This window comes from Janibacter zhangyanbonis (genome assembly GCF_050507325.1).
GTDB lineage: Bacteria > Actinomycetota > Actinomycetes > Actinomycetales > Dermatophilaceae > Janibacter.
In genome coordinates, this window is record NZ_CP191481.1 from 1,348,321 (window position 1) to 1,461,364 (window position 113,044).

At 70.2% G+C, this 113,044-nt stretch carries 109 protein-coding genes and 1 pseudogene (2 of these 110 running past the window's edge); 49 read left to right on the top strand and 61 right to left on the bottom strand.

The window, feature by feature from the left end; all coding sequences use genetic code 11:
* Positions 1–191 carry the 3' end of a hypothetical protein gene (locus ACQBJO_RS06580; RefSeq protein WP_421006719.1) on the top strand. It extends 373 nt beyond the left edge of the window, so the window shows 191 of its 564 coding nt (coding positions 374–564); the start codon falls outside the window, past its left edge; its stop codon occupies positions 189–191.
* Between the two features lie 71 nt (positions 192–262).
* Here the strand turns inward: ACQBJO_RS06580 and ACQBJO_RS06585 are convergent, their stop codons facing one another.
* The 12 genes from ACQBJO_RS06585 to ACQBJO_RS06640 form a co-directional block, all read right to left on the bottom strand.
* Positions 263–832, bottom strand: coding sequence for a DUF411 domain-containing protein (locus tag ACQBJO_RS06585; RefSeq protein ID WP_421006718.1), 570 nt, complete (start codon positions 830–832; stop codon positions 263–265).
* A 70-nt stretch (positions 833–902) separates the two neighbouring features.
* Complete coding sequence (locus ACQBJO_RS06590) at positions 903–1,514, bottom strand: DUF305 domain-containing protein (protein WP_421006717.1); 612 nt, start codon at positions 1,512–1,514, stop codon at positions 903–905.
* Between the two features lie 87 nt (positions 1,515–1,601).
* The gene (locus ACQBJO_RS06595) at positions 1,602–2,036 is read right to left on the bottom strand and encodes a hypothetical protein (protein WP_421006716.1); all 435 of its coding nucleotides are present in this window, start codon (positions 2,034–2,036) and stop codon (positions 1,602–1,604) included.
* 176 nt (positions 2,037–2,212) lie between these two features.
* Complete coding sequence (gene fahA, locus ACQBJO_RS06600) at positions 2,213–3,445, bottom strand: fumarylacetoacetase (protein ID WP_421006715.1); 1,233 nt, start codon at positions 3,443–3,445, stop codon at positions 2,213–2,215.
* Between the two features lie 16 nt (positions 3,446–3,461).
* Positions 3,462–4,298: a hypothetical protein gene (locus tag ACQBJO_RS06605; RefSeq protein WP_421006714.1), complete on the bottom strand. Its 837-nt coding sequence runs from the start codon at positions 4,296–4,298 to the stop codon at positions 3,462–3,464.
* Positions 4,295–5,506 (bottom strand): homogentisate 1,2-dioxygenase, encoded by a 1,212-nt coding sequence (locus tag ACQBJO_RS06610; protein WP_421006713.1) that lies wholly within the window; start codon positions 5,504–5,506, stop codon positions 4,295–4,297. The genes ACQBJO_RS06605 and ACQBJO_RS06610 overlap by 4 nt, the downstream gene beginning before the upstream one ends.
* 67 nt (positions 5,507–5,573) lie before the next feature.
* Entirely contained in the window at positions 5,574–7,154 is a 1,581-nt protein-coding gene (locus tag ACQBJO_RS06615) for a GntP family permease (RefSeq protein ID WP_421006712.1), read from the bottom strand.
* Positions 7,155–7,194: 40 nt separating this feature from the next.
* A complete protein-coding gene (locus tag ACQBJO_RS06620; RefSeq protein WP_421006711.1) occupies positions 7,195–9,537 on the bottom strand; it encodes a cytochrome P450/oxidoreductase in 2,343 nt (780 codons plus the stop codon).
* A 100-nt stretch (positions 9,538–9,637) separates the two neighbouring features.
* Positions 9,638–10,309: an IclR family transcriptional regulator gene (locus ACQBJO_RS06625; RefSeq protein ID WP_255185963.1), complete on the bottom strand. Its 672-nt coding sequence runs from the start codon at positions 10,307–10,309 to the stop codon at positions 9,638–9,640.
* Positions 10,310–10,321: 12 nt separating this feature from the next.
* Positions 10,322–11,080, bottom strand: coding sequence for an alpha/beta fold hydrolase (locus ACQBJO_RS06630; RefSeq protein WP_421006710.1), 759 nt, complete (start codon positions 11,078–11,080; stop codon positions 10,322–10,324).
* A 64-nt stretch (positions 11,081–11,144) separates the two neighbouring features.
* Positions 11,145–12,110, bottom strand: coding sequence for a MerR family transcriptional regulator (locus ACQBJO_RS06635; RefSeq protein WP_421006709.1), 966 nt, complete (start codon positions 12,108–12,110; stop codon positions 11,145–11,147).
* A 22-nt stretch (positions 12,111–12,132) separates the two neighbouring features.
* Positions 12,133–12,567, bottom strand: a complete 435-nt coding sequence (locus ACQBJO_RS06640; RefSeq protein ID WP_421006708.1) for an SRPBCC family protein — start codon at positions 12,565–12,567, stop codon at positions 12,133–12,135.
* 165 nt (positions 12,568–12,732) lie between these two features.
* On the opposite strand from ACQBJO_RS06640, the gene ACQBJO_RS06645 reads away from it, so the two are divergent.
* From ACQBJO_RS06645 to ACQBJO_RS06685, 9 genes are all read left to right on the top strand, one after another.
* Positions 12,733–14,046, top strand: a complete 1,314-nt coding sequence (locus ACQBJO_RS06645) for an NAD(P)/FAD-dependent oxidoreductase (RefSeq protein ID WP_421006707.1) — start codon at positions 12,733–12,735, stop codon at positions 14,044–14,046.
* Positions 14,043–14,807 (top strand): DUF1365 domain-containing protein, encoded by a 765-nt coding sequence (locus ACQBJO_RS06650; protein ID WP_421006706.1) that lies wholly within the window; start codon positions 14,043–14,045, stop codon positions 14,805–14,807. The genes ACQBJO_RS06645 and ACQBJO_RS06650 overlap by 4 nt, the downstream gene beginning before the upstream one ends.
* Complete coding sequence (locus tag ACQBJO_RS06655; protein ID WP_421006705.1) at positions 14,804–16,063, top strand: class I SAM-dependent methyltransferase; 1,260 nt, start codon at positions 14,804–14,806, stop codon at positions 16,061–16,063. Before ACQBJO_RS06650 ends, ACQBJO_RS06655 begins: the two co-directional genes overlap by 4 nt.
* Positions 16,060–16,812: an SDR family NAD(P)-dependent oxidoreductase gene (locus tag ACQBJO_RS06660; RefSeq protein WP_421006704.1), complete on the top strand. Its 753-nt coding sequence runs from the start codon at positions 16,060–16,062 to the stop codon at positions 16,810–16,812. The genes ACQBJO_RS06655 and ACQBJO_RS06660 overlap by 4 nt, the downstream gene beginning before the upstream one ends.
* A gap of 94 nt (positions 16,813–16,906) precedes the next feature.
* Complete coding sequence (locus ACQBJO_RS06665; RefSeq protein WP_421006703.1) at positions 16,907–17,629, top strand: CPBP family glutamic-type intramembrane protease; 723 nt, start codon at positions 16,907–16,909, stop codon at positions 17,627–17,629.
* A gap of 7 nt (positions 17,630–17,636) precedes the next feature.
* On the top strand, positions 17,637–18,590 hold the full coding sequence (locus ACQBJO_RS06670; protein ID WP_421006702.1) for an NAD(P)H-binding protein: 954 nt from the start codon (positions 17,637–17,639) through the stop codon (positions 18,588–18,590).
* Between the two features lie 167 nt (positions 18,591–18,757).
* The gene (locus ACQBJO_RS06675; protein WP_421006701.1) at positions 18,758–20,350 is read left to right on the top strand and encodes a M20/M25/M40 family metallo-hydrolase; all 1,593 of its coding nucleotides are present in this window, start codon (positions 18,758–18,760) and stop codon (positions 20,348–20,350) included.
* Between the two features lie 38 nt (positions 20,351–20,388).
* A complete protein-coding gene (locus ACQBJO_RS06680) occupies positions 20,389–21,069 on the top strand; it encodes a hypothetical protein (protein WP_421006700.1) in 681 nt (226 codons plus the stop codon).
* Between the two features lie 32 nt (positions 21,070–21,101).
* On the top strand, positions 21,102–22,172 hold the full coding sequence (locus ACQBJO_RS06685) for an NADH:flavin oxidoreductase (RefSeq protein WP_421006699.1): 1,071 nt from the start codon (positions 21,102–21,104) through the stop codon (positions 22,170–22,172).
* Positions 22,173–22,513: 341 nt separating this feature from the next.
* On the opposite strand, the gene ACQBJO_RS06690 is transcribed toward ACQBJO_RS06685, so the two are convergent.
* The 6 genes from ACQBJO_RS06690 to ACQBJO_RS06715 all read right to left on the bottom strand — a co-directional run bounded on the left by ACQBJO_RS06690 (position 22,514) and on the right by ACQBJO_RS06715 (position 27,738).
* Complete coding sequence (locus ACQBJO_RS06690; RefSeq protein WP_421006698.1) at positions 22,514–23,617, bottom strand: IS110 family transposase; 1,104 nt, start codon at positions 23,615–23,617, stop codon at positions 22,514–22,516.
* 266 nt (positions 23,618–23,883) lie between these two features.
* Positions 23,884–24,384 carry a hypothetical protein gene (locus ACQBJO_RS06695; RefSeq protein WP_421009217.1) on the bottom strand — a complete coding sequence of 167 codons (501 nt, stop codon included), beginning with the start codon at positions 24,382–24,384 and terminating at the stop codon, positions 23,884–23,886.
* Positions 24,385–24,890: 506 nt separating this feature from the next.
* The gene (locus ACQBJO_RS06700) at positions 24,891–25,484 is read right to left on the bottom strand and encodes a hypothetical protein (RefSeq protein WP_421009216.1); all 594 of its coding nucleotides are present in this window, start codon (positions 25,482–25,484) and stop codon (positions 24,891–24,893) included.
* 284 nt (positions 25,485–25,768) lie between these two features.
* A complete protein-coding gene (locus ACQBJO_RS06705; RefSeq protein WP_255185978.1) occupies positions 25,769–25,894 on the bottom strand; it encodes a hypothetical protein in 126 nt (41 codons plus the stop codon).
* 130 nt (positions 25,895–26,024) lie between these two features.
* The gene (locus ACQBJO_RS06710) at positions 26,025–26,669 is read right to left on the bottom strand and encodes an NAD(P)-dependent oxidoreductase (RefSeq protein WP_421009215.1); all 645 of its coding nucleotides are present in this window, start codon (positions 26,667–26,669) and stop codon (positions 26,025–26,027) included.
* 7 nt (positions 26,670–26,676) lie between these two features.
* Entirely contained in the window at positions 26,677–27,738 is a 1,062-nt protein-coding gene (locus tag ACQBJO_RS06715; protein ID WP_421009214.1) for an LLM class flavin-dependent oxidoreductase, read from the bottom strand.
* Between the two features lie 163 nt (positions 27,739–27,901).
* Between ACQBJO_RS06715 and ACQBJO_RS06720 the strand changes: the two genes are divergently transcribed.
* The gene (locus ACQBJO_RS06720) at positions 27,902–28,678 is read left to right on the top strand and encodes a hypothetical protein (protein ID WP_421009213.1); all 777 of its coding nucleotides are present in this window, start codon (positions 27,902–27,904) and stop codon (positions 28,676–28,678) included.
* Between the two features lie 7 nt (positions 28,679–28,685).
* Here ACQBJO_RS06720 and ACQBJO_RS06725 read toward each other — a convergent pair whose 3' ends face one another.
* Complete coding sequence (locus ACQBJO_RS06725) at positions 28,686–29,255, bottom strand: hypothetical protein (protein ID WP_421009212.1); 570 nt, start codon at positions 29,253–29,255, stop codon at positions 28,686–28,688.
* 25 nt (positions 29,256–29,280) lie between these two features.
* Positions 29,281–29,448, bottom strand: coding sequence for a hypothetical protein (locus ACQBJO_RS06730; protein ID WP_421009211.1), 168 nt, complete (start codon positions 29,446–29,448; stop codon positions 29,281–29,283).
* A gap of 191 nt (positions 29,449–29,639) precedes the next feature.
* Between ACQBJO_RS06730 and ACQBJO_RS06735 the strand changes: the two genes are divergently transcribed.
* On the top strand, positions 29,640–31,091 hold the full coding sequence (locus ACQBJO_RS06735; protein WP_421009210.1) for an APC family permease: 1,452 nt from the start codon (positions 29,640–29,642) through the stop codon (positions 31,089–31,091).
* 128 nt (positions 31,092–31,219) lie between these two features.
* On the opposite strand, the gene ACQBJO_RS06740 is transcribed toward ACQBJO_RS06735, so the two are convergent.
* The 9 genes from ACQBJO_RS06740 to ACQBJO_RS06780 all read right to left on the bottom strand — a co-directional run bounded on the left by ACQBJO_RS06740 (position 31,220) and on the right by ACQBJO_RS06780 (position 38,805).
* Entirely contained in the window at positions 31,220–31,537 is a 318-nt protein-coding gene (locus ACQBJO_RS06740) for a nucleotidyltransferase family protein (RefSeq protein ID WP_421009209.1), read from the bottom strand.
* 2 nt (positions 31,538–31,539) lie between these two features.
* The gene (locus ACQBJO_RS06745) at positions 31,540–31,923 is read right to left on the bottom strand and encodes a type II toxin-antitoxin system VapC family toxin (protein ID WP_421009208.1); all 384 of its coding nucleotides are present in this window, start codon (positions 31,921–31,923) and stop codon (positions 31,540–31,542) included.
* On the bottom strand, positions 31,920–32,138 hold the full coding sequence (locus ACQBJO_RS06750) for a type II toxin-antitoxin system Phd/YefM family antitoxin (RefSeq protein WP_421009207.1): 219 nt from the start codon (positions 32,136–32,138) through the stop codon (positions 31,920–31,922). The genes ACQBJO_RS06745 and ACQBJO_RS06750 overlap by 4 nt, the downstream gene beginning before the upstream one ends.
* Before the next feature lie 32 nt (positions 32,139–32,170).
* Complete coding sequence (locus ACQBJO_RS06755) at positions 32,171–32,521, bottom strand: sigma factor-like helix-turn-helix DNA-binding protein (protein ID WP_421009206.1); 351 nt, start codon at positions 32,519–32,521, stop codon at positions 32,171–32,173.
* 29 nt (positions 32,522–32,550) lie between these two features.
* Positions 32,551–33,972, bottom strand: a complete 1,422-nt coding sequence (locus tag ACQBJO_RS06760; RefSeq protein ID WP_430407158.1) for a competence protein CoiA family protein — start codon at positions 33,970–33,972, stop codon at positions 32,551–32,553.
* 180 nt (positions 33,973–34,152) lie between these two features.
* On the bottom strand, positions 34,153–34,893 hold the full coding sequence (locus ACQBJO_RS06765) for a hypothetical protein (protein ID WP_421009204.1): 741 nt from the start codon (positions 34,891–34,893) through the stop codon (positions 34,153–34,155).
* Between the two features lie 55 nt (positions 34,894–34,948).
* Positions 34,949–36,739 (bottom strand): GmrSD restriction endonuclease domain-containing protein, encoded by a 1,791-nt coding sequence (locus tag ACQBJO_RS06770; RefSeq protein WP_421009203.1) that lies wholly within the window; start codon positions 36,737–36,739, stop codon positions 34,949–34,951.
* 75 nt (positions 36,740–36,814) lie between these two features.
* On the bottom strand, positions 36,815–37,291 hold the full coding sequence (locus ACQBJO_RS06775) for a hypothetical protein (RefSeq protein WP_421009202.1): 477 nt from the start codon (positions 37,289–37,291) through the stop codon (positions 36,815–36,817).
* Between the two features lie 77 nt (positions 37,292–37,368).
* The gene (locus ACQBJO_RS06780) at positions 37,369–38,805 is read right to left on the bottom strand and encodes a Fis family transcriptional regulator (RefSeq protein ID WP_421009201.1); all 1,437 of its coding nucleotides are present in this window, start codon (positions 38,803–38,805) and stop codon (positions 37,369–37,371) included.
* 178 nt (positions 38,806–38,983) lie between these two features.
* Between ACQBJO_RS06780 and ACQBJO_RS06785 the strand changes: the two genes are divergently transcribed.
* The 4 genes from ACQBJO_RS06785 to ACQBJO_RS06800 are packed head-to-tail and all read left to right on the top strand — an operon-like array spanning position 38,984 to position 46,869.
* Positions 38,984–40,972: a hypothetical protein gene (locus ACQBJO_RS06785; RefSeq protein WP_421009200.1), complete on the top strand. Its 1,989-nt coding sequence runs from the start codon at positions 38,984–38,986 to the stop codon at positions 40,970–40,972.
* A gap of 1 nt (position 40,973) precedes the next feature.
* Positions 40,974–42,596: a type I restriction-modification system subunit M gene (locus ACQBJO_RS06790; RefSeq protein WP_421009199.1), complete on the top strand. Its 1,623-nt coding sequence runs from the start codon at positions 40,974–40,976 to the stop codon at positions 42,594–42,596.
* A 41-nt stretch (positions 42,597–42,637) separates the two neighbouring features.
* The gene (locus ACQBJO_RS06795; protein ID WP_430407172.1) at positions 42,638–43,684 is read left to right on the top strand and encodes a restriction endonuclease subunit S; all 1,047 of its coding nucleotides are present in this window, start codon (positions 42,638–42,640) and stop codon (positions 43,682–43,684) included.
* Entirely contained in the window at positions 43,684–46,869 is a 3,186-nt protein-coding gene (locus tag ACQBJO_RS06800; protein WP_421009197.1) for a type I restriction endonuclease subunit R, read from the top strand. The genes ACQBJO_RS06795 and ACQBJO_RS06800 overlap by 1 nt, the downstream gene beginning before the upstream one ends.
* A 46-nt stretch (positions 46,870–46,915) precedes the next feature.
* Here ACQBJO_RS06800 and ACQBJO_RS06805 read toward each other — a convergent pair whose 3' ends face one another.
* Positions 46,916–48,148, bottom strand: coding sequence for an FRG domain-containing protein (locus tag ACQBJO_RS06805; RefSeq protein ID WP_421009196.1), 1,233 nt, complete (start codon positions 48,146–48,148; stop codon positions 46,916–46,918).
* Between the two features lie 622 nt (positions 48,149–48,770).
* Entirely contained in the window at positions 48,771–49,652 is an 882-nt protein-coding gene (locus tag ACQBJO_RS06810) for a sigma-70 family RNA polymerase sigma factor (protein ID WP_421009195.1), read from the bottom strand.
* A gap of 81 nt (positions 49,653–49,733) precedes the next feature.
* Here ACQBJO_RS06810 and ACQBJO_RS06815 point away from each other — a divergent pair, with 81 nt between their 5' ends.
* From ACQBJO_RS06815 to ACQBJO_RS06835, 5 genes are all read left to right on the top strand, one after another.
* Positions 49,734–50,120 carry a DoxX family protein gene (locus ACQBJO_RS06815; RefSeq protein ID WP_421009194.1) on the top strand — a complete coding sequence of 129 codons (387 nt, stop codon included), beginning with the start codon at positions 49,734–49,736 and terminating at the stop codon, positions 50,118–50,120.
* 463 nt (positions 50,121–50,583) lie between these two features.
* Entirely contained in the window at positions 50,584–50,856 is a 273-nt protein-coding gene (locus tag ACQBJO_RS06820) for a hypothetical protein (protein WP_430407159.1), read from the top strand.
* A gap of 64 nt (positions 50,857–50,920) precedes the next feature.
* The gene (locus ACQBJO_RS06825; RefSeq protein ID WP_430407160.1) at positions 50,921–51,262 is read left to right on the top strand and encodes an IS3 family transposase; all 342 of its coding nucleotides are present in this window, start codon (positions 50,921–50,923) and stop codon (positions 51,260–51,262) included.
* Complete coding sequence (locus ACQBJO_RS06830) at positions 51,186–51,782, top strand: IS3 family transposase (RefSeq protein ID WP_430407161.1); 597 nt, start codon at positions 51,186–51,188, stop codon at positions 51,780–51,782. Before ACQBJO_RS06825 ends, ACQBJO_RS06830 begins: the two co-directional genes overlap by 77 nt.
* Before the next feature lie 190 nt (positions 51,783–51,972).
* Positions 51,973–53,103 carry an IS110 family transposase gene (locus tag ACQBJO_RS06835; protein ID WP_421008812.1) on the top strand — a complete coding sequence of 377 codons (1,131 nt, stop codon included), beginning with the start codon at positions 51,973–51,975 and terminating at the stop codon, positions 53,101–53,103.
* 147 nt (positions 53,104–53,250) lie between these two features.
* Here the strand turns inward: ACQBJO_RS06835 and ACQBJO_RS06840 are convergent, their stop codons facing one another.
* The 3 genes and pseudogenes from ACQBJO_RS06840 to ACQBJO_RS06850 all read right to left on the bottom strand — a co-directional run.
* Positions 53,251–53,772, bottom strand: coding sequence for a hypothetical protein (locus ACQBJO_RS06840; protein WP_421009289.1), 522 nt, complete (start codon positions 53,770–53,772; stop codon positions 53,251–53,253).
* Between the two features lie 374 nt (positions 53,773–54,146).
* Positions 54,147–55,277, bottom strand: a complete 1,131-nt coding sequence (locus tag ACQBJO_RS06845) for an IS110 family transposase (RefSeq protein WP_421008812.1) — start codon at positions 55,275–55,277, stop codon at positions 54,147–54,149.
* A 244-nt stretch (positions 55,278–55,521) separates the two neighbouring features.
* Positions 55,522–56,716: pseudogene (locus tag ACQBJO_RS06850) on the bottom strand (IS3 family transposase); the annotation flags it as partial.
* 162 nt (positions 56,717–56,878) lie between these two features.
* On the opposite strand from ACQBJO_RS06850, the gene ACQBJO_RS06855 reads away from it, so the two are divergent.
* Positions 56,879–57,124: an AbrB/MazE/SpoVT family DNA-binding domain-containing protein gene (locus tag ACQBJO_RS06855; protein ID WP_421008622.1), complete on the top strand. Its 246-nt coding sequence runs from the start codon at positions 56,879–56,881 to the stop codon at positions 57,122–57,124.
* An 11-nt stretch (positions 57,125–57,135) separates the two neighbouring features.
* Positions 57,136–57,744 (top strand): LON peptidase substrate-binding domain-containing protein, encoded by a 609-nt coding sequence (locus ACQBJO_RS06860; protein ID WP_421008621.1) that lies wholly within the window; start codon positions 57,136–57,138, stop codon positions 57,742–57,744.
* Between the two features lie 83 nt (positions 57,745–57,827).
* Here ACQBJO_RS06860 and ACQBJO_RS06865 read toward each other — a convergent pair whose 3' ends face one another.
* Together ACQBJO_RS06865 and ACQBJO_RS06870 are read right to left on the bottom strand one after the other, a co-directional pair.
* The gene (locus ACQBJO_RS06865) at positions 57,828–59,321 is read right to left on the bottom strand and encodes a hypothetical protein (RefSeq protein ID WP_421008620.1); all 1,494 of its coding nucleotides are present in this window, start codon (positions 59,319–59,321) and stop codon (positions 57,828–57,830) included.
* Between the two features lie 111 nt (positions 59,322–59,432).
* A complete protein-coding gene (locus tag ACQBJO_RS06870) occupies positions 59,433–60,068 on the bottom strand; it encodes a TetR/AcrR family transcriptional regulator (protein WP_421008619.1) in 636 nt (211 codons plus the stop codon).
* A gap of 55 nt (positions 60,069–60,123) precedes the next feature.
* On the opposite strand from ACQBJO_RS06870, the gene ACQBJO_RS06875 reads away from it, so the two are divergent.
* The gene (locus ACQBJO_RS06875; protein WP_421008618.1) at positions 60,124–61,275 is read left to right on the top strand and encodes a zinc-dependent alcohol dehydrogenase; all 1,152 of its coding nucleotides are present in this window, start codon (positions 60,124–60,126) and stop codon (positions 61,273–61,275) included.
* A 142-nt stretch (positions 61,276–61,417) separates the two neighbouring features.
* Entirely contained in the window at positions 61,418–61,726 is a 309-nt protein-coding gene (locus ACQBJO_RS06880; protein WP_421008617.1) for a putative quinol monooxygenase, read from the top strand.
* A gap of 66 nt (positions 61,727–61,792) precedes the next feature.
* On the opposite strand, the gene ACQBJO_RS06885 is transcribed toward ACQBJO_RS06880, so the two are convergent.
* Positions 61,793–62,383, bottom strand: coding sequence for a LysR family transcriptional regulator substrate-binding protein (locus tag ACQBJO_RS06885; protein ID WP_421008616.1), 591 nt, complete (start codon positions 62,381–62,383; stop codon positions 61,793–61,795).
* Between the two features lie 159 nt (positions 62,384–62,542).
* Entirely contained in the window at positions 62,543–63,568 is a 1,026-nt protein-coding gene (locus ACQBJO_RS06890) for a YeiH family protein (RefSeq protein ID WP_421008615.1), read from the bottom strand.
* A 71-nt stretch (positions 63,569–63,639) separates the two neighbouring features.
* On the opposite strand from ACQBJO_RS06890, the gene ACQBJO_RS06895 reads away from it, so the two are divergent.
* Positions 63,640–64,524: a LysR family transcriptional regulator gene (locus ACQBJO_RS06895; RefSeq protein WP_421008614.1), complete on the top strand. Its 885-nt coding sequence runs from the start codon at positions 63,640–63,642 to the stop codon at positions 64,522–64,524.
* A gap of 30 nt (positions 64,525–64,554) precedes the next feature.
* Here ACQBJO_RS06895 and ACQBJO_RS06900 read toward each other — a convergent pair whose 3' ends face one another.
* Complete coding sequence (locus ACQBJO_RS06900) at positions 64,555–65,754, bottom strand: Fic family protein (RefSeq protein WP_421008613.1); 1,200 nt, start codon at positions 65,752–65,754, stop codon at positions 64,555–64,557.
* Between the two features lie 123 nt (positions 65,755–65,877).
* Here ACQBJO_RS06900 and ACQBJO_RS06905 point away from each other — a divergent pair, with 123 nt between their 5' ends.
* The 3 genes from ACQBJO_RS06905 (at position 65,878) to ACQBJO_RS06915 (ending at position 69,221) form a co-directional block, all read left to right on the top strand.
* Positions 65,878–66,348 carry a hypothetical protein gene (locus ACQBJO_RS06905; protein WP_421008612.1) on the top strand — a complete coding sequence of 157 codons (471 nt, stop codon included), beginning with the start codon at positions 65,878–65,880 and terminating at the stop codon, positions 66,346–66,348.
* Positions 66,349–66,427: 79 nt separating this feature from the next.
* The gene (locus tag ACQBJO_RS06910; protein WP_421008611.1) at positions 66,428–68,446 is read left to right on the top strand and encodes an FAD-dependent oxidoreductase; all 2,019 of its coding nucleotides are present in this window, start codon (positions 66,428–66,430) and stop codon (positions 68,444–68,446) included.
* A 4-nt stretch (positions 68,447–68,450) separates the two neighbouring features.
* A complete protein-coding gene (locus ACQBJO_RS06915) occupies positions 68,451–69,221 on the top strand; it encodes an SGNH/GDSL hydrolase family protein (protein ID WP_421008610.1) in 771 nt (256 codons plus the stop codon).
* Here the strand turns inward: ACQBJO_RS06915 and ACQBJO_RS06920 are convergent.
* Complete coding sequence (locus tag ACQBJO_RS06920; protein ID WP_421008609.1) at positions 69,196–69,576, bottom strand: nuclear transport factor 2 family protein; 381 nt, start codon at positions 69,574–69,576, stop codon at positions 69,196–69,198. The genes ACQBJO_RS06915 and ACQBJO_RS06920 overlap by 26 nt on opposite strands.
* A gap of 95 nt (positions 69,577–69,671) precedes the next feature.
* Here ACQBJO_RS06920 and ACQBJO_RS06925 point away from each other — a divergent pair, with 95 nt between their 5' ends.
* Complete coding sequence (locus tag ACQBJO_RS06925; protein WP_421008608.1) at positions 69,672–70,229, top strand: PadR family transcriptional regulator; 558 nt, start codon at positions 69,672–69,674, stop codon at positions 70,227–70,229.
* A 313-nt stretch (positions 70,230–70,542) separates the two neighbouring features.
* Here ACQBJO_RS06925 and ACQBJO_RS06930 read toward each other — a convergent pair whose 3' ends face one another.
* The 7 genes from ACQBJO_RS06930 to ACQBJO_RS06960 form a co-directional block, all read right to left on the bottom strand.
* A complete protein-coding gene (locus tag ACQBJO_RS06930; protein ID WP_421008607.1) occupies positions 70,543–71,910 on the bottom strand; it encodes an SPFH domain-containing protein in 1,368 nt (455 codons plus the stop codon).
* Positions 71,903–73,729, bottom strand: a complete 1,827-nt coding sequence (locus ACQBJO_RS06935) for an SPFH domain-containing protein (protein WP_421008606.1) — start codon at positions 73,727–73,729, stop codon at positions 71,903–71,905. Before ACQBJO_RS06935 ends, ACQBJO_RS06930 begins: the two co-directional genes overlap by 8 nt.
* A gap of 130 nt (positions 73,730–73,859) precedes the next feature.
* On the bottom strand, positions 73,860–75,278 hold the full coding sequence (locus ACQBJO_RS06940; RefSeq protein WP_421008605.1) for a glycoside hydrolase family 3 N-terminal domain-containing protein: 1,419 nt from the start codon (positions 75,276–75,278) through the stop codon (positions 73,860–73,862).
* A 38-nt stretch (positions 75,279–75,316) separates the two neighbouring features.
* Positions 75,317–76,495: an MFS transporter gene (locus tag ACQBJO_RS06945; RefSeq protein WP_421008604.1), complete on the bottom strand. Its 1,179-nt coding sequence runs from the start codon at positions 76,493–76,495 to the stop codon at positions 75,317–75,319.
* A gap of 103 nt (positions 76,496–76,598) precedes the next feature.
* Positions 76,599–78,152, bottom strand: a complete 1,554-nt coding sequence (locus ACQBJO_RS06950) for a hypothetical protein (protein ID WP_421008603.1) — start codon at positions 78,150–78,152, stop codon at positions 76,599–76,601.
* A 59-nt stretch (positions 78,153–78,211) separates the two neighbouring features.
* Positions 78,212–78,916, bottom strand: a complete 705-nt coding sequence (locus tag ACQBJO_RS06955) for a polysaccharide deacetylase family protein (protein WP_421008602.1) — start codon at positions 78,914–78,916, stop codon at positions 78,212–78,214.
* Entirely contained in the window at positions 78,913–80,010 is a 1,098-nt protein-coding gene (locus tag ACQBJO_RS06960) for an MGDG synthase family glycosyltransferase (RefSeq protein WP_421008601.1), read from the bottom strand. The genes ACQBJO_RS06955 and ACQBJO_RS06960 overlap by 4 nt, the downstream gene beginning before the upstream one ends.
* Before the next feature lie 129 nt (positions 80,011–80,139).
* Between ACQBJO_RS06960 and ACQBJO_RS06965 the strand changes: the two genes are divergently transcribed.
* On the top strand, positions 80,140–80,586 hold the full coding sequence (locus tag ACQBJO_RS06965; RefSeq protein WP_421008600.1) for a hypothetical protein: 447 nt from the start codon (positions 80,140–80,142) through the stop codon (positions 80,584–80,586).
* Between the two features lie 180 nt (positions 80,587–80,766).
* Here ACQBJO_RS06965 and glnA read toward each other — a convergent pair whose 3' ends face one another.
* Positions 80,767–82,191 (bottom strand): type I glutamate--ammonia ligase, encoded by a 1,425-nt coding sequence (gene glnA, locus ACQBJO_RS06970; RefSeq protein WP_421008599.1) that lies wholly within the window; start codon positions 82,189–82,191, stop codon positions 80,767–80,769.
* 207 nt (positions 82,192–82,398) lie between these two features.
* On the opposite strand from glnA, the gene ACQBJO_RS06975 reads away from it, so the two are divergent.
* Positions 82,399–82,806: an RDD family protein gene (locus tag ACQBJO_RS06975; RefSeq protein WP_421008598.1), complete on the top strand. Its 408-nt coding sequence runs from the start codon at positions 82,399–82,401 to the stop codon at positions 82,804–82,806.
* Positions 82,807–82,878: 72 nt separating this feature from the next.
* Here the strand turns inward: ACQBJO_RS06975 and ACQBJO_RS06980 are convergent, their stop codons facing one another.
* The 3 genes from ACQBJO_RS06980 to lipA all read right to left on the bottom strand — a co-directional run bounded on the left by ACQBJO_RS06980 (position 82,879) and on the right by lipA (position 86,044).
* Positions 82,879–84,153, bottom strand: coding sequence for a M18 family aminopeptidase (locus tag ACQBJO_RS06980; protein ID WP_421008597.1), 1,275 nt, complete (start codon positions 84,151–84,153; stop codon positions 82,879–82,881).
* 76 nt (positions 84,154–84,229) lie between these two features.
* Positions 84,230–84,952, bottom strand: coding sequence for a DUF4191 domain-containing protein (locus tag ACQBJO_RS06985; protein WP_421008596.1), 723 nt, complete (start codon positions 84,950–84,952; stop codon positions 84,230–84,232).
* Positions 84,953–84,988: 36 nt separating this feature from the next.
* The gene (gene lipA / locus ACQBJO_RS06990) at positions 84,989–86,044 is read right to left on the bottom strand and encodes a lipoyl synthase (RefSeq protein WP_421008595.1); all 1,056 of its coding nucleotides are present in this window, start codon (positions 86,042–86,044) and stop codon (positions 84,989–84,991) included.
* A 160-nt stretch (positions 86,045–86,204) separates the two neighbouring features.
* Here lipA and ACQBJO_RS06995 point away from each other — a divergent pair, with 160 nt between their 5' ends.
* A complete protein-coding gene (locus ACQBJO_RS06995) occupies positions 86,205–86,633 on the top strand; it encodes a pyridoxamine 5'-phosphate oxidase family protein (RefSeq protein ID WP_255186037.1) in 429 nt (142 codons plus the stop codon).
* An 8-nt stretch (positions 86,634–86,641) separates the two neighbouring features.
* On the opposite strand, the gene lipB is transcribed toward ACQBJO_RS06995, so the two are convergent.
* The gene (gene lipB / locus ACQBJO_RS07000) at positions 86,642–87,316 is read right to left on the bottom strand and encodes a lipoyl(octanoyl) transferase LipB (RefSeq protein ID WP_430407162.1); all 675 of its coding nucleotides are present in this window, start codon (positions 87,314–87,316) and stop codon (positions 86,642–86,644) included.
* Between the two features lie 206 nt (positions 87,317–87,522).
* On the opposite strand from lipB, the gene ACQBJO_RS07005 reads away from it, so the two are divergent.
* A complete protein-coding gene (locus tag ACQBJO_RS07005) occupies positions 87,523–89,178 on the top strand; it encodes a serine/threonine-protein kinase (RefSeq protein WP_421008594.1) in 1,656 nt (551 codons plus the stop codon).
* On the opposite strand, the gene ACQBJO_RS07010 is transcribed toward ACQBJO_RS07005, so the two are convergent.
* From ACQBJO_RS07010 to ACQBJO_RS07025, 4 genes are all read right to left on the bottom strand, one after another.
* Positions 89,156–90,073, bottom strand: a complete 918-nt coding sequence (locus ACQBJO_RS07010; protein WP_421008593.1) for a TIGR01777 family oxidoreductase — start codon at positions 90,071–90,073, stop codon at positions 89,156–89,158. The two genes, ACQBJO_RS07005 and ACQBJO_RS07010, sit on opposite strands and share 23 nt — an antisense overlap.
* 1 nt (position 90,074) lies before the next feature.
* The gene (sucB, locus tag ACQBJO_RS07015) at positions 90,075–91,940 is read right to left on the bottom strand and encodes a 2-oxoglutarate dehydrogenase, E2 component, dihydrolipoamide succinyltransferase (RefSeq protein ID WP_421008592.1); all 1,866 of its coding nucleotides are present in this window, start codon (positions 91,938–91,940) and stop codon (positions 90,075–90,077) included.
* A 120-nt stretch (positions 91,941–92,060) separates the two neighbouring features.
* Positions 92,061–93,455 (bottom strand): dihydrolipoyl dehydrogenase, encoded by a 1,395-nt coding sequence (gene lpdA, locus ACQBJO_RS07020; RefSeq protein ID WP_421008591.1) that lies wholly within the window; start codon positions 93,453–93,455, stop codon positions 92,061–92,063.
* A gap of 138 nt (positions 93,456–93,593) precedes the next feature.
* The gene (locus ACQBJO_RS07025; protein ID WP_421008590.1) at positions 93,594–95,081 is read right to left on the bottom strand and encodes a leucyl aminopeptidase; all 1,488 of its coding nucleotides are present in this window, start codon (positions 95,079–95,081) and stop codon (positions 93,594–93,596) included.
* Positions 95,082–95,164: 83 nt separating this feature from the next.
* Here ACQBJO_RS07025 and gcvT point away from each other — a divergent pair, with 83 nt between their 5' ends.
* Positions 95,165–96,277 (top strand): glycine cleavage system aminomethyltransferase GcvT, encoded by a 1,113-nt coding sequence (gene gcvT, locus ACQBJO_RS07030; protein ID WP_421008589.1) that lies wholly within the window; start codon positions 95,165–95,167, stop codon positions 96,275–96,277.
* Positions 96,274–96,480: a hypothetical protein gene (locus ACQBJO_RS07035; RefSeq protein ID WP_255186045.1), complete on the top strand. Its 207-nt coding sequence runs from the start codon at positions 96,274–96,276 to the stop codon at positions 96,478–96,480. The genes gcvT and ACQBJO_RS07035 overlap by 4 nt, the downstream gene beginning before the upstream one ends.
* Positions 96,481–96,548: 68 nt before the next feature.
* Here the strand turns inward: ACQBJO_RS07035 and ACQBJO_RS07040 are convergent, their stop codons facing one another.
* Positions 96,549–97,121 (bottom strand): DUF3043 domain-containing protein, encoded by a 573-nt coding sequence (locus tag ACQBJO_RS07040; protein ID WP_421008588.1) that lies wholly within the window; start codon positions 97,119–97,121, stop codon positions 96,549–96,551.
* 65 nt (positions 97,122–97,186) lie between these two features.
* On the opposite strand from ACQBJO_RS07040, the gene ACQBJO_RS07045 reads away from it, so the two are divergent.
* The 5 genes from ACQBJO_RS07045 to ACQBJO_RS07065 all read left to right on the top strand — a co-directional run bounded on the left by ACQBJO_RS07045 (position 97,187) and on the right by ACQBJO_RS07065 (position 101,663).
* Complete coding sequence (locus ACQBJO_RS07045) at positions 97,187–98,551, top strand: dipeptidase (RefSeq protein WP_421008587.1); 1,365 nt, start codon at positions 97,187–97,189, stop codon at positions 98,549–98,551.
* Positions 98,552–98,563: 12 nt separating this feature from the next.
* Positions 98,564–99,169, top strand: coding sequence for a hypothetical protein (locus ACQBJO_RS07050; RefSeq protein WP_421008586.1), 606 nt, complete (start codon positions 98,564–98,566; stop codon positions 99,167–99,169).
* A 4-nt stretch (positions 99,170–99,173) separates the two neighbouring features.
* Positions 99,174–99,677 (top strand): O-acetyl-ADP-ribose deacetylase, encoded by a 504-nt coding sequence (locus ACQBJO_RS07055; protein ID WP_421008585.1) that lies wholly within the window; start codon positions 99,174–99,176, stop codon positions 99,675–99,677.
* Between the two features lie 9 nt (positions 99,678–99,686).
* Positions 99,687–100,727, top strand: coding sequence for a glutathione S-transferase family protein (locus tag ACQBJO_RS07060; RefSeq protein ID WP_421008584.1), 1,041 nt, complete (start codon positions 99,687–99,689; stop codon positions 100,725–100,727).
* An 81-nt stretch (positions 100,728–100,808) separates the two neighbouring features.
* A complete protein-coding gene (locus ACQBJO_RS07065) occupies positions 100,809–101,663 on the top strand; it encodes a phosphatidylinositol-specific phospholipase C/glycerophosphodiester phosphodiesterase family protein (RefSeq protein WP_421008583.1) in 855 nt (284 codons plus the stop codon).
* 124 nt (positions 101,664–101,787) lie between these two features.
* On the opposite strand, the gene ACQBJO_RS07070 is transcribed toward ACQBJO_RS07065, so the two are convergent.
* Complete coding sequence (locus ACQBJO_RS07070) at positions 101,788–102,429, bottom strand: maleylpyruvate isomerase family mycothiol-dependent enzyme (RefSeq protein WP_421008582.1); 642 nt, start codon at positions 102,427–102,429, stop codon at positions 101,788–101,790.
* Between the two features lie 39 nt (positions 102,430–102,468).
* Positions 102,469–103,680, bottom strand: a complete 1,212-nt coding sequence (nadA, locus tag ACQBJO_RS07075; protein ID WP_421008581.1) for a quinolinate synthase NadA — start codon at positions 103,678–103,680, stop codon at positions 102,469–102,471.
* Positions 103,681–103,720: 40 nt separating this feature from the next.
* Between nadA and ACQBJO_RS07080 the strand changes: the two genes are divergently transcribed.
* From ACQBJO_RS07080 to aat, 4 genes are all read left to right on the top strand, one after another.
* Positions 103,721–104,887, top strand: a complete 1,167-nt coding sequence (locus ACQBJO_RS07080) for a glycerate kinase family protein (RefSeq protein ID WP_421008580.1) — start codon at positions 103,721–103,723, stop codon at positions 104,885–104,887.
* Between the two features lie 116 nt (positions 104,888–105,003).
* Positions 105,004–105,375, top strand: coding sequence for a HesB/IscA family protein (locus tag ACQBJO_RS07085; protein ID WP_068316857.1), 372 nt, complete (start codon positions 105,004–105,006; stop codon positions 105,373–105,375).
* A gap of 69 nt (positions 105,376–105,444) precedes the next feature.
* The gene (locus ACQBJO_RS07090; RefSeq protein ID WP_421008579.1) at positions 105,445–106,434 is read left to right on the top strand and encodes a carbohydrate kinase family protein; all 990 of its coding nucleotides are present in this window, start codon (positions 105,445–105,447) and stop codon (positions 106,432–106,434) included.
* Positions 106,435–106,453: 19 nt separating this feature from the next.
* The gene (aat, locus tag ACQBJO_RS07095; protein ID WP_421008578.1) at positions 106,454–107,224 is read left to right on the top strand and encodes a leucyl/phenylalanyl-tRNA--protein transferase; all 771 of its coding nucleotides are present in this window, start codon (positions 106,454–106,456) and stop codon (positions 107,222–107,224) included.
* Here aat and ACQBJO_RS07100 read toward each other — a convergent pair.
* On the bottom strand, positions 107,187–108,326 hold the full coding sequence (locus ACQBJO_RS07100) for a cysteine desulfurase family protein (RefSeq protein ID WP_421008577.1): 1,140 nt from the start codon (positions 108,324–108,326) through the stop codon (positions 107,187–107,189). The genes aat and ACQBJO_RS07100 overlap by 38 nt on opposite strands.
* Before the next feature lie 249 nt (positions 108,327–108,575).
* Between ACQBJO_RS07100 and ctaC the strand changes: the two genes are divergently transcribed.
* The 4 genes from ctaC (at position 108,576) to ACQBJO_RS07120 (ending at position 112,883) form a co-directional block, all read left to right on the top strand.
* Positions 108,576–109,415 (top strand): aa3-type cytochrome oxidase subunit II, encoded by an 840-nt coding sequence (gene ctaC, locus ACQBJO_RS07105; protein ID WP_430407163.1) that lies wholly within the window; start codon positions 108,576–108,578, stop codon positions 109,413–109,415.
* On the top strand, positions 109,415–111,154 hold the full coding sequence (gene ctaD, locus ACQBJO_RS07110; RefSeq protein ID WP_421008575.1) for an aa3-type cytochrome oxidase subunit I: 1,740 nt from the start codon (positions 109,415–109,417) through the stop codon (positions 111,152–111,154). The genes ctaC and ctaD overlap by 1 nt, the downstream gene beginning before the upstream one ends.
* Positions 111,151–111,552 carry a cytochrome c oxidase subunit 4 gene (locus ACQBJO_RS07115; RefSeq protein WP_421008574.1) on the top strand — a complete coding sequence of 134 codons (402 nt, stop codon included), beginning with the start codon at positions 111,151–111,153 and terminating at the stop codon, positions 111,550–111,552. The genes ctaD and ACQBJO_RS07115 overlap by 4 nt, the downstream gene beginning before the upstream one ends.
* Before the next feature lie 107 nt (positions 111,553–111,659).
* Positions 111,660–112,883, top strand: a complete 1,224-nt coding sequence (locus ACQBJO_RS07120) for a L,D-transpeptidase (protein ID WP_421008573.1) — start codon at positions 111,660–111,662, stop codon at positions 112,881–112,883.
* Between the two features lie 28 nt (positions 112,884–112,911).
* Here the strand turns inward: ACQBJO_RS07120 and ACQBJO_RS07125 are convergent, their stop codons facing one another.
* Positions 112,912–113,044, bottom strand: the 3' portion of a protein-coding gene (locus ACQBJO_RS07125) for a metallopeptidase family protein (RefSeq protein ID WP_255186063.1). 248 nt of this gene lie beyond the right edge of the window; 133 of the gene's 381 nt are visible here — the last part of the coding sequence; its start codon lies beyond the right edge, outside the window — the gene reads right to left on this strand; it ends in the stop codon at positions 112,912–112,914.

A 113,044-nucleotide genomic window follows, 5' to 3' on the forward strand; every position in this document is an offset into this window, starting at 1 on the left:
CGGACGGCGACGTGACGCACTCCTATCAAGAGGTGGGCACGAAGGACATCAAGGTCGACGCACGCCTCGTGGGGCAGTACCGCGTCAACGGCGGCGCCTGGCAGGACCTCGGCGCTGTCGCCGACCTTCAGGACGAGCCCGTCGCGGACATCCAGGTGGTCGGGACGCGCACTCGCCTCCAGGCCTACTGACGCACGGGCAGGCTCCCGCCACCGGCACGTGGCAGGAGCCGCCCGTCGGACACCCGGTCGCACGCCTCGATCTACGCGGAAGCCGGCGACTTGTGATCCGCTGGCGAGGAGACCTTCGCGAAGACCTGCGGATCACCATCGGCGATGAGCATGACCTCGTAGGGGTCGAAGCGATCACCTCGCTCCATCCCGGGCGTCCCGACCGGCATGGCAGGGACGCTGAGGCCGCGGGCCCCCTTCGGCCGGTTGGCGATGTACTCACGCATGTGGCGGGCAGGCACGTGGCCCACGAAGAGGTCGCCCCGACTCGTGCGGGCGAGATGGCACGACTGCAGGGCGGCCGGGATGTCGTGCCGGCTCCACACGGCATCGAGGTCGTCCGTCACCTCGGTCGTGACGGCGAAGTCGTGCTCTTCGGCGTGCTCGACCCAGCCTCCGCAGCATCCGCAGGACGGGTCCTTGTAGACGGTCATGGTCACCTGCTCGTCACGAGCAGAGTCCGTGGTGTCCGACGCGCGCCCGGTGGCGTCGCGGGGCGGGTCTGCGGCGGAGGCGGACGTCGACGGAGTGGCACCACCGCCACAGGCGGCGAGGACCCCGAGGAGGGGGAGGGCGAGCAGGGTTCGACGTGTCGTCGTCACGAGAGTCCTTCGGTGGAGTGGGGGCGGCCCGGCCGGCGATGCCGGCCGGGCCGGTGGGGAGGAGGCGAGCTCAGAGGGCCTTGCGCATCTGCTCCATCGTCGTGATCTCGGCCTTCTGGTCCTTGACGACGGTCTTGGACAGTGCCAGCGCTTCGTCGTTCTTCCCGGCCTTGAGGTGCTTCTCGGCCATGTCGACGGCGCCCTCGTGGTGCTCGATCATCTGGTCGAGGAAGAGCCGGGACGCCTGCGGTCCGTCGGCCTTCTGGAGCTCAGCGATGTCCTCCGAACTGACCATGCCGTCCATGTGGTCGCCGTCCATGGACGGGTCGGAGCCGTGGCCGCCGTGCTCCATCGGGTGACCCCAGTCCTCGAGCCAGCCCTGCATCTTCGTGATCTCGGGCCCCTGTGCCTTCTTGATCTGGCGGGCGAGGTCGGCGACGTCGGCGTCGACGTCGTCCTTCTCGAGGAGGATGTCTGACATCTCGACGGCCTGCTGGTGGTGCATCGACATGCCTTGGGCATAGGTGACGTCGGCCTGGTTGAAGTCCTCCGCGGAACTGCTCGACGAGCTCGACGTGCCGGAGCCGTGGCCGTCCGTGTGCGAGGAGCCGTCCGACGAGCAGCCGGCGAGGGCGAGGGCCGCCGCGGCGGCGAGTGCGGTGATCGGTGCGTGCTTGGGCATGGTGGATCTCTTCCTGACGAACGGAGGTGCTGGGTGATCGGGGTGCGTCGGGCGGCGCCGTGGTGTTGGGCGCCACCGCTGGGCCGGTCACGTCCGGCTGATGCACAACCTCGTCAGGAGCTCGCGCGACCTGGCCCCGGGTGGGACGTCGTCGACGGGCAGGGGGAGGGCCGTGAGCCAGGTCGGGTGCGCGTGCCAGACCGCCCGACCACGTCCGCGGAGCCTGAGCGCGAGCGACAGGAGGACGAAGAGGCACATGGCCCCCATGGCTCCCGCGTCGTCCATGGCTCCCGCGTCGTCGCACGACCCGGCCGGGCACGAGTCGACGGCCGTCGGGTGGGGCTGCTCGTGACCGGAGGCATGGGCCACCGTCTGGTCGAAGACGGCATGGTGCCCGACGGAGAACCCGTGCATCGCGATGATCCCCGCGATGACCCCGGTCGTGAGTGCGAGCAGGACGGCCGTCCACGCGGGTCCTGCCGCGCGGAGCAGCTCGCGGTGCGCTGGCCTGCTCGTGCTCACGTGACCCACCCTAGGCCAGCCGTCGGATCCTCCCGTGGCCTACCCCCACGGGGTACGAGGTGTCCGAGATCTCGGACAAAGCCTGCGCCAGGACGCTGCGCGAGCACGGGACCGAGCGTCACGATGGACACCTGCCGGAACACCGTCGTTCACCACCGGTCGGGCCGGAGCCGACCTCACCGCGCGGGCAGGATCGTCCCCACGCACTCGCCGAAGTCGATGACCGACCCGTCAGCGCCCGGCGCACGCCCTCGCAGCACGACCGTCTGGCCGTCCTCGAGGAAGCGCTGCTCGCGACCGTCGGCGAGCACGAGCGGCTCCTTGCCGCCCCACGACAGCTCCATGAAGGAGCCGCGCTGGTCGCGCTCGTCGCCCGACACGGTGCCGGAGCCGAAGAAGTCGCCGGGCCGCAGCGAGGCGCCGTTGACGCTCATGTGCGCGACCATCTGCGGCGCGGTCCAGTACATCGCCCGGTAGGGCGGGTGCGAGACGACCTCGCCGTCGAGCTCGACCTCCATCGTGATGTCGAGGGCCCATTCCTGACCCCCTTCGTCGAGGTAGTCGGCCAGGGTGTGCTCGCGCTCGGGCGGGCTTACCCGGGCCGTCTCCAGCGCATCCCACGGCACGACCCACAGCGAGATCGACGAGGCGAAGGACTTGCCGAGGTAGGGCCCGAGCGGCACGTACTCGAAGCCCTGGATGTCACGCGCGGACCAGTCGTTGAAGAGCACGACGCCGAAGAGGTGCTCCGCGGCGGCCTGCGACACCGACACCTCGCCCTCGGGTGCGGACCCGCCGATCACGAAGCCCAGCTCCGCCTCGATGTCGAGCCGGCGCGACGGACCGAAGCTCGGGGTCCCGCCTTCCTCGGGCCGCAGGCCCTTGGGCCGCCGCACGTCGGTGCCCGACGGCACGACCGTCCCGGCGCGACCGTGGTAGCCGACGGGCAGGTGCTTCCAGTTCGGCAGCAGCGGCGCCTGGTCGGGGCGGAACATCCGACCGATGTTGCTCGCGTGCTGTTCCGACGCGTAGTAGTCGACGTAGTCGGCGACGGTGAAGGGCATGTGCATCGCCACCTCGGCGACGGGCGTCGCGGCGGCGGCGACGATGCCGTCGAGCCCGTCGGTCGTCACGACCTCCTGCAGCCACGTCCGCAGCGGCTGCCAGGCGGTGTGGCCGGCGGCGAGCAGTGCGTCGAGGTTGCTCCCGGAGGCCGCGTCACCCACCTCGACGGCCAGCGCGGGGCCGCCGGCACCGGCCACGGCCGGCACGAGGTCGCGCAGCGAGATCGCCACGTCCCCGAGGCGCACGCCCAGCCGCGGGTCACCATCGGCGGGGGAGAAGGAGCCGTAGGGCAGGTTGTCGGGGCCGAAGCCCTCGGTCGAAAGTCGTTGTGCCGCAGTCGTCATGGAGTCGTACCTCTCGTCAGGTCGCGGGGAAGAGATCAAGTCGGTGCAGGCTGTCGGCGGGCTCGCCGACGCTGCACGTGCCGAAGCTGGTGAAGGAGTCGCGCCACGCCCCGTCGGACGCCGCGGCGGCCTCGCCGAGGCGCGCCGGGTCGGTCTCGGCGAGCCAGCCGGCGACGACGTCCCGGTCCTCGCCGGCGCGCGCCGCCTGCGTCGCGAGCGCGATGTTGAGGAAGCCGTGGTGGGTGAAGCCCGTCCCGGCGTTGGTGTAGCGCACCGCCTCGTGCAGCCCGGCCGTGAGCTTGAAGGGCAGCCCCGCGGACACCGCGGCGACGAGGACGTCACCGAGCTCCTGCGGGGTGGGGAAGAGGTGCGCCTCGATCCCGCCCGTCCGGTACTTCAGGCGAAGGGGGGTCCCCGCCAGCAGGTCGAGCGCCCCCTGCGAGACCTGGGCTGCCGTCAGCTCCACGTAGACCGGCAGGTCGGTCACCGCTGCGGCCTCGCGGATCTGGGCCCCCCACAGCGACCGGTCTTCGGGGGAGGTCTTGAGCTCCACGGCCACGACCTGCAGCTCGGGGGTCACCCCCTTCGCCATCTCGAGAGCCTCGCCGAGCCGGCCCGCCGGCGTGACGACGGAGACCTCGACGGGGCCACCGGAGAGGTCGAGGCCGGCCGCGACCCGACGGGCCTCCGGCAGATCCGCCAGCGACAGCACGGCCGGGCCCACGGCACCATCGAGGAGCGCCGAGCGGCGCGCGACGTGGTCGGTGACGGCCTGCGCCACCGGCGCGAGCCCGGGCGGGAAGGTCGCGGCATCGTCGAAGAACGCGATGAACTGCTCGGGCACGGCGCTCATGCGTGGCCCACCCAGCGCCCGCCGGTCCACGACCGCGCGTAGACCCCGTCGTCGACGGCCACGCCACCTTCGCCGAGGTCGAGCGGGCGGAAGGTGTCGACCATGACGGCCGTCTCGTCGAAGTACTCCGCGCCGAGCGAGGCCTCGACGGCGCCGGGCTGCGGGCCGTGCGCGTGCCCGCCGGGGTGCACCGAGATCGAGCCCTTGCCGATGCCCGAGCCCTTGCGCGCCTCGTAGTCGCCGTCGACGTAGAACATGATCTCGTCGCTGTCGACGTTGGAGTGGTAGTACGGCACCGGCACGGCGAGCTCGTGGTAGTCGACCTTGCGCGGCACGAAGTTGCAGATGACGAAGTTGTGCCCCTCGAAGACCTGGTGGACCGGCGGCGGCTGGTGCACCTTGCCCGTGATCGGCATGTAGTCGCGGATGTTGAAGACGTAGGGGTAGAGGCAGCCGTCCCAGCCGACGACGTCGAAGGGGTGCTCCGGCACCGTGTGGATCGTGCCGGCGATGCCGCTCGGTCCGCGCCCGCGGTGCTTGATGTGCACGTCGACGTCCTGCTCGTCGACGAGCAGCGGCTCGGTCGGGCCGCGCAGGTCGCGCTCGCAGTAGGGCGCGTGCTCGAGCAGCTGGCCGTAGCGGGAGAGATAGCGCTTCGGTGGGGCGATGTGGCTGCTCGCCTCGATCGCGTAGAGGCGCGCGGTCTCGCCCTCGCGCAGCACCCACCGGTGGATCGTCGCGCGCGGGATGATCGCGTAGTCGCCCTCGGCGACCTCGAGCGCGCCGAACTGCGTCTCGAGCAGCGCGGACCCGCGCTCGACGTAGACGCACTCGTCACCGATCGCGTTCTTGTAGAGCGGCGAGGTGGCGCCGACGTGGGCGTAGGAGATGCGCACGTCGCCATTGCCCAGGACGAGCCGGCGACCGGTCACGGCATCGGTGGTCGCGGCCTGCTCGTCGGTGAAGAGGTCGTGGAGCTTGAGGTGGCGGGGGAGCAGCGGCTCGTTGGGCGTGAGCGTCTGGTCGGGCAGCTCCCACGGCCGCGCCCCGACGATGCTCGACGGGATGTGGCGGTGGTAGAGCAGCGAGCTGTCGGAGCTGAAGCCCTCCTCGCCCATGAGCTCCTCGGACAGGATGCGGCCGTCGGCGTCCTTGAAGAGGGTGTGCCGCTTGCCCGGCACGGGTCCGACCTGGCGGTAGTGGGCCATGGTCACTCCTTCGTCTGCGGCGGGGTCCCCGCCTGGTGGGTGTCGTGGGGTCGGGTGCGGAGGTGGGTCAGAAGGTCCCGACCGTCAGGCCGAGCGCGGTGACGACGACCAGGCCGATGAGCGGCACGACCACGGTCACGGCGAAGATGTCCTTGTAGGACTCACGGTGCGAGAGCCCGCAGACGAGCAGGAGCGTGATGATCGCTCCGTTGTGGGGCAGTGAGTCGAAGCCCGTCGCGGCCATCGCGGTCACCCGGTGCATCAGCTCCATCGGGATCCCCTGCTCGGTCGCCATCTGCGCGAGCTGCTCGCCGAAGGTCGACAGCGTGATCGTCAGGCCACCGGACGCCGAGCCGGTGAGACCGGAGATGCCGGTCGTCGAGACCGCGGCGACGATGGCCGGGTTGTCGCTCACGCCGAAGAAGCCGTCGCGCACGGTGGCGAAGACGGCCAGCGACGCGATGACCGCGCCGTAGGCCACCTCGCTCGCGGTGTTGAAGACCGGCAGGACGGCGTTGCGGGCGCCCTCGGTGATCCCCTCGACGTAGGAGGAGGCGGAGCCCGGCCGCAGGGCGAAGACGAGCAGGATGCCCGCGAGCATCGCGACCGTCACCGACCAGATGCCGGTCACCGCGCCCAGGTCCGTGGCGCCGAACTTCTCCTCGGCGAGGTAGCTGACGTCGAGGGCGGGGAAGACGACGTAGGTGCACAGCGCGTTGACCGCGACGATGACGAGGATCGGGGCGAGCCCGACAAGGCCGGCGAGGGCGGTGGGCCGCTGGCCAGTGCCCTCGGTGGCCATGGCCACGGCGGACGAAGGGGAGGGACGCTCGGCCATCGCGACCGCGGTGCGTGCGGGGCTGGTCTGCGTGGCGCCGGCACCGTCGTGCCCGTCGGCGTCGGGCCCGTCGCCGTCGAGCACGTCCGGGTCGGCGACCCGGGCGCCGCCGGTGGGCAGCGGGGCCCCGGTGCGCTCGGCCTGCTTGATCTCCGCCTCGGTCGGGTCGGCGAAGGACTCGCCGGCCGCGGCCAGCTGACGCTGCCGACGCTCGAGCCACAGCATGCCCAGACCGAAGACGACGACCGCGCCGAGCAGGCCCAGGCCGGGCGCGGCGAAGGTGTTGGTGCCGAAGAACTTCGTCGGGATCGTGTTGTGGATCTGCGGCGAGCCGGGCAGGGCCGCGGTGGCGAAGGTGAAGATGCCCAGCGCGATCGCGGCCGGCATGAGGCGACGCGGGATGTCGGCCTGCGCGAAGAGCGAGGTGGCGATCGGGAAGATCGTGAAGACGACGACCCATGCGCTCACGCCGCCGTAGGTGAGTAGAGCGGTCGCGAGCGTCGTGACGAGGATGGCGAAGCGCGGCCCGAGGACCCCGGAGATCCAGCCGGCGATGTCGTGGGCGTAGCCGCTGACCGTCATCAGCCGACCGAAGATCGCGCCGACGAGGAAGAGCGGGAAGAAGTTGGCCATGAAGCCGCCGAGCGCCGGCATGAAGACCTGCGTGTAGCTGGCGAGCAGCGGCGCGCCCGACATGAGGACGGCGATCGACGCCGCGATGGGGGCGACGGCGATCACGGAGTGGCCGCGGTAGGCCAGCGTGATGAGCAGTGCCAGGGAGATGAAGATGCCCAGGAGTGCAATCGACATTTGGTGCCTTCGGTGTGGGTCGGTGGGTGGACGAAGGGGGTCAGAGCCCGAGGACGAGCCGGTCGCCGACTGCTCGCGAACAGCACGACATCATCCGGTCGCCGGCACGGCGTTCGGCGGTGGACAGGACGACATCGCGGTGGTCGACCGCCCCGTCGAGGACCGGCACCTCGCAGGTGCCGCACAGGCCCTCCTCGCAGTTGGACGGGATCTCCCGGCCGGCGTCCCGCAGGGTCTGCAGGAGGGTGCGGTCGTTGGCGACGACGAGGTCGGCGTCGGAGTCCTCCAGGTGCACGGTGAACTCGTGCTCCTGCTCGGGGTCGAGCGCGCCGAGCGTCGAGGAGAAGTGCTCGAAGACGACCGTGTCCTCCGGCCAGTCCTCGCTGCCGGCGGTGAGGTCGTCGATCATCCGCTGGGGGCCGCAGGCGTAGACGTGCACCCCGCCCGCGCGGCCCTCGTCGGCGAGGTCGTCCATGAGACGGCGCAGGTCGGCCCGGCCGCCCTCGGTCGAGCAGTGGACGTGCAGGCGGTCGCCGTGCTCGTCGCCGAGCTCGTGGACGAAGGCCATCCGGGAGCGCTCGCGACCGAGGTAGTGGATCTCGTAGGGGACACCGTCGCGTCGCGCCCGCGCGGCCATCGACCGGATCGGGGTGATCCCGATGCCGCCGGCGACGAAGACAAGCCGATGGGCCTGGTCCGGCAGCCGGAAGTGGTTGCGCGGACCGCGGACGGTGAGGACCTCCCCTTCGCGCACGTGGTCGTGCACCCAGGTAGAGCCGCCACGCGACTCCTCCTCGCGCAGCACGGCGATCTCGTAGCGCTCGGGACGCGGGGCGTGCGGGACGGGGCAGCCCTCCGGCGGGACCGGCGCGGGCGGAGCACCGCACAGCGAGTACTGGCGCACGATGCCGGTGTCGCCGCACTCGACGTCGATGTGCGCACCGGGGGTGAAGGCCGGCAGGGCGGTGCCGTCGGCGCTCACGAGGGTGATGTGGCGGACCCCGTCGGCCGCGTCGACCACTCGCTCGACCCGCAGCGGGCGACTGTGGTGCGCCGCCGTCGGCTCGCCGATGTTGACCTGCAGCCGAGGCTGCAGGACCGAGGGGTCGGTGCGCTCGGGGTTGGCCGCCGGGTCCCACTCGACCCACAGGTGCTCCGGCCCGCGGAAGGAGGTGTTGGGCACGTAGGTGAAGTCCTGCTCGGCCAGCCGCATGTGCGGAAGCCGGGAGGTCAGCTCCTCGAGGAAGATCTGCATCTCCATGCGGGCGAGGTTCTTGCCCAGGCACTGGTGGGCGCCGTAGCCGAAGGTCAGGTGGTCGGCTGCGTCGTCACGGTGGACGTCGACGAGCTCGGGGTCCTCGAATCGTCGCGCGTCGTGGTTGCCCGACGACGAGACCATGAGGATGCGTGCGCCCTCGGGGATCGCGACCCCGCCGACCTCGGTGGCCCTGGTCGTGATGCGCCGCCAGGCGGCCTGGGAGCCGTTGTGCCGCAGGCACTCCTCGACGGCGTTGGGGATGAGCGAGGGGTCGGCGCAGATCTGGTCCCAGATGACGCGGTGCTCGAGCAGCAGCTTGACGGCGTTGGCGATGCCGTTGGCGGTGGTCTCGTGCGCGGCGACGATGCCGGCCATCATCATCGAGTGCAGGTAGGAGTCGGTGACGACCTCGGGCTGCTCACGCTGGGCCCGGATGCCGTACTGCATCCACCCCTCGTCGTCGGGGCGCTGGCGCATCCGCTCGAGCACCCCGCCGGCGTACTGCCAGAAGTTGCCGACGGCGTGGGCGACGGCCACCTGCTCCTCGGGCTCGGGGCGCCCCCAGGTGTTGACGGTGTGCGCCACGGAGTACTCCCGCAGCTTCGGCTTGTCGTCGTCGGGCACCCCGAGGAACTCCAGTGCCACGGTGAGCGGGACCTCCCAGAACATCTCGTCGACGAGGTCGGCCCGGCCGGTGTCGACGAAGGCGTCGACGTGCTCGCGGACGAGTCGTCGGACCGCCGGCTCGTGGTGGGACAGGTGCTCGGGTGCGAAGGGAGCCATGAGCGCACGTCGTCGTTCCATGTGGGCCGGCTCGTCCTCGTTCACCAGGGTCCGGGCCATGCCGTAGTCGTAGGAGGCGAGCACCGCGTCGGCCTCGTCGCTCGTCGGCGTGATCTTCTCCAGCGCGACCGCGGGGGAGAAGGTGAGGTTGTCCCGGAAGATCGCCTTGATGTCGTCGTAGCGGGTGACGACCCAGTAGCCCAGCTGCGGTGACCAGAAGACCGGCTCCTCCTCGCGCGACCAGGCGACGTAGGCCGGCGGGTCCTGCTGGTAGCCGTCGCCGAAGGGGTCGAAGTCGGCCGCAGCAGCCGACACGGCTCCGGTGATGGGGCAGGTGGTCATGCAGGGCACTCCCTTGTGCGGACAGCGCACGTTGTGTGCGTTCAGCGCACAACCTAGAGCAGGCAGGAGTCCCGGTCAAGACCCGTTGAGCCGGGTGGGGTCAGAGCTGGGAGACGAGGTCCCGAGCCCGCTGCACGTGGGGGAGCAGGCTGTCGATGTCGAGGTCGGCAGGGGCCCCGAGGCGGATGACGCCGATCGAGCCCTCGACCTCGTCGGCGATGCTCCCCGTGCCGATGGCCAGGCCGACGGTGCCCGGCTGGACCTGGCCGTCGGAGACGGCATAGCCCAGCTCGCGGGCGACCCGCACGGCCTCGGCGTCGGTCGCTGCGGCGGGTCGCTGTGCGAGGATCGCGATGCCGTCGGCGCCGTGGGCGATCGGGTGGCGGGTGCCGATCTGGTAGCTGATGCCGATGGCGCCGCGCGCGCCCGGCTCGGCGACGGCGACGGCGACCGACTCGTCGCGGTCGGCGATCGAGACGAAGGCCGTGCAGCCCGTGCCGTCGGCGAGGTCCTGCACGAGCGGCTGCGCCGCCAGGCGGTACTGGCTCATGAAGCGTCCGGCGTAGGCGAGCGCGCCGGAGCCGAGCCGGTAGAGGCCGTCGCTGCCCTTGGCGACGAGGTGTCGCTGCTCGAGGGTCGCGAGCACCCGGTAGGCCCCGGCGCGGTGCACCCCGAGCTCGTCCGCGAGCGCCGCCGGGGAGGTGCCGCTCGTGCGCCGCGAGATGATCTCGATCGCCTCGAGGCCGCGGTCGAGGGTCTGCAGGGTGCTCATGGCTCCCGGAGTCTACGCAGCAGGCAGGGTCGCCTCGATGGCTGCCAGCAGGCCGAGCGGCGACTCGAACATCGCGTAGTGCCCGGCGTCGGGCAGCACCGTCAGCTCGCAGCCCGGGATCTGCTCCAACCACGTCGCGCGCATCGTCTCCTCGCCGAGGGCCGGGTCGTGGGCGCCGGCGACGGCGCGCACGGGGATGCTCGGCGCGGGCAGCTCGTCGGCGAAGTCGGCCCCGGTCCACGAGGCGAGGTAGCCGGCCACGGCCTCTGGCGTGGAGTGCTCCTGCGAGTAGGCGGTCATCGCGTCGAGCCAGCTGCCGGGGTGCCGGTTGCCCGTCGTGAAGTCGATGATCGCGCGCCGGTTGCCCGGCTCCTGCGCGGCCCCGCCGAAGAGCGCCTGTCCGTCGGCGTCGAGCGGCACGCCGGACGCGGGCACGGGGGAGATGCCGACGATCGCGGTGACGCGCTCGGGGTGCCGGCTCCAGGCGCGCAGCACCATGGCGCCGCCCATCGAGTGACCGATGAGCGCGAAGCTGTCCCAGCCGAGCTCGTCGGCCAGCGTGAAGACGTCGTCAGCGACGTCGTCGACGGAGAAGTCGGTGGCCTCGCCCTGCCGCGCCCCGTAGCCGCGCAGGTCGAGGAAGGCGAAGGTGAAGGCCTCGGTGTCGACGAGATCGGGCAGGAGTCCCCACCCGTCGGCGCCGCCGAACCAGCCGTGCACGGCGATGACCTTGGTCGGGCCGTGGCCCACGAGAGTCGGGGAGATCGTCATTGACCGTCCTTGTCGTCGGGCGCGACGCGGCGGTCGCGCGCAGCTCGTCGAAGTGCTCCGGAGTCTACGCAGGGGCCGGGCGCCGGCGGCCGCCCCGCAGGAGCCGGCTCACTTCCGCGGCGGCGGGCCCGACGGCGTGTCCGAGTCGGGTGGCGTCGACGTCGTCCTGGTGGCTGCCGCCGACGCAGACGGTCACCCCGTCGTAGTCGGCCAGGGTCCCGACGAGCGTGCGGGCCGCGCGGGCGTCCGGGCGCCGCGGCACGCCGATGACCACGCACCGCGCGGTGTGGGCCGTCAGAGCAGCGGTCCAGGCGTCGGTCGGCAGGTCGGCGCCCAGGTAGACGACGTCGACGCCCAGCCGACGCAGGGCGACGGCGAAGGCGAAGATCCCCAGCTCGTGGTGCGCCCCGGCGGGCAGGCCGACGATCACGCGTGGTCCACCGGTCCGGCTGGCAGCTGCGTCGTAGGCGGCAGCCAGCCGCCGCAGCACGGTGTGCGCGACGAGGTGCTCGCCGGCGACCGTGACCCGGCCGTCGGCCCACGCCTCGCCGAGCTCGACGAGGGCGGGCATCAGCCAGTCGTCGACGACCGCCTCGAAGGAGCCGGTGGCGAATCGCTCGTCAAGAACCGCGGCGACCCCGGCCGGATCCATCGCAGCGGCGGCGTCGAGCAGCCGCCGGGTCGCCTCGTCGCCGGACGAAGGCGGTGTGCTGAGGTGCGACGGAGGAGCCTCGACGTGGGGGCCGTCCGCCCGCGAGGGGGCGGGCGGGTCGGGGGTGGCCGATGGTGCGGGGGAGGGTGACCCCGTGCCGCTGTGACGTCGGCCCGCCTCTGCCGCAGCAGTGCTCGCCGTCCAGCCGTCGGCGACGAGCTCGGCCATCGTTCGCAGCCGCGCCAGCGTCTCGTCGTCGTAGAGGCGGTATCCGGCTTCGGTGCGCTGCGGCTCGACGACGTCGTAGCGACGCTCCCAGGCGCGCAGGGTCGCGGCGGGGACGCCGGTCAGCTCGGCGGCGCGCTTGATCGTGTACATGGGCGGTGGTCCTCGGGCTCCTCTACAGCTGCGGCAGCACTCGGGTGAGTGCCTCCTCGGCATCGTCCCCGAGGCGCCGCAGCGGGCCGCGGAGGAAGGGGGTGGCCAGCTTGGCGAGGCCCTTGAAGGTGAAGTCCGCCTCGTAGACGAGCACGCTACCGCCGTCGGGACCCGCACTGATCGACATGGTGTCCTGCACGCCCACCGTGTCGTTGTCGCCGCGCATGACGACCAGGCGGCCCGGCTGCAGGTCGACCGTCACGTAGGTCAGCTCGGTCTGCCGCCCGCGGAAGACCGAGCGGTTGTGGTGGCGGCTGCCCACCCCGCCGTCGCCCTCGACGAGCTTCGTCTCGAGGGTGCCCGGGTCCCACTCCTCGCTCGTCGTGAAGTCGCTGAGGTAGGCGTACACGAGCGCCGGAGGGGTACCGGGGACGGTGATCGTGCGGGTGATCTTCATCGTCGAACCATCCTTGAACAAACATTTGACAACCGAACGAAAGTCACTCTAGCGTCTGGACAAAGGTTAAACAATCTTTGGACGCGGGTGGCGCCGAACCCCCTTCGAGAGTCGCCCTCTTCGAGAGTCGCCCCCTTCGTCCCCGTCCACCGCAGGAGTCCCGCCGTGACCGACCACCGCGACCCATCGTCCACCGGGCGTCCGCGCGCCGCCGTCGTCGGCGCGGGCGTCTCAGGCCTGACGGCCGCGCACGTTCTGGCCCGCACCCACGACGTCACCCTCTACGAGGCCGACAGCCGGCTCGGCGGGCACGCCCACACGCACACGGTGCCCACGAGCGACGGGGGCAGCCTGCGGGTGGACAGCGGGTTCATCGTCCACAACGAGCGCACCTACCCGCACCTGCTGCGCCTCTTCCGCGAGCTCGACGTGCCGACCCGGCCGACCGAGATGAGCATGTCGATCACCTGTGACGGGTGCGGCCTGTCGTGGGCCGGTGGCCGCGGCGCGGGCGCGGTGCTCGCCCAGCCGCGGCGGGCGCTCGACCCGCGCTTCGTGCGCATGCTCACCGAGATCCCGCGCTTCCACCGCGCCGCCCGGGCCCTGCTCCACGACGCGGGCGCCACGGACGACCCGACGTGGGGCGAGTTCCTCGACCGGCACGGCTTCTCGCGCTACTTCGTCGCCCACTTCGCGCTGCCGCTCGTCTCGTGCGTCTGGTCCTCCGGTGACGAGGACTCGCTCGACTACCCGGCCCGCCACCTCTTCGCCTTCCTCGAGCACCACGGCATGCTCAGCGTCTCCGGGTCGCCGACCTGGCGCACCGTCGTCGGCGGCTCGGCCACCTACGTCGACGCGCTCACCGCGCGACTGCCCGACGTGCGCACCGGCTCGCCGGTCACCGCGATCACCCGGCACGACGACGGGGTCGACGTGCGCACCGCCGGTGGGGGTCCCCTTCGGGGCTCCGCACCCGCCGAGACCTTCGACAAGGTCGTCGTCGCCACGCACGCCGACCAGGCCCTCGCCCTCCTCGCCGACGCGACCCCGCAGGAAAAGGAGGACCTCGCCGCGATCCGCTACACCCGCAATAAGACCGTGCTGCACCGCGACACGAGCCACCTGCCGCGGGCGCGGCGGGCGCGCGCGTCGTGGAACTACCGCAGCGCCACGTGCGGCGGCGCGCTGCAGCCGCGGGTCAGCTACTGGATGAACCGCCTCCACGGGTACGACGAGGGCGGTGACCAGTTCCTCGTGACGCTCAACTCCCCGACCCCCTTCGACGAAGGGGACGTGGTCGCCCGGATGGACTACGCGCACCCGGTCTTCACCCGGGAGGCGGTGGCCGCGGCCGCCCGCCTGCGCACCGCGGGCGGCGACCGGCTCGCCTTCGCCGGCGCGCACCTGGGCTGGGGGTTCCACGAGGACGGGTGCCGCTCGGGTGTCGAGGCGGCACAGCGGCTCGGGGGCTCGTGGTGACCACAGCAGCGACCCGCACCGACCTGCCGACCCTCCCGAGCCTGGTCGTCGGGACCGTGAGCCACACCCGCCGCACGCCGCTCGAGCACGCCTTCGCCCACCGCCACTACCAATGGCTCGTCGACGTCGACGACCTGCCGCGGCACCGCGGGCCGCTGCGGGCGCTGACCCGCATCGAGGCCCGCGACCACCTCGACGGCGGTCGGCTCGGCGGCGGGATCCGGGGCGACCTCGAGCGGTTCCTCGCCCACCGCGGCGTGCAGCTCGAGGCCGGTGACCGCGTCGTCATGCTCGCGCACGCGCGGGTGCTCGGGCACGTCTTCGACCCGCTCACCGCCTACTGGTGCCTCGCGCCCGACGGGCGGCTGCGGGCCTGCGTCTTCGAGGTGCACAACACCTACGGCGAGCGGCACGCCTACCTGCTCGACGTCGACGCGAGCGGTCGGGCGCGCACGGACAAGGCGTTCTACGTCTCGCCGTTCAACGACACCGAGGGGGAGTGCGCGGTCTCGCTGCGGCTCGACCCCGAGCGGGTCACCGTGACCGTCGGCCTCGACCGCGACGGTGCTCGGGTGCTCACCGCGACGACGACCGGGGTGCCGCGCGCGGCGACGGACGCCGCGGTCGTGGGCACCGCCCTTCGCCATCTGCTCATGACCTGGCGCGTCAGCGCGCTCATCCGCATCCACGGCATCCGGCTGTGGGCGCGACGCCTGCCCATCCAGCCCCGCACTCCCCACCCACAGGAGCATGTCCGATGACCACAGCCCCCGCCCTCGACCAGCCGCTGTGCCTGCGGCGTCCCTCGCTGCGCCCGTGGTGCCTGCGTGCGCACCTGGCCCGCCCGATCCTCGCCGCCGTCCTGCGACGGGCGCCGGTGCGGGTGACGATGCCCGACGGCACCGAGCTCGGCGGCGCCGACGACCCGGACGCGCCCACGCTGCGCATCCTGCGGCCGACCGCGCTCTACGAGCGGATGGCCCACCACCCGAAGATCGGGCTCGGCGAGGGCTACATGGCCGGGGACTGGGACGCCGCGCCCGGGACCGACCTGGCGGACGCGCTGCTGCCCTTCGCGCAGCGGATGACGACCCTCGTGCCCCCGGGGCTGGCCCGGTGGCGGCGGGTCGTCGACCGGCGCATCCCGGCCTCGACGCGCAACACGCTGCTCGGGTCGCGGACCAACATCGAGGCGCACTACGACCTGAGCAACGAGCTCTTCGAGGCCTTCCTCGACGAGACGCTCAGCTACAGCTCCGCGCTTTTCGACCGCTCGCGACCGCTCGCGGAGCAGAGCCTCGAGGAGGCCCAGGCGGCGAAGATCGAGGCGGTCCTCGACACCGCCGGGGTGCGCAAGGGGTCGCGCGTCCTCGAGATCGGCACCGGGTGGGGATCTCTCGCGATCGCCGCCGCGCGCCGAGGCGCGCAGGTCACGACGATCACGCTCTCGCGGGAGCAGGCCGAGCTGGCCCGTGAGCGCATCGCGGCTGCGGGCCTGGCCGACCGGGTGTCCGTGCGGCTGCAGGACTACCGCGAGGTCCAGGGACAGTTCGACGCGATCGTCAGCGTCGAGATGATCGAGGCGGTCGGCGAGGAGTACTGGCCGACCTACTTCCGGGCGATCGACGACCTGCTCGCCCCCGGTGGGGTGGCCGCGATCCAGTCGATCCTCATGTCGCACGATCGCTACCTCGCGACCCGGCGGTCCTACGGCTGGATCCAGAAGCACATCTTCCCCGGCGGGCTCATCCCCTCGACCCGGGCGATCGAGGAGACGACCGAGCGGCACACCTCGCTGCGGGTGACGAGCGCGCACCACTTCGGCCAGGACTACGCGGTGACGCTGCGCCGGTGGCGCGAGCGCTTCCTGGAGCAGTGGCCGACGATTTCCGCGGCGGGCTTCGACGAGACCTTCCGGCGCACGTGGGAGTTCTACCTCGCCTACTGCGAGGCGGGCTTCGCCGCCGGCTACCTCGACGTGGCGCAGATCCGCCTCGAGCGCGAGGTGCTGTTGTGAGCAGCCTGGTGGGGCAGCGGGTCTGGCTCGTCGGGGCGTCGAGCGGCATCGGCGCGGCTCTCGCCGATGAGCTGCACGAGCGCGGCTCGATCGTCGCCGTGAGCGCGCGCCGGGCGGATCGGCTCGACGAGCTGTCCCGCGGGCGCTTCGCGACCGTCCCGGTCGACGTGACCGACCACGCCGCGGTGCTCGAGGGGGCACGGCAGGTGGGCGAGACCATCGGGCCCATCGAGACGGTCGTGTGGTGTGCCGGCTACTGGCACACCTTCGACGCGACCGACTGGCAGGCCGAGGAGTTCGCCCGGCATGTCGAGGTCAACCTCCTCGGGCTCGGGCACGTCATCGACGCGACCGTGCCCGAGATGGTTGCCCGGCGCAGCGGGCACGTCGTGGGGGTCGCGTCGGTCGCCGGCTACCGCGGGCTCTCCGGTGCAGAGGCCTACGCCGCAACGAAGTCGGCCCAGATCACCCTCCTGGAGTCCATGCGAGCGTCCTTGTCCGCGAAGGGAGTTCGCGTCACGACGGTCTGCCCCGGCTTCGTCCGGACGGAGATGACGGAGAGCAACTCCTTCCCCATGCCTTTCATCATCGACGCCGACGAGGCGGCGCGCGAGATCGCCGACGGCCTCGAGTCGGGCCGACCCGAGATCGTCTTCCCGTGGCCCATGGCGGTGACGATGAAGCTCGCCCGCCTCCTGCCGGTGCGCGCATGGACGGCGCTGTCCGCGCGACTGGCGGGGAGCTCGTGACCAGCGTGATGTGGTTTCGCCGGGACCTGCGCCTGGCCGACCACACGGTGCGGCCGCGACGTGTAAGGCTGGACCGTTACGACCAGGTACGTGCATGATCCACCCCGTGGTGGAGCTGCGGGCCTTCATCGCAGCAGCGGTTGTCGCGCCGGTGCCGCGTGACCACCGGGAGCCCGACGCGCGGGTGCACCGACGCCGCGTGGTCAGCGCGCTGACCCTCGTCGTCGGGGCGGTCGTCCTCGCCTTCACCCTGCGCATCCCGCCGGGTGACGAGTCCTTCTACGTCGGCGGGCTGGCGCTCGCCGCGGTGTGGGTGGTCGGGGGCCTGGGGGCCGGGAGGCTGCACGTCGGGTGGGCGCACACGCGCGAGTCCGGGCTGGCGCGACCGGTGGTGCAGCCCGTGGTGCTGGCGCTGCTCGCCGTCGGAGTCTTCGTAGCCGGCGCCGTCGTCGTCGGCGCGGTGCCGTGGCTCGCCGACCGGGTCGATGCGGTGCTCGACCACGCCCGCTACGGCTCGCTGCCGATCGTCTGGCTCATCACCGTCGTGACGGGAGTCGGCGAGGAGCTCTTCTTCCGCGGGGCCCTCTTCGCCGCGGTCGGTAGTCGGCACGCGCTCAGCGTGACGACCCTCGTCTACACACTTGTCACCGCCGCCACCGGCAACGTCATGCTCACCTTTGCTGCCCTGCTGCTGGGGCTGCTCACCGGGGCCCAGCGTCGGGTCACCGGGGGAGTGCTCGCCCCGGTCATCACCCACGTCATCTGGTCCAGCTCGATGCTCGTGCTCCTTCCACCCGCCCTCGACCTCCTGAGGTGATCCGCCCATGACCGAAACTTCCACCCCCTTCGCCGCGCCGAAGAAGCCCGGCACCGCACTCGTCACCGGCGCCACCGGCTACATCGGCGGGCTGCTCGTGCCCCGGCTGCTCGACGACGGCTGGACGGTGCGGGTCCTCACGCGCTCGAGTGAGCGGCTGCGCGGCCGCGACTGGGCCGACCGTGTCGAGGTCGTCGAGGGCGACGCGACGTCTGAGGCCGACCTGCGCCGGGCACTGTCGGGGACCGACGTCGCCTATTACCTCGTGCACTCGATGGACGGCGGGGGTGATCTCGCGCGCCGCGACCGAGAGCTCGCTGAGGGCTTCGCCGCGGCCGCGGGCGAGGCCGGGGTGGGGCGCATCGTCTACCTGGGCGGCTTGCACCCCGAGGGTGCGGACCTGTCGGAGCACCTCGCCTCGCGCGTCGAGGTCGGGCAGATCCTGCTCGACGGGCCGGTGCCGGCCGCGGTGCTCCAGGCGGCGGTCGTGCTGGGCGACGGGTCGGTCTCCTTCGACATGCTGCGCTACCTCACCGAGCGGCTACCCGTGATGGTCGCGCCGCGGTGGTTGCGCAACCGGATCCAGCCGATTGCGATCGACGATGCGTTGCACTACCTCGTGGGTGCGGCGGGGCTGCCGGCCGAGGTCGACCGGGCCTTTGACATCGGGGGGCCCGAGGTGCTGACCTACGAGCAGATGATCCAGCGCTTCGCGACGGTGACCGGACTGCGGCGACGGGTGGTCGTCACGCTGCCGGTGCTCACGCCGTGGCTCGCGAGCCACTGGGTCGGGGTCGTCACCCCGGTCGACGCCGGCGTGGCGAAGCCGCTCGTCGGCAGCCTCGTGCACGAGGTGGTGCGCCGCGAGCACGACCTCGACGACCTCGTGGGTCTGCCCGCGCAGGGACTCGTCGGCTTCGACGAGGCGGTCCGGCGGGCGATGCGGGGAGTGCGCGCGTAGCGGGTCACGGCCGGGTCAGGCCGGCGTCACGGCCCGGTCAGGAATCCCTGGCCGCTCGCCCGCCGGTCGCGAAGCCCCCACCGTTCGCCTCACTACCGGGCGGTCACCCTTGGGGCCCGTGCGGCCCCGGCGAAAGCCTGCGCGGACCACCGTCAAAGGAGCCGCAGATGCACGCCACGCCCGACGAGACCCCGGACCGGACCGCTGACCGCCCTACCGGTGACGACCACGCCACGACCGGCCGACTGCCGCGCCGCGCCTTCCTCGGTGGCGTCGGCGTCGCCGTGCTGGGGGTGGCCACCGCGGGAGGCGCCGGGGCCTTCCAGCGCACGTCGCCCCCTTCGACCGGCATGTCGGGGGCGGCGATCCCGGCCGCGGACATGGACCCGCTCGACCTGCTCAAGCGGATGCTGTCCTTCGACACGCAGAACAGCGGCCAGGGTGGCAAGACCCGGCCGCACGCCGAGATGCTCAAGGCGGTGTGGGAGCGCGCCGGCGTGACGGCCGAGATCATCGACACCCCGCAGCCGGACAACGTCCACCTGCTCGCCCGTATCCCCGGACAGGGCAGCGAGAAGCCGCTGCTCATCCTCGGCCACTCCGACGTCGTGCCCGTAGAGGAGGAAAACTGGGACGTCGACCCCTTCGCCGGCGAGGTCGTCGACGGCGAGATCTATGGTCGCGGTGCGCTCGACATGAAGGGCGCCAACTCCGCGATGATCAGCGCCCTGCTCCGACACCTCGACGAGGGCGCGACCTTCGACCGCGACATCATCGTGCTCACCGACTGCGACGAGGAGGCCGGCTCCTACGGCTCGGGCTGGCTCGCGGAGAACCACTGGGACAAGATCGACGCGGGTTGCGTTCTGACAGAAGGCGGCTGGTTCCTCGCGCAGAGCGACAAGACGACGCCGATGCTCATCACCGCCACCCGGCAGGACAACGTCTACTTCAACATCGACATCGTCGCGAAGGGCACCGCCACCCACTCGTCGAAGCCGATGCCCGACGACTCCGCGATCGTCACGCTGTCGCGGGCGCTGACGACGCTCGGCGAGTGGGAGGCGCGGGTGGAGCTCACCGACGTCACGCGCGAGTACTTCCGGGCGCTCGCCGACGCGACGACCAACCGGGACTTCGCCAAGGTGATCCGCCTGATGCTCAAGGCGAAGAGCCAGCCCTCGCGCGAGCGGGCCGCCGCGCTCGTCGTCAAGCACTCCGACTACCCCTATTTGCACCGCGCGCTGCTGCGCACGACGCACGCCTTCGTCATCCAGGAGGCGGGGTACAAGGAAAACGTCATCCCGTCGGAGGCGACGACGCGCGTCAACTGCCGCGGGATCCCCGGTGGGGAGAAGCCGCGCGACTTCCTCGCCGCGGTGCGCAAGCTGCTCGCGGACAAGGAGGTCGAGGTCGTCCTCGCCGGCAACCCCGGCGAGAGCGAGGAGCAGGCGCTGGCCCGGCTCGACACGACCTGGGCGACGCCGCCGGCCGACATCGACACCGACCTGTGGCGGGCGCTCGAGTCGGCCGCGGAGGAGACCTACGAGGGCACCCCCTTCGCCCCGGCGCTCTTCGAGGCCGGCACGAGCCTCGGCCCGTGGCGGGAGAAGGGCGTGCCGGGCTACGGCGTCTACCCCTATGTGCTGAGCAACGAGCAGCTCATCGGCATGCACGGCAACAACGAGCGGATCTACGTCGAGGCGCTCCAGCAGGGCAGCGACTACATGTACGACGTCTTCGGCGCGATGCGGGTCTGACCCGGACAGGGGAGCGGGGTGCGTGGTAGTCATCGAGGGTGCCTCCTGACGAAGTCCACGCGCTCCGCTCCTACCGACGCACCGCCGCGTGGGTCTTCCGCGGCGGTGCGGCGCTGCTCGTGGCGATCGTCGTCGGCACGATCGCGGTCGCCCTCGGCGCGCCGGACCGCCGCGAGCACTTCCTCGGGCAGAGCGCACACAGGCAGGCGACGGTCGTCGGCGTCGACGCGGGTGGTCTGTGCGGCCGGAGCGCGCAGCGCGAGCACCACTACACGCTCACCTGGGACGAAGGGGGCGCCTCCCGTCAGGAGACCATCACCCGTTGCGGGAGTGGCGAGCTCGACGTCGGTGAGCGCGTCGAGATCTGGTCGACGTCGGGCATGCCCTACACGGAGTCCGCGCTGGTGTGGCGACTGCTCGTCGGCGGCATCGCGCTCGCCTTCGTGCTGCTGGGGGCCGGTGCGCTGTGGCAGGAGCGTCGCCTGCGTCGTGACGTCGATGCGGTGCTCGGCGGGGCGCAGCCGGCGGCGTCGTATGCGGTGGCGGACCTGTCGCGGTGGTGGCTGCCCTTCCACCGCACGCTGTACCCGAAGGGGGCTCCCGGCCCGCACCCGCCGCCCGGAACCGTCTATCCCCTTCGCCTGGGGAGGCGCGGTCGGCCGCGTGGGCTGACCCTGCACGTCGCGCCGGACGGTGCGCGGCGGTGGTACTCGACCTGAGGGCCGGCGCTCCCGTTTGCGACGATGGGGCCATGACCTCCCTGCACGACCGCCTCGACCTCACCCACGGGCCCGCGTGGGCCAACCGGCTCGCCCTGGCGCCGCTGACCAACACGCAGAGCCACGCGGACGGGACGCTCTCGGACGACGAGTACCGGTGGCTGGTGGCGCGGGCCGAGGGCGGCTTCGGCATGACGATGACGTGCGCGACCTATGTGGCGCGCGCGGGGCAGGCGTGGGGTGGCCAGCTGGGCATCAGCGACGACCGCCACCTCGAGGGGCTGACCCGGCTCGCCGACGGCATCCGCGCCGCGGGGAGCGTCTCGTCGGTGCAGCTGCACCACGGCGGCCGGCGCTCCGACCCGGGCGTCACCGGGGTCGACAACGTCGCGCCGTGGGCGGACCCCGAGCGCGGGGTGCGGGCGCTGAGTACCGGTGAGGTGCAGCAGGCGGTCGAGGACTTCGTCGTCGGGGCGGAGCGCGCGCAGCGTGCGGGCTTCGACGGCGTCGAGGTCCACGGTGCGCACGGTTATCTCCTGTGCCAGTTCCTCGACGGGCGGCACAACCACCGCACCGACGGCTACGGCGGGTCGCTCGAGGACCGGGCGCGGGTGATCTTCGAGGTGCTGCGCGGGATCCGTGAGCGGACCGGTCCGGACTTCCAGGTCGGTATCCGCCTGACGCCGCAGGGCAACGGGATCGTCCTCGACGAAGGCGTCACCGTCGCGCAGTGGACCCTCGACTCCGGCCTCGTGGACTACGTCGACATGTCGCTGTGGGACGCCTTCATGACCGTCGGCGAAGGGGAGGACCTCCTCATCGACGCCTTCACCGGGCTCGAGCGGGGCCGGACCCGGCTGGGTGTCGCGGGCAAGATCCGCTCCGCGCAGCAGGCGCGCTGGTGCCTGGCGAAGGGGGCGGACTTCGTCGACCTCGGACGCGCCGCGATCGTCCACCACGACATGCCGCGGCGGATCGAGCAGGACTCGAGCTTCGCGATGGCGGCGCTGCCGGTGAGCCGGCAGCACCTGCGTGACGAGCGGGTGAGCGACACCTTCATCGACTACCTCGACGCGGGGTGGCCTGACTTCGTGGCGGGGTGACGTCGGCTGGCGCTGTGGCCGGAGCCAATCTAGGTGGCGGCCGAGTACACCTGATATGGAGCGACTTCTTGTCAAGAGGCAGGGTGAGGCGCCCGTCCCCGAATCAGGGGGCGGGCGCCTCATGCTTCGTCGTCGTGGTGCTGGCGAGCGTGTCGTTTCCCGACGCGCGGTCAGACTGATATTCGCGGGTTGGTTACCGCAGGACGGTGCTTTCGGCAGGAGCTGGACCGCGTGTCTAGCAACGAGCGTGGCCAGTCTGGGCTGGCTGCTCATAGGTGTTTCGCGGGTCGCTCCACGCGCTGCCACCAGTACCGGCGCGGCGACGAAGCAGTTCGTGGGGCCTATGGCATGGACGCTCCTTCGAGGACGGCCAGGGACCAGCACCAGCCGGCGAGCTCACGCGCGATGGCGATGTTGGCGACGGTGGGCTTCTTCCTGCGTTCGTTGAACCTCACCCACCGCTCGTGCAGGCGTCGGTTGCCCGCGTCCCCGCGGGACCGGGCAGCAGCGGGTGCCAGGTCCCACCGATCACGCATGGTCTTGCCGATCCGGTAGCGGGGGCGGTGGTGCCAGGCGGCCTCGACCAGCAGTCGACGTACATGGGTGTTGCCGGTCTTGGTGATCGATCCCTGCACGCGCGAGCTGCCGGAGGAGTACTCGCTGGGTACGAGCCCGACGAAGGAACCGATGCTGTTGCCGGTGAACCGGTGCCAGTCGCCGACCTCGACCGCCAAGGCGAACCCGGTCAGGGTGCCCACCCCGCGCAGGCACCCGAGCCGGTGGACCACGTCGGTGAACTCGCCGTCAGCGGCCATCTCCTCGATCGCGACGTTGAGTCGGTCGCGGCGTGCCTGGACCGTCAGCACGGCCTCGTAATCGGAGTCGAAGGCCAGCCGGGTGGCACGACCGGTCAACTGTGACAGTGCCTCTTGGCGCAACCACACGTCATGCTTGCCGGTCCACGCGGCACCGCCGTAGTAGACGACCCCGTGGCGCAGCAACAACTTCGACAGTCGGTGCCGGGCGCGCATCAGGTCACCGCGGCAGTCCTCACGGGCACGGACCAGATCCCGGGCGGCCTCCTGGTCCACGCTCGGGATCGCGACCGAGGTGACTTCGTCCAGGCGCAGCAGCCGAGCCAAGTGGATCGCGTCCTTGGCGTCGGTCTTGACCCGATCACCGGAGGGCTTTTGCAGCTTGCTCGGCGCGGCGACCTCGCACCGGATCCCCGCCGCGGCCAGATGTCGGTACAGGCCGAATCCGGTCGGCCCGGCCTCGTAGGTCACCGCCACTGGTCCCGGCAAGGCTTGGACCCAGGACACGACGTGCTCGTGAGACGGAGTCAGCTTCGATTGGAACAGCTCGCCCGTGACACCATCGATCGCCGCCGCAGCAACAGATCGTGCATGCACGTCGAGCCCAACACTCGTACGCTCGGTAAACACCGGGGCCTCCCACAACTGTCGGACAGGCCGAGCAGGCAGCCCCTACTCGGTAACCCACGAACATGTGTGAGAGAGGCCCCGGCCCGCAACCCCTCGGTCAGCCCGAGTGGTCACCCATACCGTCTAGCGGGCCAGATCGGCGACTACGCCGTTGCTCCGTACGACGGTCCCGCCGGCCTGTGGATCGTCTGGTTGCGGCCGGCCTCTCGTGGTTCGCATCCACCAGCACCCGCCGACGACTCTTCGCCCCGTCGGTGGCCGGCGACTCAGCGGGTCAGGCGGGTGCGGGTGCCGAGGACTTCGAGGGTGTCGACGGGCTCGTCCTGCAGGTCGGCGACGGTGGCGATGTCCTGCCACTGACCGCCGTTGACGCGGTACTGGCCGGTGAGGCGGGCGTCGACCTTGATCTGCCGGGTGCCGGTGTCCTTGTAGGTGTGCACGACGTCGCCGTCGGGGTAGGTCCCGCCCATGCTCGTGGTCCAGCCGGAGGTGGTGCCGTCGCCGTAGTCGTAGCGGTACTCCTTCGCCGCGACCTTGAACTCGACGGTCCACGACAGCAGCTTGATCTTGTCGCTGACCTCGCCGGGCTCGAGGCCCGAGTCGTCGGGCCACTGCGCTGCGTAGAAGGTCTTGAGCCCCTTGAGCGTCTTGTTGCCCTTGGGCTGGACCGTGACGCTGGGCTTGCTGAAGGGCAGCTCGCGGAAGGCGGTCTGGATCTGGGCGAAGGTCGGGACCGGTGGCTGCTGGACCTGGACCGTGCCCTCCACTCCGGGAAGGGTGATGCTGGTCGGGGGGCCGCACGTCAGGCCGTGGTAGGTCCACGGGCCGTTGTCGATCTTGATCCACGTGATCGTGGGCGACTGGTAATTGGTCCCACCTGCGTCGGCATCACAGGCCGCGCGGCTTTGTGAGCACTGCTCAACTCCGAAGTCGGTGCACGGTTCGCTGTTGATCTGGACGTTGACCTTCTTCGGGGCGTTCTTGATCTTGGGGGCGTTCTCGCCTCCGTCGGGGTTCGACGGGCCGCGGGGCGCGCCGGCTGGGGAAGGGGCCCGGTCACGGCCTCGCTGTGGTGAGAGGTCACTCCCGGTTTCGTCGTAGACCGTTGCCGAGTGATTGTTCGCGCCCGCGGATGGCCCTGTCGTCCCCGGGGGTGGAGTTGCGGGGGCGGTAGATGGCGGGGGTGGTTGAGGAGGGTCGGTCGGCTCGCCCTGGGCTGTTGGGGTGATGAGGAGCGTGGCCATGAACAAGGCGATAGCCAAGAACGCGCGCATCACTCCACCCTCACAAGAGCGCGGATCTGCCAGCCGTTGCTCGTCCACTGGGTATTGCTCACGATGGTCATGGAGACCGGTTGGATCTCGGGTCCCTTGGCTCCGTCGGCGCCAACCTCGCGGTAGCTGGAGTTCTTCACGTCCATCTCGACCCGGTAGCCGCCGTCGTCGCGCTTACGAATCGTGGTGCCTTCGGCAACGGCGTACGGATTCTTACTGGCACGCACATCTCGCTGATTGAAGTCATCGGCGACGTCACCCAACCCGTCGCAGACTGCACAGCCTTCGGAGTATGCGCGGAGCGTCGCGGAGTCGGCCGTCTTGAGAGCCTCACCCATCTGCATCTGGTACCACTCGTTGAAGGCGATCGCGCCTTCCTTCGTCTGAGCCTTCGCCTCTTCGGGCAGCTCCGCGACCTTCCCCTCGCCCGAGGTCGACGAGGTGCTCGGCTCCGAGCTGGACTCGGACGAGGAACTCGAATCCGAAGACGTGGACGACGACTTGCTTGGGTCGATGGGGGAGGCGGTGGTCGTCGACTCCTCGGGCTCGCTGTCGTCACCACAGGCGGCCAGGCCGCCGGTCAGGACCGCCACGGCAGCAAGGATCGCTGCACCTCGCGTGGACTGCACGGGTTCTCCCCTTCGTCGCATGTGGGGCAGAGCCCGCCCCCGAACTGCATCCACCGTAGTGAATTGCGGGGAAGCCGCATCTCGACGATCCACAGGCCCGGCCTGGACCGTCGTACGGAGCAACGGCGTGGTCGCCGATCTGGCCCGACAGGGCGCGGTTCTGAGGGGCCTCGGAGCACCCCGCGCGTCAACACCGCCGACGACTCATCGCCCCGCCGGTGGGCCGGCGGGGCGAAGGGAGTCGTGGGTCAGTTCGGCGGCTGCTTGACGCGCGAGTTGGTCATGAGGGTCTGCTCGACCCAGGCCATGACGAAGGGGAGGGCCGCGACCGAGATCGTCGCCGCTCCCGTCAGAAGGCCTGTCGTGAGGTTCATGTCATCCACGGTTGCATCGATGGCACGATCCGGCGATCCAGAGTGGCGAGTCGGCGATCTCGTCACCGGATCTTGACCTTAGGGCCCGAACTCGTCCCGCCATGCGGACCGCGCGCCGGCCGACGCCGCGTCAGTGGGCGACGGTGAAGCGCTGGCGCGGGTGCTTGCGCTGCTCGATCTCGTCGACGTAGGCCAGGGCGAAGTCGGTCCCGGAGATCTCCGAGTTGCCCTCGGCGTCGGTCACGAGCTCGTCGCCACCGAGCTGGTAGCTGCCGGTGGTCTCGCCAGGAGCGAAGGAACCGAAGAGGGCAGCGGGGGAGACGTAGAACCAGTCGAGCTCGGCGGGGCCCTCGCGCAGGGCGTCGAGCACCTTGGCGTGGGAGAGGGCCTCGGGCTTCCAGTCCTCGTGGAAGTCCGGGGTGTCGATGAGGCGGGGGCCGCCCTTCGCCACGTGGAGGGACCCGGCGCCGCCGACGAAGGACAGGCGCGCGCCGTGCTCGATGGCCGCGGAGGTGAGGCGGCCGACGTGGTCGATGAGTGGGGAACCGCCCACGTCGGCGCCGTGCGTCGCGACGACGAGGTCGTCCGCGTCGATCGCGGCTTGCGTGAGGACGGTGTCGTCGGTGAGCGAGCCGGTGCGGTACTCCACGCCTTCGGCCTGCTCGGCCGGGGCGGTGCGGCTGTAGGAGATGACCTGGTGGCCGCGGGAGACGGCTTCGCGGGCGATGTTGCCGCCGGCGTATCCGGTGCCGCCGAAGATGACGATGGTGCTCATGGTGTTCCTATCTGTTGGGGTTTCGGGCGGGGATGGGCGCGACGGGGCCGTCGCTGTTGCGGCGCCACCCGAGCTCGGGGGCGACGTGCTGGGCGAAGGCCTCGAGGATGTGCAGGTTGTAGTCGACGCCCAGCTGGCTCGGGATGGTGAGCATGACGGTGTCGGCGGCCTCGATGGCAGGGTCGGCCTTGAGCTGCTCGACGAGCTGGTCGGGCTCGGCTGCATAGGTCTTGCCGAAGGTCGAGCGGAAGCCGTCGATGATGCCGACCTGGTCGCTGCCCTGGCCCTGCAGGCCGAAGAAGTGCCGGTCGAGGTCGCTGACGATCGGGAAGATGCTGCGGGAGACCGAGACTCGCGGCGACCAGCCGTGGCCCGCCTCGCGCCACGCAGCGCGGTAGAGGTCGATCTGCTCACGCTGGAGCTCGCCGAAGGAGGCGCCGGTGGCCTCGGTGAGGAGCGTCGAGCTCATGAGGTTGACCCCCTGACGGGCGGTCCACTCGGCCGTCTCGCGACTGCCGGCGCCCCACCAGATGCGGCGGTCGAGGCCGGGGGAGTGCGGCTCGACCCGCAGCCGGCCGGTGGGGCCCTGCGTCGGGTCGGCGTCGACGACCTGATCCCCGCGGATCGCGGACATGAAGGTGTCGAAGTGCTCGCGGGCGACGTCGGCGCCCCGCGGATCGCGAGCACCGGTGTGGCCGAAGGCTTCCCACCCACGCAGGGCCGGCTCCGGTGACCCCCTGCTCACGCCGAGCGCGACCCTCCCTTCGGAGATCAGGTCGAGAGCCGCAGCCTCCTCGGCCAGCTGCAGCGGGGTCTCGTAGCGCATGTCGATGACGCCGGTGCCGACCTCGATGTGCTTGGTCCGGGCCGCGATCGCCGAGAGGACCGGCATGGGCGCCGCGCCCTGCCGGGCGAAGTGGTGGACGCGGAAGTAGGCGCCGTTGACGCCGATCTCGTCCGCCCCGACCCCGATCTCGACGGCGTCGCGCAGGGCCTGCCCCGCGTCGGGGTCACCAGGCCCGCTGCCGTGGCCGTAGTGCCCGAAGCTCAAGAATCCGAAGGCGTGCATGTCCGGTGCAACTGGTTGTCGGGGCAAGTAATTCCCCACGCCCTTCGAGACGTTCGGCCGTGGGCGGCCTCGCTCCTCAGGGAGCGTCGCGGTTGCGGACCTCCCTTCGGCGCGGTGTCATGTAGGCGACGCGACAGGGGGTCGCGACGAAGGGGGAATCGCCATGTACCGCACCGCCATCACGTCCTGTGCCGCCGCGCTGCTGCTGATCGGCACTAGCGCCTGCGGGTCAGGGGAGGACTCGGGCGACCCGCCGTCGGTGAAGGAGACGAGCCGGACGAGTACGACCGAAGGGGGCGAGAGCGACGCCGCGTCGTCGACCACGGAGCCGTCGAGCTCCTCGCCTGCTTCCACCACGACCGCGCCTCCCAGCTCCAGCACGACGGCGAGCGAGACGGAGGACGGCGGTGGCGACGCAGCGCCGGCGACCCAGGTCGTCAACGTCTGGGTCGACGACTCCTGGAAGGTCGAGGAGGTCGACGAGGACGTGTGCGGCGGGTCGGCTTACCAGTCGCAGTTCTCGACGCAGGACGACGTCTACACGTGCGGGGCGACGGCGGCGAGCGCCCTCGCCTGCCTCGACGACGAGAGCGGCGAGACGGCCACGTGCATCGCCAACGGTCAGGACGGCATCGCGATCCACTTCCCGCACGAGCCGATCGACCCCTCCAAGGTCACCGAGCGCGAGGCCGACGCGATCCCGCTCTACGTCGAGCTCGCCGACGGCACGACATGCGGGGTGCTCAGCCACGACCAGGCGCAGCACTGGGACAACATGTTCAGCTGGTACGGCTGCTCCGACGACTCCGAGCTGCTGACGAAGGAGAAGATCGCCGACACCTTCGACGACGGCGAGCAGGCGTGGACCGTGGAGCGCTCGACCAACAAGGGCAAGCCGGTGGAGACCCTGGTGGCCAAGGCGGTCTTCGCCGGGAAGTAGGCGTCGGTCAACGCGGCGTCAGGCAGGAGATGTCCAGCCGGGCCCCGCCCGCGAACTCACGTGCAGGGCTGTCCGCCAGCAGCATCCGGGTGCCGTGCGTCTCCGGTGGTCCTGCGGTGACCACCTCGGCAAGGGGCATCCATGTGCCCCCTTCGGACCGGCCGCGGACCAGCCACGTCGTGCGCGGTGCGCTCCACACGAAGGGCTCCACCACCGTGACGGTCACGTCACGCAGCGTGGCGTCGCCTGCCAGCTCGACCTGACGGTGCAGGTCGACCAGATCACCAGGGCGGGCGTCGACACGCTGGACGTCGACGAGGAGGGCGCCGGGGTCGTGGGGCTGGAGCAGAGGACCGACGACCGTCCAGCCGTCCGCGTCGGGCACGCGGCGCGCGGCCTCGTCGCGCGTGATGACGGCGGGCCGGTTGGCGGGCTGCAGGTCCCACCAGGCCCCGCATTGGCTGCAGTGGCGGATCTGCACCCAGTCGGCCTCGGCCACCTGACGCACGCTGGGGTGGCGGGCGGCGTGGATGCACACGGCGGTGCACGCCTCGCAGGCGCCTGCGTAGCTCGACACCGCCGAACTCAGCGCGAGGTGAAGATCATCGGGGCAGTCCGGTCTGCTCGTCGTAGAGGTCGTCCACGTCGGTGATCGCGTGCTGGCGGCTGGGGGTGTCGATGTAGGCCCGCACGATGTTGCGGACCTGGTCGATCCTCGCCGCGAGAGGTCCCTCGTCCGGGTCGGTGTCGTTGGTGATGTCCATGCCCATGGGCCCATCTTCTCTCGTCGCGCTGCTCGAGACCCGGTCCTTCTCCGGCGGCGTCGTGCTGCTGCGATCCACCCGACCTGTTGCCTGAATCGTCGACGGAGCGCTCATCGGCGTGGCGGTCAGCGCGCCCTGACCCCCGTCGCTGCCATGCTGGGCAGTCCACCTCTTCCGACGACGCAGGAGGCGCGATCGTGAGCACCCGGACCGACACCAGCACGCACGGCAGCGAGAGGTTCAAGCGCTCGCTCGGGCGCATCGAGATCTTCTTCATCGGCTTCGGCGCGATGATCGGCTTCGGGTGGATCACCTCGACGAGCACCTGGCTCAACGACGCCGGCATGCTCGGCGCCGCGATCGCCTTCGTCATCGGTGGCGCGATCATGGGGCTCGTCGGCCTCGTCTACGCCGAGCTCGTCGCGGCGATGCCGCTCGCGGGCGGCGAGCACAACTACCTCATGCGCGGCTTCGGTCCGCGGCCGGCCTTCATCGGCTCGTGGGGCATCATCGGCGGCTACATCAGTGTCGCGGCCTTCGAGGCGGTGGCGATCCCGCGGACGGTCGCCTACATCGTCCCCGACGTCTACTCGATCCCGCTGTGGAGCGTCGCCGACTCGCAGGTCTACCTCGTGTGGGCGCTCATCGGGACGATCACGAGCATCGTGCTGACGGCGCTGAACATCCGCGGCATCAAGGCGGCGAGTCTGCTGCAGAGCTCGGTGATCATCTTCCTCGTCGTCATGGCCTTCGCCCTCGTCGGCCTCTCGCTCTTCGAGGGCGACACGAGCAATGCCGAGCCGCTCTTCACCGACAGCGCCGGGCTGCTCGCGGTCCTGGTCGTCGTGCCCTTCTTCTTCGTCGGCTTCGATGTCATCCCGCAGTCGGCCGAAGAGGTCAAGGTCCCGCCGCACAAGGTCGGTCGCCTCGTCATCGTCTCGGTGGCCATGGCGACGGCCTTCTACGTCGCCATCATCGTCACGACCGGTCTGGCGCTGCCGGCGTCGGAGATGCAGGACTTCGACCTCGTCACCGCGGAGGCGATGGCGGCGCTGTCCGGTGAGTTCTGGGGCAACCTCGTGGTCGCTGGCGGGCTCGCCGGCCTGCTCACCTCGTGGAACGCCTTCCTCATCGGCGCCTCCCGACTCATGTGGGCCATGGCCAACTCGGGGATGCTGCCGGCGTGGTTCGCCAAGCTGCACCCGCAGCACAAGACCCCGGTCAACGCCCTGCTCTTCATCGGCGCCATCTGCGCGGTCGCGCCCTTCTTCGGCGAGGTGATGATGGGCTGGCTCGTCGACTCGAGCTCGGTGTCGATCGTCATCACCTATCTGCTCGTGTCCGCCGTCTTCATCGTGCTGCGTCGCCGTGAGCCCGAGATGGACCGCCCGCTGCGCGTCGGTGGCCGTTCGGCCGCCGGCGGCATCGCCGTGGGCGTCGCAGCCGTCATCACCACCGCCTGCCTGCTCGCGCTCTACGTCCCCGGGATGCCCGCGATGCTCGACGTGCAGCCCTACGTGATCCTCGGCCTGTGGTGGCTGCTCGGGGTGGTTTTCCTCGTGCGGGTGCCTGGGGGAGTGGCGCCCGGTGAGGATGCGGAGGAGCGGTTGCTTGAGAGGCTGGCGGAGCGGCGTTCGTCCGCTTCGTGAGGACGCCGTCCGCGGCCGTGGCCCCTTCGCTCCCTGAGGAGGCCGTCCGCGGCCGTCTCGAAGGGAGGAATCGTCCCGTGCGAGGGTGGGCCGGATCTGTTCCGGGCCGAGTTCCAGACCGCCGCTCGTCACACCGGGACGGCTTCGCCGAGGACGCGCTCACGGAGTGCGCCTCGCATTGTGTCGGCTGCGACGACGTCGACGTTGACCTGCAAGAGATCGCTGAGTGCGAGTCGAAGGCCGACCTCGTCGAGCACGGAGGCATCGGCGTCGAAATCGACGAGGATGTCGAGGTCTGATGCGGGCGCCGCGTGTCCACGGGCGACGGATCCGATGACCCGAGGGTTCAGCGCGTGGTGCTGGGCGACGATGTGTCGAATGGCGTTTCGGTGGTGCTCGATGCGTTGGGCGATCGGCACGTGAAGGGACCGCTCGACACGTGCCATGCTCAGGCCCGGAGCGCGGCCATGTCGTAGGCGTCGATCTGCTGGTCGCTCGTGACGATGATCGCGTCCTCGCAGAGGGCCTGTGCGACCAAAAGCCTGTCGAAGGGGTCGCGGTGGTGCCACGGGAGGTCCTGGACGCAGGCGGCGTGCTCGGCAGTGATCGGGAGCGCCACCAGGTCGAGCCCGGTAAGCACCTCGCGCCAGCTGGGGTGGAGGCTGAGCTTGCCGAGGGACCGCTTGATCGCGATCTCCCACACGGCGGCAGCGCTCAGCAGTGGTTCGTTGCCTGGGTCGCTGATGAGTTCCGTTGCCTCGGGCGAGATGGAGTCGCGGTTGCCGAGGAGCAGGCGGACCACGACATTGGTGTCGAGCAGATATCGCGTCATGAGTAGTCGGCGAAGTCGGCCAGGGGCGCGTCGAAGTCGTCGGGCAAGGAGCCGGCGAGGTCACCCCAGATCATGCGCTGCTCGGTGACCACGGGCGCAGGGCTGAGGATCGCGACCCGATGGGCGCCCCGCCGGATGACGATCGTCTCGCCGGCCTCCACCCTCCGCAGCAGTCGCGAGAGGTGGGTCTTGGCCTCGTGCACCGTGACCTCCATACCGTCAACGGTAGGTTGGTCAAGTTGGTTGGTCAATGTGTCTCGCCGCGCTCCCGAAGGGCATCGAGTGCCTTCTTCTCGATCTGACGGATCCGCTCGCGGGTGACGCCGAAGCGCTTGCCGATCTCGTCGAGCGTCATCGGCGGCTGGCCGGTGAGCCCGTGGCGCAGCTGGAGCACGGTGACCGCGCGGGTGCTGAGGCCCTGTAGTGCGACGAGGTACTCGAGCAGGTCCTGGACGTCGGCCTCGTCGTAGACCCGATCGATGCACTGCTCGATCGGGTCCAGGCCGGGTCGTCGTCGACGATGTCGAGCTCCTCGCCGATCTGCTCGTGGCGGGCCGCAGGTGGGCCCCGCCACCCGCCTGGGGCCGCTCTCACGCATCGCGACTACCCGCCCAGCGCTGGTCAAAGTCACATGCCACCAATCCCGAAATAGGCCAGAAGTCGGCGATGCCATCGCTGGCGGTTCTTCTGGGGAAGAGTGCCCCCTTCAATGGGAGTGGCTTGAAGGCTCCCGGGCGACGACGTTCTGGCTGGCCCAAGGCCTGAGGGCGTTGGCGAGGTCTGCCCCGGGGCCAAAGACGAGGAAGTTGGCTCCACAAGTGAGGGTGAGCCGCCAGGCGGGAGTTCTTGGATTCGTTCCGAGCTCTGCGGTTCGGGAGCAGGCGTCCTTCCGAGAGGTGACGGTCGCTCCACATGCGTATCGGTCAAAGGGCCCGGGAGGAGGGGTGACGGTGACTGAGGCAGCGCGCCCACGCTCCACTCGGTGGATGATGCCTCGGCCTTCGTCAGCGCCAAAGGCGCGCAAGTATCAATGCGAGGGGCGCTGGCCGGGCGACTTGCCGCACGAACTTGGGAACGTCGGCGCCGGGCTCTGGCGGCAGCCCTCAGGATGTCCTCCTGGCGCCTACCTTCGCGAATTCTCCGAATGGCAGGTGTTAGGAACACTGGCACTTCGGCGCGCAAGTCAACTGAACACCTCTCTAGGGGAGCAGTGTCGACGAGCATGGCGGGCTGGTGACCGCGCTGTCCCTCGTACCAGCGACGGAGTTCGGGTGGGTCGAGCTGTGTCCACTCTTCATCGGTCCGTTGCGGGAGCCTCTTGGCGATGTGGAAGGGGGTCCCAACCAGAGCGCGAGTTGGGTCGAACCAATGAAAGATCACGTCGGCCCTGGCGAGGGCTTCCTGAGCGTCGATTCGCTCTGTGGTTGGCCATCGGTGTCCAGCGGTCGGCGCGGAATAGCGTCGGAAATTTCCTGAGGATGGCCCCCAGAACCACCAGAGCGCGTAGCCCTGCCGCCGATAGAAGCGCGTTCGCTGCTCGACATCCTTGGGACTCCCCGGAGAATGCTGGAACTCGATGACGATGCGCCGACCGTCTGCGAGGGTGGCAAGGACGTCCGGTGTTCGGCGCTCGCCGTCTACCTGGACTTGCTCCTCGTCCACGACGATGCTCCGCAACTCGTCACCAAGTTCGCTGGTGAGCCATGCGGCGAGCCCCGCCTTACCCGCTCGGTGCGCGGCGGATTCCAAGGCTGGGTGACCGTGGGCTTGGCCACCTCGCGCGTGCGCGAAGCAATCGTGCTTGGTGGAGTTGCGTCGGACCGTCTGGAAAGGGCCGCAGCCCTCAACCAAGCAATGGACTGCGCCTCGCCGGACCCATTCCTTCACCGTGATGTTCGACGAACTCCCAGGGACCGGCTGGTTGGCCCCGTCGTAGGGCAGGCGGAAGACGCGCTCCGCTGTTGCCTCGTGTAAGACGGCGAACTTGGTGAGGTCCTCGGCCGTGATGGTCGAGTTCCACGGAAGCTCTTCCTGTCGGTGTCTCATCATTGCCCCTCTCAATGAAGCGAGTCGACGCCGTTGCCCGAACGCTCGAGCGGCTTCCGGAGCTGTGGTTGCGCCCTTGCAACGGTTCTATCGCCAAGCACCGACAGGGGTTTGGTTACTCGTCTCGAGCTCACCGCGCCGGCACTCACCTGCCAGCAGGACGAGACATGCGCTGATCTGCTGTCAGCGTGGCTCTCTACCGCGCCAAGCCCGACGGCCCGGGGCCGCTGGCCCGTCAGGGTCCAGCGGGGGCCTCGGCTCGACCAAGGGCATGAGCTGCTGTTCATCGGGTACGTGCAGCTTGCCCTTCTCGGGGAAGTAGGCGTCGAGTCGGAGCAGCCGTACTTGAGCTCGTTCCGCCGTCGCGCCGAGCGAGAAGCCGGCCTTCCTCAGCAGGGTTGCGATGTCTGAGTCCACTCGGAAGGCGGACTGGCTCTCGATGTTGATCGCAACGTGCCGAGCGCCGTTGAGCAGAACCGCGCGTCGGGCCGCCTCGAACCCGGCCTCGTGAGGGTAGACGCTGTCGCCCGGATCCATCGGAGCTCCACCCGTGCCGAGCTGTTCGAAGGCGATCTCTTCCCGGGTCGACTTCGAGAACTCCGTTGATGCCGAACCCTGCGGCAACTTTCCCTTCAGTGCTAGGCGGGACAGGTCTCCGCGGAAGCTTCGGGTGACCACGGTGTGCGCGCCGAGCGTCTGGACGATCCGCAGGGCCTCGTTGAACTTGTCCGTCATCACGAGACTGTCGTACTGCCCGTAGGGGACGACTCGTGACTCGATCCGTGGGTGACGGACGTACACGACTTTGGCGATCGTCGGTTCGTTGCCGAACGTGAACTCGTCTGCGCGCTCCAGTGGCAGTTGCACCACAGACGCGCCCTTGGCCTTGATCGGGTCGGAGTCATAGAAGGAAATCAGCTGCATCTCATCGCAATCTACGAGGTTTCTGGTCAGGGTGTTTGTGCGTCGCGCGTCCAGGTCACAGCTGCTCGAAGTACGTCCTCATGCGACTTGCCATGAGCAGCCGCCGCGCAGCGAGGAACTCGCGGTAGTTGCCGCTCGACACCTCGGGGAGCCACTCGGGCACGGCGTTCTCGACCAGGTTCGCAGCGAGGTCCTGCCCGTCGGTGATCTCGCCGAGGGAGAGCCGTCCACTCTCGATCTGATCGGCTATCAGCGCCATGTACTCCGACGGAGGCTTGTTCGACACGCTGATATTGATCGAGGTCTCCGTCAGCGCGAAGTTCGCGACCTGGTTGTAGTCGCCCCGGTCGGGGAAACCGTTCTTCTGGAGGTAGTCCTTGGGGACGATGTGGTGGATGTCGCCCGACTGCTGGTGCATCGCCGCCACGGTGATGGCCTTGGACAGGAATCCGCGAGCCCCTGACTCCACCTGGGAGGCGAGGAAGGTCTGGAAGTAGGGGCTGGTGGTGCTAGTCGTCTCGAGATTGGCCGGGAGCGCAACGTTCCAGAACCCATCGGTGAGTTCGGACTCTTCGATCTGTTTCAGGTACGCGGCAGCTCCGAGCGTTCCGATGCGACGGATGTCTTGCTCCCACGTGGACTCGAAACTCCCCGAGTGGCGTGCAGTCAGCATCGACATGACGAACCAGCGGCGCACGATGCGCTTCCGCTCGCCTTCGCTCATCTCCGAGTCTGCGCGCAGACGCAGGTACAGCGCGTAGGCGAAGTTCAGGGCGTTCTTCGACCCGATCATGTCCGGGGTGATGAAGCCCGCTGACTTGATGGTCATGACGAAGTTCTCGTAGTGGTACTTCTTGACCATCGTGTCCAGGGCGGCTTCGAGCTTCTCGTAGGCGACAGGGATCCTGGCCTCGTCCACCTTGCGGGTCTCCGGGTCACGCCCGGACAGCTCGGACACGATGCTTGAGGCCTTGCCCCGACTGAAGCCCACCAGTCCGGCGACGCGGATCATGTCGCTGTAAGTGGGGTCGTACAGGTCCTCCGAGTCGTCCTTCAGCCAGGCGATCTTGGCCAGGTGTCCGCTGCTCTGGAATTCGGTGTCGTTGGTCTGGATGTCGTCGTAGGCGTGAGGCGCGATGGCCAGGTGGCAGAAGTAGTCGATGAGCTTGCGGAGGTTGCGCCCGCGGTCTCCGTACGTGGCGATCTTGCTCATCGCGAAGTCTGCGCTCGAGAGCGGAACGCCCTTCGAATTGATCCGGATGAAGATCTCGGAGACGGTCTCGACATCCAAGTCATCGCTCAGCTGGATGATCCCGATCTGGGCGTTCTTCAGTTGTTCCAGGCGGCCAAGGTTCCCCTCGACCACCTCTGCGTCGACGTCCGGGTTGGCCTCGAAATACTTCTTGTAGAAGCCGAACGTTGACGCACTGGTGAAGAGAGCGCTGATGTCCGAGATCCACTCGGGATCCTTGTCGATGACCGGCGTCAGGGTCGCAAAGGTCTCGGTCACGGGGTTGAAGGCGATCTTGATGCGCTTCGTGCGGTACCGCTTGTCGATCACGTCGAGTCCTGCGACCGCTGCTCGAAGTGCTGTGATCCGCTGCTGCCCGTCGATCAGGATCTGTTGGTGGGCTGCAACCTGGCCGCCCTTCAGATGGGCCCCGATGGACTGCCACGTGATGAGGTATCCGACCGGATACCCCTTGTAGAGGGAGTCCATGAGGTCGCGGACCTTCACGGTGTCCCAGACAAAGGGCCGTTGGAGCTCGGGGATGGCGATCTCTTCGCGGCGGACGTCGGCCAGCAACTGACTCACGGCCGACTGGGTGACCTTGTACTTCGACACTCCTGCTCCCTCCTTGCGGCTGGCCTGACCATATCCAGCGAAGGGGGCCGGTCGCCGTACGACGACCGGCCGACTTCACCGCTTGGTCCAGCCGTCGCAGCCGCTCGACTCGAAGAACTTGTCGGTGGCTGCGATCGTCACGAGCGACTGCCCGCTCGAGTTGTTGTTGTCGATGATGTCGTCGAAGGAGTCATTGCCGCTGAGCCGTGCCCAGTAGCAGTTGCCGCTGGCGGCGGCCGGAGAAACGTAGGTCCCCGGCTCGATGTCGACGCCGATCTCGAAGGTGCCATCGCCAGGGATCGCGGTCTCGGGTGCGGGCGGCTCCGCGGTGACCGTCTTGGTCGAGGTGCGCGTGGTCGTGGTGGGAGCAGCGGTCGTGGTGGTCGTCGCGCCAGGGTCGGTCACCGTTGCCGTGGATGTCACGGTCGATGCGCTGGGACGGGACGTGGCCGTGGAGTCGCCTCCCGTGCCGATGAGCATGACGAGCGCTCCGAACACGAAGGCCGCAAGGGCCGTGGTGCCGTAGCCGATCAGATGCAGTGTGGTCTTCATGACTTCCTCCGTGGGTGGTGGTGGACTGCTGGGCCGTGCCCTCCCCTCCGGGGCACGACCCAGCAGGTGGACCGGCGTCAGGCGACGCCGGTGGTCTTCTCGCCGTCGATCGGCGTGAGCTTGGTGCCGGCCAGCGCGGTCTGTGCCTGGAGCAGCAGACGGTTGAGAGTCGTCTGGAGTCCGTCCGCCTGGGTGGCGACCTTGTCCCCGGACTTCTTGATCTGGCCGGCAACCTTCTGGATCTCGTCCAAACGGCCGAGAGCGTCAAGCGCCTCACCGATCCGCTCGCGCGCAGTCTCGACCTCGCCATCGTCGTCGCGGGTCGACGCGGCCACAGACGCCGCGCGGAGCAGGCAGATCACGGTGTGCAGCAGCGACTGGTCGTCCGTCTCCGGGTCGAAGGCCATGACGATCCGGCGGCTGCCGATCGTGCGGACCCGGTGGCCGTCGTTCTCCTCGACCGTCGGCACGAGCCCGAGCGACGCGGCGGCGCCGCGGTTGCGCTCGGCCTCGTCGAGGTAGTCACCCCACCCGCGCTTCTGGGCCGAGGAGTTGGTCATCTCGAAGACGACCTTCGCGCCGGAGTCGGCGATGCTGAGGACCCCGTCTCCCTTCTTGCAGTAGGGGATTGCGCCGGTCGTGGTCCCGGTGGCGATGTACTCGTCACCGAACCCCGTGGCCAGGGCGGCGAGCACGGCACCGGCGTTGTCCTCGTAGCTCGCGCCCTTGATGGGCGTGACGTTCGCGGCGGCCTTGGTGGCAGCGGCGGCAGCGCGCTGCACCTCGATGGCCTTGGTGAGCTCGGAGACCTTGGTCTTGAGTTCGTCGTTCTGCTTGGCCGACTGCTCGACGAGCTCGGTGTGCCTCTTGTCGAAGGCCGCCATCTGCTTGGCGATGGGCGACGTCGGGTCATCCGGGTTCAGCGCCTTGGTCGCCTTCTCGAACATCGACGACGTGTGCTCGTCGGTGCGCTTGGTGAGCTTCGCAGTGAAGTCGTCGAGGACGGGCTGCAGCCGTGCGACGAACTCCGGGTCCTCGCCGCCGAAGAGGCGAGTCAGTTCGTCGCGCAGGTCCTTGCGCGCCGAGGAGACCGTCTCACTGATGGACTTCTTCGAGGCCTCGCTCGACTCCGCCAGCGACTTGCGAGCCGTCGTCGTCGCCTTGTCCATGGCGTCGGCCGTAGCAGTCGTCACCTTGGCGGTCGACTCAGCAGCGCGCTGGGAGGCTTCCGTCGTCCGGTGGCCCACGTCCCGGATCAGCTGCTCGAGGTTGTAGGTGTCCTGCGCGCCGCCGGCGGCATTGATGGCCGTTGCGCCGACCGTGAGCGCCTGGATGACGAAGGGAGCGAGATCGTGCCCCTCGAGGTCGCTGCCCGTGACCGCTGCGCCGCGGTTCCCGGTGGACCACCGGAGGGCTTCCTGAGTGACCGCAGGCTGATTGACCTGGAGGTCGGTGACGATGATGGTCGAGGTCGCCGCGTCGTACGAGACCTGGTGTGTGGAGTTGTTGCTCATGTCGCTGTCCTTTCGCTCGGTCGGTTGCCGTGGTCTCACCATCGATCAGCTCCAGCGACGGCGGCCAGCCAAGTAACTGATAAGGGGGCTTATCGGTTTTGCCACTAGTAGCTGTCGGTGGGTCGGTCTACCTTGGGTTCGTCAGATCGAGCACACGCACGGATGAGGAGGGCAGCTGATGGTCGACACGCACGGGACCGACGTCATGTCGCTCTCCGACATCGCGGCACTTGCTCACGTGCAGCGCCCTGTCGTCTCGATGTGGCGCCAGCGCACTGTGCTGCGGGGCGAGCCCATCCCCTTCCCCGACCCCGTGGCGACGAGCGGCGGCGAGCTCTTCGCGATGAGCGCGGTGGTGGCCTGGCTCGAGGCGACGGGTCGGGGCAACAACCCTGACGCTCGCGCAGATGCCTTGGCTCACGCCCGCCCGATCGTGCGGCTCGACGACGATCTGCGGGCGGCTGCTCTGGAGGCTCTGCTCTGCCTCAAGGCGCGCAGCGGGATCGACCTGTCCGAGGCCTCGGTCGACGAGATCGCGAGCGAGGCGCGCGAGCTCGACCCCGACGACGACCACCTGCAGAGCGAGGTCAAGCGCGCTGGCGACGAGCTTCGCGAGCTGGCTGACTACGCCGAGCGTCTCGCCGATGCGATGTGGGACGCACCCACCGCCTTCGATCGCGTGCGCGTGGGTAGCACCGGCCATCGCCCTGGGCTGACCCTCGCTGCCTTGCAGCTGTTGGGCGCGGCCGGAGCCGCGGTGGCACTCGACGGAGGCGGCGAGGTCGTGATCACCGATCCGTTGTCCTCCGACTCCGACGTGGTGGACTCCGTACTGACCCACCTGGGCGAAGGGATCGCTGCTCACGTCCTCGTCGAGGGCGACTGCGTCGCTTCTCGTGCCGCGCGTCGGCTCCACTGGACCAAGGGTCGGAGCGTCGTCGACTCGGCCCCCTCGGTCACGCTTCCCTTGGTCATCACCCGCGTTCCCGTCGGGGGCGCAGACAGTGACCCGGCGTCGGTCCTCGCGGCGGCCGACGACATCCAGCTGGACCTCCATGAGCAGCAGCGGGCCATCATCGTCGGGCCGGCCTCGGTCCTGTGCGACGGGTTGACCAGCGGCGACCTCGACCAGCAGCGCGATCACCTCATCCGCCTCGGACGACTGCGCTGTGCGCTCCGGCTGCCGCATGGCCTGGTCTCCGACGGGTCGCGTCAGGTCCTCGGTTTGTGGGTGCTCGGCGGGGAGCCGACCTCAGTTCAGGTCGAGGCGCGCAGACTGGCAACGGCTGACCTGACGAACGAGCCGGTGCGGCCCGACGTGGTCGACGATGTCGCGACGGACGTGGTCGCGTCGTTGACCGGCTCCGCCAGAGCGACGCACGCCTTCCGGTACGCGCGCCTGCATTCCACGGCCACACTTCTGGCGGGAGTCCGCCCGCTCGTGACACCCGGCTCGGGTCCCGAGCGCGTGAGTGGCGAGTCGGCGGCCGCGCGGACGGTCATGGTGCGGCAGCTCCTGAGCGACCTCGACGAGGACGCCACGCCCCAGCCGTTCTTGGATGGCCTGACGATTGATCCCGGCCAAGATCCCGCCACGACAGGTCTCCTGTCGGTCGATGAAGCACTGCGGGCGGGGCTCGCGAGCGTGCACTCGGGCTCGCGGATCGGTCCGGCCCCGCGGTCGGCGACCGGTGTTCGGGTCATCGATGCCGACGCGGTCACGGACCCAGACCAGCCACGACGCGGGCTTGACCCCCTGGATCTGGAGGCGATCGCACCCCGGGCTCGCCGCACCGAGCCCGGCGACGTCGTCTTCTGCGTGTCACCCACCCCGGCCGCCGTCGTCGACCAAGAGGGCCTGTCGGTGGTCGCCTATCCGGCCCGAATCATCCGGTGTGCCCCCGACAAGGGACTCCTGCCTGAGGCGGTCGCCCAAGCAATCAATGACCTGCCGTCACGCTCGCCTCGCTGGCGCGCGTGGCGCGTGCCCCGGATGCCGGTCCACCAAGCGCAATCGCTGCGCGCGGTACTCCGCCGCATCGCCCAGGAGGAGATGCGCGCCAGAGAACGCCTCTCTCGGCTCGACGCTCTCGCTCACGAACTCACGGACGGCGTCGCTGCAGGCGCCCTCACCATCACCCCAGACCCCACCGAGGAAGGACTTTGACATGCCACCCAGGACCAAGCAGGAACCGTCGGCCCCGTCGACGATGAAGGAGCTCAAGGACACCCTGTGGAAGGCGGCCGACAAGCTGCGCGGCTCGATGGACGCCTCGCAATACAAGGACGTCATCCTCGGGCTGATCTTCCTCAAGTACGTCTCGGACGCCTACGAGGAGCGGCGAGGGGCAATCCGGGCGGAGCTGGCCGAGCAGGGCATGGACGACGAGCAGATCGACATGCTGATCGACGACCCCGAGGAGTACCTGGGGTACGGAGTCTTCGTCGTGCCGGCGCAGGCGCGGTGGTCCTACCTCGCGCAGAACGCCAAGGGTCTGCCCGCCTTGGGGAGCGAGCCGCCGAAGAACATCGGCCAGCTCGTCGACGAGGCCATGGACCTCGTCATGGGCGCCAACCCTCCCCTCGCCGGCACGCTGCCCCGCATCTTCAACCGGGACAACGTCGACCAGCGCCGGCTGGGTGAACTTCTGGACCTCTTCAACAGCGCCCGGTTCTCGCGGCAGGGCGAAGGGAGGGCCCGTGACCTCCTCGGGGAGGTGTACGAGTACTTCCTCGAGAAGTTTGCCCGGGCCGAGGGCAAGCGAGGCGGCGAGTTCTACACACCCGCCAGCGTGGTCAAGGTCCTCGTCGAGGTGCTCGAGCCGACATCTGGCCGCGTCTACGACCCGTGCTGCGGATCGGGTGGGATGTTCGTCCAGACGGAGAAGTTCATCCACGACCACGAGGGTGACCCGAAGGACGTGTCCATCTACGGCCAGGAAAACAACGAGCGCACCTGGCGGATGGCGAAGATGAACCTCGCCATCCACGGCATCGGCAATAAGGGCCTGGCCAACCGGTGGGGCGACACCTTCGTGCGCGACTACCACGCGGAGCTGTCCATGGACTACGTCCTGGCGAACCCGCCCTTCAACATCAAGGACTGGCACCGTGCCGAGGAGGACCCGCGTTGGGTCTACGGGGTGCCGCCGAAGAACAACGCGAATTACGCGTGGATCCAACACATCCTGTCCAAGCTCGCGCCGGGCGGGCAGGCCGGCGTGGTCATGGCCAACGGGTCGATGTCGAGCAACAGCAGTGGCGAAGGGGAGATCCGCGCCCGCATCGTCGAGGCAGACCTGGTCTCGTGCATGGTTGCCTTGCCGACCCAGCTCTTCCGGTCGACCGGCATCCCGGTGTGCCTCTGGTTCTTCGCCAAGGACAAGAGCGCGGGGGCGAAGGGGGCGACCGATCGCACCGGTGAGGTGCTCTTCATCGACGCCCGGGAACTCGGCTACATGGTCGACCGTGCGGAGCGGGCGCTAACGCCGGAGGACATCGCGAAGATCGCGGACACCTTCCACGCTTGGCGGGGATCTGCTTCGGCTGTCGAGAGAGGGTTGGAGTACCAGGACGTGCCCGGCTTCTGCGCCAGCACGACGCTCGCTGAGATCAAGGCGTCGAATTACGCGCTCACGCCGGGACGCTACGTCGGAGCGCCGGACTTGGAGGATGACGGGGAACCGATCGAGGCCAAGATTGAACGGCTGACGGAGGAACTGCTCGTGCAGTTCGATGAGTCAGCGCGGCTGCAGCAGGTCGTGCGTGAGCAATTGGCGAGGATCTCGTGAGGCACCGGCTGGGCACCGTGGGCGATCTCGCGGAGGTGGTCATGGGTCAGTCACCGCCCAGCAGCCTCACAAACAAGGAGGGCCGTGGCCTACCGCTGCTGAATGGCCCTACGGAGTTTGGACTCTTCCATCCCTCGCCAGTCCAATGGACTACCCAGGCAGCCAAGGAGGCGAGGGCGGGTGATGTGCTCTTCTGTGTCCGCGGGTCGACAACCGGGAGAATGAATCGGGCGGACGAGCTGTGCGCCATTGGCCGGGGAATTGCTGCCGTACGCGGAGCAACAACTTCGGATTCTCGTTTCGTGGAGTACGCCCTGCGCAATTCCATGGCCGAACTGCTTGCAGGGGTCACCGGTTCCACGTTTCCCAATATTTCGCGATCTCAACTAAGTTCGCACCCGATTCCTATCCCCAAAGAAAGTGACAGGTGGGCGATCGCGGAGGTGCTGGGGGCGCTCGACGACAAGATCGCCGCCAACTCGCGTCTCACTGGTACTTCGCAGTCTTTGGCCAAGGCAGAGTGGGAACGTGCCAACAACCACACCGTTGAGTATCTGCGTCTTCGTGACGTGGCCACGCTCAACTACGGCAAGTCCCTGCCGGCCAAGAGGCGGGTGGCTGGAGACGTCCAGGTGGTCGGAAGCGGGGGTGTGACCGGCACGCACGATCAGGCGCTCGTGGCAGAGGCTGGGATCGTGGTGGGGCGTAAGGGGACTGCTGGAGCCGTTCACTGGATTCACGGCCCGCACTTCCCAATTGACACGACGTTCTTCGTGACCCCGACAGGGGGACTGACCAGTCACTTCCTCTACTACGAGTTGACCAGCATGCGTTTGACGGAGATGAACTCCGACTCTGCCGTCCCCGGGCTGAATCGTGAAGAGGCGTACGCAGCGCCTGTGCGCCATCCTGATCAGTCCTCCATGCGACGATTCAATGAGGTGGTTCCGGTCCTCTTCGACCAGTTTGCCCAGATCGAAGCGGAGTCGCGGTCGCTCGCAACCACTCGCGATGCGTTGCTCCCGCTCCTGATGTCGGGCAAGGTCACCGTCCAGGACGCTGAGGCGATGGTTGGAGAGGTCGTGTGATGGTCGATCTGGGGGACTTCACCGAGGACGCGTGGGAGCAGCTGACGCTCGAGGCGCTGGCCGAGCACGAGTGGCCGACCAAGCCGGGGGCGGCGATCGCTCCGGGCTCGGGGGAGCGGGCGACGTGGGACGAGGCGATCATCCCGTCGCGCCTGCTCGCAGCCATGGTGCGACTCAACCCGACGGTGCCGACTGACTATCTGCAGCAGGCCATGGCAGACATTGTCGCTCCGAAGTCGCAAGACGCGATCACCGAGAACTTCCGCTTCCACCGGTTCCTCGTCGATGGATACCGCGGCGTGAGTTACGTCGATTCCGACGGGCGTGAGCAAAACCCGACCATCCGTCTCGTCGGTGCACGAGTGGAGGACAACGACTACCTTGCCGTCAACCAGGTGACTGTCCGGGTGGGGGAGGTCGAGCGTCGCTTCGACATCGTGCTTTACCTCAACGGACTCCCTGTTGCCGTCATCGAGCTGAAGCAAGCGGGGGCTGCCCACGTCGACCTCACTGCTGCGCACGCCCAACTGACGACGTATGTTCGCGACCTCCCGATGGTCTTCCGCTCGGTCGTGATGACGGTCGCCAGCGATGGGCTCGAGGCGAAGTACGGCACGCCCTTCACGCCACTGAACCACTACTCGCCGTGGAACGTCGACGACGACGGCGAGCCGGTCCCCTTCGGAGTCCAGCACGAGGACAGTCACTACGGATCGGCGATCGAGCATCTCGTCGACGGGGTCTTCAACCCCCTCCGCTTCCTCCAGCTCGTACGCGACTTCACCGCCTTCGACTCCGACCCCGACAGCGGTCTGCTCAAGCGGATCGCCAAGCCGCACCAGTACTTCGCGGTGACCAAGGCTGTGGGGACCACCGTCCAGGCGGTGAAGACCAACGGCAAGGCTGGCGTCGTCTGGCACACGCAGGGCTCCGGCAAGTCGATGGAGATGGAGCTCTACGCAAACAAGGTGATGAACCACCCGGACCTGCTGAACCCGACGATCGTCGTCGTCACCGACAGGACTGAGCTCGACGGTCAGCTCTACGAGACCTTCCAAAGGAGCCAGTTGCTCCCGGAGGCTCCCGTCCAGGTGACGCGGCGATCGCAGCTCCGCACTGCACTGACCGAACGTGTCACTGGGGGCATCTATTTCACGACCTTGCAGAAGTTCGGGCTGAGCAAGGCTGAGCGAGACGCTGGCGCTGACCACCCGATGCTCACAGACCGGTCGAACGTCATCGTCATCGTGGACGAGGCTCATCGCAGCCATTACGACGATCTCGATGGATATGCGCGCCACCTCAAGGACGCGCTGCCCAACGCGACGCTCATCGCCTTCACGGGAACGCCGATCTCCTTCGCCGACCGGAACACGAGGGACGTCTTCGGGGATTACATCGACATCTACGACCTGTCCCGCGCAGTCGAAGACGGTGCGACAGTGCCCGTCTACTTCGAGCCTCGTTTGATCAAGGTCGGGCTCGCGGAGGGCATCAGCGAAGACGACCTCGACACTGCAGCCGACGAGGCCTCGATCGGGCTCGACCTCGCCGAACGAGAGCGGATCGAGAAGTCGGTTGCGGTGATCAATGCCGTGTACGGGGCTCCGGCGCGGTTGAAGACGCTCGCTGCCGACATCGTTGACCATTGGGAGAACAGACGCTCCCAGATGGCCAAGGTGATTGGCGCCAACGGCAAGGCGATGATCGTCGGAGCCACCCGCGAGATCTGCGCGAACCTCTATGGCGAGATCATCGCCCTTCGTCCTGACTGGCACTCCGACGACCTGCACGCGGGGCGCATCAAGGTCGTCTACTCGGGCAATGCCACGGACCAGCCACCGATCTCGGACCACGTGCGCCGCGACTCGGACAACAAGGTCATCAAGCAGCGGCTGCGCGATGTCGACGACGAGCTGGAGATCGTCATCGTCAAGGACATGATGCTGACCGGCTACGACTCGCCGCCGCTGCACACGTTGTACCTGGACCGACCGCTCAAGGGAGCGCTGCTCATGCAGACGCTCGCACGGGTCAACCGCACCTATCGCGGCAAGCAGGACGGTCTGCTCGTCGCGTATGCACCGTTGGCGGAGAACCTCAACAAGGCGCTGGCCGAATACAGCGCCACCGATCAGGCTGGCAAGCCGATGGGGCGCAACATCGACGAGGCGATCGCTCTGACCGAGAACCTCTTCGCGCAGTTGGGAGAGGTGTGCGCTGGATACAACTGGAAGGCAGCCCTCGACGGCGGCCCGACGTCGTGGATCAAGGCCGCCACCGCGATGACCGGCTACCTGCGTGACCCTGCGACGCCGGGCAACCACGACTTGGTGGAGGGGGAGGAGAGCCTGACCGATCGCTTCCGCAAACTCAGCGCGCAGCTGTCGCGGGCATGGGCGATCGCGTCCGGCTCCGAGACACTGGACAACGTGCGATCGGACGTGCGCTTCTACGAAGAGGTGCGCGTGTACATGGGCAAGTTCGACGCCATCGAGCGCCAGTCTCGAGGCGAGCCCGTGCCGGCCGAGATCCAGAGGCTGCTCAGCAGGCTCGTGGCGGAGTCGACGGAGAGCGGTGAGATCGTCGACATCTACGAGGCGGCCGGCCTGCCGAAGCCGAGCCTGGCCGACCTCGGTCCGGACTTCACTGACAAGGCGACGGCGGCGACCAACCCGCACCTCGCGATCGAGGCGCTGCGTGCCCTGTTGGTCGAGGAGTCAGGTCGGGTGTCGCGCTACAACTTGGTGCAGCAGCGCGCCTTCTCCGAGCGCATCACCGAGCTGATGAACAAGTACACCAATCAGCAGCTCACGTCGGCCGAGGTGATCGCCGAACTCATCGCGATGGCCAAGGACATCGTGGCCGGGGCCAAGCGGGGGGAGGAGTTCGACCCAGCACTCAGCGAGGACCAACTGGCGTTCTACGACACCGTCCACCTGAACGACTCGGCTGTCGAACTCATGGGTGACGAGGTCCTGGCTCAGATCGCGCGAGAACTAACTGCTGTGATGCAGCGGGACATCAAGACCGACTGGACGTCACGCGATGACGTGCGGGCCAAGCTGCGGTCCTCGGTCAAGCGGCTCCTGGTGAAGTACAAGTACCCGCCGGACAAGCAGCCTGAGGCGATCAGGTTGGTGATTGAGCAGATGGAGGCGATGGCTCCGCGGTACGCGTCCTGACTGTAGGTGGAAACCGCCCCTCAGAGGTTACTGGCTGCATTGAAGCCTAGCCTAGTCGTGCCAGCGGAGACTTAGAAAGGTGCTGCGCTAGGGCTGCAATGTCGGGGTATATGTGGGCATTGGTGAATCCCATCCGTGTTTCCAAAAATTCTCGTATTGTGGGCTTCGCTTTGGCTGGGATGCGGAACGAGAAAGTGGGGGCGAGGTTGTGCTTGTTCGGCCTAGGCTTCCGTTCGGGATTGAATGTCTTGGCGTAAATGGAGCTTGACTCGAGCAGGTCGTCTCGCGACCAGTACACCTTTTCGCCATCCTTCGAATGTCCGTTGAAGTAGGGGCTGAGGTTTCGTCGTGCGAGAGGTGTTCCGTCGATTAGAAATGCGGCGTTCTGGGCGGGGATCCGCGGGTCGTATGCGGGTGGAACCCACAGACGTCGGTTGGCCCCGGTTCCCCAGTCAACGCTCTGCCTTGCTTCGTCGTCGCTCCACGAATGCCAAGCGGGCATGCGCCCACCCCATTCGGCGTCCAACTCGATGCGACTTGGGATTGATGGAGTGGTTCCCGCCTTCAGGGTCGGGGAGGTTGCGAATGCAAAGAGACGAGCATCGCGTTCGTCCTCATCCGAGGACTCCACGGCGAACCACGTGGCAACGAATGGATTAAAGGTGACATCGATCAGGCGCGTGGGCCCTCCGAAATGCTGCAGGCGAGCGAAAGTTTCCAGCGCCGACATTCCGTCGAACCTCCACCGAACTCGAGCGGATTTAAGAATGTTGGCCTCCGCCTCTATGAGTTGGTCCTCCGTGGGGAATGGCTGCTTCGACTTGGGTTCCTTTCTCGCAGGCTGAACCCCATTCTCGTCGAGAAGTTTCCGCCACAACGATGAGTGAATACCCCATTCGGCATCCCTTTGGCCACGCCATACGAGCTCGAGATCTGGCACCTTTTCGATCAGAGTGGCGATCTTCTTGTTCAGTTCGTCGACGGAGTTGACGACGACCTCGTCCTTGGCGAAATAATCAGAGGGAGAAGTGAATGAACTTGAGTGGCCAGATTTTTCATTGGATTCCCCGAAGTCGGACGCGTCGGAGAGTGCCTGAAGAGTTGGGGCGAGGGCGTCATGTACCAAGTGGTTGAATTGGCCTGATCTGGAGAGGTTCTGCAATCCTTCCATGAAAACTGATGTATCGAACTGTGGCACTACTGAAAGGTCGCGGAGTGCGGCGCTCAAGGTTCGGCTGAGATCAGGCGTAATCCTGGCGCTCCTGGAGATCTGCTCCAAGGCGCTCCTAGTTTGAGTCAGGTGCGCAGTTTCCAGGAGCGGAGTCAGGCGGTATTGGTGGGAGATCTGATTGCGCAGCTGCCGGATTGTGTGGTTTATGCTGGCCGCGAGTGGATCGTTAGTCGAAATCCCACTGTCTGTCATGTGCACAGCCTAGTCGGTGATTTCGGTATTCGCCCGATTGGCGTCGACCAAATGGTGGCGGCAGCTAGGCGCCCCGTTTCGAAACTGTGCTGCTCGCAATATGGGCCCCAGGGCGTGCTCACTGCTGCCTCAAGCCGCCCAGAATTGTGGATCGGCTTGGTCCGCCGAGGACGCCCACGAACTCGCCGCTCGGGTCCAGCGGTGGACACTCCGCAGGAGTCTAGGTCGCAAACGGTCGCTCAGACCGGGCGCGTATGTGCGGCTGCGGCCGCCAAGGTGTTCCGCGCGTGGCGTCATATCGTGGCGTCCAGATGCCAAGTGCTGATCCCGCAAGGATCTCCAGCCGCCATGACGAACTGCCAGGTCCTCTCCGGACTACACCGACGGATCGCGAGGCGTGGGTGTGGGCGTTTGAGGTAACGGACCTCCTGTCGATGTTCCCCTCAGGACGGTGCTGCTGCCCGGGCAGCCCTCCTCGTTACCTCTTCTCAGGTAGTGAGGGAGCCGGCAGGTCCATCGCGGCAAGCCGCGTCGGGTCCAGGACCGCCACCACCTCGGTGATCCGCCCACCCGAGACGGTGCACGCCATGAGCCCAAGCGGCTTGCCGGCGCGGGACCAGGCGAGGATGCCGGGCTCGCCGTTGACGAGCACCCGGCGGACGGCGCCGGCAGCTCGCAGGCCACGGTCGGCGGCGGCGACGATTTCGGTGCGGCCCAGGCGCACGACCCGTCCGTGCGGGTGGTGGGTCTGCCACTGGATGTCCGGGTCGAGCAGCTCGAGGAGTCGCTCGAAGTCCCCTTCGCGCGCCGCGGCGATGAAGGCGTCGACCACCTCTCGCTGGCGGGCCCTCCCTTCGCCCGTCACCGGCGAGCCCTGGACCTTGCGCCGCGCCCGGCTGGCGAGCATCTTCGCCGCGTCGGGGGAACGCCCGACGATCGGGCCGATCTCCGCGAAGGGCACGGCAAACATGTCGTGCAGCACGAAGGCGAGCCGTTCGTCCGGGCCGAGCGTGTCGAGGACGACGAGCAGGGCGAGCCCCACGGAGTCGGCGACGACCGCGGAGTCCTCGGGACCCCCTTCGTCCTCGGTCACGACGAGCTCCGGCAGCCGCTCGTCCAGGCTCGCCTGCGGGTGAGTCCGCCGTGAGCGCAGCACGTCCAGACAGCTGCGGCCCACCACGGTCGTCAGCCAACCGGCGAGGTTGTCGACAGACCCGGCGTCCTGCCGGCTCAGGCGCAGCCAGGCCTCCTGCACCGCGTCCTCGGCGTCCGCGCGTGACCCGAGCATCCGCTGGGCCAGCGCCGTCAGGCGGGCTCGCTCTGCATCGAAGTCCTGCGCCAACTGCGTCTCGTCACTCATCCCGTTACCTCTCGCCTCCGGTCGCCGTCATGACTGATGACGAGCCCGCACGGGCTGACGTAACCGATCAAGGAGCCTGCAATGGACACCCTGCTGTGGACCATGGCCATCGTCCTGGCCACCGCCTTCACCATCGGCGGCCTCACCCAGATCCTCCTCCCGAAGGGGAGGTACCGCGAGCTGTCGGTGACGCAGCACTGGGTTGACGACTTCACCGCCGGCCAGCTCAAGGCCATCGGCACGATCAAGACGACCGGTGCGGTGGGCCTCGTCCTGCCGGCTGCGGTCGGCGTCGCGCCGGTCCTCGTGCCACTCGCTGCCAGCGGGCTGATGCTCTTCATGACCGGCGCGGGGACGACGCGGTTTCGCCGTCGTGAGTACGGCGCGATGGTCGGGGACCTGTTCTTCCTCGCGGCCTTCGCCTTCATCGCGTGGGGGAGGTTTGCGCTCGAGCCCTTTGGCGGGTGAGGGCGCGTTGCCTCGGCGGTGAAGCGGTCGCACGCAAGGCCGTCCCGATACGGGCCGAGCTGCTGAGGAGGGCTCGGCGTGGCGAGAACAAGGACTCAGCGTGCGAGCCTTTTGGCAAACCTGCGACGTCTGGCCACTACTTAAATGCTGAACTCTGGTGAGTCTGCGGATCGTTCGTGGAGAAGACGGATGCGAGTGTCGATGCCTGCAAGGGCGGAGGACGCTGCAAGTCGAGGGCTTGGCCAGCCCCACAATGCCGTGATGGCGGCAGTTGAGAAGGTCAACGAGCTCCCCACTAGGAACCACTGCGACGGAAGTAGTTCGATACGGCCAACGACGTGCAGCGACAGAGAAATGAATCGCCCCGGCGTGTCCGGAGGCTCCGTTCCTTGGGAAGGATGGAGTCATGTCAGGGAGTACGTCGAAGAGGTATCCGGCCGAGCTGCGTGAGCGGGCGGTACGGATGGTCGCCGAGGTGCGGGCCGAGCACGAGTCGGAGTGGGCCGCGATGAGCCGGGTCGCCGAGCTGCTGGGGGTGGGCACACCGGAAACGGTGCGCAAGTGGTGTCGCCAGGCTGAGGTGGACGCCGGCCAGCGCCCGGGGGTCACGTCCGAGGAGTCGGCAGAGCTGAAGCGGCTGAAGCGGGAGAACGCCGAGCTCAAACGCGCGAACGCGATCCTCAAGAGCGCGTCGGCTTTTTTTTTCGCGGCCGAACTCGACCGGCCACAGCGCTGATCGTGCGCTACATCGACGAGCACGTCGGTGAGCAGCACGAGGACGCCGACGGGCAGGGTCTGCGATGGGGAGTCGAGTCGAGTCGATCTGCGCCGCGCTCACCGAGCTCGGCTGCAAGATCGCCCCCGCGACCTACTACGAGCACCGAGGCCGCCAGCCGAGCGCCCAGCAGGTGCGCGACGAGGAGCTGAAGCCGATGATCGAGCAGGTCCACGCGGCCAATTACGGCGTCTACGGCGCACGGAAGGTGTGGCTGACGCTCAACCGTCAGCGGGCAGCCGACGCAGCGCCGATCGCGCGCTGCACCGTCGAGCGGCTCATGGGCGAGCTTGGGCTGGCAGGCGCGGTGCGCGGGAAGGTCAAGCGCACCACGATCAGCGACCCGAAGGCCCCGAAAACCGTTTGACTTGGTCGATCGCAACTTCGAGCCGTTGGCGCCGGACCGGCTGTGGGTGGCCGACTTCACGTACTGCTCGACGTGGTCGGGCTGGTGTTACACCGCCTTCGTCATCGACGCCTACGCCCGGCGGATCCTGGGCTGGTCGGTGTCGACCACGATGACCAGCCAGCTCGTCCTGGACGCAGTCGAGCAGGCCATCTGGACCCGCGGCCGCGAAGATCGTGGCGGTGACCTGACCGGCCTGATCGCCCACCACGACCACGGCGCGCAGTACATGTCCGTGGCCTACTCCGAACGGCTCGACACCGCGGGAATCAAGCCCTCGACCGGCCTCGTCGGCTCGTCGCACGACAACGCGCTGGCCGAGTCGATCATCGGGCTCTACAAGACCGAGCTGGTCAAGCGACAGCGGCCGTGGAAGGGCTTCGACGACCTCGAGATCGCCACCGCCGAGTGGGTCGACTGGTACAACTGTGAGACTGCTCAGGCGTCCGCTGGCCAGGGTCTGACCCCTGGTTACAACTGACTCGTCCATGGACGGTGTCCTTCGAGTGGACCTGTCGGCCCTGAGCCAGCGGATGCGTCCCGGTGATCAGACCGGCCGGGCAGTGACCTGATAGAAGCCTGATCTGACCAGGTCTCGTCACAGTTCTGTCCCGCTCCGGCCGGTCCGTTCGCTGTCCCGCACCGATCAGTGGAGGCCAGCAGTGAGCATCATGACGAATCCGACCCCATCACGTCCACGCCACAACGAGGCACGGCGCCTCATCGTCGGCGTCGACACACACAAGGACTTCCACGTCGCGGCAGCCCTTGATGATCGCGGTGCTCTGCTCGAGATCGCTCGCTTCACCGCCACACGGGCCGGATACACCAGCCTCGCGCTGTGGGCCGAGGGCCTGCGCCGACAGGTCACTGGACAGCCTGCTGACACGGACCTCACGTACGCCATCGAAGGCACCAGTTCGTATGGGGCCGGACTGGTCGCGGCCCTGCGGTCCTCGGGCGTCACGATCCATGAAGTCGCCCGCCCCAACCGGCGAGACCGTCGCCTGCGCGGCAAGACGGACGCCTTCGACGCCGAGAACGCCGCACGAGCCGTGCTCGCGGGGACCGCCACAGGAACCGCGAAAACCGCGGACGGTCACGTCGAGATGATCCGCGTGATCAAGTGCGCCAAGCACACCGCCGTCAAGGCGCGAGCGGCCACCATGATCAGCCTGCGCCATCTGATCGTCACCGCCCCCGCCGACCTGCGCGAGCAGCTCGAGCCGCTGACCAAGATGGCCCTGCTACGACGCTGCGCCGCACTTCGCCCTGGCGAGGTCCACGACCCCACCGTCGCAACGAAGTACGCGCTGCGCGCGATGGCCCGCCGCTGGCTCCACCTCAGCGAGGAGATCGCCGAGCACGAAGCACACCTGGACCGGTTGACCACCGCGACAGCTCCCCAGCTCCGCGAGGGTTGCGGCATCGGTCCCGACGCGGCCGCCGAGCTGCTCACCGTCATCGGCGACAACTTTGCCAGGGTTACCAGCGAAGCCGCCCTGGCCAAGCTGTGCGGCGTCAACCCCATCCCTGCCTCCTCCGGCCGGACCAATCGTCACCGACTCAATAGGGGCGGACACCGGCAGGCCAACGCGGCCCTCTACCGCATCGTCATCGTCCGCATGCGGCTGGACGAGCGCACCAAGGCCTACGTAGCCAGGCGGATGGCCGAGGGCAAGACCAAGTCCGAGATCATCAGATGCCTCAAACGACACCTCATCCGGGAAATCTGGCGCAACACGCGACACCTACGACAGCAGGCGCCAACCGCGCGAGCCGCGGTCCAGTCCGCCGCTTGACTGATATAGAAGCGTCCACCGCCGACCCCACGAGTACTGCGACGACCTCACCCCAGTGCAGGCCGAGCAGGCTCACTACGCTCACCACCAGGCCCCAGAAACCGCTGGAGTCTCAAACTAGAAGGTCTCCGGACACACCGGGGCGGTTCAGATGGAGCGAGCCAACTGAGTTCTGACGGGCCGTAGGTGCTCCAACTCCCGCTGAGCCAGTTCTTGGGTCAACTCCTGGTCCAAGGGGCTCAGTATTGCGAGCAGCGTTGTGAACAGAAGCCATGTAGGGACGGCAAGGAAGCCGGAGTCGGCGTCGCCGGCGGCGGGCATGGCCACCGCGAGGCATGCGCCGAGAAATAGCGCGGACGCAGTCACCGTGCGAAGCACAAGACCTGCGAGGGGCTCGAACTCTCCATCGTGGTTACGACTGCCCCGAAACTGAACAGAGATGAAGAGGCCAAGCGCCACGGTCATTACTGGCTGTTGCGATGTTGTCACTACCTCGGTCGGCATCCCGAGTCCTCTGACTGCCAAACCGCTCACTAGCCCTGCGATGAGGGACGCGGCCAGCCAGGGGCCCCAAGTGCGAAAGAACGGCGACAGCGCGTGCTTGCCAGCGCCCGGTTCAGCAAAGTCCCATTCGAGCGGGCCCATCCACGTCGACACCCAGTCCTTCATTGTCGTTCCCTTCTAGCGGCTGTTGAGCAACCTACGGACAGGGGCCGACAGCGCAGTCGCATGAGTTACTCGAACTTGGGGTTCCAGACTCGGATACTCGTGGCGGAACCGCGCCCTCGTGAGGGCATCGAAGCGGCGATCCGTCAAGCGGCGCCGTCCCCTTCCCTCAGGTGGCGGGCCATCGACGAGGTGTGACCGTGCTCGTCGGCGCGCCGTTGGCGAGTTGAACCGCCCCGGTGTGTCCGGAGACCTTCTAGTTTGAGACTCCAGCGGTTTCTGGGGCCTGGTGGTGAGCGTAGTGAGCCTGCTCGGCCTGCACTGGGGTGAGGTCGTCGCAGTACTCGTGGGGTCGGCGGTGGACGCTTCTATATCAGTCAAGCGGCGGACTGGACCGCGGCTCGCGCGGTTGGCGCCTGCTGTCGTAGGTGTCGCGTGTTGCGCCAGATTTCCCGGATGAGGTGTCGTTTGAGGCATCTGATGATCTCGGACTTGGTCTTGCCCTCGGCCATCCGCCTGGCTACGTAGGCCTTGGTGCGCTCGTCCAGCCGCATGCGGACGATGACGATGCGGTAGAGGGCCGCGTTGGCCTGCCGGTGTCCGCCCCTATTGAGTCGGTGACGATTGGTCCGGCCGGAGGAGGCAGGGATGGGGTTGACGCCGCACAGCTTGGCCAGGGCGGCTTCGCTGGTAACCCTGGCAAAGTTGTCGCCGATGACGGTGAGCAGCTCGGCGGCCGCGTCGGGACCGATGCCGCAACCCTCGCGGAGCTGGGGAGCTGTCGCGGTGGTCAACCGGTCCAGGTGTGCTTCGTGCTCGGCGATCTCCTCGCTGAGGTGGAGCCAGCGGCGGGCCATCGCGCGCAGCGCGTACTTCGTTGCGACGGTGGGGTCGTGGACCTCGCCAGGGCGAAGTGCGGCGCAGCGTCGTAGCAGGGCCATCTTGGTCAGCGGCTCGAGCTGCTCGCGCAGGTCGGCGGGGGCGGTGACGATCAGATGGCGCAGGCTGATCATGGTGGCCGCTCGCGCCTTGACGGCGGTGTGCTTGGCGCACTTGATCACGCGGATCATCTCGACGTGACCGTCCGCGGTTTTCGCGGTTCCTGTGGCGGTCCCCGCGAGCACGGCTCGTGCGGCGTTCTCGGCGTCGAAGGCGTCCGTCTTGCCGCGCAGGCGACGGTCTCGCCGGTTGGGGCGGGCGACTTCATGGATCGTGACGCCCGAGGACCGCAGGGCCGCGACCAGTCCGGCCCCATACGAACTGGTGCCTTCGATGGCGTACGTGAGGTCCGTGTCAGCAGGCTGTCCAGTGACCTGTCGGCGCAGGCCCTCGGCCCACAGCGCGAGGCTGGTGTATCCGGCCCGTGTGGCGGTGAAGCGAGCGATCTCGAGCAGAGCACCGCGATCATCAAGGGCTGCCGCGACGTGGAAGTCCTTGTGTGTGTCGACGCCGACGATGAGGCGCCGTGCCTCGTTGTGGCGTGGACGTGATGGGGTCGGATTCGTCATGATGCTCACTGCTGGCCTCCACTGATCGGTGCGGGACAGCGAACGGACCGGCCGGAGCGGGACAGAACTGTGACGAGACCTGGTCAGATCAGGCTTCTATCAGGTCACTGCCCGGCCGGTCTGATCACCGGGACGCATCCGCTGGCTCAGGGCCGACAGGTCCACTCGAAGGACACCGTCCATGGACGAGTCAGTTGTAACCAGGGGTCAGACCCTGGCCAGCGGACGCCTGAGCAGTCTCACAGTTGTACCAGTCGACCCACTCGGCGGTGGCGATCTCGAGGTCGTCGAAGCCCTTCCACGGCCGCTGTCGCTTGACCAGCTCGGTCTTGTAGAGCCCGATGATCGACTCGGCCAGCGCGTTGTCGTGCGACGAGCCGACGAGGCCGGTCGAGGGCTTGATTCCCGCGGTGTCGAGCCGTTCGGAGTAGGCCACGGACATGTACTGCGCGCCGTGGTCGTGGTGGGCGATCAGGCCGGTCAGGTCACACCGCCACGATCTTCGCGGCCGCGGGTCCAGATGGCCTGCTCGACTGCGTCCAGGACGAGCTGGCTGGTCATCGTGGTCGACACCGACCAGCCCAGGATCCGCCGGGCGTAGGCGTCGATGACGAAGGCGGTGTAACACCAGCCCGACCACGTCGAGCAGTACGTGAAGTCGGCCACCCACAGCCGGTCCGGCGCCAACGGCTCGAAGTTGCGATCGACCAAGTCAAGCGGTTTCGGGGCCTTCGGGTCGCTGATCGTGGTGCGCTTGACCTTCCCGCGCACCGCGCCTGCCAGCCCAAGCTCGCCCATGAGCCGCTCGACGGTGCAGCGCGCGATCGGCGCTGCGTCGGCTGCCCGCTGACGGTTGAGCGTCAGCCACACCTTCCGTGCGCCGTAGACGCCGTAATTGGCCGCGTGGACCTGCTCGATCATCGGCTTCAGCTCCTCGTCGCGCACCTGCTGGGCGCTCGGCTGGCGGCCTCGGTGCTCGTAGTAGGTCGCGGGGGCGATCTTGCAGCCGAGCTCGGTGAGCGCGGCGCAGATCGACTCGACTCCCCATCGCAGACCCTGCCCGTCGGCGTCCTCGTGCTGCTCACCGACGTGCTCGTCGATGTAGCGCACGATCAGCGCTGTGGCCGGTCGAGTTCGGCCGCGAAAAAAGCCGACGCGCTCTTGAGGATCGCGTTCGCGCGTTTGAGCTCGGCGTTCTCCCGCTTCAGCCGCTTCAGCTCTGCCGACTCCTCGGACGTGACCCCCGGGCGCTGGCCGGCGTCCACCTCAGCCTGGCGACACCACTTGCGCACCGTTTCCGGTGTGCCCACCCCCAGCAGCTCGGCGACCCGGCTCATCGCGGCCCACTCCGACTCGTGCTCGGCCCGCACCTCGGCGACCATCCGTACCGCCCGCTCACGCAGCTCGGCCGGATACCTCTTCGACGTACTCCCTGACATGACTCCATCCTTCCCAAGGAACGGAGCCTCCGGACACGCCGGGGCGATTCAAGTATCTGGGCGCTGGGTGTGTAGGGGCGCCTCTATGCGTCGATCACGTGCGGCCCCGTTAGCCACCGATTGGGGATGGCGGGTCTTTGACAGACGGGCCACCATGGCTTCATGGAGGCCACACTCATCTTGGGTCAGGAGGGCAGTCTCGTCATCCCGGCAGACGTCCGGGCCGCGCTCGGGCTCGTCCCCGGTGACGCGGTGCACCTGCACGTCGAGGGCCGTCGTGTCGTCATCGCGCGTCAGGCGGACGCGGTGGCCGAGCTGCGGTCCCTCGGGTCGTCGTTTCGCCGTGGCCCCTCCCTAGTCGGCGAGCTGTTGGCCGAGCGGCGCCGTGCTGCCGCAGACGGCGAGTGACCGTGCTGCCGATGTTTCCCCTCGGGACGGTGCTGCTGCCCGGGCAACCCCTGCCGCTGCAGGTCTTCGAGCCTCGCTACCTGACGATGCTGCGCGACGTCGCGGCCGGCGACGGGCGCTTCGGGGTGGTGCTCATCGAGCGGGGCTTCGAGGTCGGTGGGGGAGACCAGCGCTTCGCCGTCGGGTGCGTCGCGGGCATCGAGCAGGTGCGTCCGATGGGTGGAGGTCGGGTCGGGCTCATCGCTCGTGGCCAGGAGCGCATCGAGGTCGCGCGGTGGTTGCCCGACGATCCCTATCCGCGAGCCGAGGTCACCCGGCTGCCGGACCTGACGTGGGCCGATGGCGACGCTCCGCGCCTCGCCGAGACCGAGCGCACCGTCCGACGCGCGCTGACGGTGATGAGCGAGTACCGATCGCCGGCGCTGCCCGCCGACATCGAACTGGCCGACGACCCGGTCACGCGCAGCTGGCAGCTGGCGTGGGTCGCCCAGCTCGGTGCCCTCGACCAGCTCGCGCTGCTGCGGTCGTCATCCCTCGGCGAGCTGCTCGAGACCACCACTCGCCTCACGAGCGAAGCCCTCGAGCTACTGCCGCTCCAGTCACCCGACGAGCCGGACTGACCATGGGGAGGGGTCCCCACTGGCCCTTCGAGACGGCTCGTTCCTCGCCTCCTCAGGGACCGGTGGGGAAGGGCGAGGCCGACTCAGTCAGCGTCGACGAAGAGCGGCCGCGACGCCTCACCCGAGCCGAGCACCTCACCCATCGTGCGGTACTCACCCCGCTCGAGCACCTCGTCGAGCTTGGCGTGGTCGACGAGGTGCGCCGAGTGCAGCTCACCGCCGGCGAACTGCAGCAGCGAGCCGACCGGCAGCGCCAGGTACGGGCCGAAGGTGCGGTCGCACGACTGCAGCTCGCCCGCGTCGATGTTGCGCAGCGCGCGCTCCTCGTCGCTCTGCGCCGACGGCAAGACGATCGACCAGCCGGACCGGCGGGTGCCGTCCGTCAGCGTCTGCGCGTCGGGGTCGAGCTCGTAGCGCTCCATGATGAAGGCACTCGGCTCACCCAAGACGATCGCATCGAGCGCGGCCGACTGGATCGCGATGGTCTCGGTGGCCCTGACCGGCGCCGCATCGACACCCGCCTTGCGAGCCGTCTGCACCTGCTCGACCTGCCCGAGCAGGGCACCGGTGAGGTCATCGGTCGTCCTCTCCCGATAGGCCTCGGGAGAGGAGAAGTCCGGGGTCGTGACGAGGAGGACGCCCCCTTCGTCCGTGGCCTCGAGCGTGTAGGGCGCATACGACATCTGCAGCCGGGCGCCCGGCTCCAGCGGACCGGCCGCACCGGCGGCGAAGGCCATGAGGACGCTGCCTGCCAGCGGCGCGAGCTGCGGATGGGTCCGCGCGCGCAGGGTCACGCCGTCGACGACCTCTTCGATCGTCTCGGTGGTCGGTGCCGCCGCCTGCCCGCGCTCACCGATGGGAGCACCCGCGCCGCGACCGTCGGCGTCGAGCAGCTGCCGGTCCGCATCGGTGACGGTGCCATCGGCGGACCGCGTCGCCCAGGCGCCGACGAAGCGGCCTCCAGCGACCCGCGCCACCGTCCCCGTGGGTAGCGCGAGTAGCGGCACGAGGTAGGCGGCCGTCTGCACGAGCAGCCCGGCGAGGATCTCGACCTCCTTGTTGCGCAGGAAGGACTTCTCGGCCGTGCGCACCAGCCAGCCGGAGTCGTCCTCCGACGTCGACGGGCGCCGCACGAGGACGAGCTCGTCGGTCCGGCCCCTTTCGACGACCGTCAGTGCCGCCTTGGTGAAGGTCACGCCCATCGCCATGTCGATCGGCGCACCATCGACGTCCGCGCGGCTGAGCACGTCCGCCTGGGCGGCCTCGATCCACAGCGCGAGCGTCAGGTCGTCGGTCGTGGCGTCGACGAAGTCTTCCGTCGCGTAGTCCGGCGCCGTGATCGCGAACTGCGTCTCCCGGTCCTGCCGCAGCTGCCAGAAGCCGAAGCCCACCATCGTCCGCAGCCCGTCCTCCGTGTTGCCCGCCTCGTGGTGGCGGCGGTAGCGGTCGACGACCGGCCGGGCGAAGGGAGCCACCTCACCCGCGCAGCGCAGCGTCGCCACGATGCCACCACCGAGGTCGACGGCAGGCTGCGGCTCGGGCTGGGTCGAGGGCAGGGGGAGCGGGAAGGTCGCCATGGCTCCATCCTTGTCCTCCCGCCGGCCGGCGGACAGGGGGAGCGCTCCCCCTTGTTGGCTGAGGTGCGACCGAGGAGCCTCGAAGCCGTCCGGCGCCCGAGCCGAGTACAACTAGGCGGCGAGCAGCGGCGCGACCTGCTCACGGACCAGCGCGATCGGTCGGGTCGAGCGCTGCAGCCGGGCGAGGGTGATCGCGCCCTCGAGCGAGGCGATGGCGTAGGTGGCCAGGTCCCTTCGAGACGGTCGCTGCGCGACCTCCTCAGGGACCGGGCTCGTTGCGTGCTGCGCGACCTCCTCGGGGACCGGGCTCGTTGCGTGCCGCGCGCCCGCCTCGGGGGTAGGGAGGAGGGCAACCGCCCAGGCCTCGACGATCGCCCGCGCCAGGGGGCCGAGGTCAGGCTCGTCCGGCGCCTCCTGCACCACCGCCCACACCGGGCAGCCGGCGACGAAATCGCTCGACTCGAGCTGGCGTGTGTAGTGGTCGCACAGGCCGGCGAAGACCTCGGCGGGGGAGGCTCCTCCCTTCGCCTGCTCCTGCAGATGAGCGGTCACGCCGTCGCCGGCCTCGCGCAGCGCCTCGGTGAGTAGTTGTGTGCGGCCGCCGGGGAAGTGGAAGCCGACCGACCCGCGCGGGCCGCCGGTGCGCTCAAGGACCGCCCCGACCGTGGTGCCGCGGACTCCCTTCTCCCGCAACAGCATTGCCGCGCCGGTCACCATCCGCGCCCGGGTCTCCCTGCGTGCTCCCATGCCTCTCGACCTCTCTACTATGCTGCTCTGCATAGTATCCGAACGAGGGGCTGACATGCGTGAGCTGAACTTCATCAAGACCGGCGTCATCGAGTGGCGCGACCGGCCCGAGCCGACGCTGCTCGAGCCGACGGACGCGCTCGTGCGGCCGATCGTCGCCTCCCGCTGCGACGGCGACACGCTGCCGATCCACCGCCACGTCTCGCGCCCCATGCAGGCCGGTCTCCGGGCCGGGCTCATCGACGCCTCGGTCGGGTCGATCGTCGGCGGGCTGCCCTTCGAGGGGCCCTTCGGCATCGGCCACGAGGCGATCGCCCAGGTGACCGAGCTCGGGGAGGAGGTGACCGGCCTGGGCGTCGGTGACCTCGTCGTCGTGCCGTGGGCGATCTCGTGCGGCACCTGCCGCGAGTGTCGTCTGGGCATCACCGCGAAATGCTCGACGATGACGCCGACCAGCCCCGGCAAGACCCTGGCGTGCTGGGGCTTCGGCCCGACCTCCGGCGCGTGGGGTGGCATGGTCGCGGACTCCCTGCGCGTCCCCTTCGCCAGCCACATGCTCGTGCCCCTGCCGAAGGGGGTCGACCCGCTCCGTGTCGCCGCGGCCAGCGACAACCTGACCGATGCGTGGCGGGCCGTCGTGCCGCCGCTGCGGCAGCGCCCCGGTGGTCGGGTGCTCGTCCTCGGTGGCGGCGGGCAGAGCATCGGCCTGTACGCGGCCGGTCTGGCCGTGGCGCACGGGGCCGAGGTCGTCGACTACGTCGACGACCGGACCCAGCGGCTGGAGGTGGCCGAGGGCTTCGGGGCCACGGTGCACGAAGTGAGGCGGTCGCGGAAGTCCGTGCTGCCCGCGCTGCCCGGCACCGGCTACGACGTGGTGGTCGAGGCGTCGTCGACCTCGCAGGGTCTGCGCGACGCCCTTCGCTCGCTGCGGCCCGGCGGCATCTGCACGGGCACCGGCTACTACCTCGGCACCGGCACGATGCTGCCCGTCATGGACATGTACGCGACGAGCTCGCAGCTGAACGTCGGGGTCTCGAGCGTGCGGCCGCACCTGCCCGAGCTGCTCGACTGGGTCGCGGAGACGGGCTTCGAGGCGGAGCGTGTGACGAGCCTGGTTGCCGACTGGGACGACGCGCCGCAGGCTTACCTCGAGCGGACGACCAAGCTGGTCCTGCAGCGGGAGGCGCTCGACCTGGCGACGGTGTGAGGCCATCTATCGCGCATCTGTACACCTCGTACCTCTTGGGAACGCGGTCGCCGACACGGCCCCGGGTGGAGATGGGCGCGGCGACGTGTCCTCGGCGAGTTGGAGGCTGCACATGAAGCCGGATTCACCTTAGGGTGTGGGCATGTTCAACGTCATCGCCACCATCAGCGTCAAGCCCGAGTGCACCGAGGACTTCGAGGCGGCCGTCGCGACCGCACGCGCAGCCTTCCTCACGGATGAAGGGTGTCTGCGGTACGACCTGCAGCGGGTCGTCAAGAGCGAGGGCGACTACGTCTTCATCGAGGCCTACGACTCCAAGGACGCGCTGCGCCGGCACGGTGAGATGGCGGAGTTCGCCGCCATGGGTGAGGCGACCAAGACCTTCGTGACGGGTCCGCCGCAGGTCACCGTGACGTCGCCGGTCGGCGACCAGGTGGGCCTCGCGCGCTGACCTGCTGCGCCGCGGCCTGTTCGACCCATCGGCTCCCCTTCGCCGCGCATCGTCGCGCCGAAGTCATCAGGGCGCGGCAGCATGAGCTTCCTGCCGGGCGACGCGCAGGAAGGAGTCTGCTGCGGGGTTGCGGCGACGATCGCGGTGCCAGGCGATCGCGACCGTGCGCGGTGTGACGTGCTGGAGCGGGAGAGTGCGCAGTCCCTCGCGGGCCGAGTCCACGGACAGCCACGAGATCACGGCGGCACCCACGCCTTCGGCGGCCAGTCCCAGGATCGTGCCGTTGTCGTTGGAGCGCAGCAGGATCTGATCGAAGAGCTCCGGACGCCCCAAGCGGTTTTCGATGGCGTGGACCTCACGCATGTGCCCGTAGGTGAGCAGCGGCATGCCGGTCAGCTCGCGAGGGTGGATCGGCCCACCGTCCGCCACGAGGGGGCTGTCCTCTCGGACCACGACGACGTAGGGGTCCTCCAGCAGCTCCTGGTAGCCGAAGGGTCCGCTCATCATCGGCAGGACGACGAAGGTGAGGTCGAGCTCGCCACTCTCGACGAGGTCCAGGAGCTGCTCGTCGTTTTCCGCCTCGGTCAGCTCTATGCGCACCTGAGGCCATGCCGTGCGAAACTCGCGGACCACGCGGGGCAGGAGCCGGGAGCCCACGCTCTGGTAGCAGCCGACTCGCAACGCCGGACTCGGGTCACCCCGATCAGGGGCACGAGGCCACGGATCAACTCTGTCCTCACCTACGGTGAGCGGCCCGACATGGTGCTCAACGACCTGACCTCCGAGTTGTTCTACGGCCGCACGTCGGCCTGAGCGTCACGCACCCCAGCCCACGAGCACGACGAGCAGCAGCGAGGTCCCACCGGCGATGAGCGTCGAGATCGTCGCGAGGGTGAGCACCTGCACCGGCAGCGGCCACAGGTCACGGGCGCGGATGCCCATGCCGAGGCCGTACATGCCGGCGGCGAGCAGCAGCGTCGTCACCACGTCGGCGACCGACAGGACCCCCTGCGGCAGCAGGCCGCTCGTGCGGACCGCGACGGCCGCGACGAAGGCGACGATGAACCACGGGACCAGGTGAGCGGTCGCTCCCTTCGCCCCGGGGGTGGTGCGGGCAAGCACGGCCGTCAGCGGCGCGAGCAGCGCGACCCGGCCGAGCTTGACGGTCATCGCCAGCGCCACGGCGGAGGTGCCGATGAGCGACCCCGCAGCCGCCACCTGGGCCACCTCGTGGATGCTCGCGCCGGCCCAGATCGCGGCCTGGCCATCGCTCAGGCCGATGACGCCCGCGAGCCAGGGCACCGCCACGATCATCGCCGAGCCATAGATCGTGACCATGGCGACGGCCAGGGCCACGTGCTGCTGCCTGGCCCGGACGGTGTCCTCTACGGCGGCGATGGCCGCGGCGCCGCAGATGGAGAAGCCGGTGGCGATGAGCATGACCAGTCCGTCCTCGAGGCCGAGTCGCCGACCGACGTACTGCGTTCCGGTGAAGGTCGCGAGCACCGTGGCCGCGATGACGACGAGCCCGCTCGGCCCGATCGAGACGATGTCGGCGAAGGGGAGGCGCAGCCCGAGCGCGGCCACGCCCAGCCGGAGGAGGAACTTCGTGGCGGCGCCGTGACCGGCGATGGCCGGGACGCTGCCCAGGCGGCTGTTGACCACGACCACGCCGATGACCAGGGCGATGAGCAGCGGGCCGAGCAGCGGGATCACCGTGCTCAGGGCCAGCGCCGCCCCGGCCGCTCCCAGCGGCGCGACGAGCGTCGCCCCCCGCCCTCGCTCCCTGAGGAGCTTGCGCAGCAAGCGTCTCGAAGGGGGCCGGGCGGTCATCGTCTGCATGACCACCACGGTGCCCGCACTGCCCCGCCTCCGGTAGACCCCGAACCCGGCACGGGTCATAGTCTTGGACTATGGCTGACCTGCCCGACCTCGACATCGAGACGCTGCGGCTCGTCGTCGCGGTGGATGACGCCGGCAGCCTGAGCGCGGCCGCTCGGGCGCGCGGGCTGAGGCAGCCGTCAGCGAGCGCGCGGGTGCGGGCCTTCGAGGCGCGCTGGCAGCTGACGCTGCTCGATCGCACCCCGCGGGGCTCGCGGCTGACCACCGACGGGCAGGCCGTCGTCGCCTGGGCACGGCAGGTGCTGCGCGAGGCCGACACGATGCGCTCGGGTCTGGCCTCGCTGCGCGGGGCCAGGCGGGGCGAGGTGAGCGTCGCCGCGAGCCTGACGATCGCCGAGCACATCCTGCCGCGCTGGCTCGGCGAGCTGCGCGAGCGGCTCGAGGTCCACCCGCAGCTGCACGTCGTCAACAGCGACCGGGTGGCCGACATGGTCCGCAGCCGGCTCGTCGACATCGGCTTCGTCGAGACGACGATGACGACCCCTGGCCTCGAGCACCGCGTCGTCGGCGCCGACCGACTCGTCGTCGTGGTGCCACCCGGTCACGCGTGGGCGCGCCGGCGCTCCCCGCTGACCGCGCCCGCACTCGGGGCTGCCGAGTGGGTGCTGCGTGAGGAGGGGAGCGGGACGCGCAGCACCTTCGAGCGGGCGCTCGGGCAGCGGCCGACGGTGGCGCTGCAGGCAGGCTCGACCGCTGCGCTGCTCGGCGCGGTCCGCGCCGGTCTCGGGCCGGCGGTGGTCTCGCAGCGGGCGGTCGACGCCGAGGTGGACGCCGGGGGGCTCGTCGTCGTGCCGACCACCCTCGACCTGGAGCGACAGCTGACAGCGGTGTGGCGCAAGGGCGCTCGCCTCAGCCCGGCGACCTCGGCGCTGCTGGCGGTGGCCTCGGGGGGATGACCGCAGCGTCGCCCCCTTCGTCAGGTGGCGTCAGCCGCGGCGAGCCCGCTCGCCGAAGGCGTCCAGCGCGCTGGTCACCTCAGGTGCGACCCACGCGACGTAGCGCTGCCTGCCGCTTGCACGACTGACGATGTCGTGGTCGCGCAGCCGGGCGATCACGGCATCGGCTGCTGGCTGCGAGAGGCCGATCTCGGTCTGGATCGTCGCGGAGGTGATGACGGGCTGCCGCAGCAGCAGGGTGAGCACCCGCCAGATCGCGGCCGTGCGCCGCGCGGTGATCCTCGCTGTCCACGTCTCGTGGATCTCGACGAGGTCGTGCGCGAGCTGCCGGCCATTGCCGATCGCGGCGAAGGCGGCGTCGGCGAACCGGGTGACGATCGGGGATGCGTCACCCTCGCGATAGGCCGTGAGGGCGTCGACGTAGCTGCGGGTGTCGCCGAGGAGACCGGCGGAGACGGGGACGGTGACGCGGGTCGTCGCGCCGGAGTGCTGGAGCATGGCGTGCACGAGGGCTCGCCCCACGCGTCCGTTGCCGTCGACGAAGGGATGGATCGTCTCGAACTGCGCGTGCGCGATCGCGCACTGCACGACGAGGGGCACGTCGGTGCGCCCGATGAAGGCGCACAGGTCGTCGATGGCCGCGGGGACCCGGTCGTGGTGCGGGGCGACGAAGCTCGCCCCGTGCGGTGAGACCGACGAGCCGCCGACCCAGACCTGCTGGTCGCGGAAGGCACCCGGGTCCGCAGTCGGCGTGCCGTGCATGAGGGCCGCGTGCACGGCGAGGATCGAGGCGGGCGAGATCTCCTCGGCGAGCTCGACGGCGCGCCGCATCGCCTCGACATTGGCGGCGACCAGCTGGGCATTGCTGCCGGGGCGGGCCAGGTCGAGCTCCGCCATGGCGAGCGCCCGCGCCCCGGCCGTGACGTCCTCGATCTGGGAGGAGGAGGCCGACTCGGTGCGCAGCAGGACCGAGGCGAGCGGGGCCAGCTCGGCGCCCGGCAGCAGGGTCGACAGCTCGGCGTCGAAGCGTGAGATCTCGGCCCGCGCGTCGTCGGCAGCTGCAGCAGCGTCTGCCGTGATCGTGGGAGCGAGCGTCGCGATGCGTCGCGGGATGGCGGCCTCGTACCTCGACGTGATCCGGGCGCGCTGGCTGCGGGAGAGGGCCTGCCGCGGGTCGCGATCCCACGGCAGGGTCTCCCAGGTGATCGAGGTGTCGCCTGCACGAGCCATGGGACGATTTTACATAGGGTAAATGTTCTTCACCTATGTTAGGTGGACGTGGCGGGCCGTCAGGTCCCAATCATCGCGGGCCCGCCGGAGTACTGTGCCCACAGGGGATCGAAGGGGGACGCGATGTCGCGTTGGCAGTGGGCCGTGGTGGCCGTGGTCATGTCCGTCGTGCTGGTGGGGGCAGGGGCCTATGTGCTCGTCGGGCCGCGGGAGCAGGTGCCGGTGCCGACGGCGCAGGCGACGCCCGAGGAGGTGGCTCGCGCGTGGATCGACGCCGCCAACGCCCGCGACCTGGGCACGATGCGGGCGATCGCCTCCGAGGACCGGGCCGATCACTTCGTGCCGTCCTACGTCGACCTGCTGACCCAGCAGGACCTCGTCGTCACCGACGACAGCATCGGCGAGGCGCGGGACTACTGGCTGGCCGGCACGAGGCTGAAGGGCTGGCAGCAGGTCCAGTACGTGCCGGTGCAGTTCCGGGTGCTCCAGTCCGACGGGTCCTTCTCCCCGACGAGTCGCACGACCTGGGGCTACGTCTTCGCGCGCAACGGCGACGACGAGCGGTGGCGCCTCGTCGACCAGGGCGTCGGCTGAGCCGCGACACCTTCCGCGACCACGGGTCGACGTGGCAGACTCCACCTAGACAACAAATTGACCATTGGAGTCGTCGACCATGCCTCACTCGTACCCGCACCTACTCGCGCCGATCACCGTCGGGCGGACCACCCTGCGCAACCGCGTCCTCATGGGCTCGATGCACGTCGGCCTCGAGGAGCAGCCCGACGGCTTCGAGCGGATGGCCGCCTTCTACGCCGAGCGGGCGAAGGGGGGAGCCGGCCTCATCGTCACCGGCGGCATCGCGCCCAACGACGAGGGCGCCCCGCTGCCCGGCGGCAAGACGCTGACGAGCGTGGACGACGTCGCCGACCACCGGCTCATCACCGACGCGGTCCACGCCGAGGGCGGCAGGATCGCGATGCAGATCCTGCACACCGGCCGCTACGCCTACCACCCGCAGATGGTCGCGCCGTCGCCGATCCAGGCGCCGATCAGCCGATTCGTCCCGCGGGAGATGACCGAGGCCGACATCCAGCGCACGATCGAGGACTACGCGCGTTGCGCGCGCCTGGCCCAGCAGGCCGGCTACGACGGCGTCGAGATCATGGGCTCCGAGGGCTACCTCATCAACCAGTTCATCGTCACGCGCACCAACCAGCGCACCGACGACTGGGGCGGGTCCTACGCCAACCGCATGCGCTTCCCGCTCGAGATCATCCGCCGTGTGCGCGCCGCCGTCGGCGACGACTTCGTCCTCGTCTACCGCCTGTCGATGCTCGACCTCGTGCCCGACGGCTCGACCCACGACGAGGTCGTCGAGCTGGCCCGAGAGGTCGAGGCCGCCGGCGCCGACATCATCAACACCGGCATCGGGTGGCACGAGGCCCGCGTCCCCACGATCGCCACCCAGGTCCCGCGCGCCGCATGGGCCGGCGTGACGAAGCACCTCATGGGCGCCGTCACCGTCCCGCTCGTCGCGACCAACCGGATCAACACCCCCGAGGTCGCCGAGCAGCTCCTCGCCGACGGCTTCGCCGACATGGTCTCGATGGCCCGGCCCTTCCTCGCCGACCCCGAGCTGGTCAACAAGGCCGCCGCCGGCGCCCCCGAGACGATCAACACCTGCATCGGCTGCAACCAGGCCTGCCTCGACCACACCTTCGCCGGCAAGATCACCTCCTGCCTCGTCAACCCCCGCGCCTGCCACGAGACCGAGCTGATCATCGGCCCGACCCGGCTGGCGAAGCGGATTGCCGTCGTCGGTGCCGGGCCGGCCGGCCTGGCCTTCGCGACGACCGCCGCCGAGCGCGGCCACCACGTCACGCTCTTCGATGCGGCCGACGACATCGGCGGTCAGCTCGACGTCGCGCGGCGCGTCCCCGGCAAGGAGGAGTTCGACGAGACCCTGCGCTACTTCCGGCACAAGCTCACCGACACCGGCGTCGACGTCAAGCTCGGCGCCCGTGTCGAGGCCGACGATCTCGAGGGCTACGACGAGGTGGCCATCGCCACCGGCGTCACCCCGCGCGTGCCCGAGCTGCCGGGCGTCGACCACGACAAGGTCGTCGGCTACCTCGACGTGCTGCGCGGCGGCGCCCCGGTGGGGGAGCGCGTCGCGATCCTCGGCGCGGGCGGTATCGGCTTCGATGTCGCGGCCTTCGTCACCGACCCCGGCGACGACGCGAGCCTCGACATCGCGGCCTTCCAGCAGACCTGGGGCATCGACGAGGCCGAGACCACGCCGGGTGGGCTGACCTCCCCTTCGCACCGGTCGGCAGTGCGCGAGGTGACCCTCCTGCAGCGCAAGACCTCCAAGGTCGGCGCCGGCCTCGGCATGACGACGGGCTGGATCCACCGGACCGAGCTCAAGGCCCGTGGCGTGACCATGGTCCCGGGCGTCACCTACGAGCGGATCGACGACGACGGCCTGCACGTGACCGTGGACGGGGCACCGCAGGTCCTCGACGTCGACACGATCGTCCTGTGCACCGGGCAGGAGCCCAACCGCACCCTCCACGACGAGCTCCAGGCGAAGGGGGTCACCGTGCACCTCATCGGTGGTGCCGACGTCGCCGCCGAGCTCGACGCCAAGCGAGCGATCGACCAGGGCACCCGCGTCGCCGCTGCGGTCTGATCGCATGACGGGACAGCCGCTGCGCTACGTCGCCATCGGCGACAGCCTCTCGGAGGGCATCGGCGACGAGCCGTGGCCCGACGGCACGCCGCGGGGCTGGACCGACCGGCTCGCGGCGCTGCTCGCCGCGCACCACGGCGAGGTCGACTACGCCAACCTCGCCGTGCGTGGCCTGCGGGCCCACGAGGTGCTCGCGACGCAGGTTGGGCCGGCGCTGGCGATGGAGCCGGACGTCGTCACGCTCACCGCGGGCATGAACGACCTGCTGCGTCCGCGCTTCGACGCCGCCACGCTGCGGGCGACGCTCGCCGAGATCGTCGCCCCCTTCACGGCGAAGGGGGCGCGTCTCGTCGTCGTGCCGATCCCCGACATCCGGTCGGTCTCGCCGGCCGGGCGGCTGCTCGCGCGGCGGCGGGTGGTGCTCAACGAGATCTATGCGTGGCTGTCGACCGAGCACGGCATGGAGCCGCCGGCGGTCACGACCGGGACGGTCTTCGAGGACCGGCGGGCCTGGGCCGACGACCGGCTGCACCTGTCGTCGCTCGGGCACGAGCGTCTGGCGATGGCCGCCGCGGACGCTCTGGATGTGCCCGGGGTCGACGCGTGGGCCCCTGTGCCGCAGGGGGATCCGCCGCGTCGGTCGGTGCGCACGGAGGCGGTCTGGGTGCGCGAGCACGTCGGCCCGTGGGTCGGGCGGCGGCTCACCGGACGCTCGTCGGGTGACGGGGTCGCGGCCAAACGGCCGGACCTCACCGGCTGGCAGCCGCCTGCTTGATCGCCTCGAAGCGCTCGGCCATCCGGGCGGCGAGCGCCTGCGATGCCTTGAGCGGGCGGGTCATCACCATGAACTCGACGACCTTGCCCTCGTCGTCGAGCGTGAGGAAGTCGCATCCGGTGATGTCGAGCCCATCGACCTTCGCCTCGAAGACGTAGGCCTCCTCCGACCCGTCACGCAGCTGGCGCACGTAGCGGAAGTCCTCGAAGACCTCCACGACCTCGCGCAGGATCGCGCTCGTGATCGCCTTGCCGGGGTAGGGGGTGTGGGCGACCGGGCTGCGGAAGACGACGTCCTCCGCGAGCAGCGCGTCGACCGCGTCGAGGTCCTTGGCTTCCACTGCGTCTCGGAACATGTCGCCAACCTACTCAACAAAGTGAGTATGCGGAACCCTCGATCCCTGAGGAGCTTGCGCAGCAAGCGTCTCGAAGGGACGCCTACGATCGCCCCATGGCCCTCCAGGACGCGATCCTCACCGCTCTCGCCCACGACGAGTCGTCGGGCTACGACCTGGCCAAGGCCTTCGACGTGTCGGTCGCCAACTACTGGACCGCGAGCCCGCAGCAGCTCTACCGCGAGCTGGACAAGATGGAGGAGGCCGGCCTCGTCGCCGCCCGCCACGTCGCCCAGTCCAAGCGTCCCGACAAGCGGGTCTTCCGCCTCACCGCTGCCGGTCGCAAGGCCCTGCGGGCGCACACCCTGCGCTCACCCAAGCCGCTGGCGGTGCGCGACGAGATGCTCGTCCAGGTCGCCGCGCTCGAGTCCGGTGACCCCGAGGCGATCCGTGAGCACGTCGTCGAGCGGATGGAGGCCTTCGAGGCGAAGCTCGCGACCTACCGCCTCGTCCAGGAGCGCACCCTCGCCGGCCGCAGCGAGGAGGACTTCCTCGCCTCGGGCGAGCCGGTCGGCCAGTACCTCACGCTGCTGCGGGGGATCAGCTTCGAGGAGGAGAACCTGCGCTGGGGCCGCCGGGTCATCGCCGTCCTCGACGCCCGCTCCGACGCCTGACCCGCCCCCTTCGGATCTCGTGGAGGTCGTGCGCACCCAACTCTGCAAAACCCTAGGGTCTTGCAGAGTTCTGGCTCGTGCTCTGGAGCAACGGCATAGCCGACGAAGGGGGCCGTCGGGTCATCGCCGTCCTCGACGCCCGCGCCGACGGCTGACCCCGCCCCCTTCGCATCTCCTGGAGGTCGTGCGCACCCAACTCTGCAGAACCCTAGGGTCTTGCAGAGTTCTGGCTCGTGCTCTGGAGCAACGGCATAGCCGACGAAGGGGGCCGCCCCGGTCTCCCGGGACGACCCCCTTCGCTCAACCTCGGACCTCAGTCCTGGGTGCGCTCCTGCACGGCCTCGGCGGCCCGCTGCGCGGCCTGGCCGACGGCCCCGCTCACCTGCCGCGGAGCCCGCTGCGGTGCAGCACCGCCACCGGATTGCAGCTGCGGCAGCAGCTGGGCCATGAGCAGCGTCGACAGCGCGGAGCTGTCGCCGGCGCCGGCGTCGGTGTGCACGATGACCGGGCGCGGGGCGTCCTCGGCGAGGGTCGCGCCGACGTCGAGGCGACGACGGGCCAGCTCGTAGCCGAGCACCGCGCGGTTGTCGCGGTAGGCGGTGGCCAGCTGCTCCTGGGCCTTCGCCTCGCCCTGTGCCGCAACGAGGTTGGTGCGGGCCCGGGTCTCGATCTCGTAGCGCACCTTCTGCGCCTCGGTCTCGCGCTCCTCGAGCATCTGGGCGACGTCCTTGCGGGCCTTGTTGAGCGAGGCCTGGACCTCGACGACCTTGGCGTCGCGCACCTTCTTCGACCGCTCGATCTCGAGCAGCAGGGTGTCGATGCGGCGCTTGCGCGTCAGCTCCCACTCCTTCTCGTAGGCCACGAGCTCCTTGGCCACCCGCTCCCGCGTCGCGAGGTGCTCGCGGTACTGGTCGGGCAGCTGCACGTCGGGGATGTTGCAGCCCATGATCTGCACGCCATAGCGGGTCAGCTGGCGGTTGAGCAGGTCCTGCATGTCCTTGACGTCGCTGCCGCGCAGGTCGTAGGCCTGCTCGGTGCGCACCTGGCGGCTGCGCTGCCGGATCGCGTCCTGCACGGAGTTGCTCAGCACGAGGTCGAAGTTGCCCGCGCCGATCGTCTGGACGAAGCGGATCGCGTCGACGATGCGGAAGCGCAGGAAGAACTCGATCGACTTCAGCGGCACGTTCTCGTGCGTCGGCGAGCTGAGCACCGGTGCCGTGTAAGGGATCTCGGTCGTCACGTCGACGACGTAGGCGACCCGCGCCCACGGGTGCCACAGGTAGTGGCGGCCGGGGGTGAGGCCGGGGCCGGTGATCGCGCCGAACTTCGTCAGCACCCCGACCGTGCCTTCCTCGATCTCGATGATCGAGCTGCGCCACCACCACAGGGCCGACAGCATGAAGGCGAGGATCGCGACGAAGATCGACAGCCCGCCGAGGGCGCCGTGGTCGGTCGCGGCGAGGAGGACACCGCTGAGCAGTGCCCACACGCCGAACCACACGAGGGAGGTCCAGCGCATCCCGCGCTTGTCCTTGGGGATGACGACCGGCACGAGTGAGCCGGAGTCACCACCGCGCAGGTAGCGCGCGACGTCGCCCCACCCGGAGACGACCTCCTTGATCGAGCTCATGCCCTGGCCGCGCACCGCACGGACCGCCTGCTCCATCATCTGGTCACTCACTGCGCTCACCCTCCGTCGACATGTCGGTCACCTGGACGCGCGGGGCCGGAGCCACGCGGGGTGCCGGCGGCACCGGCGGGGCACCCGGGGCGGGCGGTGCCAGTCCCGGCGGCGGGGGCGGCGGGTCCTCCCCTTCGTCCTGCAGGTCGGACCGTGGGTTGGTGTCCTCCGGGAGCGAAGGGGGCGGGGTCGCCTCCTCCTGCACGGCACCGATGGCCTCGGTGACGCTCTCGTCGGTCACCGACTGCCGGATCTCGTCGAGGCGCTGCGCGCCCTCGGCGTCGAGGTCGGACTCGGTGACCGGCAGGATCTCGACGTCGCTCTCCTCGGGCACCTGCAGCAGCTGCTCGATGTCGGCCTCGCGCTCGGAGACGCGGGCGGCGATGTCGGCCTGGCGGGCGCGGATGGCCTCCATGTCCTCGGCGGTGAAGAGCTGGGCGCCCTGACCGCCGACGAGCTGGCGGGCGATCTGCAGGTAGTCGACGCCCTCCGACTCCTCGCCGACGCGCACGATCTGCGGCAGCGACCCGGAGACGCCCTCCATCTTGTCGAGCATGTCCTGCTGGTAGCGGTAGTCGAGGATCTCCGGCGCGAGGGCCGCGCTCAGTGCGCGGATGTCGAGGGCCTGGGCCTCGAGCAGCGCGGCATTGGCATTGGCCTCAGACTCCGACTCGACGAAGCGCTGGCGCGCGACGGCGTTGGCCCGGTTGGTCTCCCGCTCGAGGGCGGTGTCCATCTGCGCCTGGTAGCGGGCGATGTCGGCCTGGATGGCGGAGAGGTTCTCGTTGAGCGAGGCGAGGTCCTTGTTGAGGTCACCCTCGTTCTGCTCCTTCTTCAGCCCCAGCTCGTAGTCGTAGGTGTAGGCCTCCTTGGCGACCCGGATCATCTCCGGCGCCGCGAGGTCCATCCGGTACTCCTGCGCCGACGGCTCCGCGTGCGTGATGTTGGCCGTCGTCAGCTCGACCGCGGGGGCGAACTGCGCGTTGAGCTGCTCGAGCAGTCGCGCGGTGCTCTCGCCGACGAGGTCGTAGATGCCCGAGGCCTCCTGCTCGTAGATCAGCGAGCGGGTCGTCTCCGAGATCGCGTTGTTGAGCTTGTCCTGGAATCCCTGGACGGCACCGAGGACGAAGACGAACTCACGGGCGCTGACGATGCGGAACTGCAGGAAGAGGTCGACCGACGCCTGCACGCCCGACTTCGTCGGTGCCGAGCGGATCGGCGCGTTGAAGGGGTACTCGCGGGTGGTGTTGACGATGTATGACACGCGCTTCCACGGGTTCCACAGCGTCACCCGGCCGGGGCCGACCTCGGCCTCGACCTTGCCGAAGCGCGAGATCAGGGCGGTGCAGCCCTCGGGCACCATGACCATGCCCTGGCGCCACCAGAGGAAGGCCGCCGCGACGAGCACGAGCAGCCAGTAGTGCGGGCCGAAGACCGCGAAGCTCAGGTCGAAGGGGAGGAGCACGACCCCGCCGGCGATGCCGATGAGGACGAGCGCGATGACCGGGATCATCGCGCGCAGGCGGCCGCCCTTGGGCATGACCATCGGCGTGATGACGTGCACCGGGCCGGTCTGGCTCATCTCGTAGCGGCTGCGGCTGAGCGCCTCGGCCGCGTCGTCGAGCGAGACGTGCTCGGCGTTGATCCGGGTGCCGGCGGACCCCCCTTCGCCCCGGGCGGCGGGGAAGTCCCGCGCATTGAGGTCGAAGCCGGTGCCCTGCTGCACCTGCTCCAACGCCTGGTCGACGGCGCCACCCATGCCGGCCGCTCCCGCGACCTGGCGGGCAGCGTTCATGAACTGCTGTGCCCCTGTGCTCAAGGCGATTCCCCTTCGTGGTGCTGGTCTGGCGCGATCCTTTCACGCAGAGGGCCGCCCACGGGAGGGGGAGCACTCCCCGCCCCGACGTCCCGGTCCCTGAGGAGCTTGCTCTGCAAGCGTCTCGAAGGGACTACAGCTGCGTGTTCAGATACCGCTGCAGCTGAGCCGTCGTCCGCGGCGTCCACCGCGTCGCCCCGTCACGACTGATGCCGAGGTAGTCCTGCAGCGTCCGGATCGACGCAGGGTCCCAGCGGCCCGAGGTGGTCGCGCCGATGCGCCACTGGAGGGACGTGATGGTCGCGGAGTCCCAGACGCGGGTCTCGGGCTTGCCCAGCCAGCGCTGGATCCGCCCGACGAGATAGGGACTGAAGGTGCCGGTCGGCGTCATCCGCGTCCCGAGCATCCCGGCGGCCTCCTTGGCGCGCAGCACCCGCAGGGAGGCGGCGTCGACCTTCGCCCGGAAGCTCGCGTCGCTCGCGGCCCGGGTGCGCACCGCCGAGACCATCGCCGGCAGGGTGTCCGTGCGTGCGGTGAGGACCATGTCGCCGCCGGCGTCGATGAACTTCGTCGCCCGCTGCGCGGGAGTCCACGCCGCGAGCTGCTTCGCGTTGCCGACGTCATCGGTCATCACGACCCCGTCGAACCCCATCCGCTCCCGCAGGATCGTGCGGATCACGGTGGGGGAGAAGACCGCTGGCCGCGAGGAGTCGATCCGCGAGTAGGAGGCCGACGACATCATGACGAAGGGGGTCCCCGCCGTCACTGCGTCGGCGAAGGGCGTGAGCAGCGCCGACGTGCTCGTCGTGACGGTGTCGGTCACACCGCTCGTGGTGTCGGTGTTGCCCGTGACCCGGCCCAGACCGGGGAAGTGCTTGACCGTCGTCGCGACCCCGGCGCGCGACATGCCGGCCCGCACAGCACCCCCCTTCGTCGTCACGGTGGAGGAGTAGGCGCCGTACTCGCGGTCCCAGCGACCGAGCGGCTCGTTGGTCGCCTTGTACGCCGGCGGGACGGTGTCGAGGACCGGCCCGAGGTTGGTGTTGACCCCCGCCCGCGACAGCTGCGTGCCCCAGCGCACGGCATTGGCCCGCAGGGTCGAGGTGGCCTGGGTGCCCTGCGAGAGGGCCGTGGGCATCCGTGAGAATCCGGAGCCCTGCAGCACCTGCACGTTGCCGCCCTCCTGGTCCGCGGAGAGGAAGGCCGGCACCGTGGCCGTGGCGTCGGCGGGCTCGGTGAGCCGCTGCAGCGAGGTCGTCACCGAGCGGATGTGGTCGGCCCCGCTCGTGCTGCGCCCCATGAGGATGACGTTGCCGACGTGCTGCTCGCTGACGACCGAGCGCAGCCCCGCGGACACCGAGTCGGCGGGGGTGGCCACCATGAAGAGCTGTCCGATGCGTTGGTCCCGGGTCATCGCCGCGTGCACCTGGTCGGCCCGGCTCGCGGTCACGGCCGAAGGGGGCGCCGCTCCCGTCGTCGGTGCGGCGGAGGCCGACGCCGCGGTGACCGCGAGGACCGCGGCGGCGCTGGTCAGGGCGAGCGTGCGCTGCACCCCTCCAGAGTGGCACTGATCGGCGCCCTCCGCCTCCCTTACCGCTGGCTGAGGAGGTCGCCCCGCGACCGTCTCGAAGCCACCGCCAGGGGCAGGGTGACGAGCGCAAAGATCGCCGTGGCGAGCAGCGCCGTGGGGAAGTCGGAGGCCGTCGCGATGGCGCCGACGAGCATGGAGCCGATGGCGGTGCCGAGGTCGTAGCCGACATTCCAGATCGAGCTCGCGAGCCCGACGTGCCGGCGGGAGACGGCGGCGAAGGAGAGCACGAGCGTGAGGTTCTGCAGCGCGCCGTAGGCACTGCCGAGCACGAGCGCACCCACGAGCAGCAGCGGCACGGACTGCTCGTCGACGGCCCAGGCGATCGCACCGACCCCGAGCACCGTGAGGACGACGAAGGGGGCGACGAACCGCTGTGCACCGTGCCGGTCCGCGACGCCGCCGATCCACCAGCGGAAGATCGCGGCCATGAGCTCCATGAGGGCGAGGGCGGGGATGACGACCGCGGGGTCGCGCACCATCTGCGGCCCGAAGGTCAGCACGGCGCCGCCGGCGATCGTCGCGCCCATGAGCAGGACCATCGGCCGCAGCAGGGTGAGCGCCACCCGCGACGTGCTCGGGCCGCCGGCGTCCTCGTCCCCGGCCGACGGGTGCGGCAGGCGGGAGAGGACCCGACCGAGCGCGAGCGCGGCGGGCGCGCCGAGCAGGGGCACGGCGCCGACGACGAAGACCCAGGCGAAGCCGATCGTCTCGGCCACCCACGACCCGAGCGGCAGGAGGACGACCTGCGGCCCGGCGACGGCCAGCCCGTAGGCGCCCACGGCCTTGCCGCGGGTCTTGGGGGTCGACAGCTCGGCGACGGCCGCGCTGCCGGTGACGGTGAGGATGCCGAAGCCGACGCCGCGCACGGCGGACAGGGCCAGGACCGCCCACAGCTCGTCGCTGGCGATCAGTCCCAGGGACGGGGCGCCGAGCAGCACCAGCCCGGCGGCAAGGGTCGGCCCCCAGCCGAAGCGCCGCAGCAGCGCCGGGACGGTGAACTGGGTCAGGACGGTGACGAGCAGCAGCACGCCGTTGACGAGACCGGCGCCCCCTTCGTCCGCACCACCGCGCACGACCCACAGGGGCACGACGGGCATGAGGACGGAAAATCCGCTGAAGCCGAGGAAGGTCGCCGCCAGCAGCGCGGGCATCCCCCGCGCGGTCCACACACTGCTCACTGGCAGCAGTCTCTCACCCCCGGCCCCTGCCCTTCGAGACGCTCGGCCGCGGGCGGCCTCGCTCCTCAGGACTCGGAGGCCGTCCGCGGCCGTCTCGCAGGGGCTACCGGCGCTCCCACACGTGCCAGCCGCCGAGGGTGACCCGCTCGGCGTAGTGCCCGGCGAGCGTCTGCTGGGCCGCGGCCGCGCGCAGCCCCCAGCCGTCGAGGCCGGAGCCGGAGGTCACGACCCAGCGGGGTGCGCTCGGTCCGGCGAGCACGCCGCTCAGCCCGCTCAGCCGGGGGTCACGGACCCTGACGGGCAGGCTCCACAGCTGTGGGTAGGGGCTGGTCGCGCCGCTGCCGGCGACGATGTCGGGGTGGCCGTAGGCGACGACGACGCCGTCGCCCGGACGTGCGTGGTCGTGCAGCCAACCCATGACGAGCGCGTCGTCGGAGGGCGGGGTCGTGGTGAGGGCACGTGCCCCGTGCGCGGTGATCGTCGCCGCGACGACCACACCGACCGCCGCGGCCAGCACCCGCCGGGCCGTCGGGCCCGGGCGACACAGCAGGACGAGCAGCACGGCTCCCGGCACCATCCCGGTCAGGTAGTGCAGCCAGTAGCTGCCGCCGGCGAGCACCGCGACGGCCTCCCAGGCCGCCATCGCGACGGCCGGGACGACGAGCCATCGTGCGGCACCGGCGCGTCCGTGAGCCCGGGCGACGAGCGCGAGGGCCACGACCAGCAGCGGGAGGAGCCCGCTGAGCACGGACATGGTCATGAGGTGGACGAAGCGTTCGCTCGTCGCCGGGCTCGCCGACTGCCCGATGACCGCCGCCGCCCGGCCGCGGAAGACGACGACGGCCTCCCAGAGCCCGGCGGGCCCCGTCCCGCGTGACGCTGCGGCGACGAGAGCGGCGGTCAGCGTGGCGAGCGCACCCGCCGCGAAGGCCGTCGCCAGGCGCGTCCCGGATGCGACCCGCGGGCGGGCCCGGCGGCCGGCGAAGGCGAGCATGACCCCGGCGAGCACGAAGCCGTCGACGACGTTTTGCTTCACGAGGGCAGCGGCGACCGCGGCCGCCCCGGCACCCGCCATGAGCAGCAGGGCGCGGGCGCCCGCGGGTCCGCGGGCGCCGTGGACGAGGAGCAGGACCGTGAGCATGACGCAGGGCAGCGCCAGGAGCTCGCCGTCGACCTCCGGCATGCCGAGCAGCGGACTGGTGAGCAGCGCGGCGGCGGCGACGAAGGCGGCCCAGCGGGTGAGGCGGGTGCCGACGAGCCTGCCGAGCTGCCAGGTGAGTATCAGGGTGAGCCCGGTGGCGCACGCGCCGAGGAGCTTGACGCCCGGGTCGATGACACCGGCGGTGGTGAGCCCGACGGGGAACCGCGAGGCGAGGGCGAAGATCGCGACGAGGAGAGGTGGCCGGTCGACCCAGTAGTCGCCGTAGAGCGAGCTGCCCGGTGACCAGTGGCTGCCCACGAGGAGGTAGCCGGCTTCGTCGGAGGTGAGCGGCGCACCCAGCAGAGTCACCCACAGGGCGACGGCGACACCGACGACCGTCAGGGCGAGCAGGCGCTCGCGGCGGGTGACGGTGGTGGCCGCCGGGTCCCTGTGGACAGGGGGGAGAGGGGACCCGGCGGCCCGCGCCGTCACGGTTTCTCGGCTCGAGACGGTCACGATGTCATCGTGCGCCGGGACGGCTGCAGACAACCTGACTGCCACGTCGCCCCCCTTCGTCATGCGGCGCGGTGCTCCCGCAGGGGCCCGACCTCTGCCGTCGCGAGATCGCCGCGCAGCAGTCGACGGGTCGCCTCGTGAGTGCGGCGCCAGTCACCGTGCGGAGCGTGCAGATCGGTGTCGTGGAGCAGGAGGGTGCCGCCGGGGCGCAGTCGACGCGTCGCCGTCGTGACGACGGTGTCGGCCGTGGCACCCCACTCCCACTCGCGGCCCCACGCCGTCCACAGCACCGGGGTGAGCCCCAGTCGGCGGCAGGCGATCAGGGCCTCGGTCCCGAGCACCCCGTAGGGCGGGCGGTAGTGCTCGACCCGCTGACCGGTCAGGTCCTCCAGGAGGCTCCGGCCGGCGCGCAGCTGCCGGGTGAGCGTGCCCGGCGGGATCGCCAGGACGCATCGGTGGATCCACCCGTGCAGGGCCACCTCGTGGCCGTCGGCGACGATCCGGCGCACGAGGTCGGGGTGGTCCGCCGCCTGCGACCCCAGGAGGAAGAAGGTGGCCCGTCGTCCCTCCTGCGCCAGCAGGTCGAGGAAGGCGGGAGTGCTGCGCGGGTCCGGGCCGTCGTCGAAGGTGAGGGCGATGTGCCGCCCCTCGGCGCGGCCGGCGAGTCCCGGGGCCACCGCCGCCCGCAGCGGCGCGATGGCTGTTGCCGAAGGGAGGGCCTGCCCGGCGGCGAGCGCCGCGAGGGCGACCGCGGCCGGTTTCACGCCGCCACCGTCGCACGTGATCCGACGAGGACGTCGCCGACCTCCGGGGCGTCGACGGGCAGGCGACTCGCCCTCGGGGCCGTGGCGCTGGCGGCCAGGTGGGCCGACAGCTCGCCCCGGGTGCGGGCCCACGGCACGAGGCCGACCCGGTCGAGGTTGGCGCAGTTCGTGACGCCGTGGCCGGCGAGCGGTCGATAGGTGATGACCGGGGTGCCCGAGGCCATCGCCTGGAGGGAGGTGAAGCCGCCCGCGTTCTGCACCACGCAGGTCGCCGTCGCCATGAGGTCCGGGACGTCGTCGCGCCAGCCGAGGGCGACGACCCCGGGCACCCCGTCGAGGCGACGGCGGAGTCGCTCGTCGGTGCCGCAGAGGACGACCGGCACGAGTCGTCCGTCGTCGCGGATGTCGCGGGCGGTGGCGACGAGGTCGCCCATGCCGAGCGAGCCACCGGTCACCAGCGCCCACGGTGAGCTCGGGATCCCGGGCGGAGGCGTCGCGACCGGACCCTTGGGGCCCGCGATGTCGACGAGCGGGTGCACGACCGCCGTGCGACCACCGAGAGCGCGTGCCTCCTCGGCCGCGACCTCGTGGACGGCCAGGTGCAGGTCCGCGCCGGGGTGCACCCACAGCGAGTGCACGGAGGTGTCGGTGAGATAGGTGACGACGGGGGCGGCGAGCCGCCCGCCGGCCCGCGCGTGGCCGAGCATCTGCGCACCGAAGGGGTGGGTCGTCACGACGAGGTCGGGCTCGCCGACCGCCTGCAGGAGACGTCCGGAGAGCAGGCCGAGCAGGCCGGTGGCGGCGCGCTGGGCGATCGTTCCCGGGCCGAGCAGGTCGAGCGTCGTGCCCCACGACCCCGGCACCGTGCGCAGCTGGGCGTAGTAGGCCGCTCGCAGCGCCGGCCCGAGTCGCCACGGCAGCAGGTCGACCACGTCGAGCACGTTGACCCGGCAGCCGCGCTCGGTCAGCACGCGGGAGATCTCGCGGGCCGCGCAGTTGTGCCCCGCGCCGTAGGTGCCGGTGACGACGACGACTCGCGGTGCGGCGTCGGCGGTGAGGGGGAGGACCGGTCGGGGTTGGCTGATGGGGCTCATGTGCTCACAGTGCTGGACACCACCTGCAACCAGCCTGAACACGTCGTCTCCGTCGCGTCGCCGGGCAGGGCAGCAGCACGGCCCGCACTGGTTCTTGACCGGTCCGGCCCGGCGGGTGTGCACTGAAGAGTGCACTTCACGGTCACGACCCGGGCCACGCCCGATCAGGTGCTGCGCGCCCTGACCGACATGTCGCCGCGCCGCCTGCAGACGTGGAGCCGCACGCTCGACCCCGCCACCTATGAGGTGCGTGCGCAGGGTGACACGTGGGCGATGGTGCGCGAGAGCTCACCCGGATCGCCCTTCTGGGTCGTGCCGCGCTACGACTGGTCCGACCCGACCACCGTCCGGTGGACCCTCGAGGAGACGAGCTGGGGCGGGGGAGGCGACGGCGCGGTCCGCATCGCGCCGGCCCCGGCAGGTGGCAGCACCGTGACCGCCGAGTGGACCTACACGGGGATGACCCGGCGCAGCCACCGGCTCTTCATCGCCCTCCTCCAGCGGCCGCCGCTGCGCAGCCTCCTGGCGCGGGGGTGGCGGACCGCCTTCGACCGCTTCGCGGTGCAGGACTCCTAGCCCGCTGCCGCACGGCTCCACCCTGAAGGTTGTGTGTTGAACCGGTAGCCCGGGGAGCCGGTAGCGCTCCAGGAGGCCTGCCGGCTCCCCGGGCTACCGGTTGGACACCGGGCCAGCATGACGAAGGCCCCAGACCCCCGGGATGTCGGGGATCTGGGGCCGTTCGCGTGCCCAGTCGGCTCAGATGTCGAAGTACATCTCGAACTCGTGCGGGTGCGGGCGCACCTGCAGCGGGAGCACCTCGTTCTCGTACTTCCACTGGATCCAGGTGTCGATGAGGTCCTGGGTGAAGACATCGCCCTCGAGCAGGAACTCGTGGTCGGCCTCGAGGGCCTTGAGCACCTCGGGGAGCGAGGTGGGGACCTGCTCGATGGCCTCGTGCTCCTCCGGGGGCAGCTCGTACAGGTCCTTGTCGACCGGCTCCGGGGGCTCGATGCGGTTCTTGATGCCGTCGAGGCCGGCCATCAGCTGGGCGGCGAAGCACAGGTAGGGGTTGCTCGACGGGTCCGGGATGCGGAACTCGACGCGCTTGGCCTTGGGGGAGTTGCCCGCGATCGGGATGCGGATGCAGGCAGAGCGGTTGCGGGCCGAGTACACGAGGTTGATCGGGGCCTCGAAGCCCGGGACCAGGCGGTGGTAGCTGTTGGCCGTCGGGTTGGTGAAGGCGAGCAGCGCGGGGGCGTGCTTGAGCAGACCACCGATGTACCAGCGGGCGATGTCGGACAGGCCGCCGTAGCCCTGCTCGTCGTAGAAGAGCGGCTCGCCGTCCTTCCACAGGGACTGGTGGGTGTGCATGCCCGAGCCGTTGTCACCGAAGATCGGCTTCGGCATGAAGGTCGCGGTGCGGCCGTCGTTCCACGCGGTGGACTTGACGACGTACTTGAACTTCATGATGTCGTCGCCGGACTGGAGCAGGGTGTTGAACTTGTAGTTGATCTCCTGCTGGCCCGCGGAGCCGACCTCGTGGTGGCTGCGCTCGACCTCGAGGCCGACGGCCTTCATGTTCAGGCAGATCTTGTCGCGCAGGTCGGCCATGTGGTCGACCGGCGGCACGGGGAAGTAGCCGCCCTTCATGGCGGTCTTGTAGCCCTTGTTGCCGCCCTCCTCCTTGCGGCCGGAGTTCCACTTCGCCTCGATCGAGTCGAGGTAGTAGTAGGAGCCCTGCGGCTGGGTGTCGAAGCGCACGTCGTCGAAGACGTAGAACTCGGCCTCGGCGCCGAAGAAGGCGGTGTCGGCGATGCCGGTCGACTTCAGGTAGGCCTCGGCCTTCGCCGCGACGTTGCGCGGGTCGCGGCTGTACTGCTCACCGGTGAAGGGATCGACGATCGAGAAGTTGACGATGAGCGTCTTCTCCTCGCGGAAGGGGTCCAGGTAGGCGGTCTTGATGTCCGGGACGAGCTTCATGTCGGACTCGTGGATGGCCTGGAAGCCGCGGATCGAGGATCCGTCGAACATCTGGCCCTCGGTGAAGAAGTCCTCGTCGATCGACTCGGCCGGCACGTTGAAGTGCTGCATGATGCCCGGCAGGTCGCAGAAACGGATGTCGACGAACTTGACGTCCTCGGCCTTGATGAACTCAAGGACCTCGTCAGGGGAGCTGAACAAACCATCCTCCTGGGGTGGGGCGGCAGGCCGCTCTGACCCGCCGCTTCAACTGTTGGTGATGACTGTAGGCACGGCCGGTTTCTCGACCATGACCCGAATGTTTCACCGGTGTTACATGAGACATGCGTCCCACGTGTTGAGACCAACCCTAGCGCCCGGGGGCACGGCCCGGCGGGAGCGTCCATCGGCGTTGCATAGGCTGCCCCGGTGAGCAGCAGCACCGACCGTCCCATCCCGACCCCTGACGAAGGGGGGAGCAGCGCCGGTTTTGCTCGGCGCCTGGTGGCGGTCGTCATCGACTGGGTCGCCTGCCTGCTCATCACCAACGGCCTCATCGGCCGCTTCGTCGAGCTGAGCCCGGAGGCCTTCTCCTTCGTCCCGCTCGGGCTGCTCTTCCTGCTCAACCTCGTCGGCGTCACCCTCGGTGGTGCGACCTTCGGTCACCGTCTCCTCGGGCTGCGGGTGGTGCCGCTCGTGGGGGAGTGGGTCACCCCCCTTCGCTCCGCGGTGCGGGCCGCCCTGCTCTGCCTCTTCATCCCCGCGCTCGTCACGGCGAAGGGGGACGGCCGCGGCCTGCACGACCTCGCCGCCCGCACCCACGTCGTCCGGGTCTGACCAGCGTCTCCCGCCCTTGAACTCCGCAAAACCTTAGGGTTTTGCGGAGTTGGGCGCTGTGGGTCGGCCCGTTCAGCCGCGGAAGAAGGTCAGCGCCACCCGTGACAGGTCGAGCAGGTCACTGGTGCCGGCCAGCTCACGGGCCGAGTGCATCGACAGGATCGGGATGCCGACGTCGACGGTGCGGATGCCGAGGCGGGTCGCGGTGATCGGCCCGATCGTCGACCCGCACGGCACGGTGTTGTTGGACACGAAGTCCTGGCTCGTCACACCGGTCTGCTCGCACCACCCGCGCCAGGCCGCGGCGCCGACGCCGTCGCTGGCGTAGCGCTGGTTGGCGTTGATCTTCAGGATCGGGCCGGAGCCGAGGACCGGCCGCACGGCGGGGTCGTGCTTCTCGGGGTAGTTGGGGTGCACCGAGTGCCCCACGTCGCTGGAGACGCACCACGACGACGCGAGGGCACGCAGCCGCTCACCACGGTCGGCGCCGAGGGCGATGCCGATGCGCTCGAGCACCTCCTCCAGAAAGGGGCCGCCGGCACCGGTGCGGGTCGCCGATCCGACCTCCTCGTGGTCGAAGACGGCCAGGAGCGGGATGTGGTCGCCCGCGACGTCGTCGAGCTGGGTCATCGCGACGGTGCCGGCGTGCACGCTGGCGAGGTCGTCGAGGCGGCCGGCGGCGAAGAAGACGTCGTCCTTGCCGAAGACCGCACCGCGCGCGGAGTCGGCCGTCATGAGGTCGTAGCCGCGCACCCGGGTCGCGTCGACGCCGGCCGTCGCGGCGAGCTCGCCGATGAGGTCGGCAGAGGCGGCGGCGCCCACGCCCCACACGGGCTGGGTCTGCACCTGCTTGTCGAGGGCGAAGCGCTCGTTGGCCTCGCGGTCGAGGTGGATCGCCAGCTGCGGCAGCCGCAGCAGCGGCCCGGAGTCGGCGAGCACCTCGGTGCCGTCGTCGAGCACGAGCCGGCCGGCCAGGCGCAGCTCGCGGTCGAGCCAGGAGTTGAGCAGCGGCCCGCCGTAGACCTCGACGCCGGCCTGCAGCCAGCCCAGGCGGCCGGTGGTCGGCTGCGGCTTGAGCTTGAAGCCGGGGGAGTCGCTGTGCGCGCCGAAGATGCGCACGGGCGTCGTCGTGGTCGCCCCCTCGGGCACGACCCAGGCGATGACCGCGCCCTCGCGCAGGACGAGGTAGCGGCCCGGTCCCTGCGGCCAGGCGTCCGTCTCACGAAGGGGGGCGAAGCCCGCCTCCTGCAGGCGGCGGGCCACCTCGGCCGCCGCGTGGTAGCTCGACGGCGACGCGGCGACGAAGTCGGCCAGGTCCTCGGCGTGGGTGGTGGCGGCAGCAGGCACGAGTGGGTCTCCCGGAGGTCGGCGGGTGGGGGCCGTGGGTGGGTCCGGGCCGCTCGACGCGGGCGGACCCGTGGGGTCAGCGGCCGCGCAGGGCGCTGCGGTTCATCCGCGCACGGGTCGGGTCGACGCCGGCGGGGACGCCCTGGCGGATGCCGGGGAGGGACTTCAGCCGCTTGTTGACGACGGCCATCTCCTCCTTGCTCAGCTCGGGGCGCAGGCGGGTGAGGGTCATGCGGATCTTGCGCGGGTGCAGCTCGCCCTCGGCGGAGCCGACGATGTAGGTGTGCACCGGCACGCCGGGGGCGACCCGGTTGACCTTCTTGGTCTCCTTGGCGAAGAGCTTGTCGACGCGGTGCTTCGGGCCCTCGCCGAGCAGGACGATGCCCGGGCGGCCGAGGGCGCGGAAGACGACGGCGGCGGTGTTGATCTCGCTCGGCTTGGTGGCGTCGGCAGCGACCGGCTCCTGGTCGAAGTACCACCCGCGACGCAGGGTCGACATGCCACCGATGGCGGCGCCGCGCTGGCCCTCCATCTGGGCGAAGGCGGCCCGCTCGCCGCGGCGCGAGAGCACGATCATCGCCGCGAGAGCGGCGAAGGGCAGCGCGACGAGCAGCGAGGCGAAGACGTGGCCGAAGATCAGGCCGATGATCGCCCCGATGGCGAGCACGACGACGAAGGCGAGGATCATCCACAGGGTCACCTGCGGGTCGATCGCCTTGATCGTCTTGTAGACCGAGGCGATCCGCTTGAAGGGGTTCTCGCGCTTCGGCTTCTCGGGCTTGTCGTTCTTGCTGGCCATGAGGAGAGAGTCTAGTTGCTCGGGCGGGGTGCCAGGTCAGCCGTCGGTGCCGGTGGCGGGCTGGTCGAGGATCGCCTGCGCACGCGACTTCGCGACGAGCGACGAGGCCTCCTGGCGGGCCGGCTCGTCCACCGCAGCGGCGAGGTGCGACAGGTGCTCGGGGATCGGGCGACCCCACTTGGCCATGGCCGTCGAGTAGAGGCGGCCGGCGCGGTAGCTCGAGCGCACGAGCGGCCCGGCCATGACGCCCTTGAAGCCGATCTCCTCGGCGAGCTCGCTCCAGTGGACGAACTCCTCGGGCTTGACCCACCGGTCGATCGGGTGGTGCAGCTTCGACGGGCGCAGGTACTGGGTGATCGTGATGATGTCGCAGCCCGCGTCGTGCAGGTCGCGCAGTGCGGTCTCGATCTCGTGGTCCTCCTCGCCCATCCCGAGGATGAGGTTGGACTTCGTCACGAGCTCGGCCTCGCGGGCCATCGACAGCACCTTGAGCGACTTGTCGTAGGTGAAGGCCGGGCGGATCTGCTTGAAGATGCGCGGCACGGTCTCGAGGTTGTGGGCGAAGACCTCGGGGCGGGCATCGAAGACCTGACCGACGAGCTCGGGCTTCGCGCCGAAGTCGGGCGGGAGGATCTCGACGCCGGTGTTGGGGTTGAGCTCGTGGATCGCGCGGATCGTCTCGGCGTAGAGCGCGGCGGCACCGTCGGGCTGGTCGTCGCGGGCGACACCGGTGACGGTCGAGTAGCGCAGCCCCATCTCGCGGACGGACTCGGCGACGCGGCGCGGCTCGTCCATGTCGAGCGAGGTCGGGCGGCCGGTCGCGATGTCGCAGAAGTCGCAGCGGCGGGTGCACACGTCACCGCCGATGAGGAAGGTCGCCTCGCGGTCCTCCCAGCACTCGAAGATGTTGGGGCAGCCGGCCTCCTGGCACACGGTGTGCAGGCCCTGCCCGCTGACGCGGCCCCGGATGGCGTTGTACTCGGGGCCCATCTTGGCGGTGGTCCGGATCCACTCCGGCTTGCGCTCGATGGGGGTCTCGGCGTTGCGCGCCTCGACGCGCAGCAGACGACGTCCTTCGGGTGCGACGGTCACGCAGCTCTCCTGGCAATCTCGGTGACCCCGGTGGTGTCCGGAGTCACTCCAGACTACGCCTCCACCGTGGAGGGCCGAAGGGGGGCGACGCGGACCCCCCTTCGCCACTACACTGTGTAGTAACCGCGGGCGAGGCCCGCGCCCGACGCAGGAGGTCGTCATGACGGAATCACCTGTCCACGTGATGCGCGCCGAGGAGAGCTGGGAGGCGCTGCATGCCAACGAGTTCGGACGCCTGGCCTTCCACCTCGCGGGGGAGGTGCACATCGTGCCGATCAACTACGCCACGGACGGTGAGGTCCTGCTCTTCCGCACCTCGCAGGGCAACAAGCTCCTCGGGATCGTCATGAGCGCCGACGTCGCCTTCGAGATCGACGGCTACGACTCCGCGCACGCCTGGTCGGTCATCGTGCGCGGCAACGCACGGGTGCTCGAGACGACGGACGAGCAGGCGCGGGCCGAGGCGTCGCGGCTGCGCTCGTGGGTCCCGACGGACAAGGACGTCTTCGTCGAGATCACGCCCCGCGAGGTGAGCGGGCGGCGCTTCGACCTGGCCAAGCCCTGGGAGCACATGATCCCGACCGGCTGACGCGTCGGTCAGGCGCCCTGCGCCTGAGCAGCCCCTGTGGTGAGCGGCAGGTCCTCGGTCATCACCTCGAGCAGGTGGGCCCGGGCCGAAGGGAGGATGTCGGCCACGGTGATGTCGCGACCGGTCTCGAGGGCCAGGGTCGAGACGTCGGCATCGGGGATGCCGCACGGGACGATCGTCTGCGTCCACGACAGGTCGCAGTTCACGTTGAGGCTGAAGCCGTGCATGGCGACGTCGCGCGAGACGCGGATGCCGATCTGGCCGAGCTTGCGGTCGCGGGTGCCGTCGGTGCCGGGCACCCAGATGCCGGAGCGGCCGGGCACGCGGGTCGCGGTGACGCTTACGTCGGCGGCGACCCGGATCATCATCTCCTCGAGACGACGCACGTGGGCGATGACGTCGCGCCGTCCGGGCAGGTGGGCGATCGGGTAGCCGACGAGCTGCCCGGGGCCGTGCCAGGTGATCTTGCCGCCACGGTCGACGTCGATGACGGGGGTGCCGTCCATCGGTCGCTCGTGGGGCTCGGTGCGCTTGCCCGCGGTGTAGACGGCGGTGTGCTCGAGCAGCAGGGTCGTGTCCTCGAGATCGCCGGCGACGACGGCGGCGTGGACCCGCTTCTGGTGCTCCCACGCGGTCAGGTAGTCGACGGTGTCTGGGGCGAAGCCGAGCTCCTCGAAACGCATGGCCGCCAGCCTACGCCGCGCCAGTTGTCCTCCCTTCGCCCTCCGCCACGTCGCCCATCCGCACCCGGCACGAACTCTGCACAACCCCAGGGTCTTGCAGAGTTCCGCGACCGCAACCCTGCAAGACCCTAGGGTCTTGCAGGGTTCTGGGGAGGGCTGTGGAAATCTCGACGGCCGGATCGGCGAGGTCCGGCAAGGTGGAGGGCATGGACGAGATCCCACCCGAGGTCCCCGGCTATCGCCTGACCCGCCTGCTCGGGACCGGCTCGACGTCGACGGTCTGGCGGGCGCGGCGCGAGGCCGACGACGAACTGGTGGCGATCAAGCTGCTGCGCGGAGGAGCCGACGACGAGGCGCTGCGCGAGTACTCGATGCTCCAGCACGCGGCCGCCGAGCACGTGGTCACCCTGCACGAGGTCCGCGAGGTCGACACCGACGAGGGGCCGGCCACGGCCCTCGTGCTCGAGCTGCTCGCCGGCGGCAGCCTCGGCCGCGTCGTCGCCGAGCGGGGCCACCTCACCCCGGGGGAGACCGTCACCGTCATCGCGCCGATCGCCCGTGCCCTGGCCGGGCTGCACGGCCTCGGGGTCGTCCACGGCGACCTCAGCCCGGGCAACGTCCTGCTCGACAGCACCGGACGGCCGGTGCTCGCGGACCTCGGATTCTCCCGACTGACCGGGGAGGCGCCGGGCGACGTGCACGGCACCGACGGCTACGTCGCGCCGGAGGTCCTCGACGGCGAGGAGCCCAGCCGGGCCAGCGACGTCCACGCCCTCGGCGCGCTCGCCTGGCTGTGCCTCGTCGGGGAGCCCCCCGGCCACGTGGCGGACCGGCTCGACCTGGGTGCGGGCCTGGCCGACCACCCCGCCCTCGTCGACGTCGTCGAGTCCTGCCTCGCGGGTGACCCGGCGAGCCGTCCGGAGGCCGACGAGGTGGCGGTCGACGTCTTCGACGCGGCACCCGCGCAGCCCCTGCGCATGACCGCCACCGGTGATGTCGCCTCGGGTCTGACGCGGCGCATCCGTGAGGCGGCGGCCCGGGACGGGGTGCAGGTGCCCGACTGGCAGCGTGAGCTCGTCGCCGACGAGGCGCCCTCGCCGACCCGGCGGTGGTGGCAGCGCCGACGCGACGAGGAGCAGACCGCGAGCGAAGGACCGCGAGCGCGGGCCGGACGCCACGCGGCACCCCGCCGTCCCCGTGACGAGGACATCGATCTGTCACGCGACGCCGACGTGTCATCCACCCGGGACATCGCGCGGGCGGCCGAGCAGGGTCCGAGCAGCCGTCGCCTCGCGGTGGCCGTCACCGTCGCGCTGGGGCTGGCCCTCGCGGTCGTCGTGCCATGGCGGCAGCTGGCCTCCGCCGATGACGAAGGGAGCGCCCCGCGCCCCGCGTCGGTGGTCGCGACGGACGATCCGGCCGGGACCGGCTCGGCGGACGCCGCCGACACCCGCGTGCTCACCGATCGCTCCGCACCCCGGTCGGCGCCGGTGCGTCTCGCGCAGGCCCTGACGACGATGCGGCAGCAGGTCGTCACCGACCTGGATCCGGTCGTGCTCGGCCGGCTCGACGAGCAGGGATCACCTTCGGCGACGCGAGATCGCGAGCTGCTCGAGGAGCTGCGTGGGGGTGGGCTGCGCTACGAGGGGCTGTCGATGACGGTCCGCTCGGCGAGCCTGGAGCGCACGAGCGGCAGCACCGCCGTGCTGCGCACCGTCGTCGACGAGGGTGCCTACACGGTCGTCGCCCGCGACGGCTCGCGCCAGCAGCGCCCGGCCCGACGTGCGCAGCGCGCCGATCTCGTGCTCGTGTGGGACGGGAGGTGGCGGGTGCGCGACGTCACCGCGTCGGACGCGGGCTGAGCAGGTCGTCGAGGGCGTCGTCGAGATGGGGGTGCCGGTGCTCGAAGCCGGCTGCGTCGAGCCGCTGGGGGAGCACCCGGGTCGAGGCGAGCGCCTCGCCGGCGAACTCGCCGATCGCCAGCCGCATCGCGACCGCGGGCGTCGGTACCACCGCGGGGCGGTGCAGCCGCCGCCCGATGCCTCGAGCGAGCTCGCGCTGCCGCACCGGGTGGGGCGCGGTGAGGTTGACCGACCCCTCGAGGGTCGGGTCCTCGACGAGCCGGGTGTAGGCGCCCACGACGTCCTCGAGGGAGACCCATGGCAGCCACTGCCGTCCCGAGCCGAGCGGGCCGCCGATGCCGAGACGGCCGACGAGCAGCATCGGGGCCAGGGCGCCACCGTGGGCGGCAAGGACGATGCCGGTGCGCGCGTGGGCCACGGGGACACCCGCAGCGACGGCGGGAGCCGCGGCGGCCTCCCAGTCGCGGACCACGCCGGCGAGGTAGGTGCGCCCGGGAGCGGACGCCTCCGTGAGCACCTCGTCGCCGCGGTCGCCGTAGAAGCCGACGGCGGATGCCGTGACGAGTCGTGTCGGGCCGGCCCCGGCCGCCACCGTCCTCGCGACGAGGTCCGTGCCGTGTACCCGCGAGGTGCGGATGAGCATCTTGTAGGTCGGGGTCCAGCGCCGGTCGCCGACCCCGGCGCCTGCGAGGTGCACGACGGTGTCGACGTCGGCGAGCACTGCCGGGTCCAGGACCCGACGGTCCGGGTCCCAGGGGCGCTCGTGGTCTCCCTTCGCCTCGCGTCGCACGAGATGGACCACCTCGTGACCGTCCGCCCGCAGGGACGACGACAGCGCGCCGCCGATCAGTCCGGATGCTCCGGTGATGGCGACGCGCTGTCGTCGTGTGCTCATGTCAGGCCTCGAAGCGGCCTTCCTCCAGACGGGCCTTGACCGTCCCGAGGAAGCGGGCCGCGTCGGCGCCGTCGACCACGCGGTGGTCGTAGCTGAGCGCGAGGTACATCATCGACCGGATCGCCAGCGTCTCGCCGCCGTCGTCGGTCGTGATGACGACGGGGCGACGCACGATGGCGCCGGTGCCGAGCATCGCGACCTGCGGCTGGTTGAGGATCGGGGTGTCGAAGAGCGCACCCCGGCTGCCGGTGTTGGTGATGGTGAAGGTCCCGCCCGACAGGTCGTCCGGCGTGATCTTGTTGTTGCGCGTGCGGTCGGCGACGTCGGCGATCGCCCGGGCGAGACCGGCGACGTTGAGGTCACCGGCGTTCTTGACGACCGGCGTGAGCAGGCCGCGCTCGGTGTCGACCGCGATCGAGAGGTTCTCCTGACCGTGGTAGACGATCTCCTCGCCCTCGACGCTGGCGTTGATGCCCGGGTGCGCCTTGAGCGCCTCGGCCGTGGCCAGGGCGATGAAGGGCAGGAAGGACAGCTTCGTGCCCTCGCGGTTGGCGAAGTCGGCCTTGGCGGCGTCGCGGACGCGGGCCACCTTGGTCATGTCGACCTCGACGACCGTCGTCAGCTGGGCGGAGACCTGCAGCGACTCGACCATCCGCTGGGCGATGACCTTGCGCAGGCGGGTCATCTTCTCGCGGGTGCCGCGCTTGGACTGCGGGACGTTGGACTCCAGACCGGCCGGGACGCCCGCGGGGGCAGCCGCAGCGGGAGCAGCAGCCGGAGCGGCGGCGGCCGGGGCGGCAGCCTCCTGCGGCTGGTTCTTCGCCTTGGCGGCGTCGAGCACGTCCTGCTTGCGGATCCGACCACCGATGCCGGTGCCCTGGACCTGCGAGAGGTCGATGCCGTTGTCGGCGGCGAGCTTGCGCACGAGAGGCGTGACGTAGGCGGCGGCGTCGCCACCGGACGCAGCCGGAGCCTCCGCCTTGGGAGCCTCCGCCTTGGGGGCCTCCGCCTTCGGGGCCTCCTGCTTCGGCTCCTCCTTGGGTGCCTCCGCCTTGGGCTCCTCCTTCGGAGCCTCCTGCTTGGGCTCCTCGGCCTTCGGCTCCTCCTTGGGGGCCTCCTGCTTGGGCTCCTCGGCCTTCGGCTCCTCCTTGGGGGCCTCCTGCTTCGGCTCCTCGGCCTTGGGCTCCTCGGCGGGCGCGGCGGCGCCGCCACCGGAGCCACCGACGATCGCCAGATCGGCGCCGACCTCGACCGTCTCGTCCTCCTGGACGAGGATCTTGGTCAGCGTGCCCGCGACGGGGGAGGGGATCTCGGTGTCGACCTTGTCGGTCGAGACCTCGAGCAGCGGCTCGTCGACCTCGACGGTGTCGCCCTCGGCCTTCAGCCAGCGGGAGACGGTGCCCTCGGTGACGGACTCGCCCAGGGCCGGCATGGCCACGGTCGTGCCGTCGCCGGAGTCGCTCGACGAGCTCTCGGCAGCGGGGGCCTCGGCCGGGGTCTCGGCGGCGGGAGCCTCCTCAGGCTCCGCTGCCGGGGCCTCCTCGGCAGCCGGCTCCTCGGCGGCAGGCTCCTCGGCGGGAGCCTCCTCCTGCGCGGAGTCGTCGCCGGAGTCGGAGGCCGCAGGGGCGTCGCCGTCCCCGATGACGGCGAGGTCGGCTCCGACCTCGACGGTCTCGTCCTCCTCGACGAGGATCTCCTGGATCGTGCCCGCGACAGGCGACGGGATCTCGGTGTCGACCTTGTCGGTCGAGACCTCGAGCAGCGGCTCGTCGACCTCGACCGTGTCGCCCACGTTCTTGAGCCATCGCGTCACGGTGCCCTCGGTCACGGACTCACCCAGTGCCGGCATGGCAACCCGCTCAGACATGCGCCTCTGCTCCTTCTATCGAGATGGGATACGTCACAGACTCTCACGAGTCTGCGGGGTCTTGTCCACGGGGCCCACGTCGTGTCCCGTGGAGATCTGCAGGTGCCGCCCTCGTCCGGCTCAGGCGTGCGCGTGCAGGGGCCGGCCGGCGGCGAGCATGGCCGCCTCGCCCAGGGCCTCACCCTGCGACGGGTGGGCGTGCACGAGCGGGGCGACGTCCTCGGGGTGGGCCTCCCAGCCGACGACGAGCTGCGCCTCGCTGATCAGCTCGCTGACGCCGAGTCCGACCATGTGGACCCCGAGGACGGGGCCGTCCTTCTCGCGGACGAGCGTCACCGAGCCCGTCGTGCCCCGGATGATGCTGCGGCCGTTGCCGCCCAAGGGATAGGTGACGACCTCGACGTCGTGACCGGCCCCCTTCGCCGCCTCCGTCGACAGCCCGACGGAGGCGATCTCGGGGTCGCAGTAGGTGACCTTGGGGATCGTCACGTCGTCGACCGGTCGCGGGTCGAGCCCGGCGAGGTCCTCGGCGACGAAGATCCCGTGGGCGAAGCCGCGGTGGGCCAGCTGGAGGCCGGGCACGAGGTCACCGACCGCGCGCACGCCCTCGACGTTGGTGCGCAGCCGCTCGTCGGTCGGGACGAACCCGCGGTCGACGGCGACACCCGCCTCCTCGAAGCCGAGACCCTCGCTGCGCGGACCGCGCCCGACGGCGACGAGCACGAGGTCGACCTCGAGCTGGTCGCCGCCCTCGAGGTGCACGACGGCGCGCTGCTCGTCGGCCTCGACGGAGGCGACCCGGGTGGCGGTGCGTGAGGTGATGCCGCGCTTCTTGAACTCGCGCGTCAGGTGCTTGGAGATCGACGGTTCCTCGGCCGCGACGATCCGGTCGAGCGCCTCGACGATCGTCACCTCGGCGCCGAAGCTGCGCAGCATCGAGGCGAACTCGACGCCGATGACGCCGCCGCCGAGGACCGCGACCCGCTGCGGGATCGTCTCGAGGTTCATCGCCTGGTCGCTCGTCATGACGCGCGGCCCGAGCTCGACGCCGGGGATGGTGCGCGCGTACGAACCCGTCGCCAGCACAACGGTCTTCGCGCTGACGCGGGTGGTGCCCCCTTCGCCCTCGACCTCGACGGTGCCGGCGTCGACAAGGCGACCGCGGCCGCTGACGACCTCGATGCCCGCCTGGCCGATGAGGCCGGTCAGGCCCTTGTGGAGCTGCCCGATGACCTTGTCCTTGCGGGCGTGCAGGGCCGTGGTGTCGATGCCCTCGAAGCTCGTGAGCACCCCGTGGGCGGCACCGGCCCGCGCGCCGTCGGCGAGCTCGGCCGCGTGGAGGAGCGCCTTGGTCGGGATGCACCCGCGGTGCAGGCAGGTCCCGCCGATCTTGTCCTCCTCGACGAGCGCGACCTTCATGCCCAGCTGCGCTGCCCGCAGCGCGCAGGCATATCCGCCGCTGCCGGCTCCGAGGACGACGAGGTCGAAGGGGGTCGAGGTCGCGGGGTCTGCCACGAGATGCTCCTTTGCACGGGATGTGTCCGGGGTCACGGACCGGCCCCAGCGTAAGGGGTTCTCGGCGTCAGTCGCCCAATCGAAGAAGAAGCGCCCGGTCGACCGAGCGCTTCTTCTTCGAATGGATCTGCGTGGGTGTCAGTCGAGGTTGGCGATGTGCTCCAGGAGGGTGCCGACGGCGACGCCGGTGCCGCCCTTGGGCAGGTGGCCGGTGGCGCCGCCCTCGTTGAAGGAGGGGCCGGCGATGTCGAGGTGGGCCCAGGGGATCTGCTCGCCGTCGGCGTCCTTGGCGAACTCCTGCAGGAACAGGCCCGCAGTCAGGGCGCCGCCCATGCGGTCGCCCTTGTGGGCGATGTCGGCGGTGGCGGAGTCGAGGCCGGCGCGCAGGGCTGTGGGCAGGGGGAGCGGCCAGCTCGGCTCGTCGGCGCGGTCGGCGGCCTCGGTGATCGCCGTGCGCAGCTCTTCGTCGTTGCCCATGACACCGAAGATGTGCGGGCCGAGGGCGACGACGCAGGCGCCGGTGAGGGTGGCGACGTCGAAGATCTGGTCGGGACCCGACTCGGCGGCCAGGGCCATGCCGTCGGCGAGGACCATGCGGCCCTCGGCGTCGGTGTCGAGGATCTCGACGGTCATGCCGTTGCGCATCGTGACGACGTCGCCGGGGCGCTGGGCATTGCCGCCCGGCATGTTCTCCGCGAGGCAGAGGTAGCCGGTCACGGCGACGTCGAGCTCGAGCTCGGCCGCGGCGACGACCGTGGCCGCGACGGCGGCGGCACCGGCCATGTCGGACTTCATCGTCGCCATGCTGGCGGAGGGCTTGATGCACACGCCGCCGGTGTCGAAGGTGATGCCCTTGCCGACGAGCGCGACGTGCGACTTCTTGCCGCGGGGGCTGTAGCTGAGGGTGACGATGCGGGGCGGGCGGCTGCTGCCCTGGCCGACGCCGACGATGCCGCCGAAGCCGCCCTCGAGCAGGGCCTTGTCGTCGAGGACCTCGACCTTGAGCTTGCCGGAGGAGGCCTTGGCCACCTGCTGCACCTGCTCGGTGAAGGACTGCGGGTAGAGCAGGTTGGGCGCGGTGTTGACGAGGTCGCGGGCCCACGCGACGTTGCGCGCGATCGTCGCGGCGGTCTCGAGGACCTCCTTGGGCGCGGCCTTGCGGTCGAGGGAGGAGAAGACGGTGATCTCCTGCTCGTCCTGCTCCGCGGGCGCGGACTTGTGCGCGGTGAAGGTGTAGGCGCCGGCGAGGGCACCCTCGCCGATGGCGGCCAGGTCGGCGTCGTCCTCGTGGGGGAGGGCGATGGCGACGGATTCGGTGCCCGCGGCGCGGACGGCGGCGCCCGCGGCACGACGAAGGGAGTCGGTCCCCCCTTCGCCCGGCTCCTCACCGAGGCCCACGAGCACGACCTTGGCGGCCTTGAGGCCCGGGACGGCCGGCAGGCTCGTCGTGGCGCCGACCTTGGTGCTGGCCTCGAGGGCAGGCAGAACCGTGGCCAGGTGCTCGACGGCGGACTTCGGCAGGTCCGCGCTCGCGGTGGCGGTCGGCTCGGAGCCGGTGACACCCAGGACGAGGGTGCGGCCGGACCAAGCGGCGAGGGAACGGGAACCGAGGATCAGCTGGGCCACGTGAGTGGGACCTTTCGCGCGGGGAAACGGTGGATGTACCACGCGCAGGCTATCCCGTATGGCGAGACGGTAGCGTCTGGGGCATGACCGCCAGCGATGCCCTGCGCACCTCACCGATCCATGAGCGCCACGTCGCGCTCGACGCCAAGATGGCCGACTTCGGCGGCTGGGAGATGCCGATCGAGTACCCCGGCGGCGGCGTCGTCGCCGAGCACACGGCCGTGCGCGAGCGGGTCGGGCTCTTCGACGTCAGCCACCTCGGCAAGGCCCGCGTCGCCGGCACCGGCGCCGCCGAGCTGGTCAACTCGACGCTGACCAACGACCTCGGCCGGATCAGCCCCGGCAAGGCGCAGTACACGTTGTGCTGCAACGAGTCCGGTGGCGTCGTCGACGACCTCATCGCCTACCTGCGCGGCGACGACGACGTCTTCCTCATCCCCAATGCCGCCAACACCGCGACCGTCGTCGAGATGCTGCGCGAGGCCGCGCCCGAGGGCGTCGAGGTCACCGACCTGCACGAGGACTACGTCGTCCTCGCGGTCCAGGGGCCCAAGAGCGACGAGGTGCTCACCTCGATGGGCCTGCCCGTCGACCACGACTACATGTCCTTCGACGACGCCGTGTGGGAGGGCCACGACATCACCGTCTGCCGCACCGGCTACACCGGCGAGCGCGGCTACGAGCTCGTCGCCCCGGCCGCCGCCGGCCTGCAGCTGTGGGACGCGATCATCGCGGCGATGGCTCCCTTCGACGGCCTGCCGTGCGGTCTCGGTGCCCGCGACACCCTGCGCACCGAGATGGGCTACCCGCTGCACGGCAACGACCTGTCGCCCGAGATCACCCCGGTCATGGCACGCTCGGCGTGGGCCGTCGGCTGGGACAAGGAGACCTTCTGGGGCAAGGACGCGCTCGTCGCGCAGCGGGTCGCGAAGTCGGGCCCGCTCCTGCGGGGCCTGCTCGTCACCGGCCGCGGCATCCCGCGCAGCCACTGCGCCGTCAAGACCGCAGACGGCACCGAGGTCGGCGAGGTCACCTCGGGCACCTTCAGCCCGACGCTCAAGCAGGGCATCGCCCTGGCGCTGCTCGACCGGTCGGTCGGCGAGGGCGACGAGGTCGTCATCGACGTGCGCGGGCGTGAGGTCGCCGCCACGGTGACCAAGCCGCCCTTCGTCGAGGTGCAGGTGAGGCAGGCATGAGCGAGGCCTACCGCTGGCGCTTCGAGGACACCTCGGGGCAGCCCCTGCCGAGCGAGCACTCGGTGCCCTTCCCGACCCAGGCCGACGCCGAGGCGTGGTTCGCCGAATCGTGGGAGGACCTCGCCGACGCGGGCGTGGCCCAGGTGAGCCTGCTGCGCGAGGCGGAGGTCGTCTACGGGCCGATGCCGCTGTCGGCCGGCTGACAGCCGCCACCAACAGCTGAGGGGCCGCACCCGATCGGGTGCGGCCCCTCAGCTCGTCGCCGGAGCGGTCAGAGCGTGTCGCCGCGCTCGACCATCGGCTTGGGCATGCGCGTGCGGCGCATCTGGAAGGCGCGCATCGCGAGGTACATGGCCAGACCACGCAGGTTGGTGTCGGCGCCGAAGCGCTGGAGGAGCTTCGGCTTCGTGCGACGCCACAGCAGCCACACGTCGACGATCGCGATGAGGATGAGGACGTAGACGCCGAGGAAGACGTAGGTCGCCCACGTGCCGGCGAAGAGGCTGAGCACGAGCACCGCGAGCATGAGCGGCAGCAGCAGCTCGCCGAGGTTCCAGCGCACGTCGACGGCGTCGCGGACGAAGCGGCGCACCGGGCCCTTGTCGCGCGGCGGCAGGTGGCGGTCGTCGCCGGTCACCATCGCCTCGCGCATCTTGCGCGCGTTCTCGCGGCGGGCCTCGCGGTCGGCGGCCTTCGCGCCCTTGCGGTCGGCCTGCACGAGGGGACGCTTGCGCGCGGCCTCCTGGTCGCGCCGCTTGGGTGTGGGCCGGTTCTTGGCGCCCTCGCGGTGGGGCCGCTCGTCCACGGGGGAGGCGGGCTGGTCGTCCTTCTTGCGTCCGAACACGAGGAGAACTCTAGGTGCACCGCGCCGGTCGGTCGGAGCCGGTCGTCCGCGATAGCGTCTGCCGCGTGACCGACACCACCCTCACCGCAGACCAGATCGAGACCCTGCGCGCCCGCGTGCGCGAGCTGATGCCGCAGGTGCGCGCCGACCTCGAGGACCTCACCCGGATCCCGAGCGTCAGCCTCGACTCCTTCGACCAGGCCCACGTCCAGGCCTCCGCCGAGCGCACCGCCGAGCTGTTGCGCGCGGAGGGCCTCGACGTCGAGATCGTGAGCGAAGGGGGACGCCCCGCCGTCATCGGGCACGTCGACGGCCCCGAGGGCGCGCCGACCGTGCTGCTCTACGCGCACCACGACGTGCAGCCGCCCGGTGACCTCGACGACTGGGACTCCGACCCCTTCGAGCCGGTCGAGCGCGATGGTCGCCTCTACGGGCGCGGAGCCGCCGACGACAAGGCCGGGGTCATGGCGCACGTCGCCGCGCTGCGGGCGCACTCCGGCAACCTGCCGGTGGGCGTGACGATCTTCGTCGAGGGCGAGGAGGAGATCGCCAGCGAGTCGCTGCCGCGGCTGCTCGAGCGTCATGGCGACCGCCTGACCTCTGATGCGATCGTCCTCGCGGACTCGCTCAACTGGGCCATCGGCACGCCCGCGCTCACGACGACCCTGCGCGGCTCCCTTCGCGCCGTCGTCACCGTGCGCACCCTCGACCACGGCGTGCACTCCGGCATGTTCGGCGGCGCCTGCCCCGACGCGATCACCTCGCTGTGCCGGCTCATGGCGACTCTGCACGACGACCAGGGTGACGTCGCGATCGAGGGGCTCGTCCACGAGGACGCGCCCGAGATCGACTACGACGAGGCGCGGCTGCGCGAGGAGTCGGGGCTGCTCGACGCCACCGAGCTCATCGGCACCGGCTCGATCCCCTCGCGGCTGTGGACCAAGCCGGCCGCCGTGGTCATCGGCATCGACGCGCCCGCCGTCGACGAGGCGGGCAATGTCCTCGCCGCGAGCGCCCGCGCCAAGATCAACCTGCGGCTCAACCCGACCCAGGACCCGGCCGAGGCGTGGGAGGCGCTGCAGCGCCACCTGCAGGAGCACGCCCCGTGGGGTGCGACCGTCGAGGTCGAGCTCGACGAGCAGGGCTGGGGCTTCGCGGCCGATGCGCAGGGGCCGGTCTACGACCAGGCTCGGGCGGCCTTCGCCGACGCCTGGGGCACCGACCCGGTCGACGTGGGCATCGGCGGTTCCATCCCCTTCGTCCAGGCGTTCGCGGAGAAGTTCCCCGACGCCGCGATCCTCGTCACGGGTGTCGAGGACCCCGACACCCGGGCGCACGGTGCCAACGAGTCGCTGCACCTCGGCGAGTTCGAAAAGGTCTGCACCGCCGAGGCGCTGCTGCTGGCCCGCCTCGGCGCGATGCGCGGCTGACGAGGAGCTGACGTGCCCCAGAGCGCCGAGGAGATCTTCGAGCTGGCGAGGACGCGCACCGACGCGCCCTCGCTGGACTTCGTCGAGTGGCCCGCCTTCCCCTGGGTGGCCGATGGTGGTCGCGTGGTCGCCAAGGACCTGCTCCCACCGGCCGAGGCCGACCGCGTCCGCGACGGCGAAGGGGGCCGCGACTGCTGGCGCTGCGACCACCCCGACGAGGGGGTGGTCTGGAGCAACGAGCGCTGGGTGCTCTCGGCCGATCGCGGGGGGCGCGGCGGTCTGCTGGCGTTGTGGTTGCAGACCCGCGAGCACATGGACTTCGGCGACATGGACGAGGACCTCGCGGGGGAGTGGGGGCGGCTCGTGCACCGCCTGCACAACGCGATGCTCGCCCTGCCCAACGCCGGTCGCGTCCACCTTGGCAAGTGGGGCGACGGGAGCGCCCACCTGCACACCCTCGCGATGGTCCGGCCGGCGCGCCTGCCGCAGGTCATCGGCTCCTTCGCCGTCGAGTGGGACGACATCCTGCCGCCGGTGCCCGAGGAGGTCTGGCAGCGCGAGGTCGACGAGGTCGTCGCGGTGATGGGCACGCGCGACGGGGCGAGCGGAGGAGACTGAGGTCATGGTCCGGCTCATCGCGGTGCACGGAGACATCACCGCCCAGCAGGTCGACGCGATCGTCAACGCCGCCAACTCCGCGATGCGCGGTGGCGGGGGTGTCGACGGTGCGATCCACCGCGCCGGCGGTCCGGCCGTCCTCGAGGACTGCATCGCCCGGTTCCCCGACGGCCTGGCCACGGGAGAGGCCGGGTGGACGACCGCGGGGGACCTCCCCTCGCGCTGGGTGATCCACACGGTCGGTCCCAACCACGCTGCCGGACAACGCGATCGCTCGTTGCTCGTCTCCTGCTACCGCAGGTGCCTCGACGTCGCCGACGCGCTGGGAGCGCGCTCGGTCGCCTTCCCGCTCGTCAGCGCCGGCATCTACGGCTGGCCCAAGGACGACGCGATCGCCGCAGCGGTCGAGACGATTCGGGCGGCGCCCACCCGGGTCGAGGAGGTGCGGCTCGTCGCCTTCGACGAGGCGACCTTCGCGCAGGTGGAACAAAGTTCAAATTTCAACTAAAGTGTGGGTATGGCACAGGGCAGCTACGTCGAGAAGGACTACACCCGCGACACCGCGTACATCGAGGACCGGATCACCTCGGACGGGTCGAGCGACTGGCCGGTCGAGCCGGGGCGCTACCGCCTCGTCGTCTCCCGGGCCTGCCCGTGGGCCAACCGCGCGATCATCGTGCGCCGCCTGCTCGGCCTCGAGGACGTCATCTCCATGGGCATCACGGGCCCGACGCACGACGCCGACTCGTGGACCTTCGACCTCGACCCCGGTCACCTCGACCCGGTGCTGCAGATCCCGCGGATCAAGGACGCCTACCTCGCTCGCTTCCCGGAGTACTCGAAGGGGATCACCGTCCCCGCGATCGTCGACGTGCCCTCCGGCCAGGTCGTCACCAACAACTTCCCGCAGATCACCTTCGACCTGTCGACCCAGTGGCGCGAGCACCACCGCGAGGGCGCGCCGGACCTGTGGCCCGAGCACCTGCGCGAGGAGATGGAGGTCGTCAACAAGCGCGTCTACACCGAGGTCAACAACGGCGTCTACCGCTGCGGCTTCTCCGGCGACCAGGCCGCCTACGAGGCCGCGTACGAGCGGCTGTGGAGCGCGATGGACTGGCTCGAGGAGCGGCTGTCGACCCGCCGCTACCTCATGGGCGAGCACATCACCGAGGCCGACGTGCGGCTCTTCACGACCCTCGCGCGCTTCGACCCCGTCTACCACGGGCACTTCAAGGCCAACCGCTCGAAGCTGTCGGAGATGCCGGTCCTGTGGGCCTACGCCCGCGACCTCTTCACGACGCCCGGCTTCGGCGACACGACCGACTTCGTGCACATCAAGAGCCACTACTACGAGGTCCACCGCGACATCAACCCGACCGGCATCGTCCCCGCAGGTCCCGACCTGTCGAACTGGCTGGAGCCGCACGGCCGCGAGGCCCTCGGCGGTTCCCCCTTCGCCCCCGGTGCCACGCCTCCCGGACCCCCGAGCGAAGGGGAGCGCGTCCCGGTGGCGCACAACCCCCTGCTCGACGAGACCGGGATGGTCCGCTCCGCCTGACGCCCCGGCCGCCGGCGCGCGTTGGCGCAGCATTCACCCCGTGGGCGCGCTTGCGACACCCGCGGCCGCGAGGGTGCGACCATGCACCCGATCTCCCGCACCCGCTCGGTGACCGCCACGACCGCAGCGCTGGCACTGGCCCTCGCCGCACTGGCCCAGCCCGCCGCAGCCGCACCGGCTCCCGTCGACCTCGGCACCCCGCTGCCGCAGGCCCACGCGCACAACGACTACGAGCACGAGCGACCGCTGCTCGATGCCCTCGAGCACGGCTTCACCTCGGTCGAGGCCGACGTGTGGCTCGTCGACGGTGAGCTGCGGGTCAGCCACGACGCCGTGGGCCTCGCCGACGCGCCGACCCTCGAGGAGGCCTACCTCGACCCGCTGAGCGAGATCGCCTCGCGCGGCGGCCGGCAGATCTACCCGGGCTACGCGGGCGACGTCCAGCTGCTCATCGACATCAAGAGCGACGGGCCGTCGACCTGGCGTGCCGTCGAGGCCGAGCTCGCCGACCACGCGCAGATCTTCACCCGGGTCAAGAACGGCAGGGTCCACGACCGCGCCGTCGAGGCGGTCATCAGCGGCAACCGCCCGCGCGCCGAGATGGAGGCGGCGACGACGCGCTACTCCTTCTACGACGGGCGCTCCACCGACCTCGACTCGGGCACCGACGCCGCCCTCATGCCGCTCGTCAGCGAGAACTGGACGAAGCTCTTCACCTGGCAGGGCATCGGCGAGATGTCGCAGGCCGAGCGCGAGCGGCTGCACGCCTACGTCGCCAGCGCCCACCGTGACGGCTACCGCGTGCGCTTCTGGGCGACCAACGACATGGCCGGCGAGGCCCGCACCAACCTCTGGCGTGAGCTGCGGGCCGCGGGCGTCGACCACATCAACACCGACGACCTCGGTGGGCTGCAGGACTTCCTCACGCAGGAGTGAGTCCCTACGCGCGGGTACGGATACCACTTGTCCCGCCGAGACTCCGGCGAAGCCCGGAAACTCGCGATTTCACGCCGCGGCCATCCGACGAGAGATATCCGTACCCGCGAGTCACAAGCCCGTATCAGGCACCGAGCCGCTCGCGCACCGTCGCGGCTCCGTCCCCGCCGATCCGGTCGAGGTAGGCGCGTCTGCCCGACATCACCATGGCGAGCGCCTCTACGGTCCCCGTCACCGCGGGGCCGTCGCCGTGGGTCCAGTCGGAGTCGGTCGCCTCCCAGCGCAGCCCGTCGAGCAGGCCGGGCGTCGGGACGAAGGACTCGCGGCCGCGGGGGGAGACGATGATCTCGAGGGCGGCGCGCCAGTGCTCCAGGGGCACGGTGACGTCCAGGCCCTGCGGGTCGGCGAGGTCGCGCAGGTGGATGCACGAGTCGGTGAAGGGGCCGGCCCAGCCGATGAACCAGGGCTTCGACCCGGTGCCGGCCGGGTGCCGCAGCTCCGCCGCCGTCTCTGCGAGCGGTCGGTCGCCGAGCCGGGCCGCGTGCACGTCGCAGGCCCGCGCCATCGAGCGGTGCCGCGCCGCGGTCAGCAGGAAGCGCCAGGACGGCACGTGCACCGGCTGCAGCATGTGACCGGCGAGGGTGCGCACGTCCCAGTCGGTGCACAGCGTGGCGTCGTGCGCGTGGTCCTCGCCGAGGGAGTCGAGGACATCGGCGAAGAGCCGCCGGTTGTCGGCGGTCCGGGCGAGGAGCTGGGTGTCGTCCACGGGCCCAGCCTGCCAGCGCTGCGGCCGAAGGGGGGCGGCTCAGTCCTTCGACGTCTCGCCCGGCAGGGCGAGCATCTGGTCGAGCGCGACCTTGGCCCAGTGGGCGACGTCGGGGTCGACGGTGATCGGGTTGACCACGCGCCCCTCGACGAGGGACTCGAGCGCCCACACGAGGTGGGGCAGGTCGATGCGGTTCATCGTCGAGCAGTAGCAGACGTTCTTCTCGAGGAAGCTGATCTGCTGCTCGGGGAACTGCTGCGCCAGGCGCTGGACGAGGTTGAGCTCGGTGCCGACGACCCACTTCGTGCCCGCGGGGGCCTGGGAGACGACCTTGATGATCTTCTCGGTCGAGCCGACCTCGTCGGCGAGCTCGACGACCTCGTGGCGGCACTCGGGGTGGACGATGACCTTGACGTCCGGGATCTCGCGCCGGGCCGTCTCGACGGCGTCGACCGTGAAGCGGCCGTGCACCGAGCAGTGCCCGCGCCACAGGATCATCCGTGCGTCACGGATCTGCTCGACCGTCAGGCCGCCCATCGGCAGGTGGGGGTTCCACACGACGCAGTCGTCGAGGTCCCGGCCGAGGTCGCGGGCCCAGGTGTTGCGGCCGAGGTGCTGGTCGGGCAGGAAGAGCACCTTGCCCCCGCCGTCGACCCCGCCGGTCTGGTCGAAGGCCCAGCCGAGGGCGGTCTGCGCGTTGGACGAGGTGCAGATCGTCCCGCCGTGGCGGCCGGTGAACCCCTTGATCGCCGCCGAGGAGTTCATGTAGGTCACCGGGATCGTCACGTCGGCGACGCCCGCCTCGACGAGCTCGTCCCAGCACTCCTCGACTTGGTGCAGCGCGGCCATGTCGGCCATCGAGCAGCCGGCGGCGAGGTCGGGGAGCACGACGGTCTGATCGTCGCTGGTGAGGATGTCGGCCGACTCCGCCATGAAGTGCACGCCGCAGAAGACGATGTAGGGCGCGTCGGGCCGGGCCGCGGCCTCCTTGGCCAGCTTGAAGGAGTCGCCCGTGGTGTCGGCGAAGTCGATGACCTCGTCACGCTGGTAGTGGTGCCCGAGGACGAAGACCCGGTCGCCCAGCGCCTCCTTGGCCGCGCGCGCCCGCGCGACGAGGTCGGGGTCGGAGGGCGCGGGCAGGTCGCCCGGGCACTCGACTCCCCGCTCTGAGTGCGGGTCGGTGCCCTGCCCGAGGACGAGCAGGGACAGGGGCTTGGGCGAGGACTGCGTCGGGGCGCTCACGGCAGGCATGATCCCACAGCGGCGTCGAGCCCCTCGGTAGAGTCCACGCGTGCACGTGCTCATCGCGCCCGACTGCTTCACCGGCACCCTCACCGCCACGCAGGCGGCCGAGGCCATGGCCGCTGGCTGGCGCCGCCGCGCCCCCGACGACCTGCTGACGCTCGTGCCCCTGTCCGACGGCGGTCCCGGATTCCTCGACGTGCTCACCTCGAGCGTGCCCGGCGAGTCGACGATCGTCACCGTGAGCGGTCCCCGGGGCGGGTCCGTGCCCGCGGCCCTGCACATCACGACGGACGAAGGGGGGCGACGCACGGCCTGGGTGGAGTCGGCCCAGGCGATCGGTCTGCACCTGCTCGACGCCACCGAGCGCGACCCCGGCGTCACCTCCACCCACGGCCTCGGCGAGCTGCTCGACGCCGCGCTCGCGCAGGGCGTGCAGCGCATCGTCGTCGGCCTCGGCGGCTCCGGGACCAATGATGCCGGCGCCGGCATGCTCGCCGCCCTCGGTGCCGGACCGCGCGAGGCGCTCGGTGGCGGGGGAGCGGGCCTCATCGCGGTCCGCGAGCCCGATCTCGCCGGCCTGGCCGCGGCCCGCGAGCGCTTCGCCGGCGTCGAGCTCGTCGCCGCGACCGACGTCGCCTCGCCGCTGCTCGGCCTGCAGGGCGCGAGCGCCGTCTTCTCCGAGCAGAAGGGCGCGACCCCGGAGCAGGCCCAGGTCCTCGAGGGGGCTCTGGGGCACTTCGCCGACGTCGTGCGCCGGGTCATGCCCGCGGGCAGCGACCTGCTCACCGGGCGGGAGCGCCGCCTCGACCGCGAGCCGGGTGCCGGCGCCGCCGGCGGGGTCGGCTACGCGCTGCTCCTCCTCGGCGGTCGCCGGGTGAGCGGTGTCGAGACGGTGCTCGCCGCGGTCGGGCTCGACCGGCTCGTCGCCGCCGCCGACCTCGTCATCACCGGTGAGGGCTGCCTCGACTGGCAGAGCCTGCAGGGCAAGGTCGTCGCCGGGGTCGCCGAGCTGGCCGCCGCCCACGCGACGCCCGCGGTCGCGCTCGCGGGCCAGGTGCTCATCGGTCGCCGGGAGGCGATGGCGATGGGTCTGGCCGGCAGCTATGCCGTCGCCGACAAGCACGCGGACCTCGCGCCGGTCATGGCCGACCCGGTCGGCACCCTCGCGGAGCGGGCCGAGCGGGTGGCCGCCACGTGGTCACCGCGACGGTGACCCCCCTTCGTCCCTGACGTATGGTGGGAGGACGGGAACAACCCGGGCACCGCGCGTGTTGACCCCGTCGTGGCGGACTCCGCCACTCCCAGTACCCCGAGCCGTGAGGACATCGCATGAGCGTCCAGGACACCCAGGCCACCACCCCCGAGACCACCGAGACCCACGGCGTCATCCTCACCGACGTCGCCGCCGGCAAGGTCAAGTCGCTCCTCGAGCAGGAGGGTCGTGACGACCTGCGCCTGCGCATCGGCGTCCAGCCGGGCGGCTGCTCCGGCCTGATCTACCAGCTGTACTTCGACGAGCGCTCCCTCGACGGTGACCTCGTGCGCGACTTCGACGGTGTCGAGGTCGTCGTCGACCGCATGAGCGCTCCCTACCTCGGCGGCGCGACGATCGACTTCGCCGACACGATCGAGAAGCAGGGCTTCACCATCGACAACCCCAACGCGGGCAGCTCCTGCGCCTGCGGCGACAGCTTCAGCTGAGCCGCCCCGCACACGATGCGGCCCCCACCGATCCGGTGGGGGCCGCTTCGTCGTCTGTAGGGTGGCCCGGTGCCCATCGCCATTGCCGGATCCATCGCCACCGACCACCTGATGACCTTCTCGGGTCGCTTCGCCGACTCGCTCGTCGTCGAGCAGCTCGACAAGATCTCCGTGAGCTTCCTGGCCCACAAGCTGGAGATCCGGCGCGGGGGAGTGGCCGCCAACATCTCCTTCGGCATGGCCAACCTCGGCCAGCGCCCCGTGCTCGTCGGCTCCGTCGGTGAGGACTTCGCCGACTACCGCAGCTGGCTCGAGCGCCACGGCGTCGACTGCGAGTCGGTGCGCGTGTCCGAGACGCAGCACACCGCGCGCTTCGTGTGCACGACCGACGACGACATGGCCCAGATCGCGACCTTCTACGCGGGCGCCATGAGCGAGGCCCGTGAGATCGAGCTGGCGCCGATCGCCGCGCGCGTCGGCGGCCTCGACCTCGTGCTCGTCGGCCCGGACGACCCGGAGGCGATGCGCCGGCACACGCGCGAGTGCCGCACCCGGGGCATCCCCTTCGTCGCTGACCCGAGCCAGCAGCTGGCCTTCAGCGACGGCGAGCTGATCCGCGAGCTCGTCGACGGCGCGGAGTACCTCATCACCAACGAGTACGAGTCGCACCTGACGGAGCAGAAGACCGGCTGGAGCCAGGACGAGATCAACTCCCGGGTCCGGTACCGCGTCACCACCCTCGGCAAGGACGGGGTGCGCATCAGCGGTGGCGAGCTCGACGAGGACATCGTCGTCGGCGCCGCCCGCGAGGTGAGCAAGGCCGACCCGACGGGCGTCGGCGACGCGTTCCGCGCCGGGTTCCTCACGGGTGTGGCCGAGGGGCTGCCGCTGCGCGAGTCCGCAGAGCTCGGCTCGATGCTCGCGACCTACGTCATCGAGACCGTCGGCACCCAGGAGTACGAGCTGGGCACGGCACGCTTCCTCGAGCGCCTCGCCGAGGCCTACGGGCAGGAGTGCGCCGACCTGATCGCCGGGCACATCACCTGCCCGCGCCCCTGACCCGGTCCCACCGGTCGACGTGAGCCCGGCCCCCTTCCCGCCCGTCGAACCCGCCGGGGGGAGTGCCCTGTGGGCCGGCTACCTGCGCGCCGGCCTCGAGGCCGCGGAGACCGCTCCGGGGGACGTCGGTGACGTCGTCGGCATCGGCGGACGCCTCGACCCGGCCTCCGTCGTCACCGCCTACCGCCTCGGCGCGTTCCCCATGGGCCTGGGCGAAGGGGGCACCCCGCCGATGGGGTGGTGGAGCCCGACGTGGCGCGGAGTCCTGCGCCCGGGCCACGTGCACATCAGTCGGTCCCTGCGGCGCTCCCTGCGGCGGTTCACGGTGACCGTCGACGAGGACTTCGCCGGTGTCGTCGCAGCGTGCGCCGACCCGGGGCGTGACGGCCGGTGGATCACCGACGACGTGGCCGCCGCCTACACGCAGCTGCACGAGCTCGGCTGGGCGCACAGCGTCGAGGTGCGCGACGAGGACAGCACGCTCGTCGGCGGCCTCTACGGGCTCGCCGTGGGTGGGCTCTTCGCCGGGGAGTCGATGTTCCACCACGCCACGGACGCCTCCAAGGCGGCGGTCGTCGCCCTCGACCGGATCGTCGGCGCCGACGGGGACCCCCGCCGGATCATCGACGTGCAGTGGCGCACCCCGCACCTGGGCACGCTCGGGATCGAGGAGATCCACCGGCGCGAGTACCTCGCGCGCCTGGCGGCCGCGCTGCAGGCCCCGGAGCTCGACCTGCGGGCGGTCGCGGCGGTCAGTGACCCGCTGCGATCCGCTCCCGGCACTGCCTGACGACGTCGCCGAGCTCCGCGACGAGCCGCTCGACCGCGGCCTCGCGGTCCGGGACGACCGCGTCGAGCGGGAGGGTGATGCGCACATTGCCCTGCGTCAGGGCGCCCATCGCGGCGAGCACGTGGCTCGGCTCGAGGGTGTCGGCGGTGCAGGCCGAGCCGGAGGCCACCGCGAGGCCCCGCCGGGCCAGCTCGTCGACGATCGTCTCGCCGTCGACGTAGAGGACCGAAAAGGTGCACACGTGCGGCAGCCGGTCCTGCGGGTCGCCGACGACGTCGACGTCCTCGAGGTCGGCAGCCGCCGAGCGGATGCGGTCGACGAGGGCGCGGGCGCGCCTCCCTTCGTCCTGCTGGTGGGCGGTGACCTGCTGCCACGCCTCCGCGGCCGCGAGGGCGGTGGGCACGTCGACCGGGTCCAGCGCGAAGCCGCCCTCGTGCGGGCTGGGCGGGTGGTGCGGGGCGACCCGCGTGCCGGTGCGCACGACGAGCACGCCGAGGCGGGGTCCGCCCCACGACGTCGCGTCGCCGACGAGCACGTCGAAGTCGGTGGGGACCGCGTCCCGGCCCAGCCCCGCCCGGGCATCGACGAGCAGGGGGACACCCGCGGCCCGCGTCACCGTGCGCGCCTCCACGAGCGGCTGCCGGGTACCGACCTCTTGGTTGGCGGACTGCAGGACGGCGAAGGGCGTCGCGGCGTCCACCGCCTCCGCCCACGCAGCCAGGTCCACGGCCCCGGTGGGGGAGACCGCGACGAGCGAAGGGGGGCGCTCACCTGCCCGGAGCCAGCGCAGGATCGAGGAGTGCTCGACAGCCGAGGCGACCACCGGACCACTCAGGCGGCGCCGACCACGGGCGAGCGCCTCGAGGGCGCTGCGGGCGGCCTGGTCGCCGCTCGCGTGGAAGGTGACCTCGTCGGGGCGCACGCCCAGACCGGCCGCGACGACCTCGCGGGCGCGGTCGAGCAGGGCCCGGCTGCGCCGCCCCGCGGCATGACGGGCCGTGGGGTCGGCCCAGGCCACGGAATGCGCCGCGACCAAGGTCTCCAGGGCCGGCGGGAGAACCGGTCCGGGGGTGGCGTCGAGCAGACCGGAAGGCCCGGTCACCGCACCCCCGTCGGGAGGCGCGCCGGGGCAGTCGTCACGGGGGTCCGCAGGGGACGAATCGCGCTCTCTCGCCACGTGTCGAGGTTAATGCCCCCCTTCGTCGGAAGTGGTCGGGTGCTGCGGTAACGTGGCCCATGCCCTGTGTAAGAACTTCGGACCAGTAGTAGGTGCCCCTTGCCTGTGTCTTCGAGCCCATCCTCCCGGCGCACGCGCCGTGGAGTCGGTGCCATCGGACTCGTCATCGCCGTCGTGGCTCTGTCGGCCTGCAGCGCGGTCGGTGTCAACACCGACCCCAAGAACGGGTACCTGCCCGAGGGCGTCACCGAAGAGGCCCAGATCGTCGAGAACCTGTGGATCTGGGCGTGGGTCGCGGCCCTCGCCGTCGGCATCCTCGTCTGGGGCCTGATCCTGTGGTGCATGGCGGCCTACCGCCGGCGCAAGGACGACGACGGCTCGCTGCCCGTGCAGCTGCAGTACAACGTCCCGCTCGAGATCCTCTACACCGTCGTCCCCATGCTGATGGTGGGTGCGCTCTTCTACTACACCGAGGACGCGCAGAGCCGTCTGCAGGACGTCTCCCAGGAGCCCGACCAGACGATCAACATCGTCGGCAAGCAGTGGAGCTGGGACTTCAACTACGTCGACGAGGACGTGTACGAGGCCGGCCTGATGGCCGAGCTCGACGGCAACGAGGGCGCTGAGGAAAAGCTGCCGACCCTCTACCTGCCGAAGGGGGAGCGCGTCGAGTTCGTCCTGACCTCCCGCGACGTCATCCACTCCTTCTGGGTTCCCGCCTTCCTCGAGAAGATGGACGTCAACCCCGGCATCGTCAACCGCTTCCAGGTGACCCCCAACCAGACGGGCACCTTCCAGGGCAAGTGCGCCGAGCTGTGCGGCGCCTACCACTCCCAGATGCTCTTCAACGTCAAGGTCGTCGAGCGCGACGAGTTCGACGCGCACATGGCCGAGCTGCGGGAGAAGGGCCAGACCGGTCAGCTCGACAACGGGCTCAACCGCGAGAAGATCAACCCGCGCGACCACGACCTCCTCGACGAGGACGACGCCGCGCGCACCTCCGAGGAGAACTGATGTCGACCGCATCCGGCGCACTCGCCAGGAACACGACCGAGACCGAGGTCTCGGAGCGGACCATCGCCCGGCGTGAAAAGGCGGGCTCGCAGTTCTTCCGCTACATCACGACGACCGACCACAAGGTCATCGGCAACCTCTACATGGTCACCAGCTTCGTCTGGTTCCTCCTCGGAGGACTCATGGCGCTGGTCATCCGGCTCGAGCTGTGGGCCCCCGGCCTGCAGGTGGTGGACAACCCCGAGCAGTTCAACGAGATGTTCACCATGCACGGCACGATCATGCTGCTGCTCTTCGCGACGCCGGCCTTCGCGGCCTTCGCCAACGCGCTGATGCCCCTGCAGATCGGCGCGCCGGACGTCGCCTTCCCGCGACTGAACATGTTCGCCTACTGGCTCTACCTCTTCGGCGGCATCATCGCGGCCGCGGGCCTGCTGACCCCCGGTGGCGCGGCCTCCTTCGGCTGGACCGCCTACACCCCGCTGTCCGACCCGACCTACAGCCCCGGCATCGGTGGCGACCTGTGGGTCTGGGGACTGGCGCTCAGCGGTTTCGGCACGATCCTCGGTGCGGTCAACTTCATCACCACGATCATCTGCATGCGCGCACCGGGCATGACGATGTTCCGGATGCCGATCTTCACCTGGACCGTGCTGATCACCTCGGTCCTGGTCCTCATGGCCTTCCCGATCCTGGCCGCAGCGCTCATCGGCCTCGGCGTCGACCGTCGCTTCGGTGGGCAGATCTTCGCTGCGGAGAGCGGTGGAGCACTGCTCTGGCAGCACCTCTTCTGGTTCTTCGGCCACCCAGAGGTCTACATCCTCGCCCTGCCGTTCTTCGGCGTGATCTCCGAGATCCTGCCGGTCTTCTCCCGCAAGCCGATCTTCGGCTACAAGACGCTGGTCTTCGCGACGATCGCCATCGCCGCCCTGTCGGTCTCCGTGTGGGCCCACCACATGTACGGCACCGGCCAGGTCTTCCTGCCGTTCTTCGCGATCATGACGATGGCGATCTCGGTCCCGACGGGCGTGAAGTTCTTCAACTGGATCGGCACGATGTGGGGCGGCAAGCTCGTCTTCGCCACCCCGCTGATCTGGGCGATCGGCTTCCTCGTGACCTTCCTCTTCGGTGGTCTGACCGGTGTCATCATGGCCAGCCCCGCGCTGGACTTCCACATCACCGACACCTACTTCATCGTCGCGCACTTCCACTACGTGCTCTTCGGCACGATCGTCTTCTCCTTCTTCGGCGGGCTGTACTTCTGGTGGCCCAAGCTCACCGGCAAGATGCTCGACGAGGGCCTGGGCAAGCTGCACTTCTGGCTGCTGTTCATCGGCTTCCACATGACCTTCCTCATCCAGCACTGGCTGGGCGTCGAGGGCATGCCGCGCCGCTACGCGGACTACATGCCGGAGGACGGCTTCCAGCTCGCCAACCAGATCTCCACGGTCGGCTCGTTCATCCTGGCGGTCAGCTTCCTGCCCTTCTTCTACAACGTGTGGAAGACGCAGGTCAGCGCGCCCAAGGTCGAGGTCGACGACCCGTGGGGCTACGGCAACAGCCTCGAGTGGGCGACCTCCTGCCCGCCGCCGCGGCACAACTTCACGTCAATCCCGCCGATCCGCTCCGAGCGCCCGGTCTTCGACATGAACCACCCCGAGTACGCCCCGGCTGCCATCCGCTCGCGCGCGGCGCGCACGGCCGTGGCTGCCACGACTGACGGTGAGGGCACCCGATGAAGACCGAGATCTCGCTGTTCGCCATCATCGGCGCCTTCTTCGCCGCCGTGGCCGTGGGCTACGGGATCGTCACCGACTGGGCCGAACCCGTCGGGTGGGTGGCGCTCTTCCTCTCCGCCGGCCTGGGCTTCATGATCTCCTTCTTCCTCTGGAACACCGCGCGCAAGCTGCCGCTGCGTCCGGACGACGACGAGGACGGCGACATCGAGCAGGCCGAGGGTCCCTACGGCACCTTCTCGCCCTACTCCTGGTGGCCCCTGTGGCTCTCCCTCGCCGGGGCGCTGATCTTCCTCGGCGTCGCCGTGGGCTTCTGGGTCGGCGCGCTGGGTCTGGTCGTCGGCGTCTGGGCGCTGTGCGGCTGGGTCTTCGAGTACTACAAGGGTGAGCACGCGCACTGACGCGGGGCGTACACTCGGCTGAAGGGGCCACGGACCACCGGTCCGGGCCCCTTCAGCACGTCCGCGGTCAGGGACACCGTCGGACGTGTCGTCTCGACCCTTGGGGGGTGCATCGTCTCGTGATCTCGGCTCTCGTTCGCCCGCTGCGCATGCTCGCGCTGGCTCTCGTGATCGTCCTGGCACTGGCGGCCTGCGCCGGTGGGGGATCTGACTCGCCGACGGCCAGCCAGAGCTCTGCGGGCTCGACGACCACGACGACACCCGACCTGCCCGAGGCCGAGGTCAAGGTCAACCCCGGCGCCGGGGCCAAGGACGTCATGCCCGATGCCGAGATCAGCGTCCAGGTGATGCGCGGCAGCCTCGACCGCGTGCAGGTCACCGGGCCCGGGGGAGCCTCGGTCGACGGGGATGTCAGCGGTCAGACGTGGACCTCGACCTCCCGGATGCGACCGGCGACGACCTACACCGTGGCCGTCACGGCCGAGGGACCCGAGGGCGGTTCGTCGACCCAGCGCTCGACCTTCACCACCCACGACCCTGAGATCACGGCGACCTACGGCATCGTCTACGACGGGCAGACCGTGGGCGTCGGGATGCCCGTGAGCATCCAGTTCGACACCGCCGTCACCGAGCCCGCCTACCGCAAGAAGATCGAGCAGGCCGTCTCGGTCACGACCACCCCCAAGGTCGAGGGGTCCTGGGGATGGCTCGACAACCGGCAGCTGATGTGGCGGCCCAAGGACTTCTGGGCCCCCGGCACGCAGGTCTCCGTCGACGCTCCGCTCACCGGGTTCCAGACCGGTGAGGACAAGTGGATCGCGGAGGACCTCTCGGGGTCCATGACCATCGGTCGCGAGCAGATCTCCCACGTCGACATCGCCAAGCACAAACTGACCGTCAGCCGGGCCGGGCAGCAGGTCAAGTCCTTCCCCGTGAGCAGCGGTCGCCCCGGCAAGGAGACCGAGACCCGCTCGGGGATGAAGGTCGTCATCAACAAGCAGCGCGAGATGACGATGGACTCCTCGACGATCGGCATCGACAAGGGGGAGCCGGGCTACTACAAGGTCGACACCGACTACAACGTCCGGGTGACGTGGACGGGGGAGTTCGTCCACTCGGCTCCGTGGTCCGTCGGTGCCCAGGGCAGCTCCAACGTCTCGCACGGCTGCGTCAACATGGCCCCGGGCAATGCCGAGTGGTTCTACGACAACTCGCTGCCGGGCGACCCGGTCGACTTCACCGGCTCCAGCCGCCAGTTCCAGCCCTCCGAGGGCATCGGGGTGTGGCAGTACTCCTGGGCCGACTGGCAGGCGCAGAGCGCGCTCTCCTGACCCGCTGCCGGGCTCACCACGGGCGGGCTCAGCCCCAGCCGAGCTCGTGGAGGCGTTCCTCGTCGATGCCGACGTGGTGCCCGGCCTCGTGGACGATCGTGATGGCGATCTCCTCGCGCAGCTCGTCGAGGTCCTCGCACATCCGGGTCAGCGGCCCCCGG

Excerpts from the sequence above, each read along its gene's own strand:
- ACQBJO_RS06590 (WP_421006717.1), bottom strand. The coding sequence starts at position 1,514 with ATGCCCAAGCACGCACCGATCACCGCACTCGCCGCCGCGGCGGCCCTC.
- fahA (WP_421006715.1), bottom strand. The coding sequence starts at position 3,445 with ATGACGACTGCGGCACAACGACTTTCGACCGAGGGCTTCGGCCCCGAC.
- ACQBJO_RS06605 (WP_421006714.1), bottom strand. The coding sequence starts at position 4,298 with ATGAGCGCCGTGCCCGAGCAGTTCATCGCGTTCTTCGACGATGCCGCG.
- ACQBJO_RS06610 (WP_421006713.1), bottom strand. The coding sequence starts at position 5,506 with ATGGCCCACTACCGCCAGGTCGGACCCGTGCCGGGCAAGCGGCACACC.
- ACQBJO_RS06615 (WP_421006712.1), bottom strand. The coding sequence starts at position 7,154 with ATGTCGATTGCACTCCTGGGCATCTTCATCTCCCTGGCACTGCTCATC.
- ACQBJO_RS06620 (WP_421006711.1), bottom strand. The coding sequence starts at position 9,537 with ATGACCACCTGCCCCATCACCGGAGCCGTGTCGGCTGCTGCGGCCGAC.
- ACQBJO_RS06625 (WP_255185963.1), bottom strand. The coding sequence starts at position 10,309 with ATGAGCACCCTGCAGACCCTCGACCGCGGCCTCGAGGCGATCGAGATC.
- ACQBJO_RS06630 (WP_421006710.1), bottom strand. The coding sequence starts at position 11,080 with ATGACGATCTCCCCGACTCTCGTGGGCCACGGCCCGACCAAGGTCATC.
- ACQBJO_RS06635 (WP_421006709.1), bottom strand. The coding sequence starts at position 12,110 with ATGTACACGATCAAGCGCGCCGCCGAGCTGACCGGCGTCCCCGCCGCG.
- ACQBJO_RS06640 (WP_421006708.1), bottom strand. The coding sequence starts at position 12,567 with ATGAAGATCACCCGCACGATCACCGTCCCCGGTACCCCTCCGGCGCTC.
- ACQBJO_RS06655 (WP_421006705.1), top strand. The coding sequence starts at position 14,804 with ATGACCACAGCCCCCGCCCTCGACCAGCCGCTGTGCCTGCGGCGTCCC.
- ACQBJO_RS06665 (WP_421006703.1), top strand. The coding sequence starts at position 16,907 with ATGATCCACCCCGTGGTGGAGCTGCGGGCCTTCATCGCAGCAGCGGTT.
- ACQBJO_RS06670 (WP_421006702.1), top strand. The coding sequence starts at position 17,637 with ATGACCGAAACTTCCACCCCCTTCGCCGCGCCGAAGAAGCCCGGCACC.
- ACQBJO_RS06675 (WP_421006701.1), top strand. The coding sequence starts at position 18,758 with ATGCACGCCACGCCCGACGAGACCCCGGACCGGACCGCTGACCGCCCT.
- ACQBJO_RS06685 (WP_421006699.1), top strand. The coding sequence starts at position 21,102 with ATGACCTCCCTGCACGACCGCCTCGACCTCACCCACGGGCCCGCGTGG.
- ACQBJO_RS06705 (WP_255185978.1), bottom strand. The coding sequence starts at position 25,894 with ATGAACCTCACGACAGGCCTTCTGACGGGAGCGGCGACGATCTCGGTC.
- ACQBJO_RS06710 (WP_421009215.1), bottom strand. The coding sequence starts at position 26,669 with ATGAGCACCATCGTCATCTTCGGCGGCACCGGATACGCCGGCGGCAAC.
- ACQBJO_RS06715 (WP_421009214.1), bottom strand. The coding sequence starts at position 27,738 with ATGCACGCCTTCGGATTCTTGAGCTTCGGGCACTACGGCCACGGCAGC.
- ACQBJO_RS06720 (WP_421009213.1), top strand. The coding sequence starts at position 27,902 with ATGTACCGCACCGCCATCACGTCCTGTGCCGCCGCGCTGCTGCTGATC.
- ACQBJO_RS06730 (WP_421009211.1), bottom strand. The coding sequence starts at position 29,448 with ATGGGCATGGACATCACCAACGACACCGACCCGGACGAGGGACCTCTC.
- ACQBJO_RS06740 (WP_421009209.1), bottom strand. The coding sequence starts at position 31,537 with ATGGCACGTGTCGAGCGGTCCCTTCACGTGCCGATCGCCCAACGCATC.
- ACQBJO_RS06745 (WP_421009208.1), bottom strand. The coding sequence starts at position 31,923 with ATGACGCGATATCTGCTCGACACCAATGTCGTGGTCCGCCTGCTCCTC.
- ACQBJO_RS06750 (WP_421009207.1), bottom strand. The coding sequence starts at position 32,138 with ATGGAGGTCACGGTGCACGAGGCCAAGACCCACCTCTCGCGACTGCTG.
- ACQBJO_RS06755 (WP_421009206.1), bottom strand. The coding sequence starts at position 32,521 with ATGCGTGAGAGCGGCCCCAGGCGGGTGGCGGGGCCCACCTGCGGCCCG.
- ACQBJO_RS06760 (WP_430407158.1), bottom strand. The coding sequence starts at position 33,972 with ATGATGAGACACCGACAGGAAGAGCTTCCGTGGAACTCGACCATCACG.
- ACQBJO_RS06765 (WP_421009204.1), bottom strand. The coding sequence starts at position 34,893 with ATGCAGCTGATTTCCTTCTATGACTCCGACCCGATCAAGGCCAAGGGC.
- ACQBJO_RS06775 (WP_421009202.1), bottom strand. The coding sequence starts at position 37,291 with ATGAAGACCACACTGCATCTGATCGGCTACGGCACCACGGCCCTTGCG.
- ACQBJO_RS06780 (WP_421009201.1), bottom strand. The coding sequence starts at position 38,805 with ATGAGCAACAACTCCACACACCAGGTCTCGTACGACGCGGCGACCTCG.
- ACQBJO_RS06785 (WP_421009200.1), top strand. The coding sequence starts at position 38,984 with ATGGTCGACACGCACGGGACCGACGTCATGTCGCTCTCCGACATCGCG.
- ACQBJO_RS06790 (WP_421009199.1), top strand. The coding sequence starts at position 40,974 with ATGCCACCCAGGACCAAGCAGGAACCGTCGGCCCCGTCGACGATGAAG.
- ACQBJO_RS06795 (WP_430407172.1), top strand. The coding sequence starts at position 42,638 with ATGGGTCAGTCACCGCCCAGCAGCCTCACAAACAAGGAGGGCCGTGGC.
- ACQBJO_RS06800 (WP_421009197.1), top strand. The coding sequence starts at position 43,684 with ATGGTCGATCTGGGGGACTTCACCGAGGACGCGTGGGAGCAGCTGACG.
- ACQBJO_RS06810 (WP_421009195.1), bottom strand. The coding sequence starts at position 49,652 with ATGAGTGACGAGACGCAGTTGGCGCAGGACTTCGATGCAGAGCGAGCC.
- ACQBJO_RS06815 (WP_421009194.1), top strand. The coding sequence starts at position 49,734 with ATGGACACCCTGCTGTGGACCATGGCCATCGTCCTGGCCACCGCCTTC.
- ACQBJO_RS06820 (WP_430407159.1), top strand. The coding sequence starts at position 50,584 with ATGGTCGCCGAGGTGCGGGCCGAGCACGAGTCGGAGTGGGCCGCGATG.
- ACQBJO_RS06825 (WP_430407160.1), top strand. The coding sequence starts at position 50,921 with ATGGGGAGTCGAGTCGAGTCGATCTGCGCCGCGCTCACCGAGCTCGGC.
- ACQBJO_RS06835 (WP_421008812.1), top strand. The coding sequence starts at position 51,973 with ATGACGAATCCGACCCCATCACGTCCACGCCACAACGAGGCACGGCGC.
- ACQBJO_RS06840 (WP_421009289.1), bottom strand. The coding sequence starts at position 53,772 with ATGAAGGACTGGGTGTCGACGTGGATGGGCCCGCTCGAATGGGACTTT.
- ACQBJO_RS06845 (WP_421008812.1), bottom strand. The coding sequence starts at position 55,277 with ATGACGAATCCGACCCCATCACGTCCACGCCACAACGAGGCACGGCGC.
- ACQBJO_RS06855 (WP_421008622.1), top strand. The coding sequence starts at position 56,879 with ATGGAGGCCACACTCATCTTGGGTCAGGAGGGCAGTCTCGTCATCCCG.
- ACQBJO_RS06860 (WP_421008621.1), top strand. The coding sequence starts at position 57,136 with ATGTTTCCCCTCGGGACGGTGCTGCTGCCCGGGCAACCCCTGCCGCTG.
- ACQBJO_RS06865 (WP_421008620.1), bottom strand. The coding sequence starts at position 59,321 with ATGGCGACCTTCCCGCTCCCCCTGCCCTCGACCCAGCCCGAGCCGCAG.
- ACQBJO_RS06870 (WP_421008619.1), bottom strand. The coding sequence starts at position 60,068 with ATGGGAGCACGCAGGGAGACCCGGGCGCGGATGGTGACCGGCGCGGCA.
- ACQBJO_RS06875 (WP_421008618.1), top strand. The coding sequence starts at position 60,124 with ATGCGTGAGCTGAACTTCATCAAGACCGGCGTCATCGAGTGGCGCGAC.
- ACQBJO_RS06880 (WP_421008617.1), top strand. The coding sequence starts at position 61,418 with ATGTTCAACGTCATCGCCACCATCAGCGTCAAGCCCGAGTGCACCGAG.
- ACQBJO_RS06890 (WP_421008615.1), bottom strand. The coding sequence starts at position 63,568 with ATGCAGACGATGACCGCCCGGCCCCCTTCGAGACGCTTGCTGCGCAAG.
- ACQBJO_RS06895 (WP_421008614.1), top strand. The coding sequence starts at position 63,640 with ATGGCTGACCTGCCCGACCTCGACATCGAGACGCTGCGGCTCGTCGTC.
- ACQBJO_RS06900 (WP_421008613.1), bottom strand. The coding sequence starts at position 65,754 with ATGGCTCGTGCAGGCGACACCTCGATCACCTGGGAGACCCTGCCGTGG.
- ACQBJO_RS06905 (WP_421008612.1), top strand. The coding sequence starts at position 65,878 with ATGTCGCGTTGGCAGTGGGCCGTGGTGGCCGTGGTCATGTCCGTCGTG.
- ACQBJO_RS06910 (WP_421008611.1), top strand. The coding sequence starts at position 66,428 with ATGCCTCACTCGTACCCGCACCTACTCGCGCCGATCACCGTCGGGCGG.
- ACQBJO_RS06915 (WP_421008610.1), top strand. The coding sequence starts at position 68,451 with ATGACGGGACAGCCGCTGCGCTACGTCGCCATCGGCGACAGCCTCTCG.
- ACQBJO_RS06920 (WP_421008609.1), bottom strand. The coding sequence starts at position 69,576 with ATGTTCCGAGACGCAGTGGAAGCCAAGGACCTCGACGCGGTCGACGCG.
- ACQBJO_RS06925 (WP_421008608.1), top strand. The coding sequence starts at position 69,672 with ATGGCCCTCCAGGACGCGATCCTCACCGCTCTCGCCCACGACGAGTCG.
- ACQBJO_RS06960 (WP_421008601.1), bottom strand. The coding sequence starts at position 80,010 with ATGAGCCCCATCAGCCAACCCCGACCGGTCCTCCCCCTCACCGCCGAC.
- ACQBJO_RS06985 (WP_421008596.1), bottom strand. The coding sequence starts at position 84,952 with ATGGCCAGCAAGAACGACAAGCCCGAGAAGCCGAAGCGCGAGAACCCC.
- ACQBJO_RS06995 (WP_255186037.1), top strand. The coding sequence starts at position 86,205 with ATGACGGAATCACCTGTCCACGTGATGCGCGCCGAGGAGAGCTGGGAG.
- lipB (WP_430407162.1), bottom strand. The coding sequence starts at position 87,316 with ATGCGTTTCGAGGAGCTCGGCTTCGCCCCAGACACCGTCGACTACCTG.
- ACQBJO_RS07005 (WP_421008594.1), top strand. The coding sequence starts at position 87,523 with ATGGACGAGATCCCACCCGAGGTCCCCGGCTATCGCCTGACCCGCCTG.
- ACQBJO_RS07010 (WP_421008593.1), bottom strand. The coding sequence starts at position 90,073 with ATGAGCACACGACGACAGCGCGTCGCCATCACCGGAGCATCCGGACTG.
- sucB (WP_421008592.1), bottom strand. The coding sequence starts at position 91,940 with ATGTCTGAGCGGGTTGCCATGCCGGCACTGGGTGAGTCCGTGACCGAG.
- gcvT (WP_421008589.1), top strand. The coding sequence starts at position 95,165 with ATGACCGCCAGCGATGCCCTGCGCACCTCACCGATCCATGAGCGCCAC.
- ACQBJO_RS07035 (WP_255186045.1), top strand. The coding sequence starts at position 96,274 with ATGAGCGAGGCCTACCGCTGGCGCTTCGAGGACACCTCGGGGCAGCCC.
- ACQBJO_RS07055 (WP_421008585.1), top strand. The coding sequence starts at position 99,174 with ATGGTCCGGCTCATCGCGGTGCACGGAGACATCACCGCCCAGCAGGTC.
- ACQBJO_RS07060 (WP_421008584.1), top strand. The coding sequence starts at position 99,687 with ATGGCACAGGGCAGCTACGTCGAGAAGGACTACACCCGCGACACCGCG.
- ACQBJO_RS07065 (WP_421008583.1), top strand. The coding sequence starts at position 100,809 with ATGCACCCGATCTCCCGCACCCGCTCGGTGACCGCCACGACCGCAGCG.
- nadA (WP_421008581.1), bottom strand. The coding sequence starts at position 103,680 with ATGCCTGCCGTGAGCGCCCCGACGCAGTCCTCGCCCAAGCCCCTGTCC.
- ACQBJO_RS07085 (WP_068316857.1), top strand. The coding sequence starts at position 105,004 with ATGAGCGTCCAGGACACCCAGGCCACCACCCCCGAGACCACCGAGACC.
- ctaD (WP_421008575.1), top strand. The coding sequence starts at position 109,415 with ATGTCGACCGCATCCGGCGCACTCGCCAGGAACACGACCGAGACCGAG.
- ACQBJO_RS07115 (WP_421008574.1), top strand. The coding sequence starts at position 111,151 with ATGAAGACCGAGATCTCGCTGTTCGCCATCATCGGCGCCTTCTTCGCC.